Source organism: Sulfurospirillum sp. HTRB-L1 (genome assembly GCF_059415125.1).
Map to the genome: position 1 here is coordinate 57,672 of NZ_JCAHZR010000004.1, position 115,343 is coordinate 173,014.

Genomic DNA, 115,343 nt, shown 5'->3' on the forward strand with positions numbered 1-115,343 from the left:
AGAAGTCGCCATAGAAGAAGGGAAGCCACGCATTGTCAAAACAACAGGCGGGCGGTTTTGGCCAGTACATTAGTTCATTTTAGCGTTACATGTAAGGCTAAACATTAAGCATTCTTGTGGTAAATGTTTTTATCGCGCTTAGTTTTAAATAATTTTGGCTATAATGAACCAAATTTCGACCAATCTAGCCCCAAATTCTGCTATATTGATCTACTAGGAACCCCTTACATGACTACCACATTCGAATCTTTCGCCCTAGACGCAGCTATCTTTAAAGCTGTTCAAGAAGCCGGCTTTAAAGAGCCAAGTCCCATTCAGCAACAAGCCATTCCCCTTATCTTAGAAGGTCATGACATGGTTGCCCAAGCCCAAACAGGTACGGGAAAAACCGCTGCCTTTGCCCTACCAATTCTTAGCAAGATTGACCCCCGTGAAAAAGGCGTCCACGTTCTTGTTATCACCCCTACCCGCGAACTTGCTACCCAAGTCAGTGATGAAATCTACATGCTTGGACGTTTTAAAGGGTTCAAGACCGTTACCGTTTACGGAGGCAGCTCCTACACACGCCAAATGAAGCTTATCGAAGCGGGTGCTAGTGTGGTTGTAGCAACCCCCGGACGGATGCTAGACCTTCTTAAAAACAACCGTCTCAAAGACTTTAACCCTTCCATCGTAGTCTTAGACGAAGCGGATGAGATGCTTGATATGGGCTTTTTGGACGATATTAAAGAGATTTTTACCTACCTTCCAAGCTCACGCCAAACCATGCTCTTTTCTGCCACTATGCCTGAGCCCATCAAGGTCTTGGCCAAAAAAATTCTTAAAGAACCAAAATTTGTCAGCGTGACACCTGCGAACATGACCACCAACGTGGACATCGAACAGTGCTATTACGTCATCGAAGAGTGGGAGCGCGACGATGCAGTGATTCGTTTGCTTGACACCCTCGATCCTGACAAAGCCATCATGTTTTGCCGCACCAAAAAAGAAGTAGACATGCTCGCCACCAAACTTACCGCAGGAGGTTTTGCAGTCAAAGGCTTGCACGGCGACATGGAACAAGCACAACGCGAAGAAGTCATCAAAGCCTTCCGTTTTTCCAACATTGACTTGCTTGTCGCCACCGACGTGGCCGCGCGCGGACTCAACGTGAAAGAAATCAGCCACGTCATCAACGTGCACATTCCTTTCGACCCTGAAAGTTACGTCCACCGCATCGGCCGTACAGGACGTGCGGGACAAAAAGGGATGGCCATCACCTTGTGTACGCCTATGGAATACAACTCCATTCAACGCATCGGCAAAAAAGTCGGCACCAACATCGAACACCGTGTGCTTCCAACGCGGGGCGAACTTCAAAAAAGCCGCTTGAGCAACCTTGCGCGCACCATCGAACAAGCACCGTTAAATGAAAACGCTCCTGCAGTGTTGACGGCCCTTGAAAACGAAACCGACCTTGCCAACATCGCCCTTAAAGCTATTTCGCTTTTATTAGAGCAAGAAAAAGCCAATGGCCCTGAAAAAATCGGACTGGATGAACAAACCTTTGCAAAAGTCATCAAACGCCTTGCAGGACGTCCTGATTCTAAAAACCGTAGTAACTTCCGCAGCCGTCGCCCTTCTAGTGGTGGTGGAAAAAGCCGTCCATCAAGTGGCGGACGCAGTGACTATAAAGGCGGGGGACGTAGCTAACGCTCCCCTTTACCGACGCTAATTGCGGCGTCGGTACTCTTCGTATCCAAACTCCCGCACCACTTCAAACCGCCCGTCTATTTTTAAGAAAAAAATGCAACTGAAACCACCTCAATATCGCCTTTAAAAAAATTCTTGTCGTTGGTGATGATGCGTTCGCATGATGCACTTTTGGCACACGCGTATTGCAAAATATCTTCAAAATCTTCTTTTAACTCATTTTTATTGAGTTTTATGGCGTACTGAATAGTCGAAAAATCAATGGGTATCACGTCAATAAAGCTCAGTATCTTCTCAAGATCACCTAAAAGCACCTCACGCGCCACATGCTTTTGCGCCACATAATACACCGTAGTAAAGATGTCACAACTGGTCATAAGTGTGTCGCCATTTTGGAGCAATGACGCAATAAGCGACCTTGTTTGCTCAACGCAGTTGCGATTCTTATCAATCAAGTCTAAGATGATGTTTGCATCTAAAAAAACCTTACACATGGCTCATGTCAGCCTTTATCTCTTTGGCAGACTTTCCGCCAAGTTCATACGAACCCAATGCATTTAACGCTTCAAGCTTGGCGTTTTTTTTATGGCGCTGATGCATCTTGATAAGTTTCGTGTATTTTTCAAAATCAACAATAACGGCAAAAGGTTTGTCGCGCTTCGTCAGCACGATATCTTCATCTTTCACGCTTGAGAGAAGATGTGCATGCTGTCTAAGTTCAGTCGCTGAAATATTCATTTTACATCCTTTATGTCTAATTGTACAATTGTACTTTTTAGATACTTCCTAAGAGCTTACATGTAAGGAGCTATTTCTTGTATTTCACATAAAAAGTTTAGAGTTTAGTTCGACCCCTAAAACTATCAAGCAGGGGACGTAGCTAATCCCTCTCTCACCGACGCTAATTGCGGCGTCGGTACTCTTCGTATCCAAACTCCCGCACCACTTCAAACACACCATTTTTTCGCAGCACACCTAAATCGGGTAATTTAATGCCATTAAACGTCGTATTTTTCACGATAGTGTAGTGAATCATATCTTCAAAAATGAGTTTTTGCCCTACATGTAAAGGCGCATCAAAACTGTAATCCCCCATGATATCTCCCGCCAAACACGTGTTGCCTCCAAGGCGGTACGTGTGGGCTTTTTCGTTTGCCTCGCTGGCTCCTCGAATCTGCGCGCGGTAGGGCATGGCAAGGGTGTCAGGCATGTGGGCTTCGGCGGAGGTGTCTAAGATGGCGATGTTCATGCCATTGTCCACAATATCAAGCACCGACGCCACCAACGGCCCCGTTTGCCACCCCACCGCTTCGCCGGGCTCAAGGTACACGGGGATGTTGTTATAGCGCGCACGAAAGGCGCGAATGACGCGGATGAGTCCTTCTACATCGTAATCCTCACGGGTGATGTGGTGCCCGCCCCCAAAGTTAATCCAACGCATTTGCGGGATAAACGCGCCAAATTTTTCCTCAAACCCTGCTAGTACCGCTTCTAAGGCGTCCACATTTTGTTCGCAAAGAGCGTGAAAATGCAACCCCTCGATGCCTTCAAGCTGTTCAGGCTGAAACTGGGCGCGGGTGATGCCAAGGCGGCTGTAAAGCCCACAAGGGTTATACAAATCCGCAGGCGAAGCGGAAACTTCGGGGTTAACACGTAGTCCGCACGAAACTTTTCCTTTGGCTAAAGCGCGAAACTTTTCCCACTGGGCAAAGGAGTTAAACACTACATGGTCGCTGATGGAAAGGATTTCGTCCATCTGTGTTTCTTTGAAAGCGGGCGAATACGTGTGGGTTTCTTTGCCCATAAATTCATGGGAAAGGGTAGCTTCGTGAAGCCCACTAGCGGTGCACCCTTGCAGGTATTTTCCGACCATGTCAAACAACGCTGTGAAAGCAAAGCCTTTGAGGGCAAGGAGGATTTTGGCTCCCGTTTGTTCTTGCACGTACGCTAAACGTTTGAGGTTTTCTTCCAGCAAAGCTTCCTCACAAACGTAACAAGGGGTGGGGATTTGGTCCAAGACTCTGGCAATGGCGGAGTGTTTTTGAAGGTGCATTGGGGGCCTTTTTTGGTGGGATTATAACGTATTTTGCTCTTAGAATAAATGTGCTAAGATACCCTTTTTTAGGAGTGGCCTTGAAACAACCCATCAGTCTAATTAAACTTGCGTCTTTGCAGTTTTTTATGCTTTTTTGCATCATTGCCATTGCCTCTGGAGTGATTGCCTCCTACACCCTCAAACAGCATGTGGGTACTTTGGAGCAAAAAGAGCGCGAACGGCTCCTTTACGAGCAAAAAGCCTCCTTAAAATCTGAAGTCCTGCGGATGCACACCATCCTCTCCTTGCAGTTGGAAAAAGCCAAACAATTCAAAACCCTTGACTTGCTCAACGACCTTGCCGACCTTCACGCACTCCTTGAGATGACACAAAATGCTTCGGGCAGGGACGCCTCTGCTTACTACGAATTAGAACGCGCCATCCTTGAAATCACGGCATTGCACGGCAAAGATTTTCCCAAAGAGACCGAAGATGAACTCTTTGAAATCCTCGCCGCACAACGCCTTGGAAATAGCAACGAAGGGTATTTTTTTCTCAATACCTTTGATGGCAAAATGATTGTCAGCAACGGCACTTACTTTCCCAATCGGCCCAATATTTGGGAAACCACCGACCCCAATGGCGTCAAAGTGGTCCAACTCAACAGCGCCACCGCCCAAGCCTCTACCGAGGGTGGATTCACCACGTACGCGTGGAAACGCCTCGATGGCACCCTTGCACCCAAAATCTCTTACGTCATCGCCATCGCCAATCACCCTTTTTTCCTAGGGGCAGGGGTTGACCTAGAGCACATCGACACCCTTTTAGAGGAAGAGGCAAAGGTGTACCAACAGCTCATCGACAAGGGCAATACCCTCATCTTTAGCCTGCTTTTTTTTGCCACCCTTGGCCTTGGATTTGCCCTGTTTTCCTTGCACAAACATTTGCAAAAAATCATTCGTCTTTTTCTCAAAACCTTTGAACGCGCCGCCCACGAACACGCGGTCATCGAAACGGAAAAAATCACCTTTAGCGAATTTCACCCCCTTGCCCTTGGGGCCAATGCACTGATTCACACCTTGCAGCATCAGCAAGCGGCCATTAGCCACCAAGCGCACCATGACTACCTCACAGGCCTGCCCAATCGCCTCTTACTTATCGACCGCCTCACCCAAGCCATCGGGCGCGCCAAGCGGGAGAAAAGCAAACTCGCCGTTGTTTTTATGGACCTTGACCATTTCAAACGTGTCAATGATACCCTTGGACACGATGCGGGCGATACGTTGCTTCAAGAAATGGCCAAACGTTTTCAAAAAATCATTCGAGAATCCGACACTCTTGCGCGCATCGGCGGGGATGAATTTATCTTTATTTTGACCAATATCACAAAAAATGAAGTACTTTTTGAGATTTTAAATCGCATGATTGAAACGGTCAATGCCCCCTTACATGTAAACCACCACGAACTTACCATTGGGTGTAGTTTGGGGATTGCTCTGTACCCAAAGGATGGCACTACGACGGCTGAGCTTATCAAAAATGCCGACATTGCTATGTACGAGGCCAAACACAAAGGGCGCAACACTTTTCAATGTTTTAACCACGAAATGGACGAGAAAATTCACGCGTTGGTGGGCTTGGAGCGGGAGATTCTTTTGGGAATCGAACGGGGTGAATTTGAGCTCTACTTCCAACCCAAGGTGGAAACCAACACCAACACTATCCTTGGCGCGGAAGCGTTGATTCGCTGGAATCATCCCGAAAAAGGGCTCTTGCACCCTTCTATGTTTATCGAAACGGCGGAAGAATCAGGCTCTATCTTGCAACTTGGAAAATGGGTACTAGAAGCGGCATTGGAACAATTGGCACGCTGGGAAAAACGCGGGTGGAACCTACACCTTGCTATCAACCTCTCCGTAAAACAGCTAGAACACCCCACCTGCGTCAGCATGGTGCGCACCTTGCTGCACAAAACAGGCGTCACCCCTTCGCTCGTGGAGCTTGAGATTACGGAGAGTTTTTCTGCTTCGGGGGACCTCAACACCCTCCACGGGCTCAAAGCCTTGGGCGTCAAACTGGCCATCGATGATTTTGGGACAGGGTATTCCTCTTTGAGTTACCTCAACAAGCTTCCCGTTGATACCCTCAAAATCGACCGTTCTTTTGTGCAAGGCATCCACGAAGACCCCAATAAACGTGCCGTGACCGAAGTCATCATCCAAGCTTCTAAAATCTTTTGGCTTGGAGTGGTGGCCGAGGGCGTTGAAACCAAAGAAGACCTTCGCGTCCTCCAAGAACTCGCCTGTCCTTGCTACCAAGGGTACCTCTTTTCCAGACCCGTTCCTATCCCTCAATTCAACGCACTCATCCTCAAACAGCGTTAAGTGGCTTTTTTAAGAAGCTTGTCCAAAAGCAATGTAGGCAATAACCGCTTGGCATACCACAGCACTTTGGTGGGTGTGGTAACACGGTAACGTGCTTTGGGCTTTGACGCAGTGATGGCCTCTAAAAGGGCGTCATACACCGCTTCGGGCCCGAGGGTAAAAGGGGTGGGTTTGCTTCCTTGCAAGCGCGAAAGGGTCGCTTCGTAGGTGGTTTTATGGGGGCTATTTTGCACATCGATGTGGGCTAAAAACTTTTGCAACGCGTTGGTGCGAAAGGCGCTAGTGATGGGGCCAGGTTCAATGAGCACCACATGGATACCGCTATCACTTAACTCTAAGCGCAAGGTATCGGCTAACCCTTCGATGGCAAATTTACTGGCATTGTACGCACCACGGTAGCCCATGGCGGCAAAGCCTAAAACCGAACTGTTGTACACAATGCGCCCGCTTTTTTGGGTGCGCATGGTTTTTAAAACGAGGTTGGTGAGGTATTGGGTGCCAAAGACATTGGTTTGAAACTGGGCCTTAAGGGCTTCATCACTCAGGTCTTCCACGGCTCCGGGTTGTCCGTAGGCCCCATTGTTAAAGAGCACATCCAACCGCCCACCGCTTTGTTCGAGCACTTGGGTCAAGGCCGCCTCAATGCTTTCATTGCTATCCAAATCCAAACGGCACGCCCACAACCCCCTCTCCCGCAAACGCGCCACGTCCTCAGGTTTTCTGGCCGTGGCGTAAACGCGAACATCTTCCTTTACATGTAAGGCTTTCGCACAGTAAAGTCCAATGCCAGAAGAGCAACCAGAGATAAGGACGTGGCGCATAAAATCAATCTACCTCGTAACTTTCGCCCGGTTTCATTTCGATGAGTTTCCATGGCAAGCCTTGGATGTTGAGCTCCTCCATGAACGGTTTGGCGTCAAAGTGTTCCATGTTGAAGACACCTTGGCCTTTCCATTTGCCCTCTAGGATGAGTTTTGCGCCAATCATCGCAGGCACGCCCGTGGTGTAACTCACCGCTTGCGCACCCGTTTCGCGGTAGCACGCTTGGTGGTCACAGGTGTTGTAGATGTAGACTTTTTTGGGTTTACCCTCTTTGATGCCCTCAATCACGCACCCGATGTTGGTCATGCCCACGGTGCGCGGTCCTAAGCTTGCGGGGTCGGGAAGCAAGGTTTTTAAAAACTCGATAGGGACGATTTTCATGCCCTTGTGCTCCACCTCTTTAATGCCTAGCATGCCCACGTTTTCGAGGCATTTCATGTGGGTGAGGTAGCTTTGGCCAAAGGTCATAAAAAAGCGGATGCGTTTGAGTCCTTTGATGTTTTGCACCAACGACTCCAACTCTTCGTGGTAGAGCAAATAGCTGTCTTTGGGGCCAATCTCAGGGTAATCCCAAACCATTTTAATGGCCACAGGCTCCGTGTCAATCCACTTGCCCTCTTCCCAATAACGCCCCTTGGAGCTCACTTCGCGCAGGTTAATCTCGGGGTTAAAGTTGGTAGCAAATGGATAACCGTGGTCGCCCGCGTTGCAATCTAGGATGTCGATGGTGTGGATTTCATCGAACAAATACTGCTGGGCGTAGGCGCAAAACACGTTAGTAACGCCAGGGTCAAACCCGCTTCCTAAAAGACCCATGATGCCCTTTGCTTTAAACGCGTCGTGCTTAGCCCACTGGAGCTTGTACTCAAATTTGGCCTCATCGGGATGCTCGTAGTTGGCGGTGTCAAGGTAATCCACGCCCGTTTCCACGCACGCATCCATGATGGTCAAGTCTTGGTAGGGAAGGGCCACGTTAAGCACCAAATCGGGCTTCACCTTTTGGATGAGCGCGACGAGTTGGGGAACATCATCCGCGTCTACACTGGCGGTTTCAATGCTTACATGTAAGCGCTCTTTGATTTCTGCGGCGATTTCATCACACTTGGATTTGGTGCGGCTTGCAAGGACGATGCGTCCAAAGGTTTGAGTATTCATGGCGCATTTGGTGGTCGCAACACGGCTTACGCCGCCCGCACCGATGATAAGAACAGTTTTCATTGGTTTCCTTTTAAGGTATTTAGTAGGGTCATGGCGTGTTTAAGTGCCCTAGTTCGGTGGGAAATATCCCGCTTGCTTTGGGCATCCATCTCGCCCAACGTGGTGGTGTAGCCCTGAGGGATAAACATGGGGTCGTACCCAAAACCGTTTTCGCCTCTGGCTTCGTTGATGGCAGTGCCGTGCATCCAGCCGTGCACGCTAAACGCACCCCAGGGCGTAGCTAGAGCGATAGCGGCCGTGTAAAAAGCGGGGGTTTGACTCACGCCGCACGCACGCAAGGTGTCCACAAGCTTGGCTAAATTTTCTTTATCGCTAGCACCAAGCCCAGCGTATCTGGCACTGTAAATGCCAGGCTCCCCGCCCAAAAGCGGCACAGAAATCCCGCTGTCATCGGAAAGAACGATAACGTTTTTCTCTTCCAAGGCATCGTACACCGCGTGGGCCTTGATGAGGGCGTTTTCCTTGAAGGTTGCGCCTGTTTCTTCGATGTCAAAAGGGGTGAGGACTTCCTCAAACCCTACCACGTCAAACCCTTCTAAAAAGGCTTTGATTTCGCGGATTTTTCCTTTGTTGGAGGTAGCTAGTACAATCTTCAACGGCTTCCTTTGTTGGCTTTACATGTAAGGATTTATAACAGAATTTTCTTGCACAGAGGTTACATGGTGCGCAATTTTAACATAAATACCCAAACCTTTTTCAAAGCATCAAAGGAGTAGAATAGGACAAAATTTATCTTAACCATCGAAGGTGTTTGTATGCTTCGCACCGTTGCTCCCCTGAGTGCTATTATTGCGTTACGTTTTTTGGGTTTATTTATCGTTTTGCCTGTGCTTTCTGTGTACGCGCTCGAACTTCCCGGTGCCAATGAATGGCTCGTGGGCATCACCCTTGGGGGGTACGCGCTGACGCAAATGGTTTTGCAAGTGCCTTTTGGAATGCTCTCAGACAAGATTGGCCGCAAGGTGACCATCGCCATCGGACTCGTGATTTTGATTGTAGGTTCCTTGGTGTGCGCGGCAGCCACGGACATTTACATGCTCATGTTTGGGCGTTTTTTGCAAGGGGCTGGAGCCATTGGCGCGGTAGGTGCGGCATTGGTAAGCGACCTTGTTAAAGAAGAGATGCGTTCACGCGCCATGGCGGTCATGGGCGGGAGTATCGCGCTGAGTTTTGCCTTTTCCATGGGACTTGGGCCACTGCTTGGAGGCTTGTATGGGGTCGGGGTGTTGTTTTTGCTCACCGCGGCCTGTGGGGTGCTTGCTATCATCGTGCTCTTTACTAAGGTGCCCAGTCCTCCGCGCATCACCCACGCGTACGAACTAGACGAATCGGACATGCCCAAACTCATGAACAATTACGCCCTTTTAAAGATGAACCTTACAAACTTTTTGCAAAAAGGACTCATGACCTTGGCGTTTTTGGTCATCCCGCTCATGATGGTAGGCGAATTTGGCGTGGAAAAATCCGCCCTGTGGAAGGTTTACATGCCCGCCCTTTTGCTTGGCATCGTTGCCATGGGCGCTTCGGCGGTGTATGGGGAGAAAAAACAACAATCCAAAGCCATGCTTATCCTTGGCGTGGTGCTCTTTGGCATAAGCTACCTGCTCATGGGCAACGCGCAAAGTGCGTGGGTGTTCATCGTGGGGGTGGCGGTGTTTTTCGTGGGCTTTAACATCCACGAACCCCTCATGCAATCTCTCGCTAGCAAATACGCCAGAGTGCACCAAAAAGGCACGGCCCTTGGGGTGTTTAATTCCTTTGGGCACTTGGGGACGTTTTTGGGCGGGGCACTGGGAGGCTGGCTGTACCTGCACTTGGGCCTTGAGGGCATCAGCTGGGTTGTGGTGGTGGTGTGTGTAGCGTGGATTGGGCTTTTGCTCACCCTCTCAAACCCCCACCAAACCAAAAATCTCTACCTCCCTTTTGCAGATATTGCCCTAGAAAATCGCCCTAAACTGGCGCAACTTGAAGGCGTCGTAGAGTGGTATCAAAACGAAACCGAAGCCTTGCTCATCGTCAAATACGACGCGAAACTCGTAGAAGAAGCGCGCATCGTGGAGCTGCTTAAGGCGTGAGTTACCTCGTCCTTTTTGCTGTGTGCTTTGGGGCAGCAACCTTTTTGCCCCTCCCTAGCGAAGTGCTTTTTGTGTACGAACTCACCCAAGAGCGCTCTTGGGGGTTGTTGCTTCTTTTGGCTTCGGCGGGCAACACCCTTGGGTCGTTTGTGAACTATGGCATCGGGCGCTTTGCCATCGACTGGGCGCTTGGAAAAGGTTACATCAAGCCCGTGGTGTTTGAAAAGGGACGGCGCACCTTTGAACGTTACGGCCCGTGGTCACTGCTCCTAACGTGGGCGCCCGTTATCGGCGGACCAATCATGTTCGCCGCAGGCGCCGCGCGCTATGGGTGGTGGAAGTTTCTCATCCTCGTCGCCATCGCCAAAACCTTGCGCTATGGGGTGTTGATGCTTGGAGTGATGGGGTATGTGTGAGGGGAGCTTGACCCCTGTGGTAGAGAATTTTCTAAATCTCTTTACATGTAAGCGGGTTTAGGTGTTTTTTAATCATTTCTAGACTCTCTTCAAACCCTTCGGCCTTGCTGCCAAAATATTCGCTTTGCCCAAAATTTCAATGTCTGTGAATTCCCAAAGCTCTTCTCTCCAAAGTGCCCTGTGCATATTGGCTAGTGCTTCAATCTTTTCAATGATAGCTACTATATTTTCTTGTTTTATAACCATACCCTTTACCTTACTCTATAAACTCCACGGCCAACAAACTCCAAAAATCCCTTATCGCGCAACACTTGAAGTTGTTGGCTAATTTTATATTCAATGTGTTTATTTTGTGGGTATTTTGTTTGCAAATATGGAATAAATGCCAGCAGTTCTTGGCGGGAAAATAATGGCTTTTTAAGCATATCAATACAACGCATTATTTCGATTAACCATCCTTTTTGAGAAAGGGAAGATTCCTGAATAAAACGTGTTTTAGACCAGTTTTCCAAAACATTTTCTTTAGGTATTACTCTTTCGTTGTAAATATAAAAAATCTTTCCACTTTCTGGCAATGCGCTTAAGAGAATATTACACCCGACCCATCCTGCTCTTTTGGCAGTGGCTGAAAGTGGTTTACGCCTCTCAATCGTTTCTGGCGTAAAAAAATAATGGGGCACTACGGCAAAATTTGAAACGTTAAACGCCTTATTGTAAGTTAAAAAGAAAAAATGGGGACTTTCATTGCTTTGAAGGCGCGTTATCATGGTGCCATAAGCACCGTCTACAACTTTTTTTCCTAATGTATTTTTCTTGCTTTTGAGTTCAAAATCATCTTTACATGTAGCACAATAAAAATCTGCCACAGGACGATTGTTTTCATATCCTGAGAGTTCTTGACCACAACGAGGGCAAAAGATAAATTGCTCCACCCAAGCTTCACTCATTTTTCGCACTTGTTGTGCTTTACTCTTGTAGTCTAAAGCCACACGAGAAGGAAGTGCTGTATTCATTCAATGAGCCTTTAAGCGGAGTTTGTTGGATCTTAGCAAAGCGGGCTAAAAAGTTAGCTAAAGAGGCTTACATATAACACTACAAAAACACCCCAAGAGGGACAGCTAGCAGGTCTTCTCCTAGTTCCATTACCCTCTCGCCATTGTAAAGCACAACGCCCAAACAAGGCTTGGGGCTTTTGCTTTGGAAGTCCACGATGTGCCTAAAATCGTCCCTTTGAATGCTGCTGCTTTGCTTTACTTCGATGGCCAACACGCTATCATCAACCTCCACAATGAAATCTATCTCTTTTTTGTCCTTGGTTCTGTAATGGTACAGCGCGCTGCTTGCTTGGAGTGTGCAGAGGTGCTTTTGCAACTCCCCAAACACGTAGGTTTCAAACACTTGGCCGCTGTAGGGCGAGTGCAAAAGTTTCTCTTTTGTGCTTAGTTTTAGCAATGAACACAACACGCCTGTGTCGTTAAAAAAAACCTTGGGAGACTTGGTAAATTGCTTGCCTATGTTGGCAAAATAGGGCTTTAAAAGGCTTGCTTGGTAGATGCGATTCATGATGGAAAGGTAGTTATCTGTAGTGATGTCTTTGATGCCAATGGCAGTACTAAGGTTTGATTTGTTAAGCAAGGTGCCACTGCGCGAAGCGAGCACATTGACAAAACGAATGAAACTATCAATGTCGCGGATGTCTGCCAAATCTCTCGCGTCACGCTCAATGTAAGATGCCACGTAAGAACTAAACCATAGCTCTTTTTGGAAGCCCTCAAGGCGTAAAATCTCAGGGTAACCGCCGTTTAAAATGTGCGCGATAACTTCGTCTGCGTAGTCTTTCTTGGGAAGGCTTACCTCGCGAGACAAAAGCTGAGATATAACATTTTGGGCGGGCTTGTCGTTTTTTTCTTTGGAGCTTAAAGGGTGGAGTCTAAGTTCTATGAGCCTGCCTGCTAGGGTGTCTTTGGCTTCTTTGTGGTCAAGGACATTGGAGCTTCCTGTGAGCAAAAAATTTCCATTGACACGTGCGGTGTCGCTGTGGATCTTGATGTATTCTAGCAGCGAAGGGACTTTTTGGACTTCATCGAGGCAAACAGGGAGAGTGAGGGATTTGAGAAAACCTTTGGGATTGTCCTTGGCAAAAAGGCGAAGTTCGCCATCATCAAAGGTAAGGTAGTGCTCGAAATTTTCCAACGCCAATGTGGATTTTCCCACTTGTCTAGCGCCATTTAGCAACACAACAGGAAAGGTCTCCAGTGCCATACGAAGCAAAGGCTCAAGGGCTCTTTTTTTCATTTTACCCCCTATAGTGGTATATTTTCTACCATTATACTATAGAATTATCCAAAATGGCTTACATATAAAGCCTTCGTTCATCCTACTCGCACAGCATGTTGACGATGAGGCTGATGATGGTTTCTTTTTGTTTTGGGTCGCTTTTGGCGGTCATGAGCGCTAAGGCCACAAGGGCGTTGTCGTTGATGTTAAGCTCGCCGTTTGGCTTGTGGAGTAAGTTGTTTTTGGATAAAAAGAGGATGAACATAAACGCCCCGATGCGCTTGTTGCCGTCTGTGAAGGGGTGGCCTTTGATGATGTAGTACAACAGATTTGCCGCTTTTTCTTCCACACTTGGGATCAAATCCACCCCGCCAAAGGTTTGGTAAATCCCACGCAACATCCCTTCAAACTCACCCGCTTTTTCGCGCCCAAACAGCGCGGTAGCCTCTCCTTTTTGCACAAGTTCTTCTTTGAGTTGCACGATGGCTGCTTTGGCTTCGTTGGCATCGAGGATAAACTTCGCCTCTTTGGGCTGAATGTTTACATGTAAGGCGTCCTCATCGTACCCTTGGAGTAACGTCCACGTGCGTCCGTAGTTTAGGATGACCTCCAAAAGCCCTTTGGCTTCGCCCAGTTCAAGCTCAGTCCCTGAAATAGTCGTTTGCAATAAACTGAGGGTTTGGCGCAGTTCTTCTAAGCCTTTTTGTTGCAATCGCTTTTGGTTGGTGGCGTAGCCGTTGATGAGGTATTCTCTTAAAATTTTAGTTGCCCAAATGCGAAATGCTGTTCCTCGTTTGGATTTAACACGATAGCCTACAGAGATGATAACATCAAGATTGTAATACATCACATCGTACTTTTTACCATCCGCAGCAGTTGTCCGGAAATTCCGGACAACTGAAGATTTCTCCAATTCGCCTTCTTTAAAGACGTTGTTTATGTGTTCGGAAATCGTCTTTTTGCTTTTATCAAACAGCACTTCCATCTGCTTTTGACTCAGCCATACCGTCTCGTTTTCCAAAGAAACATCTAGGGCTATCTCACCGCTTGCATCTTCATAGAGAACGACGGGATTGATTGATTCTTGATTCATGGCAGACCTTTTGCTATCTACGGGGTATCTTGTCTGGAAAATTATAACTAAAAATCACCATAGTTAGTAAATTTGTATTATACAATGGGCGCAAACCACGAGAAGCTTTACATGTAAAGCTTCTCACACTTCTAGTCGCAGTATTTCTACTTTTTCGCCTTTCTTTAAAAGCGTGGTTTCTTTGGGGATGCACAGCACTGTGGCGCCGCCGAGGAGGTTGTTTAAGATGGCGCTGGAGCCTAGTTTTTTGCCCTCAAGGGTAGCGAAGAGTTCGCCCTCTTTTTCGCGCACATCGCACGCGGTAAATTCGGTAAATTTGGAGCGTTTGGCGTAGTCTTCTTCCAAGGTTGCGGTGCAAAAACGTCTGGCGTACGCAACCCCAAGCATCGTGTCGATGAGGCGCAAGCCATAGAGTCCAAAAACCACCGCGCTTGAGTAGGGAAATCCGGGCAGTGCGACGATGTATTTTTCGCCCACTTTCACCACGCGGATGTGGCGACCAGGCTTGATGTCCGCCCCTTCGATGATGGTCTCCACCGCCAAGTCCCCAATGATGTCTTTGACAAAATCATAATCCCCCACGCTCACGCCGCCCGTGGTGACCACGATGTCCGCACACGCTAGTCCTTCTACGATGCGCTGTTTAATGAGCGCTTTATCGTCCCCTGCGATGCCTAGCAACACCGCTTCCGCGCCCGCATGTTGCGCCATTGCGGCGATGGTGACGTGGTTGGAACTGCGAATGTGTGCAGGGCTTGGAAGCGGTTGACCTAAGTCCACAATCTCGCTGCCCGTAGCCAACACCGCCACACGTGGTCGCACCGCCACAGGCACTTGCACCTCACCAAGACCCGCCAACACGCCAATCTCCGCAAACCCAATGCGTGTCCCTTTTGGGATGAGCACTTCGCCCACGCGGTAGCCCTCGCCCACAGGCCGCACCGCGTAGCCACGCTCCACAGGCTTCACGATGTGCACCGTGTCACCCTTGACTTCCACAAATTCAATAGGGATGATGGTATCGGCCCCTGCGCTCAACAGCGACCCTGTAAAGGTTTTGATGCACTCACCCTCGCCTACATGTAAAGAAATCTCCGTGCCCGCAGGAACGCGGTGGGTGAGCGTGAGCATCCCTTTTTCTTGGTCAGCAAAGCGAATGGCATAGCCGTCCATCTCAGAAGTAGGAAACGCGGGTTGGTTTTCTTGCGCGATGCTGTCGTGGGCCAAGATGCGTCCGCGCGCTTCCATGAGCCCGACAACCTCGACGCGCCCCTTACATGTAAAGGTTTTTTCAAGGCGTGCGATGGTCTCTTCGTACGGTGTCCACGCCATTTTACGCCTTCAAAAGCCCAGCACCCGGAAGTGCCGTGCTACGGTCTTTGGCGTACACCCGCGCGCCGTTGATGATGTCGTATTTCCAAATGGGTGCTTTGGCCTTAAAATCCTCCACAAACGCGTCTAGTAGCTCTAGCCCCGCGCGCCGTTTGGGTGAGATGACCCCCGAAATATACGAGCTTGTGTGGTTAGGCACATCGCCGATGGAATGGGCCATCACCAGATGGGCGTCGCGCTCCTTGGCCTTTTCTTGCCACGCATCAAACCAGCTTTTGAGGATAGGTTCGTACACATCAAAACTGAGCCCCTCGATGCCATCTTCATCCCGAACAATCCCTACAAAGGTGACAAACGCCCCGCAATTTTGGTCACGGTAGGTGTTGTACCAACGGTTCAAAATGGCCTCTACATGTAAAGGCCCTTGGTGCAGTTCTAGCATCCTAGCCTCCGCACACGGGAGGTAAAAGGGAGATTTTGTCGTTCTCGTTGATGGGCGTGTCCAGTCCGCAGACAAGCGTGTCATTGACCGCTACAGAGCAAATGGCTAGCCATTCGGAAAGTTGCACGTCGTCTTTAAAATGCTCTTTAAGTTCAGCCAGTGAGCTTACCGAAACTTCCACAGGTGCGCGCCCGATGGGGCCTAAAAATTCTACTTTTGCCATGGTATATCCTTGTTAAGAAACGTTGGAGGATTATACCACAGCTGGCTTTTTCGTGCCTTGATACATTTTTGTACATTAAGGTCACACCAAAGCCCCGTGTGTGTGCTACAATCTCACTTTTATGACTTTACATGTAAAGGATGTCTCATGACACTGATGAGCGCGCTCGCCCTTGCGGGCGCCATGACCCTTTTGGCCGCCAGTCCAGGACCAGGAGTCTTTGCCGTAACCGCTAGAGCCTTAGCCAGTGGGTTTACCCACGGCGCCTTGCTCGCCTTTGGCTGTGTGCTGGGAGATTTGGTCTTTTTACTCATGGCGGTGTATGGCCTTAGCGCACTGGCGTCGGTGATGGGGGAAGTGTTCATCGCCGTTAAATACCTCGGTGGCGCGTACCTTGTCTACCTTGGAGTGCAAATCTTGCGCAGTTCCGCCCACGCACGCACCCTCCAAGGCTCCAAAGAAAGTGCTTTGAGTGCTAGCTTTCTAAGCGGGTTTTTCATTACGCTGGGCAACCCTAAGGTCATCTTGTTTTACCTGAGCTTCTTGCCCACGTTCATGAATCTCCAAGCCCTCAGTGGCGCGGATGTGGCACTTGCTGCTACCATCGTTTCTCTCGTTCTTGGGACGGTTTTGTGTACGTACGCGTGGATGGCCCACCGTGCTAAAGCCCTCTTTACAAGCCCTAAAGCGCTGCGTCGCATGGACGTAGGTGCGGGAAGTGCCATGGTCGGTGCGGGCGGATTTTTACTCTTAAAACCGTTGTAATCCATGGAATTTGAACTTTACGTTTACGCCATTTTTTTGGCGGTGGGTGTTGTGGCAGGGTTTATTGATGCTATCGCGGGAGGCGGCGGGATTATCACCATCCCCGTACTTTTAGCCGCGGGTATCCCGCCTCACATGGCCCTTGCGACCAACAAACTCCAAGGCACCTTTGGTAGTGGCATGGCTTCGTTTAACTTCATTCGCAAAGGCTTCATCGCGTGGCGCGACGTGTGGTTAGGCGTGGGCTACACCTTTGTGGGCGCGGTTTTGGGCACTTATGCCATCTTGCTCATCAATCCTGATATCTTGGCCAACATCATCCCCATCATGCTCCTTGCCATCTTTCTCTACACGCTCTTTTCACCCAAAATGGGCGAAAACGACCGCCGTGCGCTCATGGGGAACCATTTGTTTTTCTTGGTCTTTGGCGTTGGCATCGGGTTTTACGATGGCTTTTTTGGACCCGGAACGGGAACGTTTTGGACTATCGCCCTTGTGAGCCTAGCGGGACTCAACCTCAAAAAAGCCACCGCCCAAACCAAGGTCATGAACTTTACCAGCAACATCGTCTCACTCGGGGTCTTTTTATGGAGTGGGCACGTGCTGTTTTTGGTGGGTTTGTTGATGGGCCTTGGACAACTCATCGGTGCAAACATCGGGTCTAATATGGTCATCAAAAAAGAGGTGAAATTTATCCGCGCGTTTTTCTTGCTCATGGTCGGTGCTACCCTCATAAAGCTGGCGTACCAAAGTTATTTCTCTTAACTGCTTTCAAAGCATTTATCAAATAATATTCGTTATCATAATCAAACTAAGGTAGCCAGCGCGTGCTCAAGTATTACGATGAAATAGCTTATTACCTCCAAAAACTCACCCGAGACAAAGATGCCGCCAAAGATTTGACACAAGATACCTACGTCAAAGCGATTGAGATTGTCAACAAGTCCAACATCACTCTTCAAAAAGCGTACCTCTATAAAATAGCGCGCAATCTGGTCATCGACAAAGTAAGACGCGACAAGCGCACACCCCAAACACCTTTTGATGAAAAAGAAGAATATACGGTTTGCGAGAGCGAACTGCCCGAGGCCATACTGCACCGTGAAATGAGGCAAGATGCCTTCAAGCGGTGCATCGAAGACCTTCCCACGCAAATGCAAAAAGCATTTGTGTTGCATTTTTACGAGGGGTTGAGTCGAAAAGAAATCGCAGAAATCATGGGCATTAGCGTGGGTGCTGTGGAAAAAAACATCACGCGTGCTATCGAAAAAATCAAAGAAGCTATCCAAAAAGAGAACGTATGAACGCAAAAAATACCCCTAGCCAAGACGCCAATGCATGGATTATCAAAGAAAACGAAGGGTTGAGCCAAGCCCAACAAGCAGAACGGGATGCGTGGCTTCAACACCCAGACCACAAGGAAGTTTACGAGGAAAACAAAGGACTGTTGCGCGAATGTTTAACCCTCGATGAAGCCTTTATAAAAGGGTTGAGAGAAAAACACGCGCCAAAACCAAAGCCGGCGAACCGCTTTTTGACCTCACGCTACCTCGCCGCTTCGGTTGTGCTATTGTTCATCCTTGCCTGTGGTACCTTTGGGGTAAAACGGTACTTCATCCCCACTTTTGATCACACCTACGTCAGCGCCGAGGCAAAGATGCTTGGCATCACCTTGCCTGATCATTCCACCCTTGACCTTGATCAAAAATCGCACGTTCGCGTTCGCTACTACGATACCAAGCGGGTCATTGAACTTTTGGAGGGCAATGCCCTCTTTTTTGCAACAACAGACCCGCAAAAGCCTTTTTCACTCACCTCAAAAGAGGTGCTCGTGGAAGTTTTGGGCACAACCTTTGAAGTGCTTCGTTTCAACGACAACACGACCATTAACGTCTTAGAAGGGCATGTCAAAGTTAGCTATCGGCATCAAAACAAACCATACCTGCTGAGTGAACTTAAAAAACTCGATTCCTTGACCCTAGACACCACCGGAAAAGTTTTAAACCGCCGCACATTAGAGAGCGCCGAAATAGCGCCTTGGCGGGAAGATATGATTTTTTTCAACAAAACATCACTCAAAGACGCTAGCGCCATGTTTGAAAGATACACCAAAACCAAGATAGTGTTTGAAACCGACGCCCTAGCAAGACTCAAAGTCTCAGGAAAGTTTTCCACTCTGCGCTTTGAATCGTTCCTTTCTTCGTTAGAACTTCTCCATCCCATCAAAGCCATCAAAGAAGGGGATGAGATAAAAATCGTCAAAAAATAAAAATCCATGTCGGATTTTTCCCTGCCTATTCGTTTCATTTAATAGAGATAACAATTCTCAGAATCACAACAAAAAGGAAATGGAATGAAGTTTGGCAAAACAGCGTTAGTCGCTTCAAGCTTGGTGTTGCTTTTAAGCATAAACGCGTGGGCACAAGAAAGTTACACCATCCACAACAAAACCCTCAAAGAGGCATTGGAGATCATCTCCCAACAATCCAACCTGCTCTACATCGGCGATGAGACACTCTTTGAGTCTCGCAACATCAACAATATTGAAAATATCGAGGGTGTTGAAAAAGCATTAGAGCTTCTGCTTGAAAACACAGGACTTGAAGCTACCGTTAAAGACGGCACCATCATCATCAAAGCAAAAGAGAGCGTGGCGCTAGATGCGATTTCCATCTCCGGGAGAGCAACAAGCGTGCCCACAGAAACAACAAATTCGTATACAACAAAAAGTGCAAATACGGCAACAAAACTCAGTCTCTCACTTCACGAAACACCACAATCTGTCACAGTACTAACCAGTCAAAAGCTAGAGGACATGGGTATCACTTCTCAACACGATATGCTAAACCATATTGCTGGAATAAGTGTCAACAGGTATGATGAGAGGCTCTTCCCTACTGCAAGAGGTTTTGATGTAGATTATTACCTACTTGATGGCATGCCAACATATGATAGTGTGGATGCGGGTGCAAACAACACTGATTTGTCTATCTATGACCGTGTGGAAGTTGTCAAAGGCGCCAATGGGTTAATGACGGGGGCTGGAAACCCTGCTGTGGGATTAAACTTTATAAGAAAACATGCTAATTCTAGAGAAGTCAAAGGAGCACTAGGCGTAGCTGCAGGCTCTTGGGATGCCTACAGTTACTTGGCCGATGTTTCGTCGCCACTAAACAGCGAAGGTGCTATTCGGGGAAGAGTGGTAGCAAAACATGAAGATAAAAAATCTTTCATGGATGACTATGAAAAAACTCACAATATTCTTTATGGTGTCGTTGACATGGATTTGACAGATACTACCTTTCTTTCTTTAGCGGGGGCGTATCAAAAACTTGATAGAGATGGAATTAGGTTTGGTGGTTTGCCTGCTTTTTACAGTGATGGAACAAGGACAAATTTCAGTAGGTCTAAAACCGTGAGTGAAGATTGGACATACTGGAACAGCGAAACAAAAAGTTTTTTTGTAGATTTCAAACAGTACCTATACGACGACATCTCTTTAAATCTTGCTTATTCATTTAGGAGACTTTCAAGCAACTCATCTTCATTATTTTATGTGGGAACCGTGGATAAAAATACGGGGACTGGTATAGGCGGTGCAGGAGCGTATGTTGATGACACACTATACCACGAACAAAATTTGGATATATATTTTTCTGCCCCATTCGAATTAGCCAATTTAAAGCAAGGAGTTATAGTTGGTATCATGCAAGGTGAAGTTGATACCAAGCGTTATAAATACAATTGGCAGTGGAACGGGTCTAGCTTATTGAATCCTACTATTAACCTATACCATGTAGATGTTGTTAATCCTGAATTACAGACGAGTTTTTCTGATACCCTTGGCAAAACAACCCAAACAGGAATATACTTAGCGGGCAAATTTTCCCTTTCAAAGGATTTGAAGTTTATAGGCGGAACAAGGATTTCAGACTGGAAATATCGCGCTGAAAATGGGGAAGGGAATAGAGAATTTACCAATGAGCTTACTCCTTATGCTGGGCTTATTTATGATTTAAATAAAAATTATTCGGTTTATGCGAGCTACACTAATATTTTCAAACCTCAAAGCAGAAGGGATGTCACTGGGGACTATCTTGACCCCACAATTGGTAAAAATTATGAAATGGGTATCAAGGGAGAATATTTTGACAACCGTCTCAACGCTTCCTTATCTTTTTTTAGAATTGAACAAGACAATGTGGCAGAAAAAATTGATGGTGTGTATGTTGCGGGCACGGCAGAGCAAGCTTATCGCGCGGTAAAAGGTGTCACGAGTAAAGGGATCGAACTCGATATTAATGGTGAAATTGCGGACAACTGGAACATAGGCTTTGCATTTGCCAACTTTGAAGCCAAAGACGCCAATGGAGACAAGGTTAAAACCACCTCTTCTCGCACAATGGCAAACATTTTTACCAAATACACTATCAACAAGTTTAGCTTTGGTGGCGGTATGAACTATAGAAGCAAAATCTACACAGGAAGCGGTGTGGAAAAAATTGTTCAAGATGCCTACGTACTAGTCGACCTCATGGCTACTTATGCATTTAGCAAAAACATGAAACTACAACTCAATGTCAATAATATTTTTGATAAAAAATATTATGAAGGAATTGGTTATGATGCGATGGTTTACGGTGCGCCACGTAACGCCACCCTTAGCTTTAAATACACTTTCTAGCTCAACCTCAAAGAGGCCTTCGGGCCTCTTTGCATGTAAGCTTTTTTAGCGTTGAAGCTTAAACGCGTAAGGCAACAGTGTCTTTAACGGGGTCACCACCACGGCCCCGTCCCATTCAAAAATCACCTCTATGTCTGCACCAAACTCACTAATAACCTGACGGCATGGCCCGCAAGGGGAGAAGTTTTTTCCCGTAGAAGCGATGGCGATAGCCACCACGTCTGTGGGCTTGTAGCCCAAAGAAGTGGCGGTAAACAACGCGGCCCGTTCGGCGCAGATGGTCGCGCTTTGGGCAGTGTTTTCCACATTGCATCCCAACACTACCGCCCCATCGCGCAACAACACCGCCGCACCGACCTTATAGCCCGAATAGGGCGCATAGGCGTTTTCCTTGGCCTCGTGCGCTTTTTTTAGCAGTGTTTCGTACGACTCCATGGTTTCGCCTTTTTGGCGTATTATAACTTACTTACAGCCCATGACGCACCCTAAAGGCTTCCGCTTCGGTAATGGCTTCGACAATCTTAGCACTTAACCCTGGAAGCTCCCCGTACTTGACCCACAGCGTGTCTTCGACGATGTCATGCACCTCTCCTGCAAGTTCTACTGCCACGCGTTTAAGCTTGGCGTATTCTTTTTTCAGCTCTTTTTCATCCATCCTCTTCTCCTGTGTTTTCACGCTTACAGTGCAAGAATAATTCCGTCCACAACTCACCCTTTTCTATGCTACAATTTCGCCATATTACCCCAAGGAAATTCATGAGACATAGCGAGCTCAAAGCAGTTGACATCATTCAGATGGCTTTAGGCAACAAACGCACGTTTAGTAAGAGTGAAACGGAGTTGGCTTTTTTACTCAAAAAAAGACTAACAAAAAAAGAGTGTAGTGTCCTTAACGACCTCGCCAATGGCGTCGAACAAGAGGTTACCATGGCAGAGCTTCGCATTGATGAAGAGCGGTATGATGAGATTGTTTCAGGCGCAATGAAAAAGCTTAAAAACCAATCCGTTCACGGTGATTTTTTCGACTAATTTCCCCAAGGCTGACTTGTATACTTTTGGTTAGTTTAGATGCAAGACGTCGCGATGCACCATGCTTCAAAGGCATGGGCACCTTCTTTTTTCCATTGTTGCGCCGTTTCTTGTGGTGTAAGTTGCACGCGGATAACACATTCCCCAACTTCTTCGATGGGCACTTTCAAACTCTCTACGAAATACCGACACGCCAACACAAAGGTTTCGTAACGCCCGTGCCCACAAAAACGCGCAAGCGCGGTAATAGCACCGTAAATATACGCGCACGTGTGCATCTCACCCAAGGGCTCTAGCGGAACCTCTTCCCTAAAGCGTGTCAACTGATGAATAATGTGCTCAACCTGCTCATCTGGTATGTTTTCCAAGGGCGCATCTTTGGCGTAGGACACAACTTTCCTTTATTTTCACTATAGTGAATTGTGAAAGCATTGTATTCCGTTTAAACTTACAGAAAAATAACACTATGGTGAAAATTTTGTGCAACCTTACGTCACTCGACTTTAACGCTCATCACATCACCACACTCTATAAGATTATCGGTAAAAATGTGAGAAAAATACGCAAACAAAAGGGGGTTTCTCAGCTAGATTTGGCCCTTGCCGTAGGCTACAAATCCGTCTCCTCCATCGCCAAAGCAGAATCGCTCATCGAAAACAAACATTTCAACATCGAACAACTCTATAAAATCTCTAAAGCCCTTGGCGTTCCTATTGAAAAATTTTTTGAGGGGGTATAAGGAGTGTAGGAGTGCGCCAAGAGCCCCTAGAGAACTCTTGGCAAAAAACTAAGAAATCTTGGTTTATCCGCGCATCTCTTGGATGATGGCGCGGGCTTGTTTTTTGGCGCTTTCCACCTCATCTAGCACCAAGGCCACTGCCATGCGGCGCCCTACGTGGCTCACGGGTTTGCCAAAAACTCGCACAAAGGAGTTTTTACTAAACGCGCTAGAGGGAATCTCAAGCACTGGCACGTTGGCTTCTTGTGCACTTTTAAACGCCCCACTCGCCCCTGGCCCGTAAAAGGTAAAATCCAGTGGCAACCCAAGCACCGCCCTTACATGTAAGGCAAATTCGCTTTGGCTTTGGGTGATGAGCGTAACCATGCCCGTATCGTGCGGACGGGGACTAAGTTCACTAAAGTACACCTCTTCGCCTTTGATGAAAAATTCCACCCCAAATAACCCACGCCCGCCCAAACCATCGGTCACCGCTTTGGCCATGACTTTGGCTTTTTCAAGCACCGATGCGGGCATTTTCATAGGCTGCCAACTGAGCACATAATCCCCATCTTCTTGGATGTGGCCGATGGGTTCACAAAAAACCGTCTCTGTTTCGGTACGCACGGTCAGCAAGGTGATTTCATAATCAAAGGGCACAAAGGCTTCCACGATAAGCTCACTGGCATCCCCGCGCGCTTCTTTGGCGTGCTCCCATGCTTTGGCGATTTCTGTGACGTTGCGCACGGTACTTTGGCCATGACCCGAGGAGCTCATCACAGGCTTGACCACGCAGGGAATGCCCACTTCTTTAACCGCAGCTTTTAAGGATTCGTAATCTTTCACAAAGCGGTACGCACTGGTTTTAAGTCCCAACTCTTTCGTGGCAAATTCGCGGATATGCTTGCGGTTCATGGTGAGTTTGACCGCATTGGCATTAGGGATGACACAAAACCCTTCCTTCTCCGCTTCGATGAGTGCGTCGATGCTCAATGCTTCGATTTCGGGTAGGATAAAATCAGGTTTTTCACGGCGAATCACTTCTAAAAGCGCGGCTTTGTCTTTCATGTTGACCACATAAGAACGGTTGGCCACAAGGTGCGCAGGGGCATCGGGGTACGCGTCCACGGCGATGGTTTCGATGCCAAGGCGCTGGGCTTCGATGACCACTTCTTTGCCAAGTTCGCCACTGCCAAGGAGCATGATTTTGGTACTGTTGCTTTTTAATGGGGTAGTAAAGTGCATGGGGTTTTCCTCTGTCATAATGTTGGGGTATTGTACAAAAAAATGGCTAAGGCTTGGCAAAGGGCAAGGGGATTATAATGACCCTTTTAAAAAAGGAACCGCGTGATTTTTGGCAAAATAGACTACATCAACCTCCTTCCCTTTCATGTTTTTTTAAAAGGCAGTTCCCTCCCCAATGCTTTCAAACACACGTTAGAATACAAAAAAGGCGTCCCAAGCGCGCTCAACCACAGGCTAAAACGCCGTCAAATCGACGCCGCTGTGGTTTCAAGCATCACCAGTATGCATCCCATGTACCGCCGCCTTGACATGGGGATTGTGGCCAAAAAAGAGGTTAAAAGTGTCCTTGTCAAGCGCGGAAAATGTGCCCTCGACCCCGCCAGTGCAAGCTCAAACGCCTTGGCAAATGTCTTACATGTAAAGGGGGAAGTACTCATCGGAGATCGGGCGTTAAAAGCCTATTTGCAAGAGCCAAGTGCCTATGTTGACTTGGCAAAAACGTGGAACGAGCGCACTGGGCTTCCCTTTGTCTTTGCTAGGCTTTGCGTCACCAAAGACACGGCGTTTTACCGCCGCCTTGCTACGCGCTTTGTAGGGCAAAAAGTACGCATCCCGCGCTACATGTTAAGCCAGTACGCCAAAGAACGCGGCATCAGCGCAGCGGACATCTTGGACTACCTCACCCTCATCTCGTACCGCATCGGCACCAAAGAAAAACGCAGCTTAAAACGGTTTTTAAACTTGGCAAAACAACAGTCCCGTTAACCCTCTTTTCTTAGCATCCAACGGATAACCACAGGTGCCAAGCCCATCACCAAAAAAAGCCTGATGACATGGTGGAGTGCCACATAGGGCAAGTTAGCGCCCACGACGATGGCCATGACGTTCATCTCTGCTTGCCCTCCGGGGGAAAACGCAAGCAAGATAGAAAGAGGAGGGAAATCCGTACTCCACCACACCAGCGCAATAAACAGGGCACTCACCGCAGAAAGGATGAAGAAATACCCCAAGGTTTGCAGCAAAACCTTTCCAATTTCCCGTAACGAAACCCCCACAAACACAAACCCCACCATGCTCCCTAAAATGAGTTGAATCAGGTTAATGATTTCCGTGGGCGGCCTTACATGTAAGAAGCCCAAACTGTAAGCAAACATACCCACAATCATGGGCCCAATGAGCGTTCCACCCGGGATTTTTAGCCACAAGGCAACCTTCCACCCCACAAGGGCACACGCCGCCATTAAGCCAAGTTCAAGCAAGGGAGTTTGGCTTAAGTGTTGGGTGATTTTTTGGTTCGCCCCCAAGGAAATGTGCGCCCAATGTTCGATGATAAACGGAATAGTAAAGACGATAAACAAAAGCCTTGCCGATTGATTGAGGACGATTTTATGGGGGCTTGTTTTAAAGCTCTCCGCCAAGCTCACCATCTCTAATAGCCCCCCAGGAATAGCGCTAAAATAAGCGGTGTAGATGTCATAATGCAGCACTTTTTTGTAGTACCAAATGCCCGCCAAAGAGGTAAGTGCCACAAAAGGAAACACCAGCATCAAGCTTCCCAAGAAACTACTAAAATAAGTAACAATCTCGGCGTTAAATGCACTTCCTACGGTCAAGCCAAGAACCGCTCTAGCCGGAGAAGAGAGCATTTTTGGAGGCGATAGAGAAAGAGAAGAGAAGCGGCTTGCGACCGCTAATGCGACGATAGAGCCCAAAAGCCAAGGCATTGGCATGTCAACAAGGTAAAAAAAACCCACGCCCACCAACGCAATCATCAGTGTGCTTAGCGTAGAAAAAAAAGCCTTAGTATTCACCATCAATCCTGCCGTATTAAACGTATTTGTGCCATTCTACTCTCTTTTGTTGTGGGAAGTTTTAAAGGTTTTCTTTATGGCTATTTTGCGCATAAAGTGCATAAAACCATGGGTGCCAAAAAAGGAATATGGCGCGTTTAACCACCTTTGCATGTGACCATCTTGAGACTTTCGAGTGCTATAATCATGCTACATTTTTGTACTATAGTAAGCCATTACAGTACAAAACAAGGAGGGCTTTTATGTTTAGTTTTTTGGGCAAGACGTCACAGGCGGAAAGTAAAAAAGTATCTCAAACCCCCATCACCACGCTTCTTTTAAGGGAAAAAGAAATCCAAAATGGGCCATTGCAACGTCTTTCTTTCACACCAAAACTTATCCTTGGTTTTGTGCCTCCCAATCTTGATTTTTCAAGCGTAGCAACTGCGCTTAAAAATGTGCTACCGAAAGAAACACTGCTCGTTCTCTCTTCCACCGCAGGCGAATTGTGTAATTTTAATGGAACGACCCCTACAAACACCCTGTACTCCCAAGAAGACCCGGGTGCAGGTACCGCCATCGCGCTCATGCTTTTTGGCGAAGCGATGATAGAAGATGTTTTTGTGGCCACTATTCCTTTGCACAGTAACGTAGGGGCAAACAGCGCGAGTGAACGCATCGCCAGCATCGCCAAAGAGCTAAAAAACATTAAAATCCCTTTTAAACTCAACCACGAAAACACCCTAGGCTACACCCTTATCGACGGGCTTTCAGGGAGTGAGAGTTTTCTCATGGAAGCGGTGTACCAAGGCGGGCATTTTCCCTGTTTGCTCGTGGGTGGAAGTGCGGGCGGCAAGCTCGACTTTCAAGCCACACACCTGTACAACAACCACCAAGTATTGCGCCACCATGCGGTCATTACCTTCATCAAATTTGCGCCGCCTTACCGCTTTGGTATCTTTAAAAGCCAAAACTTCAAAAAAACCTCCACAAGCTTTACTATCCTAGAAGCCAATCCCTTAGCCCGCACGGTTTCGGGCATCCTTAACACCAAAACTAACGAACATGTAAACGTTGTAGACGCGTTAAGCAAGCACTTTTCGTGCGCACCAGAAGCACTTGAGACAAAACTGGCCAACTTTACCTTTGGTATCGAGATTGACGGGGAAATCTACGTGCGTTCTGTGGCGTCCATTGACACGCAAAACAAGGTGGTGCATTTTTATTGCGACGTGGAGGCAGGAGAAGAGCTCTTTTTGCTTGAAAAAACTGATTTTGTGCGCACCACAAGCGAAGACTACGCCAAATTTAGCCGCACCAAACCCGCGCCCATTGGCGCCATCTTCAATGACTGTATCCTAAGGCGCTTGTGTAATGCCCAAGCCCTCAACAACCTTGTTGCCTTTAACGAAATCCCCATTGCTGGGTTTTCCACCTTTGGGGAACTTTTGGGGGTCAACATCAACCAAACCCTCACGGCCATTTTCTTTTACAAACTAGACAACGACGCGTCCTTTGAAGGCGAATACGTCAGCCAGTTTGTGCAAAAATACGCGGGGTTTAAAAGCTACTTTTTACTGCGAAAAATCAACCGCCAAATGATGATTGGCTCCATCAACAAATCCATGCTTTTCCAGATGAAAGAGAGTATGCCTGTCATCCAAACCATCGGTTCTGCCCTTTCCAATGCGGTCACATCTATCACCCAAATCGAAGCGCAGCTAGGCCATGTACGAGAGCAGTTTTCGCTCTTTTCTACCGACATGGAAAAAAGCAGTGCGAGCAACCAAGACCTTCTTCACGAAGCCCAAAACCTCACCTCACGAGTGGAAGATATTCGTTCCGTCCTTGGCATCATCGCCGATATTGCCGACCAAACCAACCTCCTCGCCCTCAATGCCGCCATCGAAGCGGCGCGCGCAGGGGAGCATGGACGCGGCTTTGCCGTCGTGGCCGATGAGGTGCGTAAACTGGCCGAACGCACCCAAAAAAGCCTCTCAGACACCAATGTTTCGGTAAGCACTGTCGTCCAAGCGGTAGAAAATATCAGCGGGGTTATGAAAGGAGTGAGCGAGGGACTTTTGCACATGGCAAGCAGCAGCACGCACCTTTCCCATGAGATGGACGACTTGTCGCAAAAAAGCCAAGGAATAGCAACAGAACTTGCCTCTCAGTCGCGCCTCACGGAAGAGCTAAACACCGAACTGTCTAAATTATCCGTCTACGAAAAGACGCTAGATATTCTCAACCACTAGCCCTACTGGTGGGGTATCTTGACCATGTACCCCACCCCTCGAATGTTGATGATGAAGTCTTCCTTGAGGTTGCTTTTGAGCCGATTAATCTCCGCGCGAATGGTCGCTATGTCTACGTCTACATCGTTCCACACGTGTTCCATAAACATTTCATAACTGCACACAATCCCGCGGTTGTACGCCAAAAATTCGATGATGCGTGATTGTCTTTTGGAGAGAATCTGAGGCTCGTTGTTAAAATACAAGGTCGTGTTTTCGCAATTAAAGCTGTAAGAACACGAAAGCCTTTTGTGTTTTCGTTGGGTTTGGATGACCTGAGAAATGCGGTTGATTCTCAGGTTTAACTCTTTGAGGTGAAAGGGTTTTTTGAGGTAATCAAAACACCCTAGCTCAAAGGCTTTGGAAATGTCTTCGATGTCAATGAGGGTCGAGATAAAAATCACCGGGGTGTTTTTCTTTTGGGCGTGAAGTGTTTCGAGGATACTTAACCCGTCAATATTGGGCACATTGATGTCAAAAATCAACAAATCAAAGGTTTCTTTTTCCAAAACTTCCAAACACACGTTACCATCGCGCATCGATGTTATGGCATGGCCAATGGAGGTGAGGTAGGTTGCAATAGCACCGTTTAGCAGGATGTCGTCTTCTAATAACAAAATTTTCATGGCATGTCCAGTGTAAAGCTGTAGCAAAATGTCGTCGCTTTTTCGTCAGAATGTAAGGTGATTTCCACCCCTTCTTCTCGACAGATTTTTCGCACAAGGTTCAGCCCCAGTCCAAATCCATCTTGCACCTCCTCTTCGCGGTAATACTCTTCAAAAACTTTTTCGGGGTTTTCGATTTTACGCGAGTGGGAGGCGATGCTAAAATACGCCCTGCCCTCCGCCTGCCCTACACGCACAAAAATCGCTTCGTTTTCAAAGGTGTATTTGATGGCATTGGTGAGGTTGTTATCGATGATGCGTTGCAATTTTGTTTCATTGAAAAAAACCATCGGGTGTGCTTCTGCCATTTCGACATAAAACCGCGACCGTGCCTTACTCGCCACTTGTTCAAAAAAATCCACACGGCTTTGCACATACTGGACAAGATTGATGCGTCGTTTCATGTACACCACTTGGTCTTTTTTGACAAGGTAGCTCAAATCATCGTACAAGGAAAAAATGCTTTTGGCTGCCACTTCGATATTTTCTAGGTAGACACTTTTGCTAAACTGCATTTCGTGCAGCTCAATACTGGTCATGATGACACTCAACGGCGTGTTCATCTCATGCACCGTGTAGCGCAAAAACTGCCGGTGGGAAGCCAAAAGGTTTTTGGAGTAGTGCATCTGTTCTTCTAGTTTTTTAGACTGGATGTCATAATCCCGTGCGCTTTGTTGGATGAGGTTTGTTAAGGATTCGATGGTTTTAGCGTAAGAAGCCTCTGCTTCGTTTTTTTTCTTTTGCAACGTCTTAGGGCAACAGCTCGCGTCGCTGTGTTCGTATTCGCTTAGAGCCACCACGGTGAGGGTTTGGTTGAGCAATTTGTTGTGCCCTTTTTTGTGAAAAAACTCCGCGTAGGTAAAAAACCCCGCCGTGGGAGCAAGCTTGGCAAAGGGTTCCACTTCCAAACGAATCAAATCGGGCATGTAACGCCTTCTGGCCATGCACGAGTAAAGGTAAAAGGTTTCGGCTTGGAAGTTACGCAATTTTTTCATCGCCTGAATGGGGTTACGCAACAAGGCCTTGGCATCACCAAAACCGATTCTAACCTTATCCCCTTGGGCAAGGTTGCCCCCGCAACTTAGGCTTCCATCCTCGTGCTTAGCAACCACCGCCCTAGCTATTTTGACCCCATTTCTTTTAACGATGAGGGGAAATTCGGTTTGGGAGACATGGTTTCCGAGGTATTTTTCATAAAACTTCACTGGCGTCATGCCATCAATCTTGTAAATCCGATTGCCCTTGACTTCTTCGATGGTATGTTCTACCCCGATGGCTTTCCAGTCAAATTTATAATCCCTCACCACGTGCAAGGTTTCCGAATTGAGCGACACCCCTACGACACCTTTGTCTAAGATTGTCCCTTGCGAGGCGATAAACGTTTGCTTGAACTTTCCATTATCGCCCGCCATGCCGCCGCAAATTGGCACCGAAGCGTCAAAAGAAGCGATGCCCTCAAGAAGGTCCTCCGCGTTGGTAGAAGTCCCATCAGAAAAGACAATCAAAAGTTTTGTCGCGGGGGTGATGAGCGTGGAGGCAAGCGCGCGCCCGCTTTCAAAGGCGTCCTCTTCTTGGAAGTAGCATGTTTTAAGGGTTGTGTGTTTAAACACACTGATGGAAATGCTCGTTTGAAAGGTGCTCACATGCTCTTCGCAAATTTCGCCATCGGTGGTCGTGCCCAAACAAACTGCTTGGGGAAGGCGCGCTAGTATGGCCCCAATCACTGAGGCAAACACGTCGCCCTCCTGACCGCAAAATACTTGCACAAGCACATTGGGTTCATCTTGAAATAACGCGAAGTTAATAATGCTATCCACATGCCCATGATGGTAAAGATAATTGTATGTTTTCATCCCCACCTTTTCCGTGGCATGCAACTGCACGCTACCCTTATTTGAGTGTTTGATTGTACCATACAAAAGACTCAAGGGCTTTTAATGTTGCCAAAAAGGAGGGGTGGCAGCTTTTTGTTGAGGTGAGCAACACGCCCTTAGCGTGCCAAAATGCCAGATTCTAGCATACAAAGACTACCATAAGGTTGTTCTATCGTAAATATATCCTCAAACTCTATACTAAGGAGTTGGCGTAAAATCACACGGTTAACCCCAGCGTGCGCCACAATGAGCACCGTACCATGGTTGGTTTGAACGATGGTGTTAAAGGCTTTTAGCACCCGCTTGGACAATGCCCCAAAGCTTTCTCCCCTAGGAGGTACAAAATGCTCGATGTCGCGCCCGCGCGCTTCAAACGCCTTGGCATCACGAGATTTTAGTTCTGCTATAGGCATATTTTCCCACGCTCCCATGTTTATCTCACGCAAGGCTTCCACCTCTTTATAGACTGGTGTAATGATTTGCGTGGTTTGCACACAGCGCATCAATGGACTGGTAAAAACAGCGTCAAGGGAAATGCTCTTAAAATACTCCTGTAAACGGTGTGCTTGCTCAAGACCTAGCGCATCAAGAGGCAGGTTGGTTTGTCCGATATACCGCTTTTCACCCCCTGTATCAATGTGCCCATGGCGTACCAAATAGACGTTTTCAACCATAAGGAAAATCTTTACATGTAAGGGTTTGAATTTTGCCAATAATCAAACGTGCCGATGCAAGGCGTTTGTGGATAAAGTGAAGGGCTCGCGTATCGTCTTTGCACTTCTTCAAAGCACCCTCAAAACGTTTCTCAAGCCCACACACACTCTCTTCTTGCACCACTTTATCGGCAATAAAAAGGAGTTCATTGGCATTTAAAGGGGTGTTTTCATCAACTTCGATATCCATGTGTGTTTCGATAATCGCACCAATAACCCCATACCCCATCGTACGTAATTTTTGTGCACCCACCCTTGCGTGGTCTTTTTCTTCTCGTGCTATATCATGCAGTAGTGCTGCTGCACTTAAAGCGTATTTATCAATACAAAGCCCAAAAGAAGCAACACTCTCACAAAGCTCGCTTGCTATTTTTTCGACTGCTTCACAATGTTTAATGACACGATTTGAAACTTTATGTTGAAGCATAATCGCCAAACACTCCTCTTTTGTTGGCGCATGCATCGCTTCATACTCCAAAAGGTTTTGATACTCTTCTTGCGTGTCCATGTCCATTAAAATAGATTTGTCGCAAACGCTTACATGTAAGGCATCATTCTCAAAGGCTTCAAGCACGTTTTTGAGCCCACCCTCCCCTTGACTTGAGAGAATTTGCTCTTTGTACTTTGTGCTAATCAAAGGAGGATGCCCTTTGCGTCCAAAAAACGCAGGATAAACAATGCCTTTGCCCTCACGCGCATACGCTTCATACAAACACTCTAACGTTTGCCCCTTAATCAGGGGAATATCAACGGGTTGCATGTAGAAAGCATCGATTCCTTTTTGTAGATTGCTGAGTCCTTTTTGGATAGAGTTAAACATCCCCTTCTCATACTCTTCGTTGTAAATAATGTGGATGTTGTATCCCTTGAGTGCTGTTAGTAGTTCATCTTTTTTATGCCCAACCACTACATAGATATGTTCAATACCTTGTTTTTGATACGTCTGAATCAGTCGCTCTAGGGCACTTGTTTTTCCAAATGGCAAAAGCGGTTTAAAAGCATTCATGCGTGAAGAGTAGCCAGCTGCAATAATGAGGGCTGCTAATGTACTTTTCATGCTAGCTTCTCTTTACTTCAATAAGCTCGGCTAAAATACTAATAGCAATCTCTTCAGGCGTTTGTGCATTGATAGGAACACCTATGGGACAAGAGACTCTATCCAAATCACCTTGCGCAAATCCCTCCTTTAAAAGCAAAGAATAAACATGGTTTTTCTTTCCCTTGCTTCCTATCATTCCGATATATTTTGCATCTGTTTTCAGGGCTTGGGCTAACACTTCTTTGTCTAAAGAGTGCCCTCTAGTGACAATAACGATGTAGCTATTGTTGTGGATTATTTGATCCAAAGAAAGCTCCGTATAAGAGGGAACCACACGTATTTCATCTGCATTTGGGAAACGCTCTTTATTGGAAAAATCTGCTCGATCATCCAATACACTTGTTTGAAATCCCAGTGTTTTAGCAAAAAGAGAAACTTTTTGTGCAATATGCCCAGCGCCTACAATACACAAATGCTCCAATCCGTAAAAAGGCTCCACCACATAGTGTTGGCTCTGTTTTAGTAGTTGAAAGCCGATTTGGTTAAAATTTTCCCTCAGAGACATTACAAGGGTCATGAGTGCTTCATTTTGTGTTCCATAACACTGCGTTGGCGTAAAAAGGAATTTGTCTTCTGCTCCAATGGGAGTATTGTCCTTTGGAATTTTGGTAATCATCACAAAATCTTTTCCCTCTTCTCGCAACGCTTTGGCTTGCTGGTAGATTTCTGCTTGTTCTGGCATATCGACCCCGATATACTCAAACAAAATCTCTACACTTCCCCCACACACCATCCCCTCAAGAGAAGCGTCTTTATGAGAAAGTTTAAATTTTTTGGTTAAAGATGTTTTATTTTTAAAAATATCGGAAGCAAGCTGTATTGTCATGGCTTCAAGCAACCCTCCTCCTATTGTTCCTACAATAGAAGCATCTTCTCCTATAAGCATTTTTGTTCCAGCACCTCTTGGTGCAGAACCTTTTTTACTGAGTATTGTTGCAACAACGAGGGCTTTTTTTTGGTTTAACATATCCCCTATTATTTCAATCATCGTTTTCATATTTTCTTTTCCTTTGCCAAATGGTATATTTTTCGTTTAATCATGCTATTTGTACTTTTCGCTGAATGGGTGTCTTGCTCCCACGCTACTTTTATTTCAAAACCAAAACGCTCTAATAATGCTTCGCAAACCCTTGCTACAGTTCCCGTTTCATCCCACTTCTCTTGCAAAACAAGCTTTACATGTAAGGCCTTTTCCTCGTCACAGTGCGCACTATAATCCATCACTGCATCATAGTTCAAGATGATTTCATCCAAATCTTTCAAATGCACCTCATGCCCCTTAATGTTCACTTTGTTTTCCATGCGTCCACGCACTTTTTCCATGGTGCGCAAAAAGGTACCGCACTCACAAGGCTGGGTAACAAATCGTGCCCTATCGCCTGTTTTGTAGCGAATGAGAGGCATTGCTTGGCGATTCAGCGTGGTAAAAACCACCTCACCGTACTCGCCATCTCTCACAAGTTTGCCAGTTGCGGGGTCGATAATTTCAAAATAGAGATGGTTTTCTCGTAGGTGATACCCATTCAAACACTCGCACTCCACGCCTCCGCCATAACCCATCTCGGTCATGCCGTAGTGGTTAAAAACCTTACATGTACCGTTGCGACTGAGGGTTTTGACGAGTGCATCTGGGACATAGTCAGTACTTAAAAGCACTTTGTGAATGTGTGTGTTAAACAGTTCAGGTTTCATGAGACTAAGGTAGCGCACTTGCATGGGAATGCCCACAATACAGGTAATGTTATGTTCTTCAATGCACGCCGCCGTTTTTTCAATATCTTGCAAAAGACCATGCACCACACACTCAATGCCTGAGCATAAAAGTGCTTTTTTGAGCAAATCCCCAATGCTTCCATAGCTAGGGCCTGGGAGTAACACCATAACCTTGTCACCTTTTTCCACCACACAATTCATGCCGTATTGAAAAAAGTCGATGGTCTCTTCTAAGTCTTCGTGGGTAAAAAAGAGGCGCTTTTCATCGCCTGTGGTGCCTGAAGTGTTGAGAGTTACGATGCGCTCTACCTCATGGGCAGAAACACACAAAAAGTCATGGGCATTGTGTTTAATATCCAAAGGCGTTGTAAAAGGAATGTGCTCAAAATCCCCCAACGAGGTGATGGTATCAAGGTCAGTCTCTTTTAATTTCTCGTTATAAAATCGGCTTTTGTCTTTGGCATACGCTAAGGTGTGCATGAGTTTTTCAAGCTGATATGCTCTTAAAGCTTCTTGGCTTTTTGCGCTCAAGTGCGTACGCTCAAGTATCCAATTTTGAAGTGGTGTGATGTGCATCATGCCCTCTTTGCCTCTCGGTACAGAGACTTCCCATCCATGTTGGTGATGTTGTACATGCAAAACGGAATGAGTTTTCCCTCCACCGTGGAGACATGAATACAACAATCTTGAATGCGCTCCAAATTGACATTCCACGCATCTTGAAACGCCATGCCTGAAAGACTAAAGGTGTTGTTGGCAATAGCATTTAGGATTTTGTCCCAATCGGAGAGTTTTTCTTCTTTGACCTGTTTTTGGTACGACCAATTGCGTGCTACAAAGGCTTTGGCTTTGTCCGCCCCCTCTTGCGCATTTTCTACAGTGGTTGAACAGCATGAGCGTTTGCTTACAGGCTTTAATGTCCCCTCTTCAATGAGGTAATTGCCATTGAACGAACAAAGCGCATTTTCACACCCGGGAGGTTGCATACTCTGAAGCTCCACCATGCCATTCATCTGTTCGCAAATGTGCTCCATCACTTCTGGCAAGGTGATGCGCTCAGAATCTTGAGGTGCTTGCGGAATCCGTCCAAAATAACTCACAGGCTGAAAATGCACCCCTCGAACCGTAGGCGAGTGACGCATCCCAAAACGGACAATCTCACCGATACTTTTCACGTTCACACGAGGAACGATGGTGGGAACGAGCACAACACCAATGCCATACTTTTGGCAATTTTCAATCGCTTTAACTTTAAGCTCAAAAAGCGCGCGCCCTCGTAATGTTTTATAAATCGCATCATCAATGCCATCAAATTGTAAAAAAAGAGAACTCAGTCCCGCTTCTTTTAAGGCTTTGACATAGGCTTCCTCTTTTGCCATGCGAATACCATTGGTATTGACTTGAATGAAAGGAAAGCCCAGCTCAACCCCGATGCGAATAATCTCCGCCAAATCATCTCTCACCGTTGGCTCACCGCCTGAGAGTTGGATATTGCATTTGCCTGAGACTTTTAAAATACTCTCAAACTGAAAACGCAACTGTGCCAAGCTTGGGTCTTTGCTTGGAGCATCCATCGCATCGGCAAAACAAAAGCGACAGTTAAGGTTACAACGAGAGGTCACCTCAATGAGGGCGGTACAGGTGTGTTGTCGGTGCGCAGAACACAAACCACAATCAAACGGACACCCTTTTGCTACGGATGTGATGGGGTTTTTAATGGTGGCTCGCTCCTTTGTGCGAATCCACTCACGCATAGGCGTTTGCCCTCGCCACACCACCGTTTTAAAAGCACCGTGTTCGGGACACTCTTTGTACATGTAAGACGATATGCCCTCCCCAAGAATGGTCGCATCAAGTTTGCGTAAGCAGATAGGACAAAGACTCTTTGTGTGCATCATTACCTTACTCTCTGTTTCCGTACTCGTAGCCGTGTTCTTGCAAAATCTCATAGACTTTGATGTAGGATTTTTGAATCATTCCCGCACAAAGGGGCTTATAGCTTTCATCAACTCCATGAAAATCTCTCTCTCCAATGAGTGCAACACACTTGGTTGAACCAAATTCGGCTGCAAACCATGCATGAAACTCTTCAACCATTTCCAAAAAATCTGCTCTGGCTTCTTCGCTTTCATCGCCTTTTGCACTGTAGAGTCCCAAAACACCAATTCCACCCGTGAGGACACCGCAGGTTTTTTGCGTGTTTGCAATACCTCTACAAAGGCCTTGCGCTGCACGTACCAAGTCTTCATTTTCGCTCCCTTCGTCCTCTAGGGCAAGCTTGTACATGATTTGCGCACAGCAAAATCCTGCTGATGAGAGCTTAAATAAACGAACCGATAAATCATCCATTGCGTTCTCCTTTTTGTAAAATCATCATAAAATACCCTGGTTTGCACGCTTTGAGATTTTCCTCAAACGCACAGCACGCATGCGGTGTTTCATCTTCAAGAGTTTTGCTCCAAAAAGCACTCATCGAACCGTGTGAAAAAATGATTTTCACCATCAGTTCTTTAAGCAATGGGCTACACTCCTCCAAAAGCATCACTTCAAATCCCATCATCTCTAGTTCGTGTTGCAACAGTGGCAAATGGTGAAGCCCCCGCATACACGAATTGAGCGAAAAATTTTCCATCGGTTTGAGTGCTTCAGGGTTTTTTGCATACACATCGGTGATGACAAACCAACCCCCTTTTTCTAATACCCTAAACACCTCTTTGAGGCTTACATGTAAAGCATGCATCAAGGACAAGGTGCACTCGGCAAAGACACATTCAAAATGCTCATTTTCAAATGGCAGTGACTCGCCTGAGCCTAAAACAAATGTAGCAAAAGGATTTTTAGCCTTTGCCATGCCTAAAAGCTTAGGAGAGGGGTCGATGCCTACCGCTTGTATCCCATAGTGTTCATATAAATACGAAGCCGTCGCACCCATGCCACATCCCAAATCCAAAACGCTAGATTGTTTTGTTAAGCCACAAAAACTGATGGCTTTTTGGGTAAGCGTAAATCCTCCAGGGCGCAAGGTTTCCCCTGTGGCTTCTTGCATGCAACAACTCTCATAAGCATTCATTACTTATTTATCCTCCAGCCCTTTTTCGACTTCAAGCATCTTGCCCATTGCCAACGCGTCGCTGATGAACACCATCTTACATGTAGGGCATTTTAAAAGCTCTACTTCAAAATTGCCCTCCAAATAGCGCACCTTGGCCTTTTCTAGCACCAATGCTTTTTGGCATTTGTCACACATCCATGGGGTTGTTGTATCGATTTTAGTTTCCATCTCAGTCCTCCACCACTTCCATACGATGGCTGTAGACATCTTTCACCGTGATGTCACTGCCACGCTCTTCGTACTTCACCCAAAAGGTCACATTTTGCACTCTCAGGCGTGCGAGAAAATCCAAGGTTTCAGGATTGTAAAATCGCTCTTTACATGTAAGGGAGTGATCCACCACTTTTTCAACATCACTCATTAAAATAAATCGCTTCTCCATCAGCGCGATTATCGCATCGGAAACATGGAGTGTAAAATCATACATCTTGCTCATATCGCTCTCCTCTTCGTTCCAAATCTCTTTAAGCAACTGGTGTTTGAGGCGTTTGCGATTGTTTTGGCGCTCTGAGAGGGTTGGCATTGTTTGAGGCGCATCATGGTTGATTTCATTGCCATAAATGATGTCCAAAATATGATACGCCCGTTTATTGCCTTTGACCAACATATCTTTGCACATTGCGCAATACACCAGCACATCTTGCTCACTCTCATCGATACGGTCTTGAACAAAATCTTCTGCTTGTTCAGGATTGGCACAAGCGACCAAACCGCCATAACCGCAACATTTTGTCTTTTCTTTGGCATATTCAAGCTCTTGGATGCTGTAGCCCAAGGTTTTGACGATGCTGCGGATACTTTCATGGATTTTTCCATCGTGCCTTGTCGCACACGCATCGTGAATGCAAAGCTCACGCTTACCTTTTTTAATATCCACCTCAGGCAAACCGTATGTAGCAAACACTTCCCATAACGAGATGGTCTTAATCATCGGCAGATACTTCTCAAATGTCGAAGCACAGCTCGAACAGGCTAAAATGAAGGTCGGCTCTTCCATCTCTTCCCATGTTTTACGAATTTTTTCGATGCTTTGGGGCATCAAATCAAGCCTCCCCGCCCAATCCGCAGGTGCACCACAACAGTCCAAATACAAGCCAACATCATTGTCCGCATCTTTATCCTTAATAGCCCCCACGAGATGTTTGTAAATATCCCCGATATATTCTGTATGCGTGGAACTAAGCTGACACCCTGGGTAAAACAGATAGCCCGTTTTGCCTGAGCCTTTATACAGCCCTCGTGCGTACGCCGAAAAAGCAATCACAGGATAATAAAAAAGATCTTTTGAAGCTTCTTTGCTTGGTTGTTTGCGTACCAATGAAAAATAATCGCTGTGGCTGTACTGCATATCTTTAAGGGCAAAATCATGCGCTGATATGGGCATTTTTTTACGCTCAACCATGCTTTGTCTTGTAGCGCGTATGATGTCTGCCATACCAATGCCGATAGGACAAACCTCTTTGCACAAGCCACACTCCGTACAGGAGTTAATCATCAAATTGGCGCTTCTGTTTCCTAAAACAATGCGCTCGTTGTGATTGATACTCCTGATATAGCGATCAGGTGTGATATTAAAGCGTTGCATATGCACGCACGCTTTAATACAGGCATCGCATTGGCATTTAAGACACCGGCTTGCTTCCTCTTGTGCTTCATTTTCAGAGTAAAGAGAGGCTCTTTTTACGACGGTCTGAGTCGGTTTTACCGTATCAATTTTATAGTCTAATTTCGTTTCAAAAACACCTTCTCGCTCCCGAGAAGCACTCATCGAGGTTTTGGTAATATAGCGGTCAATAGAGACCGCCGCTCTTTTTCCTGAACTTGCCGAAAAGATAATAGAATGATTTTGCGTTTGAAGTGTGCCACCGATAAACAAGGAAGATTCATTGACTTGAAATGTTTCAGGATGAATGGTGTACGCTTTGCTCCAAGCCCCTGTTCCTAAATAGAGCGCATCGTATTTTTCAATGTAAGTTTGCAGATTTTCTTCAGTAACTTCCGTGTTATAACAAACTGTAATACCTTTTTTTGCAATCACGCAGAGTTCTTCTTCGATGATGGCGGTCTCTAACGCTTGACCCTCATACGCCCAAAGGCTTCCGCCTAAACGGTTTGTTTTTTCGTAAATGCTGACTTTGTAGCCTTTTTTATCCAGCTCAATCGCTGTAACGCACCCACTGAGCCCCCCACCAATAATCGCAACAGTCCCTTTGTTTTTGGGCATAAGTAGTGGTTTTTTAGGACTCGTATACCCTAAATCAATCACCGTTTTTTCCAGTTCACTGATGCGGATACTGCCACCTACCTCTTTTCGTACACAGAGCTTCTCACAAGGGTGGTCGCAGATTTTTCCAATAAGTCTGCTAAAGGGTATTTTGGCTTCCATCACCTTATACGCTTTAGCAAAATCACCTTTTTCAATTTCGTGTACAAAAGCAATCACATCCATATGAACCGGACACGATGCCACACAAACAGGAGGTTCTGAATGAATACACTGATTGCTAATCTCTAATAATGCGTCTAAATCCATTCTTTTCTCCTCAAACGATCGTGTTAAAAGCAAAATCAGGCGTGCGATACACATGTATCCCACGCCTTACATGTAAAGCGATTATGCCATCGCTGCTAGAACTTTCTCAGGGCGTGCTGGTAAGTGTGTCACTCTCGCACCACACGCATTGTAAATCGCATTAATAATCGCCGCATGCGGAGCCGCTAAAGGCATTTCACCCGCACCTGAAGCGCCAAGTAAGCTGTTTGGTCGTTGGTATTCGGTGTAGATGAGATCCAAATTGTCGGGAACATCTTTGATTTTAGGGATACCGCATCCTGTTAGGGTCGTATGTTTTTTAAGATCCTCAAAATCTTCAGTCAATGCTAGACCGATACCTTGAACCAAACCGCCATACATTTGCCCATCGACAACGAGTTTATTGATGATCGTACCAACATCCGATGCGAGTGTCATTTTCTCAACATTGGTTTTGCCCGTTTTAGTATCGACCTCGACTTCTGCGATGCAGACACCGTACATGTAAGCCGCAAATGGGTTACCTTGACCATCGGTTGGAGGTGTATCGGTGCACGGAGCTGTCCATTTACCCATGTATTTAAGCTCTCGACCTTCAGTGACCATCTCATCGTAGGTTCGGTATGTGCCATCTTCTTTTTTCATCGCTTCAAGCAAATTGCGGCATGCCACAACGGTTGCATTACCCGTAACCACATTGGAGCGACTTCCGCCTGCTGGGCCGCTGTTTGGTGTTTTGGTCATATCGTTGAGGACTAAATCAATTTGCTCAGGTCTAAGATGCAGAGGTTTTAAGGTTTCATGCGCAAAGGTAAGCGTTCCGATGTCCGCCCCTTGACCGTGATCTTCCCATGAATTGCCCACTGCAACACCGTTTTTGGTGAGCTCTGCCCACGCCTCGGAAGAGTCAGGGCCATCTAAGCCACAACCGTAGATATTGACCGAAACGCCCACGCCGTATTTTTTATCGGCTGCTGCACTGGCGTTCTTTTTTGCCGCTGTCTCTTTCGCTAACGCATACACAGGACGACTTTTATCAAACAGTTCTTCTAAACAAAAAACATCGGGAGAACATCCTGTTGGGGTTGTGTCACCTGGTCTGTAGATATTTTTATAGCGGAAGTCAAACGGATCCATACCCACTTTTTCAGCCAACTCATCAATGAGTACTTCGGATGGGAACATGATCTCAGGAGCACCATAACCACGGAACGCTGAACCCCAACCGTGGTTCGTACAAACGGTTCGTCCATTACCACGAATATTAGGAATCATATATCCTGCTCCACCAAATTGGAAACCTCTTTGGGTTAATAAGTCACCAAATTCAGAATATGGACCATGATCAACACTCCAATCAGATTCTAATGCTAAGATTTTGCCATTTTTGTCCGCCGCCATTTTCATCGTCGTCCAGAACGGGGAGCGTTTACCGGTGTAGGTGATTTGTTGTTTCATATCAAATTCAAGGTAGACGGGTCGTCCCGTAGCAAGGGTTGCAACCCCAAGTAAGCCTTCCATCGTTGGGCTAAATTTATAACCAAACGTAGCTCCCGTATTGTTTTGAACGATGAAAACATCTTCGGCTTTCATGCCTACACCCTCAGCAATCATCAATGCATGAAAATGCAGTGCGATACTTTTAGAGTGAACAATGAGTTTGCCCTCATCATTGACATACGCAAAACCAACATCGGGCTCTAGCGGTAAGTGCGGTTGACGTTGGGTATAGAAACTATCTTCCACTACATAAGGTGCCTCTTTCATGATAGGGCTGGTTTCGGCTCCTTTACTTATATGGTTGGTAAAGTAGACATTAGGCGTTCCTGGGTGAATCTCAATCGCATCATCTGCCATCGCGTCAGGTGCGTTCATGTACGCAGGTAATACTTCAAGTTCCACTTTGACTTTATCAACGCCCGCATGAGCGGCTTTTTCATTTTCAGCGAGGACAATTGCGATGGCGTCACCGTATTGGAAGATTTTTTTATCGTTTAAGATGGGTCTATCTAAGCCATCACCCTTATTGGTAGGAAATGCCAAACCATTGATGCGGTTCGTTCCTTTCACATCTTTATAGGTAAGAACAGCGACAACACCCGGAACTTTTTTCGCTTCTTCGGTGTCAATCGAGATAATATTCGCATGAGAAACTTCGGCTTGAACGAGTTTGGCATGAAGGGTATTGAGTGGGAGTTTTAAACCCAAATCGGCTCCAAAATCCCATGTTCCCATGACTTTTGCAAGTGCGGAGGGACGAATAAACTCTGAACCCACCAACGAAGCGCCCTCAGGAAGCTCTTTCCAAAACTCTTTTACTGTGATTTCACCACGCACAAGCTTTGCAGCATCCATGACCGCATTAATGAGAGGTACATATCCTGTACAACGGCAAAGATTCTTGTTTTTTTGGAACCAATCTCGCACGTCTTCACGTGTTGGACTAGTGTTTTGATCTAATAGTCCTTTGGCTGAGACGATGAAACCTGGGGTACAAAAACCGCATTGTGCTCCACCATGCACCATCCATGCGATTTGAAGCGGGTGAAGGTTGTCTTTGGTTCCCACGCCTTCAATGGTAATGAGTTCATCATTGTCATTCACTTTTTTCATCTTCGTGATACATGCTCTTACCACTTTGCCATTAAGAATAACCGTGCATGTGCCGCATTCGCCGCTTCCACAGCCGACTTTTGTTCCTGTAAGTCCTAACTGTTTTCTGAGAACATCTGATAGTTTCTCTTCCGCATCAGCTACTAATGTCACCTTCGAACCATTAATCATTAACGTTCTTTTTAACATTTTTCATCCTTTCCTAAGATATAAATTCACACAAGCTTTTAAGCACCATAGCCCTCACTACAAATATGTAAAAATTGCATATTTGTAGTTAAACGAAGTGGCCTAACACATTTCAAGCTTTCTAAAAAAGCAAAATGTGCCACTCCTTCTAGGTAGCCTTACCTCCTTTATATAAAGATCTCAACATGTTTCCCTCCTAGGATATATGCATTTTTAGCATATATCCATGCAAACGATTACGAAGCATTCGTAAATAAAACGCTACACACCTAATAAGGCATGGTATACCAACTTTATAGCACGAACATAGCAAAAAGTATGTTTCAACGTTTTTGCCTAGAACAAGTGGTGGTACAGTTACAAAACAACACAGCATGAACCTCACCCCCCGCCAACTTTTGGAAAGAGGGAGAGAATATCTCCCTCCTGTAGCATCACCTCTTCTACTTCGTGCCGTCCGTTACGCATCAAAACACCTAATGGATACGGACTCACATCAATACCAAGGGCCGCTATCACTGCTTTGGCGCAGGTTCCCTCGGGGTACTCAAGTACTCCCTCTTTGAACCGTCCCTCGCGGTACTGCGCAAAGAGCTTCACAGTAATGGTCATCTAAAAATCCCAAAAAGCATCAAGCTCTGCGCCTGTAAAGTCCCACACCACGTTGTGCGGTGGAAGGGCTTCGTATTTCATAAATTCTGGCAAGCGGTCATCGGCGCTTGTAAGGCCTGCTTTGATGTTAAAGGCGCGTTCAGCTTTAAGGATTTTGATGCCCAAGTTGCTCACATCATCGCCCGTGAGGTTGATGCCAAAGCGGGCATTAATCATGTCCACCAAGGCAGGCAAACATTTGGGGTCATCTAACGCGGGAAATGCCACGAAGATGCACATGCCCGTGCTATCCACCGCCGCAGTAGCGATTTGAAGGTTACGCGCAAGGGTGATTTGTCCCTCTTTGCTCAAAGGGTCCACGTGGCCACCGCTGTTTAAGATGTTGGTCGCTACGGCGTAGCCTGCGGTGTGATCTGCCCCCATGGTAGAGGTTGCGTACGTGACACCTTGCCCCTTAACCGCGCGAGGGTCATACGCAGGGATACTTTGCCCTTTAACCGTAGGAACCCGCACAAGGCCATAGATTTTTCCTAAAACATGGGTACCTCCACCCAAAATGCGTCCAAGGGGCGTCCCTGTGGCAATGTCATTGGCAATGAGCTCATACGCCCGTTTGCCATCGCCGTATTCTAAAATACCTGCATCCACCGCCAAACCAAACACCACACCCGTTTCAATAGAATCCACCCCCAAATCATCCATAAGCGCATCGATTCTGGCGATAAGGTCTAGATCCGTGATGCCCATGTTGGCCCCATAGGCCCAAATGGTCTCGTATTCAAAACCAGAAGTTACGTAATTTCCCTCGGCGTCGTTGTACACTTGTGAACACTGAATCACACATCCCGCGTGGCATCCGTGGGTAGTTTTTCCGCCTCTGGCTTTGATGTTCTCTGCCATGGTTTCACCGCTAATTTTTTCTGCGTGCTCCCAATTGCCACTTCTAAAGTTACGGGTAGGAAGGCCGCCTGCTTCGTTGAGGATATTCACAAGCACGTTGGTGCCAAAAGCGGGCAATCCTTGGCCACTGATGGGGTTTTCTTGCAAAGCTTTAGTAAAGATTTTGCTGGCTTCTTTGAATTTTTCAGGATCCGCGATGGTGGTTTCTTTGTAACTTTCCGCATCCACCGTGATGCACTTGATTTTCTTAGAACCCATGACCGCACCAAGGCCGCCGCGTCCGTGGCTTCGTAGCTTTCCACCTGGGTCTTTGACGGAGATGTTGGCCAAATTCATGCGCATCTCACCCGGGGTTCCGATGCTCATCACCGCCACTTTTTTGCTGTATTTTTCCAACATATAATCCAGCACTTCGTAGTTATTTTTTCCCACAAGCTCTGGCACGGCGAAAAACTCCACCTTGTCTTTACTTACATGTAAATGGTAAAAAGTGCTGTCGTCTTTAGGCAAGCCTTCGATGATGAGTGCTTTGACCCCAAGTTTAGCCATAATCCCCGCACTCGTGCCCCCTACATTTGACTCTTTAATGCCGCCCGTTAGTGGACTTTTTGCGCCACAGGAATTACGGCCACTGTTGGCTGCACTTGTGCCTGAGAGCAATCCTGGAGCAAAGACAAGCTTGTTGTTTGGTCCTAATGGGTGGCATTCAGGATCCACCTCTTCAGCAACGACAATGGAGGTTAAAGCGCGACCGCCAAGCCCTGCCCATTCTACGGGAACCTCTTCCACGGAAAAGCCCATAGTAGCCATGTTAACGCGATAAATTTTGTCCGACATTTTCTCTCCTTCTGAGAATTTTTGACATCACAATGGTATAGAAAGTTTGTAGCGCGAAAATAGCGGTGAGAGGGATTTTATATTGAAATTTACTGTTTATTTTAAAATTCTCTAAAACATTATTATTAGATAAGTTTTAAAGGTGCACACCAAGCGAGCCACATAATCCAGCCCGTCTGTGCATGAAAAAGAAGATGAGACCAACAAGAGGATTTAGCCTTACATGTAAAGGGGTTGGTCACAATGTGTCCGCATTTTTATTATCAATTTTTCACTACCTCTACGACAATCCCCACTGTGTTGAGATGGTAGCTTCTTCTGTGGGGAATGTTGGTGCTTCGGTTTGATGGGTTTGTATCGTTGGATAAATGGACGAGGGTATGTTAATCTTCATGGATTGGGGTATATTTGATGCACTCAAAGATGCAATACTACTAGGGTTACGGTTGCGGCACGCGTCTAGCGTGTGTGTTGCACAAAGCGGGGTGAGAAGAGTTTAAAACCCCTTATTGGAACCCTTTACATGTAAGGATATTTGCACTTTTTTATCGACTCAAACCACTACACCTCACCTTGCTTGGACAATACAGATATTCCAAAAAAAGCACACACTACATCCCCTAAGTGCAAAAGATAAAATGCGCAATCAACCCAAAAGAATGGACTGTGGCCTTAGTGTTGCATGATGGGTCAAAAGAGGAAACTCCCATTAAAATCTGCTGTTTATTTTAAAATTCTCTAAAACATTATTATTAGATAAGTTTTAAGGGTATACACTCTCAATAAGCTATTTTCGTGCTATACATGTAGTGTATTATTTCGTTATCACATTCTTGGGACGTAGGGTTTTTGACTGCTCAAGAAAGGTTCTAATAACTTTGGTTTTTCAAACCATACAAACCGTAAAAGGTCGTCTATGTCAAAAATTCATCAATTTGTCATCACCAACCCCGACATGTGCATCGCCTGTAATGCCTGCATGAAAACCTGCATCAAGCACGCGTACATGCGCGGGAAACTCTCCAAAAAAAGGTTGGACGTGCTTACGCTAGAGAGTGGCAAAATGCCCAACCAATGCCGCCAGTGCGACGACGCACCCTGTGCCAATGTCTGCCCCACAGGCGCACTTTATATCGCCAATTCTTGCGTTGAGCTTTGCGAAGAGATTTGCATTGGGTGCAAGCTTTGCACTATCGCCTGTCCTTATGGGGCCATCGTCATTGACGCAGAATTTCCCCCTTCCATCCAAGAAGAGGTGGAGCGGCATTTGGAGGCGGGCTGCATCAGCGGCCTTAAAAGCATCGCCATCAAATGCGACATGTGCGTGGGCATTGAAAGTGGACCTGCGTGCGTGGGCGTGTGTCCAACGGGAGCGTTAGTGTTTGTAGACCCCGTGTCAGGGGAGTGTAAATTTGGCAAAAAAATCAAAGGGGATTTAGCACCCTTTTTAAAAGCCATCGCGCCTGATACAGTATTTAAAAACGTCCCCGAACCTTTTGTCAAAAAGCCCAAAGAGCCAAAACCTGCTTCCAATGAAACGCCAAACAGTGAGGAATCCTAATGCAAACGGTATACACACTCTTTTTACTCACCTCTGCTCTTTCTCTCCTTTTGTACAAAAAACCCCTCCTTGCTCAAAAGGTTGGGTTTGGACTGGCCACGCTCTTTTCCTTATACGCCAGCATCTTTTTCTTTTCCAGTCTGGGCGAAACCCTCGTGTGGACACTGCCGGGAAACTTCATCAGCGCCCCCGTGTTTCGGCTAGACCCTCTGGGGATGTTTTTTAGCTTCCTTGTGAGCCTCGTGGCCTTTGCCGTGTCGCTGTTTAGCTTTGATTACGCCAAATTTTACGAAAAAAAGGCCAATTTAGCCGTCTTCGCGTCCTTGTTTAACGCGTTTATTCTCTCCATGTTATTGGTCATCGCTAGCGATAATGTGTTTTCCTTTATGCTTTTATGGGAAGTGATGACCCTTCTTTCAGCCCTATTGATTCTCATTAATGACGGCAAAGACGCGTCTAAAAACGTTATGGTGTACCTAGGCATCGCCCAAATAGGCGCCTTTTGTTTGATGATTGCACTCTTAATCATGGCTAGCGTTGCGGGCAGTTTTGAATTTAGCGCCTTTGCTTCCATGGACATCAGCTTTGGCATGAGCTTGACGCTTTTTATCTTACTATTAATAGGCCTTGGCTCCAAAGCGGGCATGTTTCCTTTTCACGTGTGGCTGCCTCTGGCTTACTGCCGATGCCCTTCCAATGCCTCTGCACTCATGAGCGGGGTGATGATTAAAGTGGCCCTTTTTGCCTTTATCAAATTTTCCCTTTTACTCCCTTCCTTGGTGGAGTTTGGCTACATCTTACTCTTTATGGGCGCCCTTAGCTGTGTGTTTGGCATCATTTACGCATTGGTTTCCAACGACTACAAAGCCGCCATCGCTTATAGCTCCTGTGAAAACGTCGGCATTATCTTTCTAGGGCTTGGCGGTGCATTTTACGGGCTTGGGACACATTCACCCACCCTTGCCCTGCTTGGCTTCATCGCAAGCTTCTTTCACATCCTAAACCATGCGGTCTTTAAATCCCTCTTGTTTATGTTAAGTGGCAACGTCTACACCGCCACCCACACGCGCGACATGGACACCCTTGGGGGTTTGCATAAACAAATGCCCTACACGTCCATCATCTTTTTTGTAGCAGTCCTTTCCATCTGTGCCCTCCCCCCGCTCAACGGCTTTGCCAGTGAATGGGTGGTGTACAAAACCATGGTAGCAGGAGGCGTTGGCGAAGGCGCGGCCCCTCGCTTTTTCTTCTCCCTTGCCATCATCGCCCTTTCCATTACAGGCGCCATGGCCATCATGGCTTTTTCTAAAGTATACGGTTCTGTTTTTCTTGGCCTTCCCCGCGACACCAAACGTGTTGAAGAGGTCAAAGAGGTCTCTTTTGTGCGCCTTTTACCTTTAGGATTGCTAGCAAGCTTGTGCGTGGGGATTGGTATTTTTATGAACGATGTCATCGGGATGCTTACTACCCTTGTGCTCACGCTCATCCCCCAAACATCCCTTGTCACCGAAGATTTTATCTCCATGCCACTCATCATCCTTGTCATGCTTCTTTGTGCCATCATTCCTTTTGTGTTGTTTTACCTCTTTAAGGCAAACAACAAAGAAGCGCGCGTCACAGACCCGTGGGCTTGTGGTTTTCTCTACAGCAACACTATGCAAATTGGCTCAAACGCCTTCACGGGCGACATCAAAAAAGCCCTCAGTTTTATCTTGCGCTACGAGAGTGAAGTGAAGATTGAGGGGTACTTTTCCAAGGCGGTTTACACCCACAAAACCCGTGATTTTTTCTGGGACAAGCTGTATGAGCCAGTGATTCACTACATCATGGTCATTGCCGATAAAATCGGCGTCTTTCAAAACGGCCGAACCAATCTGTACGCAGGTTATATCTTGATTTATCTTTGTTTGGTGCTCGTTTTCGGGCATTACTTTTTATAGGAGGGCACTATGGATTACATGTACTTACTTTTACAACTGGTTTCAGCCATAGCAATCGCTCCTTTGTTTGATGGGATTTCAAGGAAGCTACGGGCCAAATTTCAATCCCGCATCGGGCCAAGTATTTTTCAAACCTATTACGACATTTACAAGCTGTGCAAACGGGGTCGAACCAAATCCCGTAGCGCCAGCTTCATCTCCCAAATCGCCCCTTATGTGCTCTTTGTGAGTGCGGCGGCGATGTTTTGTGCCTTACCCATCACCTATGGCACTGATTCTGTGTTGGCGCGATTTTCTGACATCTTTGTGTTGCTCTACCTAGGGGCTTTGTTTCGGTTTACGTTTATCGTAGCGGGCATCGACACGGCCAACCCTTTTTCAGGGGTGAGTGCAAGCAGAGAAGGCACTGTTGGGTTTTACACCGAAGAGGTGGCCGTTATTTGCCTTATCGTTGTCATGATGGGTGCAGGAAGCACCAACTTGCCCTTCATCACAGGCTTGATTCAAGGGGGAGTGTACGGGTATGCCGTTCCTTCTTTTTCCATCGCTGCTACCGCCTTTTTGTGGGTCATGTACGTAGAAACAGGGAGAAAACCCTACGACTTAGCCGAGGCTGAGCAGGAGTTGCAAGAGGGGGTGTTGGGAGAGTTTTGTGGGAAAGATTTTGCCCTCATTGACGTGGCCATCCTCTTGAAGCAATTTGCCGTGTTGGGATTTTTCCTCGTCATTTTTATTCCGTGGAACTTTGCACACCCGCTCTTGGCGTTGGTTGTTTTCTTAGCAGAAGTGGGCTTTTTGTATGTCATGGGCGTTTTCATTGACAACTTTGGCCCACGGTACACGATTAACTACGGCCTCAAACGCACCATGCTCTTTGCGTTGGCTATTTCGTGCACCTCTTTAGCACTTTATATTATGGGGATTTAACTATGGCACATATAATTGATATCGTTGCAGTGTTGATGATGGTCACCAGTTTTGCGGTCTTTGGGCTCAGGCAATACCGCCACAGCATCCAAGCCTACGCCTTGCAAACCCTTTTGCTCGTCATCATCTTTTTGGCGCTCTACTTCAAATACGGCACACATGAGCTTCTTATCTGGGCAATCACCGCCTTTGTCATCAAGGTGGTGTGTGTGCCTCTTTATTTGCTCAGACTCGTGAAGCGCTTGGGTGTTGTGGTGGAAGATGAGCCCGTGGGCGGATTTTTCATCTCCCCTGTGGTAGCCCTGAGCTTTTCCCTCGCCGTTGCCATGATGTTTTACAAAGTCTTTGTCAACTTTTCACTCTTTCAAGACGCACTGCCCCTTTTTGCCGCGTCTTTTATCTTCATGATGGGGATTTTTGGCTTTATTTTACGCAACTCTTTCATCAAGCAAATTCTCTCCTACTGCCTCTTTGAAAACGGCATCCACCTCAGCCTTGCACTCATGGCGTACAACTCCCATGAACTTGTGGAGGTTGGCATCTTAACTGACGCGATTTTTGCGGTGCTCATCATGGGGATTTTAGCGAAACGTTTTTACGGCACGTACGGAAGCCTTGATACTTCCAAAGCGGTTAACTTAAAGGGTTAATATGGACAATCTTACACTCATACTCATCGTACCTTTTGTTTTTGGCATCGTCATGTTTTTTATGCCACTGCAATTTAAACTTTTGCAAAACATGCATATCGTGTTAAGTTTTGTGGTCTCTTTGGTCTTGCTTTTAGCAGTGGCAGAGGTGGTTCAGGGAAATGAACTTTGGGCTTTTAACCAGTTTCTTTTTCTAGATTCCATGGGGGCCATCTTTTTATCGCTCATCGCCATCACAGGCTTTTTGGTCAATGTCTACGCCACCACCTACATGAAATGGGAGCTTGAAGAAGGCCATGTCACCCTAAGGCAGGTCAAAAACTATTTTGCACTCAGCTTTATCTTTACATGGACCATGAGTTTAAGCGTGGTGTGCAATAACATCGCCTTTATGTGGGCGGCCATCGAAGCCACCACCTTGGCTTCTGTCTTTTTAGTAGCAATCAAAAACGATAAAAAATCCACCGAAAGTGGCTACAAGTACATCGTGTTGTGCAGTATCGGCCTTGCCTTTGCCCTCTACGCCACCATCTTACTCTTCGCCGCAGCCAATGGCACCATCGAGGGTGATGCGATGTTGTACACCAACTTACTTGCCAACGCGGAACACTTAGATACTAGCGCTTTGAAGCTCATCTTTATCCTTGCGCTCATTGGGTATGGCACCAAAGCGGGCCTTGCCCCCACCCACACGTGGTTACCCGATGTACATGCTGAGGGCCCAGCACCCACCTCGGCCCTACTCTCAGGGGTCTTGTTAAAATGCGCCTTGCTTGCCCTTATTCGCTATTACGCCATCGTGGCAAACGGCGTAGGGTTTGATTTTGTGCAATCTGTGATGCTTGTGAGTGCTACACTGACCTTGTTTGTCTCCGCCTTTTTCTTAATTCGCCAGCACAATGTCAAGCGCATGTTTGCCTACCACTCCGTAGCCCACATGGGCGTCATTGCCTTTGGATTAGGTGTGGGTGGGCCCATCGGGCTTTTTGCCGCACTCTTTCACTGTGCCGCCCACTCCTTTACCAAAGCCCTTGCCTTTTGCTCCACGGGCAACATCGCCAAGATTTACGGCACCAAAGACATGACCAAAATGGGCGGGATGATTCGCATCGCCCCCATCACCACGGTGCTTTTTGGCATTGCCATTTGTTCCTTGGTGGGCGTGCCTGGCTTTGCGATTTTTGTGAGCGAGTTTCTCATTTTTAAAGCCGCGGCCATCGATGGGAAGTATGTGTTGATGGGAATCTTTGCCCTTGCCTTAGCGATTATCTTTATCGCAGATTTTTCACACTTCTTTCTTGCTTCTTTTGGTAAAGTGGAAGGCACAGTGGTACATAATGGCGAAATGAAGCTGGGGGAAAACCTTCCGCTCATTGCACTGGCTGTTTTGATTGTCGCCTTTGGTGTGTGGCAATTTGAGTCCTTTACCTTTCTTTTGGATGAGAGCGTTAAAAGCATATTAAAACAATAGGATTACTCATGAAATGCGACAAATTTATAGAAGCACTCAGTGCCAGAGTTAAAGTCTTAGAAGTCACAAGGCAATACGAAGACCAAGTCACGGCCTTAGTAGAACTAAATGACCTTCCCGAAGCCGTGCGCTTTTTGTACTACGACATGGGAGGCTACCTCTCCACCATGGTGCCCAACGATGAACGCAGTATCAACAAGCACTACGCCCTTTACTATGTGCTCTCCATAGAGGGTGGCAAACTGTTTGCAGGTGATGAAGTCGCCCAAGAGGAAAAGTGTTTTGTGACGGTCAAAACCCTCATCTCACCTGATAGTTTAACGTACCCTTCTGTCACCCCTTTCGTGCCTGCTTGTGTGTGGTACGAGCGGGAAGCATACGACATGTTTGGGCTTGTGGCCGAGGGTTTGCCCGATAAACGGCGTTTGGTGTTGAGTGATGATTGGCCCAATGATTTGTTTCCTTTGCGCAAAGATGCCATGGACTACCGCTACCGTCCTGACATGAAAGACCACTACATGGAGCCTGAATACGACTTCTTGCGCCCTGAGGGAACAGGGATGATTGACGTGCCCCTTGGGCCGTTACACATCACGGCGGATGAGCCAGGCCACTTTAGGCTCTTTTGTGACGGAGACACCATCATCGACGCGGATTATCGCCTTTTTTACCAACACCGCGGCATGGAAAAACTGGCTGAGAATCGCATGAACTACGACCAAATGGGCTACTTGGCCGAACGGGTGTGTGGGATTTGTGGTTACGCCCACGCCATTGCGTGTATTGAATCGGCCGAAAAAGCCATTAACCTTGAAATCCCCGCCCGTGCCCAAGCCATTCGGGTGATTTGTTCGGAAATCGAACGCCTTCACAGCCATTTGTTAAACATCGGGCTTGCTTGCGAAGTGACGGGAAATTACAATGCCTTCATGCACATTTTCCGCATCCGCGAGTACTCCATGAAACTGGCCGAACTGGTCACAGGCGGGCGAAAAACCTACGGCAATGTGGTCATGGGTGGCCTTAGACGCGATGTGACGGGTGTTGAGATTAAAGAGAGTTTGAAGATTTTGAAAATCATCGAAACCCAAGTGGACGAAGTGTGGGACGCGGTCATGGACGACAAGCGCCAAATGAGTCGCTGGAAAGGGGTGGGCATTTTAGACAAGCAAGTGGCCCGTGACTTTTCCGCTGTAGGACCTAACATTAGAGGCAGTGGCATTAAGCGCGACACCCGCTACGACCACCCTTATGATTTTTTCAAACAGATTGAGTTTGACGTTGCCGTCGTGGAAGGGGGCGACGTGTTTGCCAGAGAAATGGTGCGCTATATGGAGCTTAAAAGCTCCGTGTCTATCATCCGCCAGTGCTTTGAGCTCATGCCCCAAACAGCCATCATTGTCGACCCAAAATTCCATGTGAAGCCTGAGAACTACGCCCTTGCGTACGTGGAAGCCCCAAGAGGGGACAATGTCCACTGGATTATGCAAGGGAGCGCGCAAAAGGTGTTTCGATGGCGCTGTCGGGCGGCGACGTACAACAACTGGCCAAGCTTGCGCTTCCAGTTTCGCGGCAACACCATCGCCGATGCGGCACTCATCGTGTGCAGCTTAGACCCGTGCTATTCGTGCACGGAGCGCATCACCGTGGTGGACATCAAAAGCAAAAAGAGCAAGATTTTGACCAACAAAGACTTGAAAGAGTTTTCCAAAACCCTTAAAAACAGCCCGATGAAGGATCTGCGATGATGAAACTTCTCGATATCAGTAAAAAATACGGGGATGCGACCCACAAGTACCCCTTTGAGCCTTACAAGGTGGCGGATAATTTTCGCGGCAAACCTGCTTACATTTTTGACTTGTGCATTGGGTGCGCGGCGTGCGGCATTGCGTGTCCTTCCAATGCCATCACCGTGGCCTTTAATGAGGAAAAAACCAAACTCATTTGGGAGTTTGACTGCGGACGATGCATTTTTTGCGGACGCTGCGACGAAGTGTGCCCCACGGGTGCGATTAAACTGAGCGAAGAGTTTGAACTGGCCGTGAGGTTTGACAAATCCGCCCTTATCCAACGGGGAGAACTTGAGGTGCAATATTGCACTACATGTAAGAAACCCTTTAGTGCCAAACGGCTTGTAAAATACAGCTTTGAGTGTTTAAGCAAGGCAAATGTGGGCCCAAAACGGCTCGAAGAGGCAAAAAACTACCTCAGCGTTTGCCCTACATGTAAGAAATACGCCACCGTCGCAGAATTTACCACTGGAAAAGAGAGGGTGATAGAATGAAAACCTATGAAATGCCAAAAGAGATTGAACTGGCCAACTCCCTTGAGGAAAAACTTGCCCTTTTAAAGCACATCGGCCGAAGCTTTAGCGTGTTTCGTGTGGATTGTGGGAGTTGCAACGGCTGTGAGATTGAGATTTTTGCGGCCATCACCCCCATGTGGGACCCTGAACGCTTTGGGTTTAAACTGGTTGCCAACCCGCGCCACGCGGACATTTTGCTTTGTACAGGTCCTGTAACACGGCAAATGTACTACCCGCTTTTGCGCGCTTACGAAGCGACCCCTGACCCTAAACTGGTCGTCGCCCTTGGGGCGTGTGGTGCCACCGGAGGGATTTTTTACGATGCCTACAGCGTGCTCAGTGGGATTGATAAAATCATCCCAGTGGATGTGTACATCCCAGGGTGCCCACCCCACCCTGCTAGCATTATTTACGGCCTCACCACTGCCCTTGGCATCATGGAACAAAAACTTCAAAAAGAGAGCCATGAAGAAGAGGGAGAGTTGCCCTCACTCGTGGCAGAATCTGTCCTGGGCAACACCCTTTTTGAACGGGATTTGCTTGTACAAGCCAAACGGCTCATGAGCTATGTGTTTGGGCGAAAATTGTACGACAAATACCTCACAGCACTGACCCAAAGTGGCAACGTCAAAGACACTAAAGCCACCAAAGCTGCCCTCACTGAGGCCATCAAAACAGAACCTGACCCGCGGTATGCGGAATGCCTTGGCATCTTGCACAACGAAATCTACACCCAATACGTGCCTTGCGAAGAGGAAGATAAAATCAGCCTCCACCGCGTGGAATGGGGGAAATAGATGGTAGTGGTTTATCGGCTTACCAAGAGGCACCTTGATGGGGCAAAATCGGGCGATGCACGGCTTGATCAGATTAAAATTTTCTCTACATGTATAGGGCACGGGGTAGGAACGATTGATTTTAGTGAAAAAGTGTTGGAGATTGACGAACCTGAATTTGAACAAATCCTCCACCACGGCGGGGAGTATTTAAACTTTAAACTGGGCAATTTGACCAAATATTTTGAAATCGAAATCTTCCCCGAACACGCCCAAAAACTTTTACCACACCTGATGGAATGCCCCTTCAAAGAGCTCTTAAAGGAGCTAAGGGAAGGGTATTTGGTCTTAAGAAAAGATTTTCAACACGCGTAAAAAAGAGGAGCAATTTGGTGAAAAAAGCACTGTTATGTGTGGGCAATGAACTGCGAGGAGATGATGGGGTAGCGATTGCGCTGGGGCGACTGGCGCAAGAACACTTGCCCCAATGGCGTATCTTTTTTGGCTACGACACTCCTGAGGACGAGTTTGGCTCTTTGCGGGAATTTGCCCCTGATATCATCGTCGTTGCCGATGCCATGAGCGGATTTAAAGAAAACACCATAGAGTTTTTAGACCTGAGCGATGAGCACACTTACATCTACTCCACCCACAACCTTCCCACGCCCATTCTCATCAGCTACCTCAGAAACATCTGCACCAAAACCATTTTTTTGGGCATTCACGTCTTGCTAGAAAACGTTTTGCACTTTACCGAAGGCTTAAGCCAAAACGCCCAAGCCTCCGCCTTAGCCTCCCTTGAAAAAATCAAAGAACTTGATGCCATGCTTGAAGCCTAATCCCCCCGCCTAAAACGCGCAGGGGGGGGGCGCTACACCTTAAACTGCCCCAATTCACTGTCGAGTTGGTTGGTCATTTGAGAGAGGTGTTCGCTGGCACTGGCCACTTCTTCGACACTGCGCGCGTTGGAATTGGCAATCTTGTCCACCTCTTTAATCTGCTCAATAATCCCTTGAATCTCTTTGGAAATCTTTTCATACTCAGCGACACTGTGGCGGTTGGCGTTGATGCTTGAACGCATGATTGCGGTATTGGCACTGATGCGCTCTTCGAGTTTTTCAGAAGAGCGGGAAAGGGCAAGGATTTCTTTGGAGGTTGCGTCCATTTCCGTACTCGCATCGGCGATGGATTGCACCACGACATTGATGGTCGTGTTGATTTCCGTGAGGGATTTTTGCGTGCGCTCGGCAAGTTTACGCACCTCATCAGCCACGACGGCAAACCCGCGTCCGTGCTCCCCTGCGCGCGCGGCTTCGATGGCGGCGTTGAGGGCCAAAAGGTTGGTTTGTTCGGCAATATCGTTGATGACACTAAGGACGTCTTTGACTTCATTGGTACTTTGGCTGGTGTGGTTAAGTTTTTCAGCAAGGCTTAACTCTTTTTGGGAGGTTTGGGTAAGCAATGCATTTAAGTGCACCATTTCGTCTTTGATTTGCACAAGGTTTTTGTCCGCTTCTTCGAGGCCTAGGCTATTTTCTTGTGCTGTTTTCACCGACGCTTGGATATTTCCTAGCACGCTTGCTCCCGCCCCAGTCGTTTGGCTAACGATAAAAGTTTCTTCTTCGGAGCGTTTGCCCACGGACGTGGAGGTTGAAGAGAGCTCATGGGCAATGGACGCATTTTCAGCACTAGTGTGCCGCGCTTTTTTCAACACCGTTTGGATTTTTTCGATAAAAAGATTGATATCTTTTCCCATTGTCGCCAACTCATCGTTGCCCTCAATGGCGATACGGCGGGTCAAATCCCCCTCCCCTTGCCCAAGGTCACGAATCATGGTGCCAAGGGTGCCTAGTGGCCTAAAGAGGTACGAAAGGGTAAGGATGATGCTTAGCAAGGAAACGCCCACAATCACCGCGCTCATGAGGATAAAACGGTTGCGGTAATTGGCCACGTCCTTAAATGCCACGTCCGCATCAATCACCGCCAAAGCCTTCCACCCCGTACTAGGGACGGTAGAAAACACTAACACTCGGTCTTTTCCACTAAACGTGTACTCAATCAAGCCACTCTCTTGTGTGAGCATCTTTTGCTCCATCCACGCAAGGTCTGGCATCGCTTTGGCAAATTGTTTCCCAAAAAGGTCTTTACTGGGGTGGGCTAAAAAGATACCCTTATCGTCCATGAAGGCCAAATAGCCCCCTTCGATTTTCGTGCTGTTGGCACGGTGTGTGAGGGCATCTAGGGTAACATCTGCCCCTACAACGCCCTTAAATACGCCATTGTGCACCACTGGAGCCATGGCTGTTGTGATAAGTTTTTTGGTAATTGCATCTTCGTACACCTCGGAGACGGAGGCTTTTTTAAGCTCTTTGGCCTTCATATACCACCCCCGTTTTCGCGGGTCATACTCCGCAGGCGCTACCCAACCGCTTCCATCCACAAACACGCCATCTTCAAACCCAATATACACATCAGGAACATTGAGCCCACGCATGCTGTTTTCCAAAAAAGGCATAATCAGCTCTTGCTGTGAGGAAGTGTGTGTGCCAAGTGTTGCCGAGAGGCCCACGAGGGTGCTTAGGTTGTAGCCAATCCATGAATTTAAGTACTCAGCAGCACCTTGAGATACCTGCGAGAGGGTAAGCTCAACGCCTCTTTGGATGTCTTTTTTGGCTCCCATGTACGCCGTTGTGCTAAAAATACCGTACCCCAAAACCAATAAAAACCCTACGGTGAGATAGATTTTTTGTTTAAACCCCATAATTACTCCTTGTTGTGCAAATGTGACCGTTAAAAATTTGGCCCGATTATACACAATTAGGAAAACAAACCGGTAACAACTTCTGCTTACATATAAGGCACCAATGCCTCTAGTGTTTGCCCTCGCAGCCGCAGGTGTTGGCACAATTGCCAGGATCTAAAAGCGTGTCGCAATTGGTAGCATCAAGTTTTTGAAGTTCGCCCCTTAAAAATTGCACGTAAATAGCATCGATGCTTAAAGGGGTCTTCTTACATGTAAAGACAGCAACACCTTGCTCGGCATAGCGCGTGTAAAGCCCTTTGCCCATGTGGTAAAACACGGTGGCCGTGATGCCTTTTGTCATCAAAAATTCAACGCCTTGTGTGCCGTTGCCACATTTGGGGTTTTTCACCACGTGCATGGCGCCACTCTCCTCATCCAACAGGGCAAAAAATGGCGCGTTGCCATACAATGGGGAGATGACCGTAGCGTCACTGGTATCAAGGGGGATTGCTATCATACGTGTTCCTTTTTTACAAAATAGGTATGCATATGGCGTTCCACACGAGGGAAGTGCTTTACATGTAAAGGATTAAGGGGTTAAGGTTTTGATTTTTTGCCCCACAGCCTCTAGGGGCGAAGGAGGAAAAGCATTGAGCGCACAGCCGTTTTCTTTGGCAAGGGTGTAATGTTTGGTGTAGGTTTCTTGGGCGGCGTTGATGTTTTGGGCGAAGTCTGTTTGGGCCTTGGTGCGGATGAGAAAAAGTTGGGCGTTGGCCCCGTGAATATCTTTGGCAGCCAAATACGCCATCTCAAACTCTTCCACAATGTACGCATACGCGTGTTTTGCTGCCTTTTGATGGGTATCGCAATGGGGGTATGTGCTCACAGGAGGCACTTGGGAAGGTGTGGGTTCTTGGGGTTTTGAGGGTGTAAAAATAATCAATGGAACAGGTTCCTTAGGCGCGCATCCTGCCAATAATATCCCCAAAAAACATCCAACAATAACCTTAATCATTCATTCTCTTTGTCTTGAAATAAGGGGGTATTATAACACAACCCGTTTGGGTGTTGGTCTAACACAAAACAGGCAACAAGCGCATGTTCTTGTTGCCTTAAAGGGGATCGTAAATGCCTAGAAAAAACTACTGTTTGGGTGCTTTATCGGCGTTGATTTTTTCGATGGCTTTAGCGCGGTCTGCTTCGTTCATGTCCAAAAGTTTTTGGTCAATCTTTTGCATTAACTCGCTTTTTTTCGCCGCATCGGTTGTTTTGTTCATCTCATCTACAAGCACATCGATGCTTGAACCTGCAAATACACTTGTTGCTGCTACTAGTACGAGGGCAGCCACCTTTTGTCGTAATGTCATTGTCTCTCCTTTAGTTAAGTTGTAATGACAGTATAAAGAAGATGTGTTAGTTAAGTGTAAGTACGACTTTGGTGCCTTTGCCAGGCGTACTGGAGAGGGAGAGAGGGAGATGAAGGGCCTCGCACAGCTGCTTCACGATGGCCAGTCCGATGCCCAGTCCTCTAGCGTTTTCTTTGTAGTAGCGCTCAAACGCCCGCTTGGTGTCGCGGATGCCAATCCCTGTGTCTTGGATGCACAAAGAGTCTTTTTTGAGGGTAACGTGCACGGTGCCGTTGCGACGGTTGTATTTGCACGCGTTGGTGAGCAAGTTGTCCACGATGCGCGCTAGGGCGTTGTGGTTACTTTGGAGGCGCACGGGGTCAAGCTCAAGGGTAAAAACGATGCGCGGATAGAGTTTTCTCAAAAGGGTCACTTGCGCCTCGATGAGCGTATCTAGCGCAACGTCGTCGTCTTTAGTAAGGGTTTCAAAACGGAGAAATTGCAAGTTTTTGTGGAGTGAGGCGATGGTATTGGCGCTGAGTTCTATGCGCTGTGTCTCTTCAAAATCGCCCCTTTTACGCAACAATCTGGCGTTGAGTAAGATGGAAGTAGCGGGCGTATTGAGGTCGTGGATAAGGTCTTTTAAAAACTCCTCCAAGAGACGCAGGGCATGGCGCATGGGACGGAGGGAGTACATGGCAAAGCCTGCGGCAATCCCCAAGATAAACACGACACTCACGCCCAAGAGCTTGAACATCTCTTGGCGCAGCGCGTCAGTGAGCACCGCAACCTTTTCTTGGGCGTACACCACCTTTAAGAGGTAAGGCCCCGTGGTGGGGATTTCAAAATAAGCGCACAGTCCCTCAGGGCAACGGTACATGTAAAAAAGTTGTTTGGTGTCGTCTTTTTCAACGATGTCTAGCGCAAACTGCTTTCCTTGAAAATCAAAGGTATACGCTTTCATTTGCTGTAAAAGGGAGTGTTCCATTTGGCTTAGGCGGTCTTGGTGGTACATGTAAAGGATGATGGAGCTAAAAGCAAACAGTGTCAGAAAGAAAAGGGAAAACGTGGTAAGGAAGGATTGTTTTTCATAGTTTCTCAAGACGGTACCCTATGCCTTTGCTGTTGGTAATCTCAAGGGCAAAGGTCTTTTTGAGCTTGCTAATGAGCACTCGAAGCCCCGCGTCACTGGGTTTATTCATGTGCTCAAAAAAGGCATCTTTTTCCACCATCAGCCCAACATGACGCAACAAAAGTGCAAACACCGCTTTTTCCACGCTTCCTAAATCCACCTCCACGCCTTGGCGGTATACGCGGTTGGTGAGCAAATCAAAGGTAACCTCTCCGTAAACAATGGCAGGGTTCTTGCGGCGCAATATGGCTTTGATGCGAATGAGCAATTCGTCTACGTCAAAGGGTTTTTTGATGTAATCATCGCACCCACTCTTAAACCCCCGTGACACCGAGGCAATGTCTCCTAGCGCGGTGAGAAAAAACGCGGGCGTGTTGTCATTGGCATCGCGCAAAAGGCCTAGGGCATCGGCGCCATCAAGCATGGGAACGTTTACATCAAACAGATACATGTCATACACCGCTTCGTATGCTGCCTCTAGCGCCTCTTCGCCGTCGTACGCCACAGTGACCGCAAACCCCTCTTGGGTTAAGAGTTGGTGCAGGGTTTGGGCGAGCATTTCGTCGTCTTCGAGGAGGAGGATTTTAGGGACTTGATTCATGGTTTTGGGGCCACAAAAGGCCGGCTAGGCTGCTTGGAACGCGCCTCAACAAGGGCTTGCGCTTCCTCGCGCGCTTGCTTATTCAAGGTGGCAAGCTCTTGCTTCACTTCTTCCATCAACACCCGCTTTTCTTCGGGGTCTTTGGCGTGGTTTACCTTTTCAATAAGCACATCAATCGCCTTACTTTGCCCCTGCGCCACCGACACCAAAAGCACAACACTTAGCCATCCTTTAAACCATCCCATCGCTTTCCTCCAAATTCTTCCCTTATGGTACTCAAAAAGTATTAATTGAGTGTAAGTTGGGGCTTACATGTAAAGGTCAACGCCATGTTCTGGCTCTTCTTCTTGGGCGTATGCTTTGCTGGAGGGGGCACTATTTTCTTCTTGTTGGGCTTTGGCAATCTCTTGCAACGCGCGCATTTCAAGCAAGGAAGCGGTGGCGGCTACTTGGTAGTCGGTGGGGCTAGGGTCTGCAGGAGCGAGGGCGGCGGTGCGTACTTGACGCATTTTGGAGGTAGTCTCTTCGGGCGTGCTACCTTCGGAAGTGTCGATAGGTACTTCGCCGCCGATGGCGTATTGGCGGTTGTCAGGGCCTATCTGGTAGGTAAAACTAGCCCCGCCAGTAACCACACCCGCCCCTGCGGCAAGGTGGGCCGCTTCGTGGGCGCGCACTTGGGTATCACGGGTTTGGAGTTGGGTGAGCTGGGCTTGTTCGGAGGGTGAGAGCGTCTTTGGGGCATTGCTTTCTTGGGAAGAAGTGTCGTTTTGTTTAGTAGCGACAGATTGGGCATTAACACGAGTGTAAGAGGGGTTTAATGCGCTTCCCACTTCCATACTATTCCTTTATTACATGTAAGGCAAAAATGCATACCTTTTAGTATACCAAATATTTTTTGGTCGGTCGCACAAGGGGCTAGCCCGCTGCGCTTTTTTGTGGGTGCGTGTTACATGCAAGGAAGTAGCGACCCCGAAGGGTCGCTACAGGAGGATTACGCTTTGGGGTGAATCATTTCTGAAGGGATGACGTATTTGTCAAAATCGCTTTCGCTTAAAAGGTCCAGTTTGACGCACGCTTCTTTAAGGCTTAGGCCTTCTTTGTGGGCAAGTTTGGCCACTTTGGCGGCATTTTCATAGCCGATGTAAGGGTTGAGCGCGGTGACGAGCATGAGGGAGTTGTTGAGGTTGTGGGTGAGTGTTTGCGTGTTGGCCTCAATGCCCTGTGCGCAGTGGATGCGAAAGGAATCCATCACGTCACTAAGTAGCCGTACTTGTTGCAAGAAATTGTAAATAATCACAGGCTTAAAGACGTTGAGTTCAAAGTTACCCTGACTCGCCCCAAAGGCGATGGCCGCGTCCGCGCCGAAAACTTGGCACGTGACCATGGTCACCGCTTCGGCTTGGGTGGGGTTGACTTTGCCTGGCATGATGGAACTGCCTGGCTCATTCTCAGGAATATTGAGCTCACCAATCCCGCACCGAGGCCCTGAAGCAAGCCACCGAATGTCGTTGGCGATTTTCATCAAGTTGGCCGCTAAGCCTTTGTTGGCGCCGCTGGCAAACACGAGGGCGTCGTGGGACGTAAGGGCGTGAAATTTATTGGGCGCGGAGATGAACTGTTTTTGGGTGAGGGTTGAAAGTTCTGCGCTCACCATTTCGCCCAGCTTTGGATGGGCGTTAATCCCCGTGCCCACCGCTGTTCCGCCGATGGCAAGTTCGCGCAAGGAGTCTAGGGCGAGGCGAATATGCCCAGCCGAATGTTCCAACATGCTTTTGTAGCCGCTAAATTCTTGTCCCAAGGTCAACGGCGTCGCGTCTTGCAAGTGCGTGCGGCCTATTTTGATGATGGGTTCAAACGCCTTCTCTTTTGCCTCTAAAACGGCTTGCAATTTAGCCAAAGAGGGCAAAAGTTTCTCTTCCACTTCGATGACACTAGCAATGTGCATGGCCGTGGGAAAAGTGTCGTTGGAGCTTTGAGACATGTTGACGTGGTCGTTGGGATGCACCAGCTTTTCCTTGCGAAAATCCCCGCCCAAAATCTCCGTGGCACGGTTGGCGATGACCTCGTTGAGGTTCATGTTGGTTTGGGTGCCACTGCCTGTTTGCCAGATGGCTAGAGGAAATTCGTCGTTAAACTTGCCCTCTAAGATTTCGTCGCACGCTTGGATAATCGCGTCTGCTTTTTGCCCATCAAGCTTGCCTAGGGCTTGATTGACCGTGGCTAATGCGCGCTTTAGGTACGCAAAAGCGCGGATGAGTTCGTGGGGCATTTTCTCTGTGCCGATGCGAAAGTTTTCCAAACTGCGTTCACTTTGGGCGCCCCAATAACGCGCGTTTGGCACCTTAATCTCGCCCATCGTATCTTTTTCGATGCGGTATTCCATGAAAACTCCTTTATAAAAAATGTGTTTGATTATGGCACAAGAAAGATTTGATTTTGATAAACATTTTCAAGGCGTTGTAATAATAAATCTAACAAATTTTACGCCAAAGATAATCTACAATAGCCCTTTTCCAAAAAAATGGCAAAGATGCAAGAACCTTGCTGCAACACGCGGATTTAGCCATGCACAAGGCAAGGACGGAAAGAAGAGGGAAATACTGCTGTTTTTTTTCACGTAAGGCACGGCAAAGAAAGTAATGCAAACTGATCAAAACTCATCACCTCAATATCGCCCAATATTTCATTGGTGTCGGAAGTGATAAGCAGGTTTTTATACCGACCTTCTTTGTTAAAAAGAGCAAAATTACCCAGTTCCCGTTGCCGTGTTTTTGGCTCATCAATTTTATGTGCAACTTGATAGAGCGTTTCTTTAGAGAAAAAATCAATCTCGTGGGCTTCTTTGAGGTAATACACGCTCTCTTGCTGTTGATGCAACACCGTAAAAACCATATTTTCTAAGCGCTTGCCGAGGTTTTTTGAGGCACCCTCAACGATTTGCAAAAAGCCGTTGTCGAGTGCATATATCTTTTTAAAAGATTTAATCCGCTCTTTGGGCTTGTTGTGAAATTTGTCAATGCGTTTGAGTAAAAACGTATCCTCAAAATAGCCGATGTATTCTTTAATGCTTTTATCGCTCACTCCAAACGTTTGGGACAATGTCGTATAATTTAGAAGTGTTGTTGCGTTGGAAAGAAGGTAGAAAAAAAGCCCTTCTAGCGTCTGGGAATTGCGAATACCAAAGCGCGGAACAATATCTTGGTAAAGGATACTTTTGGCATAACTTGTGAGAATTTCTTTTTTAATCAGCGGCTCTTCCACTTCAAAAACCTCATAAAATCCGCCCCATGTCAAATACTCTTCCTTTGCCCGCGCGATATCTATTTTGTTGGTTATGCGCTCAAATTCTGTCGCATAACCAATCCCTTTGTACGTCAAAAACTCTCTAAAATTAAAGGTGCTAAGAGAAATAGTAAGACTTCTTCCACTTAAAAGTGTGTTGAGTTCATTTGAAAGCATGGCCGAGTTTGAACCCGTAATGATGTATTTAATGGCACTTGATTCGTATTTACTCTTGATGTACACCTGCCAGTTATCGATGTACTGTATTTCATCAAAAATGCAATACACCTTACCTTTTGGATTCATCAGCTCAAGGTAGGTTTCGTACAAGGTGCCCAAAAACGCAGGATTGCTCTTGTGCTCCAAAAACATGGGGTTTTCAAGGTTGATAAAAAAGATGGCCCTTGGGTCAACACCATGTTCAATGAGGTGGTTGATGGCTTGTTTGGCAAGTGTACTTTTGCCACAGCGCCGTATGCCTGTGATGGTGATAATCTGCTTAAGAGGAAGGTAAGAAATGAGTGTTGCTAATGCTTCTCTTTTGACACTCTTGTAACCCTTATTTTGCCAGTGAGGATTTTGCTCAATCAATATTTCTTTCACTATACTTCCTTATAAATATATATTATTAAGAAGTATATTACCGTAAAATTTATATTTTTCCAACGCATTCACACCAAAAGTAGCTTTACGTGTAACACCCTTACATGTAAAGCTACCCACCAAAAACATTCTTTCGCATTCCTACCCGTAACACGAACAAGATAATCTCACCTTCAACGACCCGAAAAAGCACGCGGATTTTCCCTAACTTCTTTGCTTTAAAACCGTACTAGCACCACAAGCGGTACATAACAAAAACACGTGCCACAAAAATCCCACTTAAAGCACCTAAGCAAAAACTTACGCCTAGAGAAAACCAAGAAACATTCAAAAGCCAAGGTGAGACGATAGAAACAACGCTCAAGAGGTACTTAAGCCAAAAAATCCCCATAATCGCCCAAAACCAAACCCAATTTCCTTGAACAATAAAGAGCTTTTTTTGCACTTGGTAGACGATGCTTTGGATGACCTTGTACCCCAACGCTACCTTGGATGACAATGCCAATCCCAAAACCCACACCACCACAGCAACACTAAATCCAAACGAGGAAACAACCCCTTGAAGCGAAAAGAAGAACATTACTAGCGGAACAATGAGTGCACGCACAAGAGGCAAGGCTCTTTCTTTGGTTTGTGCATATCCAAGCGCAACTAAAAATCCAAAGAGTATCCATACCCAAAGGGGCGTTTTTGCAAAATTTCCAACACTTCAAATCCCTTTTTGTAGCTATTTTACCTCTATAAAAACCCGCCCAGCCTAAACCCGCGCTTAGAGACGTTTCCCAGCACTCCTTTGGGGAGTTTTAAAGTTTACATGTAAGCACTATCGCATGCAACAAAAAACTACTTACGGTTAATTTCATCCTCAAGCGACCCAAGAAGGATTATAATTTCCTCAAACGAACACTGCTTCTGGAAAATCATATGCCCCATGGCTTCATAATCTTTCTGGAGGGCTTCTAGGCGATATGCAGGAGGGATGAGCTTGAGTGTTCCTTGCGTTGCTTCGTCAAATTTTGCCCAAGGCGAGGGATAAAACTGCATTTTAAAGGCCACAACATGCGCCAAAAGCGCCCTGTCTTGTAAGGCTTCATTTTTAACGCTAGATTGTGCCATCATGGCCAAATCATAATAGTGTCTCGAGTAGCGAAGGGGTAGGGGTTTGTTGGGGGAACGGTAAGCTTCTTGATGCAAAATCGTTGCTTTCTCCCAAAAGGTTCGCTTCGCCACAATCGCCTTTACACGTGTATGTTTTTTTTCAAACACTTGCGGAAATTGCTCGGCGGCATAGGGTGAAATTTCAAATGCGTCACAAGGTAGCCATGAAGCCAAAGGCCCAATCTCAAGCAATACTTGCGGTCGCAGATAAGCATCTTTAAATGCCGCTGGATAATGCACTTGAATGTTGTAAGGATTTGCTTCATCAATGCTACATGTACACAACGGGGCGAGAATCGTTGAGATGAGCGGTAAAAGCTTGTCTTGTATGTAGCGCAGGGCGTCTTGGTTGAGGGCTTCATTGCGTTTAACTTGCTTGTTTTTAGTCGGCAAAGGTTCCGCGCAATCTTCCTGTGTGATCTCACGCCAATCTAAAATCAAATCGATATCTTCTGAAAAACGTCCAATAAGGTGAAACACTTTAGACAAAGAAGTTCCGCCTTTAAACAGCAATATTTTGCCCAGTAACGGATGTGCAAAAATCTTATCTAACACCCACACCACCCAAAAATCTTTTTCAATAATGGCATTGGTAGTGTTGAGCGCAAAAGCACTTTGGCTAAAAAGCTCTTCGCGAATTCTAGACGATGCGTGTGCTATTTTGTCCACAGGTTGCTTCTTTAGTCTTGGCAAATGACTTTAATGGCTTCATAAATCCACGTTGTCGCTGTCTTTGTGTCGGCTAAAATCTTCCCATAAAGCTTTGGATCCACACGGCTTTTAAGGTGAGTGATGGTCTCCTTGGTCATTTTTTCTTTGCCCAACGCCTTGAGTGCTTGCACGAGAATGGAACTCTCTTTGTGCTTAAACCCAATATTTTTAAGCGCCGATTTTTTAAACTCTAGGCGCATTTTTTCTTGAATCACATAGGTTTTATTGGGGCCATTGCTTAAGTAAATGTAGGTAGCGAGAACTTGCGTGCTTAGGCCAAAAAAGCTCAAAGCGCTCTCGCCACTGATTTCAATTTGCCAATTAAATTTGCGCGCAATGGCACGAGCGGCTTGGTCAATATCTGCACTGCGTTCTTGTTTTAAAAATTCGCTGTATTGGGGAAAGTCATACAACCCTCTAGCAATCCGCCGAATCTTGCCTTGTTTTGCGAGACTAGAGAGTGCTTTGTCGATGTTATTGATTGAAAAATCTTTAATAAAATCGCTGGATGAAAATACATACCCTTTGCCATGGCCATATATCTTAGAAAGCATCTTATCTTCGATAGATTTCATGGATTTACCTTATTTATTTTTTCAGGAAAAAGTATATCTTTTTCTGAATATTTTTATGCTTTAGTGCCTGAAAAAGAAGGAGCGCCATGGCATATCATTGAGAACTTTACCATGTAAAGCTACCCACCGCAACTATTTTTTCGCGCCCCCAACACAACCAAAACACTTAACGCCAAGCAAGCAAAAACCCTGACTTTAGCCCAGCCGAAACCCGCGCTTAGACACGTTTTCCACCACTCCTTCGGGGAGTTTTTTGCGTAGGTCGCGGATGAAGCTTTTGCGGGCGGCTTCGCTGACGTCGCCTTGCCACAGCTGGGTTTCCATCATGGCGTACGTGACGAGGTCGTGGGTGGCAAGAAGCGCTAAAAAACGGCTCTCTTTGTGGCTCAAAAGCGTCATTTCTCCTTTACATGTAAGGGTTTCTTTTTCCGCGTCTAAAAACACTCCTTCGCCCAAGGTAAAAACCCCACTGCTCTCTCCCACAAAGGCCGCCCTGATGCCTTCCAGCAAGCGGTCGATGGAGGCGGGTTTTTGGATGAAATGCTGAATGTTGAGGTTGATAAGCTCGATGAGGTACCGCTCGCTCGTGTACGCCGTGAGCATCACGATGGGCGTGGCGCGATCGGTTTTGCGGATGTGCTTGGCCACTTCGATGCCATTGCGTTTGGGCATTTGGATGTCACAAAGTACCAAATCAGGCCGTTTTTCTTCCCACAGCTGCACACCCTCTTCCCCATCGCGCGCACTGTAAACGTCCTTGAAATAGTACCTTAAGGTGTTGACCAACCCTTCCAAAATCCCCGCATCGTCCTCGATGCACAGCACCGTTTTAAGCGGATACGTCGTCTCTTTCACGCGTCACCTCCATCACAAATACTGCGCCTTCCTCGCCGTGTTCGTACCACAGTTTTCCGCCCATGCTTTGCTCTACGATAATCTTGCTCATATACAATCCCAATCCCGTGCCGTGTTCTGCCTTGGTGCTCACATACGGCTCAAACAACCGCGCTTGCACGCTTTTTTCCAGCCCGCCCGCATTGTCCTCGACACGCACGTGCACGTGATCGCCGTGGTGCTTTACATGTAAAGCAATGTGCGGTTCTTTGATGGCACGCTCCACTAGGGCATCTTTGGCATTTAGGAGCAGATTTAACAGCACTTGCGCCCATTCACGACGGTAATTCACCACCGCACAAGGCTGGTGTACATGTAAAGAGATTTTAACGCTAGAGGCGCGCAAACTGGCTTTGGCCAACATGAGCGCTTCTTGGCACACTTCCTCCACCTCAAAACGCTCTTTGGCCTTGGAAGGTTTGAAAAAATGGCGAAAATCGTCGATGGTTTGGGACATGTGGTCTAAAAGTTTCGTGGCGCGCGCGGAGGTTTTGGCCATCAAAGCGCGGTCGAGTTTGTTAAACCGCGAGGCCGCTTCAAGCTCCATAAACATCCCCGAAATCTCACTCAAAGGCTGTCGCCACTGGTGGGCGATGAGGCTCATCATCTCTCCCATCTGCGCAAGACGCGCTTGGTGTAGCATGGCATTTTCTCGCTCTTGTTGCGCCACTTTTTCTTGGCGCAACCGCCACAAAAGCACCCCAATCACGCCAAGGGAGGTGAGGAGTAAAATCGCTAAAATTACCACCACAAAATCTCCTCAAAGGTGATTAAAGGTTTCAAGTATTCACCATCTACTACTTTATTAACCTATCTATTTGCTGCTGAAAATATTCTCTAATTTTTTCTTTGCTGATTATCTCTTCTGGCTCAAGATGGTCTATCGCATCATCTTTGATGTCATCAATATAAACGAGCGAAACAAGAAACAATTTCATGCTTATACCCTCCACCACCCTTTGCGAATGGTTAAAAATATTTCTCAGTCCCATGGTTTTTTCTAAAAAATACATATCATAGTAATCTCGATATTTTGCCCGCAAGAAAAGAACATTGACCTTCATGGCTGCGATAGCTTCCAGACCAGCAAGATTAAATGTTTTTATCTTCGTTGGCGTTAAAAAGCTCCGGTGTGCATTAAAAAAAGTAACTTTGACACCCTCTAGCAGCATATCTATCTGTTCATTGGTTTGGTTGATAATCTCAACGGTACCAAAAGAGCGCACATAGGTTAAAATCTCTTGTTTGTCAAAACTGTTTTCATAAGTAAAAAAGTCTAAATCTTCACTTTTTCTGTGCTTTACATGTAACGCCAAAGCAGAACCCCCGACAAGCACATACTTTTTTAAAAAAGGGCAATTTTCCATCAGTGCCATTAAAACTTTTTGTGTTTTAGGAAGCAAGAAGTTTAAGTTTTTCAAGTCGTCCATTTTTCTTCTCCTTAAAGTAACCGCTCTCTACATCCATCCCGAAAAAGACTCTCGCTAACAGCAGGTTTGTTTTGATAAAGCCCTGATCACTGACAAGCCTCTCTTCCCACACTTTTTTACTCAAGCGCTTCCCAAAAAGCTTCATTCCCGCACAAAGCCCATCAAAATCACCATATTTTAGGAGATACTCTATCACCAGTTTTTCTCCAACCTCTTCATAAGTCATCTTTTTGCTATAACTCCAAAAGATTCCCTTGCTTTTTAACCCTTCAAAAAGCTTAACTTTTGATTTGTATATTTTATAGAGTTTGGAGATAGATACGGTCGAAAGATTCAGGTGTTTTGCTATGTGTGTTTGCAAGTACCCTTCCTCTATGGCTTTGGCGATAGCCACTTCTTTATCGTATGTTTCAAAAAAATACGTGAGTTCTCTTTTTGTTTTTTTTACTATCTTTTCCTCTTGTTTTTCTAGCTTTGCGCAAAAGAGTTCATGCACTTTTTCTAGCTCTTCATCATGTAAATCTTGCGTAAAATTTGTTTTATCAACGAGTGCATAATCCATCGACGGCAACGAAACAGGCTTACTGCTCATCGCCCATCGGTGTTCGCCTATGTGTTCGCTGATGTGTGCTTTGATGGGGTTAAATTCGATGTAACGCACCAAGGTGGTTAAATACTGCTCATCGTAGATATAGTGTGACTTGAAGCGCCCTTGCCAAAGTGGCCCAATGCGTTTGTGCTTGTTGTTAAAATAGATACTGTATTTGGAGTTTATCTGCCGCATAAACAAGGAGAGATTTTTCTCCTTGTTTTCCACCAAAAGATGATAGTGATTTGGCATGAGACAAAAAGAGTGCAACACACACTTATAGGTTGACGCACTTTCATCGGCTATCTCTAAAAATCTTTCATAATCTTCTTGTTCAAAAAATACCGTACGCCTTTCGACCCCTCGGTTGATTATATGATAAAATCCTACTTCATCTATCCTAGGCTCTCTTGGCATGGCATTCCTTTACATGTAAAGGTGATTGGGTGTGTATTGTATCATTTTTGAGTAAATAGTAAATACTTGGAACTGTTTAATCAGTAATTTTTACAAAGGACTACAATGACTACAATTTATTTTCCACGCTATTGTAATGAAAGTAATATTTTCAATTTTTGTACTGAAGTTGAAACTTGCGATAGTGGAGATATAACGATTGACTTTTCTTTAATGGGGAGAATAGAACCATTTGCAATGTTGTATATAGCAAAAATAATTAGATATTATAATCGTAAAAATTCAAATAAAATATATTGTCAAGAATTTGAAAACAAAGAATACGCATCAAATATGGCTTTTTTCCATGCTTTTGGGCTGAAGTATGGTAGAGAACCAAACTGTATAGATGGCAATAATCGATTTGTGCCTTTTACCATCTTGAGAATGCAAACAATTAAAGATGAAGCTTCAAGGGAGTGGGAAGTAGAGCAAGAGATTATTGAAAAACGCGCGAAACATCTTGCTCAAATTCTTGCACAACAAGAAACTAGTAACTTAGTAGATGCGCTGACTTTCTCAATTCGAGAAATAATGCGAAATGTTTTTGAACACAGTGAATCAAAAAGTATAGAGTACTGTGCACAATATTGGCCTTCATACCATAAAGTTGAGATTGCAATTTTAGACAATGGCATAGGTTTAAAACAATCTATCTCAGCAAACCCCTTCATAGAAGTTGAATCAGATTCAGATGCAATACAACAGGCACTTATGCCTGCAATTTCTAGTAAAAACTATAAAGGTGCCTCCGTCAATACGAATAACCCTTGGCACAACTCCGGCTTTGGCTTATACATGATTAATCGTATATGTCGCCTAGGTGGAAGTTTTTTAATTTGCAGTGGAGACCATGGAATCAAGCTAGATGAGAATGGAAAAGAACATATTGATTTAGGACACCACTGCAATGGAACTGCCGTTCGCATGATATTAAATACTAGTAAATTAACGGAGTTGAGTAGTATGCTAGCCCAATTCCGTGACGAAGGTTATGAAATTGCGAAAGAAATTAAAGGTGTAGGCATGTATACAGCTTCGGCTGCTTCACAAATGTTATCAAGGGATTTTCAAAAAAATGCCTAACAAATCAAAGGAAGCCAATCAAAAACTATTCTCCAAGCTAGACTATCTACCGAGATTTTTCACCCCCCCGCCCCATCGCCCTATAAAACTCCCGCATGATGCTTGCGCCCTCTTTCATCGAGATGGGTGCAAAGCGCACTTTCGCGCCCGCGGGGCGTTGGGCTAGGGCGAAACAGTCCACCCCAAGCACTGAGCCAATCTTCGGGTATCCGCCGATGCTTTGGCGTTCTTTAAGCAGCACGATGGGCTGTCCGTGCGGGGGAATCTGCACCGCTCCAAAAGCGATGCCCTCCGAAATGATGCCCCCACCACTGTACCCCACCGCAGGCCCCTCTAGGCGGTACCCCATGCGGTTGCTCTCTTTGGTGATGGTGTATGCACTCTCAAAAAACCGCGCTTTTTCTTCGGGCGTAAATTTTCCCTCTTGATACCCAAGCACCACCCGCAAGGTTAGGGGCGCGGCGAAATCAGGAACATAGCGCTCTTTAAGCCGTGCGCGGTGAGGCAAGGTTTGGGGCGCAAACACCACCGTGTCGCCTTTCCAAAAGCGCTGCCCACCGATGCCCTCTTTCACCGACGTTGAAGCGCTCCCAAACAGCAAAGGCGCGTCCATCGCCCCCTTAAACGCCACATACACCCACTGCCCGCACTCCACCATCCCAAGGCGAAGGCGCTGGCCTTTTTCCACCCGAAAACTTTGCCACAAAGGTACTGGTTTTTCTTCTACATGTAAAGAGACTTTCGCGCCCGTCACCACCGCTTCAAAAGAGGCAAGGGCCTCAAACACACTGTTTCCAAAAGCAATCTCCAGCATGGGCGTATTGGGCGGGTTTTGCAAGAGCATATTGGCCGCGTAAAAGGCAAACTCATCGGCCGCCCCGCTTTGGCTCAGCCCCACCGCCGACGCCCCCACACGCCCCGCATCTTGCAAAGTACACAGCGGACTGCAAGAGAGAATCTCCACGCTCACAGCACGCCTCCAAGGTCTAAAAACTCCCCGCGCGAAATGGCACGAAAGCGCACCTTGTCGCCCGCTTTGAGCAGGCTCAACCCTTCGCGCTTGGGGTCAAAAAGCTCCACCGGTGTGCGCCCTAGTATCCGCCATCCTCCCGGACTTTTTTGGGGGTAAATGGCCGTTTGGTTTTCCGCAATGCCCACGCTTCCTTTGGGAAGTGCCGTGCGCGGATTCGCAAGGCGCGGCGCGGCAAGGCGCGGGTCAACCGTGCCCATGTAAGGAAACCCGGGCAAAAACCCGATGGTGTACACGTGGTACACAGGGCTTACATGTAAAGCGACAATCTCCTCCACACTTAGCCCCTTTTCACGCGCCAACTGCGCCAAATCAAGCCCCACTTGGGGGTCGTAAAACACAGGAATTTCCACAAGCGTGTGCGAAGATTCTTCTGTTTTAAGCACGGTGTTGGTGAGTTTTTCTTGCAAGAGGGCTTTACATGTAAAGGGGTCTAACACCAACGGGTCAAAAGCCACGTACAGCGACGTGTACGAAGGGGTCACTTCCACGATACCCGCGCACCCTTTGAGCGCCTCAAGGCCACTGAAGACCTGTGAGGCTACCGCAGGGTCGATAACATCGCCAAGATAGACGATGTACGCCGTGGCTGAGGCGGTTAGGATTTCCATGCGTCAAGGTACGCGCGCAAGGTTTTGACCAATTCCACCGCTTTTTCGTTATCCCCATGCACGCACAGCGCGTCGGCTTTAAGGGCAAGGGTGTCGCCCGTTTCACACACCAGCTTGCCTTCGCGCAGCAACAAGTCGATGCGCGCTTTGACCGCTTCTTCGCTGTGAAGCACCGCCCCTTCTTTGGAGCGCGCCACAAGCAATCCCTCTTTGGTGTACGCCCTGTCCGCAAACACTTCATAGAGCAGTTCAACCCCAAGGGTCTTAGCAAGGGTTTCGTAGCGGGCATTGGCGGCACCGGAGAGAATCATGAGCTTCATCCCATAGCCCCGCGCTACTTCCGCTACTGCTGTAAAAATGGCTTCGTTGACCATCATGTCATTGTACAGTGCGCCATGGGGTTTGATGTAGCTCACCCCAACCCCTTGCACCGTTGCCATGCCCAGCAGTGCGCCCACTTGGTAGCTCACTAAGGCGGTGATTTCTTCCGTTGAACACGCCAAAGAGCGCCGCCCAAACCCCACCAAGTCAGGGTAACTTGGGTGCGCACCTACGGTGACGCCGTGTTTTTTAGCCAAGCCAAGGGTGTATTGCATGGTCAGCGGGTCTGAGGCATGAAACCCACACGCGATGTTTGCCATGTCCACAAGAGGCATCACTGCCTCATCCATGCCCATTTTCCACGGGCCAAAGCTCTCGCCAAGGTCAGAATTTAGTCGTAGCATTAGAACATCCTATCGGGCAAGTATGAAACAATCTCTGGAAAGAATGTTACCAAAAAGACCACTAAAATGGTCAACAGGAAAAAAGGAAAAGTCGCTTTGAGAATGTAACTGATGCTCTCCCCTGAAATGCTCTGAATCACAAAGAGCGAAAACCCAACAGGCGGGGTAATCTGGGAAAGTTCCACCATCAACACCAAAAAGATGCCAAACCACAACGGGTCAAACCCTGCCATCATGACGATGGGCAGTACGATGGGCAAGGTCATCACCACGATGGAAATGCCATCCAAAATGGTTCCCAAAACGATGTACATCAACCCAATCACTAAGATGAGCATGTAGGGCGAGAGGCCCATCTGCGCGATAAACTCACTAATGGCCCGCGCAATCCCCAAAAACCCTACCACTTGGGACAAAAAGCCAGCACCCGCGATGATAAAACTAATCATCATAGTCGTTTTGATGGCATTTAAGAGGGCTTCTTTAAAAACCGCAAGGCTGAAGCTCTTAAAGTACATCGCCAAGGCAATAGCGCCCACCACGCCCAAGGCCGCCGCTTCGGTAGGCGTAGCAAACCCGCCGTAAATACTCCCCAAAATAAGCCCAATAAGCATAAAAATAGGCACAAGCTCTTTAATAGAAGAAAGGTGTTGCGCAAAGGTAAAGCGGGGCTTCACAGCGGGCATCACACTAGGATTTATCACAGACACAATCACAATATATACCGCGTACACCGAAGCCAACAAGAGTCCTGGCAAAATCCCCGCGATAAACAGCTTCCCGATGGACACATTCGAAAGCACCCCGTAGATAATCATAATCAAACTCGGCGGAATGAGAAACCCCAGCGTCCCGCTTCCCGCCAGTGAGCCGATGGCTAATGATTTACTGTACCCGCGCTCTTTGAGCTCTTCTAGGGTAATCTTTCCCACCGTCGCGGTCGTCGCCGCCGAAGAGCCAGACACCGCGGCAAAGAGCGAACACGCCGCCACGTTTACATGTAAGAGCCGCCCCGGGATGTGTACAAGCCACGGACGCAAGCCTTCTAAGATGCGTGTAGAGATGGACGAGCGGTATAAAATCTCCCCCATCAAGATAAACATGGGCAACGCCGCCAAAGACCACGAGTTGAGCGAGTCGTACACCGAGGTAGCAAGTAAGTCGCCCGTTTTTTGCATCACGCTCATCACAGGGGGCAAATTGTGTTCATACAACAGCATCCCCACCACGCCCGTAAGCGTCAGTGCCACCCCAATCCACACGGAAGAGAGCAAAAAGAAAAACATCACGGCAATCAAGACAACAGATAATAGCAGCGGATCAGCGATCATGGCACAACCTTTTAAGGGTAAAGCTAAACAGCGCAAACCACAGCAAGGCCGAGCCCACCACTACAGGAATTTGCGTGAGGTACAAAGGGGTTTGCGACACACCCTCAGACACCATGTCCATGGACTTGGTGTCCATCATGAAAATCCACGCATAGTACACCACCACACTCATGGTCACCACACCCAACACGCCACAAAACACGTCAACAGCACGGCTAGCGCGCTCACCCAAGTGGGACGTGATGATGGAAATGCGAATGTGGCTCTCATGGTTGAGCGCGTACGCTAACCCAAAAAACACCGCTGAGAGGTAAAGGTATCCGCTGTATTCATCGGCGATCATTGTCGAGTAGTGAAAAAAGGAACGCCCTAAAATCTCCACCAAAATCAGCACGATTAAAACAATAAGTGCCACCGAAGAAAGAATGGCTCCCCCGTTGGAGAGCCACCTGTTCAGTGTGAGAACCCACCCAATCATTGGGCGTAGTATTCCGTAAAAATCGCTTTGATGGCAGGCTCCGCGTCAGCTAGGTACTCTTCTAGCATTTTCTTCGCCACCTCATCCAACTGCCCTTTGAGGGTGTCGCTGGTTTCACTAACACTCATGCCATTGTCGATGAGCATCTTAAGGGCTAGGGCGTCTTCTTGTTTGCTCGCTTCCCATTGGGCCGTTTCGATCTCGCCTGCCGCTTTTAGCATCGCTTCTTGTTGGGCTTTGGAGAGGGATTTCCAGTAGTCAAGGTTGATGGTCACCGCTTGCAAAGGGTACGCGTAGCTAATTTTTGTAAAGTGTTTGAGCACTTCCCAAAAGTTGCCATCTTTCCCTGAAGCCGAAGAGGTGAGCACGGAGTTTACCATGCCTGTTTGAAGGGCAGAATAAACCTCACCCCATGGAAGTGCCACGGCATTTCCTCCCACCATGCTTACAAAGTTGGCGGAATTGCGGTCATAGGTTCGGGCTTTGACGGCTTTAAAATCCGCTGTTGTGTTCAAAGGGTGCATGGTGTAAATCCCGCTGGGTGGCCATGAAACCGCGTAGAGAATCTTTTGGTTCCACTGGGCAGCAGTCGCTTCGTAAGCGGGCTTGGAGATTTGGTACAAACGGTACGCATCCTCATAGCTTTGCGCGATAAAAGGAAGCGCAGAAATCCCAAAAGATTTACCCCCACCTGCAGTGAAAGGGATGAACATATCCGTCATGGCCACGGTGCCATTACGCACCGCTTGGAGCGGATTTCCCTTTACGAGCGACGCACCAGGATGCACGACAATGTTCACACTGCCACTGGTGTACTCTTTCACCAAATCGGCGTATTTTTGCGCTCCGATGGTATGAAAGTTGTTAGCACCATAAATGGCGTTGAGGTCGAGCTTGATGGGGTTGGCGCACAAGGCAACACCCAAGCTTGCTAAAAGCAATGCTTTTCTTAGCATGGTAACTCCTTTAGATGTGGTTTTGGACTCCATCATAAAAGAAGGCGGAGGGGAAAAAGTGGGGAAATGGGCGGGGGAGATGATTATTTTTTCATCAAAGCCCGCAAAAAGGGGTTTTCCTTAAAGGATATTTTTTCAAAGTGTCACTTTTTTTCACAGCAAAGGCGATAACCCAATTGGGAAACATTTTCAATAATGTCCGCGGGAATCTTTTTCCGCAAGTCTCGCACGAAGCTTTTTAGCGCGTCTTGGCTCATGGGTTTGTCGTTCCACAGCCGCTCTTCAAGGGTCGCATACCGCACCACATGGTGGTCATGGTTTACCAAAAGTGACAAAAACACCACCTCACGGCGGGAAAGAGAAATTTCCTCATTGTGCCACAACACACTCTTGCGCCCAAGGTCAAGCACCAACCCCTCACACAAGCGCATACGCCCCGCAATCTTCCCCCGCAAGGCCGCTTCCAAGCCCTCCAAAAGCCGCTCACTGTTTACGGGTTTTAAGATGTAGTGGTGGATGTGCAAATTCACCAGCTCTAGTAAGTACTCCTCTTGCGCATACGCGGTGAGCATGACGATGGGCGTTGTAAAATCCTCTTTGCGAATGTGGCGCACTAGCGCAATCCCATCCATCACAGGCATGTCAATGTCGCACAAAATCACATCGGGGCGGTACTCTTCAATGAGTCCAAGGGCAGTAGCGCCATTGTCCGCTTCGTACACACTGTGAAAATAAAACGCCAAGGTATTAACCAACCGTCGGCGCACCCCCGCTTCATCTTCCACACACAAGAGTGTCAATGACGAAAAACGTTCATCCCCCACGGCTCATCCTTAGCGTAAACACAGCACCCAGGGCACTGTTGGTAGCTTCAATACTTCCACCCAAATGTTTTTCCATAATCATCTTCGCCATGTAGAGCCCAAGGCCCGTTCCTGAGCCTTTTTTGGTGGTCACATAGGGCTCAAAAAGGCCCTCTAGGACCTCTTCATCAATCCCGCCGGCATTGTCACTTAAGCGCACACACACCTCTTCCCCCTCATTTAAAACCTCGATCTCAACCCAAGGCGAAGGCGTGCCATGGTGCAAGTGGGCATCCTTGGCATTTTGGATGAGGTTTAACACCACTTGCGCGTACGCAGAAGGATACCCCACTGCCCACACTTCCTTTTGAGCCTTAAAAATCACCTCGATATTTTGATGTTTTAAACTCGCATGGGCCAAGGTTAACGCTTCTTGGCACGCCGCCACAATGCAAAACCGCTCTTTGGTGGTTTCGGGTTTAAAAAAGTTGCGAAAATCATCGATGGTTTGAGACATGTAGCGGATGAGTCTGTCGCCTTCTTTGGCTTCGTTTTCGATATAACGCTGGTCGGCTTTGCCAAATTTCGCCGCCGTTTCAAGCTCCATAAAAATCCCCAATACTTCACTCAAAGGCTGCCGCCATTGGTGGGCGATGAGGCTCATCATTTCCCCCATTTGGGCTAAACGCGACTGGTGCAAAAGCGCTTGGTCTTTGGCCTTGGCCTCTTCAAGGGCCGCTTCGATGCGCAAACTTAGCGAAGCGTTGAGCTGGGTTAGCGAGTGCTCCTTAAGGGCCACACTCTCTTTGTACACATCAAGCACCCGCACCATTGCCCTAGAAATAACATAGCTTATCACCCCAAACACCACCGTGAGCAAGATAGCTGTGAGCAACACCACGCGCACGTACGCATCTGTTTGAGCTTCCATTTGGCTTTTGCGTTTAGCCAGCTCTTCGACGATGTCATCCACATACACGCCTGTGCCAATCACCCAACCATACTGGGGTTCGAGTTTCAAAAAGCCAATCTTTTTTGCCGGCGTCTCCACTCCTGGGCGCGCCCAGTAGTACTCTACAAACCCACCTTCGGGAAACATTTGCGCTGTGTCGATAAAAGAGCGAAAAATGAGTGCGCCCGTAGCGTCAGTGTTGTCCGTGTCATCGTTGCCAATGCTTTCTTGGCGAAAAGGGTGAGCGACAAGATGGTGCGTGGTGTCATGCACCCAAATGTACCCATCCACCCCATAGCGCACACTCTCCATCCAACCGATGATTTGGGCCTTGACCTTCGCAGGGTCTTCTTCTTTCAACAAGCCACGGTGGTAGGCGATGTAGGCGTGAATTTTGTCGTTTTCTTCTTTGAGCAATTGCTTTTGGTTGTGGAGGTATTCTGTCTCCAAGAGTGCCGATTCACGGGCAAAGGTTTCATACTGAGAGGTGATGATGCCATAAATCATGGCGCTGGCAAAGGCCAAAATGGTGACGATGGGCGTCAGGGTGATGAGTCTGGGAAGGGCGCGTTCGGTTATCATTGGGGCATTGTGCCACAAGGGAGGTTAAAAAACAAAAAAGGCACAAAACTGTCACCGCCCGTAGCGTACCGCCTCTCTCTCTTTCTCTTTTTCTCCCTCTCTTTGCACATTTTTTCTTCTTTTCGCTAAAGTGGAAGCAACTTTTTTCAAGGAATTTTCCCATGTCAGTTACGCGCTATATCAACACCGTTTTAGAACGTATCCAAGACGCCACCCCAGGCCAAAGTGAATTTTATCAAGCCGCCGAAGAGGTCTTGCGCTCTTTAACACCCCTTTTGCAAGCCGAACCCAAATACGACAAATACAACATCATCGACCGCATCGTTGTGCCTGAGCGCACGATTATTTTTCGCGTGGTGTGGGTGGATGATGCGGGCGTGTACCGCACCAACATTGGCTACCGCGTACAGTTTAACTCCGCCATTGGGCCCTACAAGGGAGGGTTGCGGTTTCACCCGTCGGTGAACCTGGGCATCATCAAGTTTCTGGGCTTTGAACAGATTTTTAAAAACTCCCTCACGGGCCTTAATATTGGCGGAGGAAAAGGGGGAAGCAACTTTGACCCCAAAGGCAAAAGCGACAATGAAATCATGAAATTTTGCCAAGCCTTTATGAGTGAACTCTACAAGCACATCGGCGAAACCAAAGATATCCCTGCGGGCGACATCGGCGTGGGCGCACGCGAACTGGGCTATATGTTTGGTCAATATAAACGCTTGACAGGAAATTTTGAAGGGGTACTGACAGGCAAAGGGCTAAACTGGGGAGGTTCTTTGGTGCGTAAAGAAGCCACAGGCTTTGGCTCGGTCTACTTTGCCGAAGAGATGCTAAATAAAAATGGTGAGAGCCTAAAGGGCAAAACCTGCACCGTTTCGGGTGCGGGAAATGTGGCGATTTATACCATCCAAAAGCTCTATTCCATGGAAGCATTGCCTGTTACATGTAGCGATTCGCGCGGGATGATTTACGACAAACAAGGTGTTAACCTTGACACTCTAAAGCTTCTTAAAGAAGTAGAGCGCAAGTCCTTAACCGAGTACGTTGCCATTCATCCCCACGCCACTTATATCCCTATTCATCAATACAAAGAGGGGCGCAATGGGGTTTGGGACATCCCCTGCGATGCCGCTTTTCCCAGTGCTACGCAAAACGAGATGAACCTTGAAGATGTGAAAACACTCTACGCCAATGGGTGTCGCCTCATTTGCGAGGGTGCCAACATGCCCACCACCATGGAAGCCATCGAGTTCATAGCTGCACACAAAGAAATCCTCTATGGGCCCGCTAAAGCGGCTAATGCAGGAGGGGTTGCCACTTCGCAGTTAGAAATGAGTCAAAATGCCAGCATGCAAAGTTGGAGTTTTGCCGAAGTAGACAGCAAGCTTCACTGTATCATGCGCTCTATTTTTGCCACGTCTTATGCCGCGTCAAAAGAATTTGGAAATGAGGGGAACTTACTCATGGGGGCAAACATCGCAGGATTTCGCAAAGTGGCCGATGCGATGATCGATCAAGGGGCGATTTAGTTCATTTTTTTGTCATGCAAATGCGCTAGACTTCTTGCATCATTTGCCTAAATGAGCTTCCAACACGCCCTTGCCTAAACGAGCTTGCTTGTTAGGGCGCGTTGGATTTATTTACATGTAAGGCTAATTTCCCGTGTTAAACACACGATCTCCCGCATCTCCAAGACCTGGCACAATATAACCTTTTTCGTTTAATCCCTCATCAATGCACGCCGTAAACACTGGCACATCAGGGTGCACAGCAGTAAACCGTTTAAGGCCCTCAGGTGCGGAAACAAGGGCTAAAAACCGAATGTCTTTTACCCCTTTTTCTTTCAAAAAATTGACCGCGTCTATTGCCGTGCCGCCCGTAGCAAACATGGGGTCGATGATAATAGCAGTGCGTGAAGCATGGTCGGCAGGAAGTTTCGCATAATAAAACTCCGCCTCAAGGGTCACTTCGTTGCGTTGAAACCCTAAAAACCCCACACTTGCATCAGGAATGAGCTTGAAAATGCCGTCCAACATTCCCAAGGCCGCACGCAAAATCGGACAAATCATCACACTCGTTGCAAGTTTTTGCGCACTTGCCATAGCGACAGGTGTTTGCACTTGCACTGCTTTAAGAGGCAAATCTCGCGTTGCTTCAAAGAGCATCAAATAAGAAATCTCATCCACCAACAAGCGAAAGTGAAAAGGTTCTGTTTTGACGTCCCTCAAAATGGAGAGTTTGTGCTCAATCAGCGGGTGGTTAATGACGTGAACGTTTTGCATACGGCTTCCTTGGGATTAAATTCGTGCTTCTAATTCTTCTTTGTACTTTTCAACGTCAAAACTCTCAACGTTTGCCACTTTGTGCTCCCATGCCGCTTGCGCAACCGCCGCTGAAACCCACACATACACACGCTTGTCAAAAGGCGTAGGGATGATGTACTCGCGTCCAAAACTCATCTCTTCGCGCTCATAGGTTTTTTTGATATGCTCAGGCACTGTTTCTTTTGCCAACGCAGCCAAGGCTTTCGCCGCAGCAAGCTTCATGCTCTCAGTAATCTTTGACGCACGCACGTCTAGGGCGCCGCGGAAAATAAATGGGAAGCCAAGGACGTTGTTGATTTGGTTGGGATAATCGCTTCGACCTGTGCCCATGATAGCGTCATTTCGCACTGCCGCTACTTCTTCGGGTGTAATCTCAGGCGTTGGGTTGGCGCATGCGAAAATGATAGGATTGGGACTCATAGAACGTACCATATCAGGCGTCAACACCCCTGCCTTACTAAGACCAAGAACCATGTCCGCACCCTTCATGGCTTGCTCTAGTGTCTCGTCATCCGTTTGGGCAACCAGTTCTTGTTTGACCCTATCAAGACCTTCACGTTTGTGGTTAATCACCCCTTTGGAGTCAATCACGATAACGTTTTTAGCACCCAAGGCTTTGTACATTTTGGAGCATGCCACACCCGCAGCACCCGCGCCAATGACGACAATTTTAATACCTTCGATTTTTTTACCTGTGATTTCAAGGGCATTAAGCAACCCTGCACTTGAGATAATCGCCGTGCCGTGTTGGTCATCATGCATGACAGGAATGTTTACGCGTTCTTGAAGCTTGCGTTCAATCTCAAAACAACGCGGGCCGCTAATGTCTTCGAGGTTGATGCCTCCGAAGGTATCGGCAATGGCCACACAAACGTCGACAAATTTTTCAGGGTCTCTTTCGTTTACTTCAATATCAAAGGCATTCACGCCCGCAAATTTTTTGAATAAAACCGCCTTGCCTTCCATAACAGGCTTACTAGCTAAAGCGCCAATGTCGCCTAGTCCCAAGACCGCTGTACCGTCGCTAATAACGGCGACAAGGTTGCCTTTGCCTGTGTATTCATAGGCTAACTTTGGGTCTTTTTCGATTTCCAAACAAGGAAACGCAACACCAGGACTATACGCGGTTGAAAGGTCGCGTTGGGTAACGCACGGTTTGGTAACATCGATACCGATTTTGCCACCAAGGTGGTACTCTAACGCTTCTTCGCGTTCAACTTTGCCGCTTTTGCTCATTGCCTAACTCCTTTTATAGAATGTAATAAACGTTTTCATACGGTCAATCACTTCATCCTTGCCAAGGGTCGCTATCACTTGAAACACCGATGGACTCACCGAGCTTCCCACTAAACTGATGCGAATAGGTTGGGCCAATTTTCCAAGGCCAACGCCGCGCTCCTCTAAAAGCCCTTTGGCTACGCCTTCAAAATCCGCTTCATGCACTAGTGATTCGCCAGCAGCGATTCTATCGCAAAAAGCTTCCAATAATTCCATGGTTTCAGGAGTAATAAACTTATTAAGTGCTTTTTCATCATAAGATATTGGGGCTTCTAAGATAGTCCGTGCGCCCAAGGCAAGCTCTTCAAGGGTCTTTGCGCGCTCCCGCAAAGAATCCAAAAGGAGTGTTTTTTGCGGATGCCTACTAAGGTCTAAACCAAACCGTTTTAGCTCCTCCACAAGCACGTCACAAGGCAACGTTTTGATGTAATGGGCATTAAGCCAGTCGAGTTTTTGGGCGTTAAATGCCGAAGGAGAAGCGTTGATAGCATTGGGGTCAAACAGGGCAATCATCTCTTCCATGGAGAAAATCTCTTGGTCTCCATGGCTCCATCCAAGGCGTACTAAAAAGTTCAAAAGCGCTTCTTTAAGGTAGCCCATTCTAGGGTAGTCCATCACGTCAGTAGCCCCATCGCGTTTGGAAAGCTTTTTGCCTCCCGCATTAAGAATCATCGGGACGTGAAAAAACTTAGGCAAGTCAAATCCAAAGGCTTGGTAGATGATGATTTGTTTTGGAGTGTTAGAAAGGTGGTCGTCCCCGCGAATGACATGGTTTACGCCCATGAGTGCGTCATCCACTGCGACAACAAAATTGTACGTAGGTGTACCATCACTGCGCGCGATGATAAAATCATCTAAAATGTCCGCTGCTTGAAACCGCATGTCGCCTTTTACGCCATCGTAAAAACAAATCTCCCCTTCCAATGGCGCTTTGATGCGTACTACTGGAGCAATCCCCTCGGGTGGCGTGCCTGTAAAGTCCCGGTATCTCCCGTCGTATTTGGGGCGTTCTTTGCGGGCAGCTTGGTCTTCACGAAGGGCGTCAAGCTCTTCTTTGGACATGTAGCAATAATACGCCTTGCCCATGTCTAAGAGTTTTTGGATGTATTCTTGGTAGATGTCCATGCGTGAAGATTGGTATACAATCTCCCCATCGTACGCTAATCCACACCAAGCAAACGCTTCTTCGATGGCCTGAGTGGCCTCTGCAGAATTACGTTTTAAATCCGTGTCTTCAATGCGAAGGAGAAATTTTCCCCCCATGCGTTTCGCCCAAAGGTACGAATACAGCGCCGTGCGCAACCCACCAATATGCAAATACCCCGTGGGCGAAGGCGCGAACCGCGTTACAACCATTTTTTTCCTTTTACATGTAAGCCTGTGTCAATCATGGTAACTTTTACAAAATCAATTCCATGCGATTGTTGAAGCAGTGAAAGATTTTAGTTAAATTCAATTGATTTAATGCTATCATTAAAGCTTGTTTGAGTTTAAATTATATTGACTTCTTACTTAAATAAAGGATAATTCTTATGCTCGCCAAGCCCTTAAAACTCTCCCTTTTAGCCTTTGTTGCTACGTGTTCGTTCTCTTACGCAGGTCTTGTCAACGCCATCTCTGTCACCGTTAACAGTGAACCCATCACCTTGTACGAAATCCATAAAGCCGCTGGGGCAAAAAACATCTCTTTGCGCGAAGCCTTGGACGTGTTGGTACAAGAACGATTAGAAGATTCGCAAATCAAACGCCTTGGTATCAGCACCAACACCTTTGAAGTCCAATCACGCATGGAAGGCATCGCTGCGCAAAATGGCATCAGCGTAGCAGAACTCACCGCGTTTATCAAAAGTAAAAACATGGACATCAGCGCCTACGAACAAGAGTTAGAACGTGCCATCAAACAAGAAAAACTCTACCAACGCATCTTTGCTAACGCTATCGCGCCCATTGATGCAGCAGAAGTGCACCGTTATTACGCCGCGAATAAGCAAGAATTTATGCAAGCGAGCGCCTTTGACGTGACGCGCTACGAAGCCCCCAGCCAACAAGCCCTAGAGCGTGTCATCGCCTCTCCTATGAGCCTTGTCCCTGGCGTTATTATGCAGCAAGAAACCCTACAAGCCAACACCCTTGATGGCCGCACCCAATACTACCTCAACCAAACCAATGAGGGAAGTTTTACGCCAATTGCCCCAAGTGGACAAGGAGCTGTGATGTATTTAGTAGGAAAAAAGAGTGGTTTTGAACAGATTCCTTTTGAGCGTGTTGAGCGCGCAATCGAAAATCATCTAGAAGAACTCCGCCGCCAAGAAGCCATCAACAACTACTTTGAGAAACTGAAAGCTAGCGCGGATATCGTTGTCCTTAGGCGTCCTTAAGTAGCGCCGCAACACGCCCTTTAAAACGCGCGCCCTTGTGCACATCTTGCCCTTGTTCTCCCCCAGGGGATTCGTGTGCACTAAGGGCAGCAAGGGTGTTAAACGCCGTTACCTCTCCCACAAAAAGGGCTTTTTCCACCTGCTTGCGCGCCGTTTGAATGCGCTCAAGCCCTTCTTTTAACCCTTCTTCATCATCACGTTCTAAGGTTTCTAAAAACCCAAAAGAAGGCATCGCCACGGTACCCTCAGGAAGTAAAAGGGAGGGCGTTGCATGAAACAAAGAGCGCTCCTCATACAAGGAATTGTCCACCACGTCCATCATTTTTTCCAAATGCGCCACAAACCCTTCTTGGGTACTGGGTGTTGCCTCACGCGCCGAAAGAGCAATCAGTTGAGTGGCCCCTTCCTCAAGCGCTTCAATCCCTTGGTGTAAGGCTTGTAAAAACCCTTGGGTTGTATTAGAGGAGAGCAATTGGTGCGTTAGGGCGCTCTTGGTCGCTTCGTGAGACTCTAAAACAAGGGAAGTTTCTTGGGTGGGGGCAGGAGCAGTGGGCAAAGTAGCGACACGTTGTTGCTGAACATGGTTAATGTTAGTTCCAAACGTTGTGTGTATTTTCACGCACTGCTTCCTTAAAAATTAAAGAGTAGAAAGGTAGTTGGTGTCGTAATTGTTGCTGATAAAATCAGGGTTGTCCATCATCGCAAGGTGGAAATCCCGCACCGTTTGAATCCCTTCTACATGTAACTCTTTGAGGGCTTGTTTCATCTTGGCAATAGCGCGCGGTCGGTCTTCCGCCCACACGACGAGTTTGCCAATCATCGAATCATAATGGGAAGGCACCACATAGCCTGAATAGGCATGGGAGTCCAACCGTACGTTGCGCCCACCTGGAGCAATGAACGTGGTGATTTTTCCAGGACTGGGGATGAAACGCACTGGGTCTTCCGCAGTGATGCGGCACTCAATGGAGTGGCCTTTACATGTAATGGCTTCTTGGGCAGGAAGGGCCTCGCCCTCGGCCACACGAATCATCAGTTCAATGATGTCGATGCCGCTGACCATTTCGCTCACACAATGTTCCACTTGCAAACGGGTATTCATTTCCATGAAGTAAAAGTTTTTATCCGCATCGACCAAAAACTCAAAGGTACCAGCGTTTTCATAACCAATGGCCTTGGTGGCTTTCACGGCGGTAGCAAGAAGCTTAGCACGGGTTTCATCATCAAGCAAAATAGCGGGAGATTCTTCGATGAGTTTTTGGTGGCGACGCTGCAGTGAACAATCGCGCTCGCCGATGTGAATAGCGTTGCCGTGGCTATCGCCCATGACTTGCACTTCGATGTGGCGGGGTTTTAAAATGTACTTTTCCATATACAAGGTGCCATCACCAAAGGCACTCACTGCTTCACTCTCGGCACCCAAAAAAAGTTTTTCCACATCTTCTTCTTTGTGTACCACGCGCATCCCGCGTCCACCGCCACCTGCGGCAGCTTTGATGATGACAGGGTAGCCCATTGCATTGGCTAATGTTCTGGCTTCTTCGACGCTTTTAAGCGCGCCTTCGCTTCCTGGGATGACAGGCACGCCTGCTTTTTTCATCACTTCTTTGGCTTTAGATTTGTCGCTCATCATCATCATCACATCCACGCCTGGGCCGATGAATTTGATTTTATGGTGCTGGCAAATTTCCACAAAACTCTGGTTTTCGCTCAAAAAGCCGTATCCGGGAAAAATCGCGTCGCATTCGCTGATTTCAGCAGCGGTGATAATGGCAGGGATGCTTAAATAACTTTGGGCAGACTTTGGGCCGCCAATGCAAATAGCCGCGTCGGCGTACTTTAGATACAGCGCGTCTTTATCGGCTGTGGAGTACACCGCAATGGCTTGCTTGCCCATCTCTTGAATGGTGCGAATCGCGCGAAGGGCGATTTCACCGCGGTTGGCAACAAGGATCTTTTCGATCTTCATTACAATTTCTCCACACTAAACAACGGCATATCAAACTCCACAGGCTGTCCATCTTCCACTAAAATACTGACAATCTTGCAATCAAACTCTGCTTCGATTTCATTCATGATTTTCATGGCTTCGATGATGGCAATAGGCTGCCCTTTTTTCACCACCTGTCCTACCTTAATAAAAGGCGCAGCACCAGGGGCTGGAGCTTGGTAAAAGGTACCAACCATAGGGGATTTGATACTTGGGCCCTCACTGCAAGGAACAGAAGCAGCAGGCGCAGGAGTTGTGGGGTTTGCAACGGGAGCAGGGGCAGAAACTGTCGAAACAACGGTGGCTACTTCGCCTCTTTTTTCGATTTCGATTTCAAAATCATTTTCTTTTACATGTAAACGGGTAATTCCAGTACTATCAAAAAATTTCATCAAATCTTTGATGTCTTGTTTCTTCATAAGGAGGCTCCTAAATGTGAGGGTTTTGAACCGCTTTGAAGGATTTTTGGCGGCACAATTTTGTGTTATAATACCACACATTCAACTAACTTGCACTTAAGGATACCCATGGGTTTGAAAGCCGACAGCTGGATTCGAAAGAAGTCACTTGAGGAAAAAATGATTGAGCCGTTTTGCGAAGAACAGGTAGGAAAAAACGTCGTTAGCTACGGCGTAAGCAGCTACGGATACGACATCCGCGTCGGGCGCGAGTTTAAAATCTTTACCAATGTTAACTCTACAGTGGTGGATCCCAAGCACTTTGACGCCCAAAATGTGGTGGATTTTGAAGGGGATGTGTGCATCGTTCCGCCCAACTCCTTTGCCTTGGCGCGCACAGTAGAATACTTTCGCATTCCCCGCAATGTGCTTGCCATTTGTCTAGGCAAAAGCACCTATGCCAGATGTGGCATCATCGTCAATGTCACGCCTTTTGAGCCTGATTTTGAAGGGCATATTACGATTGAGATTTCTAATACTACGCCATTGCCCGCGAAGATTTATGCTAATGAGGGCATCGCGCAAGTGCTCTTTTTTGAAGGGGATGAACCGTGTGAAACGACGTACAAGGACAAGGCGGGTAAATACCAAGGACAAACCGGTATCACCCTGCCTCGTATTTTGCGGTAACTACCTTAGCAACATGGTCATTTGCTGTTGCAAAACGGCCATGTTGTGAGACTGGGCCAAGGTCGAAGCGGTAAGTCCCGTTTGGCTTTGGGCCAGCTCATTGAGCTTTTGACTTAGGGGTGTCTCAGAAACTTGTGCGTAGCTCGACGCGGTGCTACTGATGCCCGCAAGCAGATTATTCACCGCTACTTGTGCCCCTTGGCTCGCACTGCCTACATCTGAAAACAATCCGCTCACTTGCTCCCGCAACCCTTCAATACTCTCTTGATCATCAATGGCAATCTCGCGCATGTTGACCTCCCCAAGCCCCAAAGCAGACGCGTTCCCAAAAAGAGCTTGTCCGTTAAAGGTGGTTTGATTGATCATGTCGCTCATGGCATCACGAGTGGTGTTGAATTCTTGCTCTAGCATCGCTCTTTGGTCACCTCCCAAAGCGGCGTTATTGTACGCGACGGAGAGTTCATTGAGCCGTTCTGTGCCCACTTGCACCCCTTTGAGCGCGCCATCGGCCACTTGAAGCATCCCGATAGTCGCGTTTTCATTTTGAACTTGCTGGGTCATGGTGGCAAGTTGGGAGTTGAGCATGTTGGCGTTAATGAGATTGGCCCCGTCTTTGCCACTTAGTTCTCGCGTTGCCGCGATTTTTGACAATGTCTCTTCGGTGTTGGTTTTATGTTGGTTCATCACAGTGGATGTGAAAGTGTTGGTTAACGATCCGATTTGCATGGGAACCTCCTTAATGCATCTTAAGGTAGATTTTACCCCTTTTATGGCACGAAAGTCAAACCAAACCTAGGTTTTGGTATCATTGCGCATCTTCGCGCAAGGATTACATCAGTGTTTAACGGTAAAAACATCCTCATCACCGGCGGAACAGGCAGTTTTGGCAACATGGCCACCCGCATGCTTCTTGCCTCTTACAAACCCAACAAAATCATCATCTACTCCCGCGACGAACTGAAACAATACGAGATGGCCCAACGTTTTAACGCCCCTTGTATGCGCTATTTCATCGGGGATGTGCGGGATGAAAAGCGCCTCCAAAAAGCCATGAATGGCGTGGATATTGTCATCCACGCCGCCGCACTCAAGCACGTTCCTATCGCCGAATACAACCCCATGGAGTGCATCAAAACCAACATCAATGGCGCGCAAAACGTCATCGATGCGGCACTGGACAATGGCGTGCAAAAAGTCATCGCCCTCTCCACCGACAAAGCGGCTAGCCCCATCAACCTCTACGGCGCTACCAAACTGGCCAGCGACAAGCTCTTTGTGGCGGCCAATAACATCAAGGGGAGTCAAGACACCCAGTTTTCCGTCGTGCGCTATGGCAATGTCATCGGCTCGCGCGGGTCTGTGGTGCCTTTTTTTAAGCAACTCATCAGTGAGGGCGCCACAAGTTTGCCCATCACCGATGGGCGCATGACGCGGTTTTGGATTACCTTGCCCCAAGGGGTCGAATTTGTTTTTAAAAGCTTTGCGCGCATGCATGGCGGGGAGATTTTCGTGCCCAAAATTCCTTCCATGAAAATCACCGATTTAGCCTACGCCATCGCGCCTCACCTTCCCACGCGCCTCATCGGGATTCGACCGGGGGAAAAACTGCACGAAGTGATGATTCCAAGCGATGATAGCCATTTGAGTTTGGAGTTTGACGACCATTTTATCATCCAACCTACCATTCGGTTTTCTAAAGCTGTTGACTTTACGCGTAACGTCCTTGGGGAAAAAGGCAAGGAAGTGCCTCTTGGGTTTGAGTACAACTCCCACGCCAACACCCACTGGCTAGGCGCTAGGGAACTGCTTGGGATGATTGAAGCGCTATGATTCCTTACTCCTGCCAGCGGGTTGATGAGGACGATATTGCCGCGGTCGCACAGGCCCTTCGGGGGGATTTTCTCACCGGCGGAAGCACTGTGGAAGCCTTTGAAAACGCCTTGGCGGAGTACTTACATGTAAAGCATGTGGTGGTGGTAAATTCCGCGACTTCGGCCTTACATGTAGCGTATCGGTGCATTGGTTTAAGCGAAGGAGATGCACTCATTACCACACCCATCACCTTTGCCGCGACCGCTAACGCCGCGCTCATGTGCGGAGCGACGCCTGTTTTTTGCGATGTAAAATACGATGGCAACATGGATGAGCGCAAACTCGAAAGCCTCATCACCCCCAAGACAAAAGCCATCGTACCGGTGGATTTTGGCGGAAACCCTGTAGAGATTCATGCCATCAAAGCCTTGTGCGACACCCACGGACTCTTTCTCATCGAAGATGCTTCCCATGCCCTAGGCAGCCAAATCAACGGCGAAAAAGTAGGCGGCATAGCCCACATGAGCATTTTTTCCTTTCATGCCATCAAACCCATCACCACTTGCGGTGAAGGCGGAGCGATTGCCACCAACGACACCGCTTTGTACGAAAAAGCCAAAAAACTCCGAAGCCACGGAATTGTGAAAAAGGCGTTGTGGAACTCGGACATGGAGGAGCTTGGGTACAACTATCGCCTCAGCGACGTGGCGTGCGCCATGGGGCTGAGTCAACTGAAAAAACTGGAGAGTTTTATCGCCAAACGCATGCAGATTGCCGCCTTTTATGACGAAAGATTTGCGGGACATCCTGATGTTTTTCCCATCACGCCACCTTTACATGTAAAGAGTGCAAGGCATCTGTATCCTGTTCTTTTAGACCGCTCACTGTGGTGCGCCAAAGAGGATATTTTTAACGCCTTACATGCAAGAGGCATTGGTGTGCAAGTGCATTACAAACCCATCTACCAGTTTAGTTATTACAAAGCCCATTTTGGCGAACAGCGCCTGCCCAATGCGGAAGAGTTTTACCGTGCCGAACTTTCACTGCCGTGCCATCAAGGGATGAGCGCGGATGACGCGAGCTTTGTGGCAAAAGCGTTTTTGGACGTGTTGGATGAGGTAAAAGGCTGCAAGGCATGAACATCGCCATCATCCCCGCGCGCGGTGGGAGTAAGCGGATACCTCGCAAAAATATCAAGCCTTTTTGCGGTAAACCGCTCATCGCTTACAGCATTGATGTGGCGCGAGAAAGTGGGTTGTTTGGGCGCATTGTTGTCAGTACCGATGATGAAGAAATCGCCCAAGTGGCAAAGGCACATGGCGCCGAGGTTTTGATGCGTCCCTATGCGCTTGCCGATGATTTCACTGGCACCACACCTGTGGTGGCCCACGCGCTTACATGTATGGATTTGGACACAGTGGAAGCGGCGTGTTGTATCTACGCCACGGCGCCTTTTTTACAAGCCCATTATTTGCAAAGGGGGTTTGAAAAACTCCTTACATGTAAGGCGGACTTTGCCTTTAGTGCCACCACCTTTGCTTACCCCATCCAAAGGGCTTTAAAACGCAGCGGCGCGGGCGTAGAGATGTTTTACCCCCAACATGCTAGCACTAGAAGCCAAGATTTGGAAGAAGCCTACCATGATGCAGGGCAGTTTTATTGGGCGAGGCCACAGACGTGGCTTGCGCAAAAAGCGGTTTTTTCACCCCAAAGTGTGATGGTAGAGTTGCCTCGTCACTTGGTGCAAGACATCGACACCATGGAAGATTGGACGCGAGCGGAGCTGATGTATAAGGCATGGCGTGAGCATTCTCTTTCGGTGTGATAGTTCGAGTGCTCTTGGGCTTGGGCATGTGATGCGCTCTTTGGTGCTTGCCAAGGAGTTTGGAGATGGAGTGGTGCATTTTGCGTGTCAAGCCCTTGAGGGCAGTATGAACGACCGCATCCCCTACCCTGTTCATGTAGTCCCCTCTAATGAACCTGAAGAAATTATAAAACTTATTTTCTCTTTACATGTAAAGATGCTAATCATCGACCATTACGGCATTGGCTATGAAACTGAAAAATATATAAAAGAAAAAACAGGGGTGAAACTCTTTGTGCTTGATGACAATTATGCAAGGCACTATTGCGACATTTTGCGCAATCCCAACCTTTATGCCGATGCTTCGCGCTACGAAGGTTTGGTGCCAAGCCACTGCGAACTTCAGTGTGGCATCCCCCTCATTCGCGAAGAATTTCACCGTGAAAAAAAAATAAAACGAGAGAAAATCAGTGACATTTTTCTTGCCATGGGCGGTGCAGACACGGCGAACCTGAATATTTCCATCCTTGACGCCCTGCCAGAAACCTTACATGTAAGCGTACTCACCACAAGTGCGAACAAAAACCTCGCCACTCTTGAAGCCTTTGTCAACAACAAGTCCAACATCGCCTTACATGTAAACGCCAACGAAGTCGCCAAACTCCTCCACCAAAGCCGTTTTGCCATCATCTCCGCTAGCACCCTTGCCCATGAAGTGCTCTTTATGGACATGCCATTTTTGGCCATTAAAACCGCGGACAATCAGGCCGATATGGTAACATACCTCCAAACGCAAGGCCACCCCACCATGCAAGCATGGGACGAAGTGCTGTTTGACCAAACCTTAAGGAGCATTTTTGCGCATCGGGACCTTTGATTTTGCGACCCAAAAAACCTTCATCATCGCCGAGCTTTCCGCCAACCACAACGGTTCTCTTGATTTAGCCCTCCAAACCATCCACGCCGCCGCGCGCGCAGGGGCAGATGCCATCAAGCTTCAAACCTACACCGCCGACACCATCACCCTAGATGCCCAGACGCCCGATTTTCGCATCGAAGGAGGCACGCTTTGGGACGGACAAAGCTTGCACGCCTTGTATCAAAAAGCCTACACGCCCTGGGAATGGCACGCCGAACTTTTTGCTACTGCCAAAGAGGCGGGGTTGCTCTGCTTTTCTAGCCCATTTGATGGCAGTGCGGTGGAGTTTTTGGAGCAATTTGACCCGCCCGCGTACAAAATCGCCAGTTTTGAAGTGACCGACCACGCTTTAATAGAGCAATGTTTGCGCACCGGCAAACCGCTCATCCTTTCCACGGGCATCGCCACCGAAGAGGAGCTAGACGAAGTGGTCGCCTTGGCACGAAAGGTTGGCAATGAACAGCTTATTTTCCTACACTGTGTCTCCGCCTACCCCGCACCTCTTGAGCGGGCCAATCTCACCACTCTTGCCAAAATCCCCGAACGCTTTGGCGTCCTAGCGGGATTTTCTGACCACACCCTTGGCATCACCGCGCCTGTTGCTGCGGTGGCACTGGGCGCGCGCGTCATCGAGAAGCATTTCATCCTAGACAGTTCCATTCCCAGTCCCGACCACGCCTTTTCCCTAGACGAACACGCCTTTGGCGCCATGGTCACTTCTGTGCGCCAGTGCGAAGCGTTGCTAGGAAAACCCAGCTTTGCCATGGACGCATACAAAGAAAAAAACCGCCGTTTTGCACGAAGTCTGTACGTGAGCGCGCCCATTAAAGCGGGCGAGTGTCTCACAACAGCCAACATCAAAAGCGTGCGTCCAGGCTACGGACTCCACCCGCGCCACCTGCCTCAAGTTCTTGGTAAACGCGCCGCACGAGACTTGCAAAAAGGGGAGCGTTTGCGTTTAGAGGATTTACATGTATAACGTCCTTGCCACGAGCATTGGGGCAAAATTTCCCTTGCTTACTACCCTCAAAAGCGCCCTTGGTGTGCTTGGAGAAAAGGCAAAACTTTTTGGGGCGGATGCGAACCCTGAGTGCCTTGGGCGCTACGGCGTGGATGGTTTTTGGGCCATGCCGCCACTAACATCATGCACTGCCCACACGTTTATTTCCTACTGCAAAGACCAAGGCATCGGCGCCATCATCCCTACGCGTGATGAGGACGTGTACTTTTTTGCCCGCCACAAAGAGGCTTTTGATGAGGCTAAGATTGCCCTTTTTTGTGCGCCGCTTGAAGCAGTGAAAGCGTGTCAAGACAAGCTTTTTTTTGCCAGCACACATCCGTTGGCCATCCCTGCAAGTACTGACATCACCACCCTTAGTACTTCCCGTTTTGTGGTCAAAGAGCGCTTTGGCGCAGGCAGTCGCGCCATGCTGCTAGACGCTACCAAAACAGAAGCTCTAGATTTTGCCAAAACCCTCTCCTCCCCCTTGTTTCAACCCTTTATCCAAGGCCAAGAATTTAGCGTAGACGGGTATGTCAATGGCAAAGGTGAATGGGTCGGAGGTGTGGCTAGAGCGCGCTTACATGTAAAGCATGGCGAAGCCAAACTCACCGCTTATGTGGACGCTCCCGCACTTTTGGAAGCCACCAAAACCCTTGCCCAATCCTTACATGTAAAGGGCCATTTGGTCGCCCAGTTTTTGCAAAACGACCAAGGCATCCACCTCATCGAATGCAACGCGCGTTTTGGCGGAGCTAGCACCCTCTCCTATGCCATGGGTTTGCGCAGTTTTGAGTGGTTTTTTAAAGAACTTTTAGGGGAATCTTACGTGTTTGTTCTGGACACCTCAGTGACCCATCAGCTGCGCGTCGAACAGGATGTGCGATGGTAAAGGTTGTCGTGTTTGACATGGATGACACGTTGTACCATGAGCACAGTTATGTTTCAAGCGGGTTTTTGGCCGTGGATGGGTTTTTGTGTGGGCGTCTTGGCACACCAAAGGGCGCGGTAGCTAAAGCGTGTGAGGAGATACTCGCGCAACAGGGGCGCGGGAAGGTCTTTGATGCGGCATTAAGCGCTTTTGGGATGTACTCCAAAACCTTGGTGCGCCGCTGTTTGCACGCGTACCGCCACCACACTCCCGCTATCTCTTTGTTTCCCGATGCAACGGCGTGTCTGGAACACTTAAAAGCGTTACATGTAAAGCTGTATGTGGTCACTGATGGACACAAGATAGTCCAAGCCAACAAGGCCAACGCATTGGGGCTTGCGCGGTGGATGGAGCATGTGTTCATCACCCACCGCCATGGCACACTGCACGCCAAACCTTCGCCTTACTGTTTTGAAAAAATCTGCGCGCGCGAGGGGGTCGCTCCCCATGAGGTGCTCTACGTGGGAGACAATCCGCACAAAGACTTTGTAGGCATCAAACCCTTGGGGTTTGGGACCGTGCGCGTGATGCGCGGGATGTTTGCGGAAGTTGAAAAAGAAGCAGCGTATGAAGCAAAGCGGAGGATTGAGACGCTGGAGGAGCTGCTAAAGATTTTATAATTAGGGATTGTGTTCCTTATTTATATATTGTATAATGGTAATGAAATACTTAATATGGAGTAGCCTGTGCTAGAAAAATTGCAGATTGAGTCTAAAAAATTTTTATTGCGCAACAACCACACATACCAACGCTATTTCATTAAAGAAGGCAAAATCAAACATCGCTTGAGCATCATAGTAGGGCAAAGAGGCATTGGTAAAACAACGACTATTGCCCAGTATATGCACTTGCATCAAGAGATGCAATCTTTGTATGTCAGCATGGATAGCTTTTTGGTGGGTGAGCTTAGCATGTATGCGATTGCAGAAGATTTTGAGATGCAAGGCGGAAAACTTCTTTGTTTTGATGAGATTCACAAGTACAGCAACTGGTCGCAAGAACTCAAGACCATATACGACACCTTTCCAGCACTCCAAATCGTTGCATCGGGGAGCTCAGCGCTAGAAATCAGCAAGGGAAGCCATGACTTAAGCAGGCGCGCGCATACCCTAAAAATGCTAGGCATGAGTTTTAGAGAATACTTGGAGCTCACACTGGACATAGCACTACCAAAACATCCACTTGAAAATATCTTAAGCAGCCATCAAGATTTGGCTTTTGACATCGTTGCAAAACTACAGCAAAAGGAGCAAAAAATCCTCCCTTTGTTTAAACGGTATTTGAAAATAGGCTATTATCCTTATTCTTTAGAGCTCGAGAATGACGATATCTTTTTTGAGTTGCTTGCGCAAAATATCAATGTTTCCATCTCAAATGATTTGTTATTTATCTATCCATCGCTTGATGGGAATAGCATCAAGAAGATGCGACTTCTGTTAAGTGTCATCATGGAAAGCGTGCCTTTTGTCCCCGTTATCGAAAAACTAAAGACACTTCTTGAGATTGGGGACGGAAGAACCCTTAAAGATTATTTTCTCAAACTCGAAGACGCAGGGATACTGAAGCTCTTGATGAAAGCTTCTTCAAAGGGCTTAAATCAGCTTGAAAAACCAGAAAAAATCTATCTGGACAATACCAATTTGCTCCATATCACAAACGCTTCCGTGGGCACCATCAGGGAGACATTTTTTTTAAACGCCCTACAGCAACACAATGTTACCTACCCTTCAAAGGGAGATTTTCTAGTAGACAACAAACACTTATTTGAAGTGGGTGGAAAAAACAAAGGATTTGAGCAGATAAAAAACATCCCAAACTCTCATGTGGCCTTCGACGATGCAGAGATAGGATATGGCGCTAAAATTCCCCTTTGGCTTTTTGGGTTTTTGTATTGAAAGAAGGAAAAACAATAAGGCACTCTAGCGAAAAAATAAAGCAAAAAAGGTGTGTTTTGAAAACTAAAAAAACCATCCTCACCTACGGCACTTTTGATATGTTTCACATAGGCCATTTGCGCTTGCTGGAACGCTTAAGCACCTTGGGAGATAGGCTCATCGTTGGAGTTTCTACCGATGAGTTCAATGCCATAAAAGGCAAAAAAACACTCATTCCCTACGAGCAACGCGCCCAAATCGTGGGGGCCATTAAAGGTGTGGATTTGGTCATTCCTGAAAACACGTGGGAGCAAAAGCCTCACGACATCAGAGACTATCATGTAGATGCCTTTGCTATGGGCGATGACTGGGCGGGAAAATTTGATTTTTTAAAAGAGTATTGTGAGGTCATTTACCTGCCGCGCACTGAGGATATCTCCTCAACAGAGCTAAAAAAGGCCTTGGATGCGTTTTTACTGGAGAATTCTATTGAGCTTTGAGGCATTATTGGGCAGTAAACGCTACTACATAACTCCCCACACCCCAAAAACAACCATGCTGCAAAAAGAGGTGCAAAAATATGGCACGTTTCTTGGATTTATTGATAGTAATAAAAAGGCTGATGGTATTTTTGCTCCTTCTCAGATACAAGAACCTTATGATTGCATCCTTATCTATTCGCCAAACCATGACAGGGCTATTTATAAAAACTTAAAACAAATGTGTCCAAAAAAGAAGCTGCGTATTATCAAAGAAGATGGTGCGAAATACAAGATTTTAAACAAGCCGCCTTCACAATGTGTGGGTAATTTTATCTTTACATGTAAAGAGTTTTTTCTATCAGTTTGTGTGAAATATCATGATATGTTCACCAAAAGAGAGAAGGTTCTTTTTATCTCTAAATCCTTCGTGGGCTCAAACAACTATGCCTTGTTTGTTTACATGTACAAACAAGGTTTGCCTGTTTTTTTAGCGACAGACAATAAGGAGCAGGCCGAAACTCTAGCTGCACATGGTTTGCCCATTATGGAACTTGACTCATGGAAATTTTATGAACTTTTAGGAAAATCTGCGTGGATTATCCAAGACCAAGGCAATTGGAATGGGCCTTTTAAAAAACTCAGCGCGCGCCAAAAAACAGTGCAGCTTTGGCACGGGATTCCTCTCAAACGGCTTAATGTTTTGCGCACAACGGTTTATGATTTTCACATCTCGCCCTCACGCTATGTAAATGACACTGCTCTTTCCAAAGTCATTCAGGCAAAAGAGCATCTAAACCTTGGTTATCCACGTAATGATATGCTTTTCAAGGAGCATGATGTTTTGGACCTAGCTTTATGCGACAAGAAGCTCTATACTTTAGCCAAAGAGCGATTTGAAAATGGCAAAAAAGTCTTTGTTTATATGCCCACCCATAGAGAATCACTAGAGGATAACCTACCGCCTTTGGACTTCAGGGTTCTGGATGAAGCATTAGGCAAAATTGATGCGGTGATGATTCTCAAATTCCATGCTTTTGCCTTAGCCAAACTTGATGCCAGTCAGACCTACCAAAATCTCCACTTTCACAATGCCGCGGGAGATATTTACCCTATTTTGAAATACACTCATGTTTTAGTGACAGATTATTCATCGGTCTATTTTGATTTTTTGCTCTTGAACCGTCCTATCATTTTTTATGCGTATGATTTTGAAACCTACCATGCCAACATGGGGGGGTTTGTGTATGATTATGAAACTTATGCACCGGGTTTACATGTAAAGAATCAGGAAGAGTTGCATGAAGCACTATCTGGGGGAAAAGATGATTTTTGTCTAACTCGGGAAACGTTATGTAAAAAGTTGTTTGACAGCAGGGACGCAAAGAGCTCTTTGAAGATCTATCATTTTAAACAAACTATGACAGGATAAGAGATGTTGGAAAAAAACTTTGAAAAATATTTGAAAAATAGTGACATCAAAGTCATCTCTTTTGACATATTTGACACTCTTTTTTTCCGCACCTGTGGAAAAAAAGAGGAGGTTTTTTATCTTGTCGGGGAAACGCCTGAATCCAAAAGAATCTTTGATACCTCTTCGGCTTTTGCGCTTTACCGGCAAGAAGCTGAAAAAAATGCACGAAAAGAAAACGGAACCAAAGAAGAGATTACACTGGATGATATTTATGAAAAATTGCCCCTATCTCAAGAAGAAAGAAAAATCCTTAAGCAAATTGAGTTAGAAGTTGAGCAGTCCGTCCTCGCGCCAAACTTTCAGCTCGAATACTGGATAGATATGGCCCATGAGGCAGGAAAAACTGTCATTTGCATTTCAGATATGTACTTAAACAGCAAGCAAATCAACACTCTTGTTCTTTCAAAGCTCTCCAATGCCCACAAAATCCACACATGCTATCTCTCCTCGGAACACCGTAAAACAAAAGCTACGGGAAATCTTTTTTTGCATGTGATAGATGACCTAAGTATCTCGCCCCATGAGCTTTTACATGTAGGCGACAATGAGCGCTCTGATGTGGCTATTCCAAAAGCATTTGGCATACATACTCTTTACTATGGGCTCGATACACAGACCAAAAAAATGCTCTATCATGAAACAGCTTACATGCAGCAAGCACGACATAGAGGCCATCATGTGCGCACAGTGAGCTTGCTTGGCAACCCTTTTGAAAGCGGTAGTTTGGAAAATTTTTATTACCGTTTGGGTGCGGGTGTTTTTGGACCTGTGTTGTGGGAATTTAGTCATTGGCTAGCTCAGATTGTCGAACGCTTTGGACTAACATCGGTCTTCTTTATCATGCGCGAAGGGGGTATTTTTGCAAAATATTTTTCTATGCTTTATCCGAACATTGCGGCAAAATTACTTTACGCTTCACGCAAATCAACCCACTTTATGACCCTAAATCCAGAAGATATTGGCACACTCAATCCCAATACATTTCGCGGACTTAGCCTAAGAAATCTTTACGAAAACTTTTTTTTAGATTTTGACAAAAGCGAACTATGCGCCTATGGCGAAACACAGTTTGAATCTTTGGCGACCATCATCATAGGCGACAAAACTCTTTTGGAATTAGTCCAGAGTGAAATACTTGCACAGCAAGGCTTGGTAAAGCAAGTGCTTAACAACCAAAAGGAGTACTTGCAAGATTATCTAGAATCCTTACATGTAAATGATTCAAGCACTATGGTGGAGTTTGGAGGTGGTGGCACTGTGCTAAAACATTTGCACGACGTACTTCCAAAAGCAAAGCGTCCAAAAATCCTTATCTTGTTTTATCAAAGCATGCGTGGCTATCAAAATCTTGCAAATCATCATGTTTTGTCATTTTTGCCCTATTTGGACTCTGCGGCAAAAGTTATTGAAGAGTCAATAGCTAGAACACCTTATTTGATTGAGATTTTATTGAATGGAAACTTCCCCACAACAGTTGCCTACAAAAAAGAAAACTGTAGAACTACAGTAGAAACAAAACAGCCCCTATGTAACGCCGATACTCTAAATACCATTCAAAATTCGCTCCACAGAGGGATAAGTAATTTTTTCTTTATTTCAAAAAAGTACAACCTTTCAAATGAAGTATTTCACAGGGAGTATCTGGCACTTTTGATTGGAAGGATAATAAATCTTCCCACGCTTCAAGAGGTTAATTTTTTAGGTAAATTACAATACGAAGAAGGTCGCGGAAATGACACTTGTCACGATATTATTCCTTCTGGTGAATTAGAAAAAATAAGGAGTATTGGCAAGGATTCATTTTATCAACAATTTCTTAATTCACCACTCGCCAGTAGGTCAAGTTTCGCTTGGCCGCAAGGAGGACTGACTAGCATTCAAGAAGATTACTTGCTTCAATTTTACCATAGAAGCGCTAGTCCAAACAAAGCTGCTATTAATAGACTTTTGGAAAAAATAGACGCTTTGTCCATCACCTCACTTATGGCATACGGTGCTGGTGAATTTTTTAAAGAGCTTTTGCCATTTTTAAAAGAAAGAGGCATTGCAATAGAAGCTCTCATCGACTCTCGCGCCGAGATTAAGACTTTTGAAGTGGAGGGGCATCAGGTGGTTTCTTTGAAGAAGGCGCTGGAGGAAAAAAAAGAGTGTGCCATCGTGATTGCGAGTGGTGTCTACGCAAGCTCAATCCACCGCACAATCTTGCATTTTACCTCTACCAACAACATCAAGGCCACCATAGTGAGTTGCGACTAATGAGAATAGCAATGCTCAGCAAAGCGGACCGCACTGGCGGCGGAGCAAGCAAAGTTGCTGAAATGTTGACAGCAGAACTTAGAAAAAATAGGCATACAGTAGATCACTTTACTCGCAGCCCAAGCAAATACAACACAACAATTCCCCTCTATACGGCCTTTGAAAAAAAAATATACCATAGGTTATTGGATCTCGGGATTCAGGAATACTTCCCTTTTGAAAGAAAAGTTATAAAAAAGCATGATGCAATACAAGATTATGATCTCTTTCATTTTCATGATATCACGAGCGCTGTTTCACCACTGACAATCAAACACCTTTCCGACAAAGGGAAAAAAATAGTCTGGACTATTCATGACTGCTCCGTAGTTACTGGGGGGTGCCTTTATCCTCTTGATTGTAAAAAATACCTAAAAACCTGCAATGAATGCCCTCAGCTCAACTCATTTGGTCTTGGGCGTAATTTTGATTTAACTTTTCTTTTCCATAAAATAAAAAAGTATGTTTTAAAAAATAGTAATATTCATTTTATTGCTCCATCCAAATGGATAGCTGATTTAGTTTATGGAACTGGTTATATCAAAGACTACCCCAGCATTGTACACAATGGAATTGACACTGATGTCTTTCAGCCTTTTAGCAAGCAGGATAGCAGGAGGAAACTCAATCTTCCTTTGGATAGATTTATTGTCTTATTGTCATCAAGCAACCTTGGCAACAAATACAAAGGTATTCCTCACGCTATAGATATACTTAAAAAAATAAAAAAAATACAACCTCTAGTCCTCCTTGTCGGCAAAGAAGACAACCGCATTAAATCGTATCTAGAGGGCATCGATACTATTTTTACGGATTTCATAGGAAGCCAAAGTAATCTTAATACTCACTACAGTTCAGCAGATATTTTTTTAAACACTACTATAGCAGACAATCAACCATTGGTAGTTTTGGAAACCATGGCAAGCGGAACCCCAAATATTGGTTTTGCCACAGGCGGCATTCCTGAAATAGTTATTAGTAACAAAAATGGCTTTATTATCCAAAGCCATAATATTGACACTCTTGTAAATAAGATTTTTGAACTAAGACGTACACAACAACTCACAGACTGGGGAAGGAGTGCCAGAGAAAGCGTAGTACTAAACCACTCCAAGGAGACCTTTCTTGATCAACATATTAAACTGTATCAAAACCTAGTAATATTATAATGGATATCAAGCTGACAAAGATATTTTATCTCTTTTATGAAATCAATATTTTTGTATATTTTTGTTTCTGGGGACACATTTAAGTGCGTGTCTTCTTGGGCAATAACTGATATACAGTCTATAAGATTCGACTCTTCTTCCCAATTAATCAGCTCTTGCATAATGCATCTCAACCCTGTTTTTTTTGCAAGTTTTTGTACTTTTAAATAATCTACCGTATTGTCCCTAACATGAGATTTATATTCATTAAAAAAAGCCAGATTTGAATGATGAATAAAAGCAACTCCATTCTTTTTCAATTTTTTTGAAATCTCTCTTAAGTATGCTTCCATTGTTTCTATATTTACATGTACTAGTGAATCAAAAGAAAAGATAAGGTCTATAGAGTTATCTTCTATGTCCTCTAAGCTCTTTCCATCGTTGACATAATACTTAATGTGCTCATGTTCCACAAATCTCTCTTTACAATAATCGATACAGTTTTTGGAAATATCTACAATATGGAGAGTATCGACATAGTTAAGCAAAAATTGCGTCCACCTGCCTCTTCCAGGGGCAATTTCTAGTGCGCTAGGAGCAGGTAAAAAATTAATTAACCGCGGCAGTATTGTGCCGTACCACTGGGCCTGAGCGCTTCCCCAAGCCTTAGACCACTCATCACCATCCTGATGCCACCTGTACGTTTCATCATAAATTTTTAAATTTTCTTCAATTGTTGCCATGCAAGCTCCTATAAATTAAAACAAACTACTTGACTCTCAATGCCAAGTTCTTTAATTTTTTTTATTATTGCTTCTTCTCTTCCTAGTACGGAAACAATAATGCAGTCACAATCATATTCTCTTATCTTTTCTGGTCGATAAACGCGAACATCGCCTTCAACTTCACTTTCATTGCTATCCACTACCAGCATTATATTATTAAGGTTTTTATATATGTATTTTCCTATTTTCCCATACCCATATAAAACAATTTTTTCATATTTTTTTTCTAGTGCTAGAATTTGTCTATCTAATTTTTCCCACAAACGAAAAAGTTTAAAATTGTTGTCTCTTTTTTCATCTTGCAACTGGATATCATTATATAAAATACTTCTAAACATAACTTCTTTATCTTTTGTGTAATTTAATAATATCTTAAGACATTCTAATCTTGTTGCAATGTAGTTTAATTCGCTAAATCCACCCCCCAAGAAGACGCAGACAGGAATGGTTTCAACCTGAAAGTTATAGTTTTGAGTATATGCATTTAAAATAAAATCATAATCAGCAGCATATTGATATGCTGTAGAAAATTTTAATTTTCTAAGTACGGCAGATTTTGAAAATATTGCTTGGTGACAAAACGGCATTGTGCTATAAACAGTTTCTATTCCTAGGTTTTTTTTATATATTTTTTCTTCTTTTTCTCCAGAGAGGTAAAAAATATCTCCGACAAAAATATCAGTTTTACTATTTCTTAGAGACACAAAGTTTTGCACTGTGGATTTATCATACAATGTATCCCCCGCATTCATAAAATTAATCCATTCTCCTGTTGCCGCATCGATGCCCTTGTTCATGGCATAGTAGATTCCATCATCAGGCTCACTCACCCAATAATCTATCTGTTTTTCGTATTTTTTTATAATACCAACAGTGCCGTCCGTGCTAGCGCCATCGATGATAATATATTCAAGATTGGGGTAGTTTTGGCCCAAAACGCTTTGGATGGTTTGCTCCAAATAGGCTTCTGCATTATAGGTTACGGTGACTGTGGTGATTTTAGGAAAGTGTTCATTCGTACCGCTCTTAAGCATCTATCCGGCTCCCTCGCCTTTGTATTTAAAATAAAGTTTTTAGCATGTGCTTTAAAACTACTCCAGCATAAAGCAAAAAGTTAACAAATTGTTTTCGCGCCAATGTTTTTTGCAACCATGCACCAAAACCCCGGTTCTGTTATATTTCCAAGGTTATAATTTTGCTAGGATTCACATGCAGCTCTTCTGTTAGATATTTAATAATTTCCCGCTCCCTTCCCAAAACACTAATGATAATTTTGTCGAAACTCATGGTGGAAATATTAGAAGGATGATTTTTTTCATCAGACATATCAACATATCCTACAATTTTATCCAACATTAGAGCATGAATGGTTTTTCCCAAAGTTCCATAGCCATAAATTAAAAAGGAGCCACTTTTTTGTTTTAACATTTCTATGGCTTCGTACAATTTATTGTACTGTTTCGAAAAATTATAACTAGTATCTAGGACGCCGTCACTAAAACCTTTGTTTTTTTGTTTCAGCTCATTATTTAATGCGACTCTTTGCCCCCTAGTTGCAAAAACATGATGTTTCCTGAGCTTTGAATCTTTTTTTACAAAAGCTAAATCTACTTGCGCCAAAGCCGAATCGAGAGGTCGATTTATGAAATTAAAAATATCATAAACCACAAAACCTTTTTTATCCATATACCTAATCACATCGGCAAACTCATTGTTGTTATTAAAAAAGTTAAACAAAGAAGTTTCTAAAATCACGATGTCAATTGTTGGTATCAAAAGGCCAACACCCTCCAAAACATCAATCTCAGCCCCCTGGACATCTACTTTTAATAAAATAGACTTGCCATAAAGATTATATTTTTCTTGAAAACTATCCAGCGTTTTCAATGGGATTCTTCTTTTTTCTCCATTTACATCCGAGCCTTCATCTTCCATATATAATGACGAACCAACCAAGTCAGGATGCACATTAAACTCAACCTCACCCGCCTGTGAGCCTAGGGCGCACATCTCTATATTGATGTTTTTATATTCGCTTTTATACCTCTCCATATCTGGCATAAACTCTTCAAGTGGCTCGAAAAGAATAAATTGTGATTCTGGAAATGTTCTATAAAGCTCAGGAGTTCCATTCGCAACCCCCACATCAATGACAACTTCTGGATAATGCCCGTGTTGCTCTTTAATCATTTTTAGAAAATCACCCATATTGTTTCTTCTTTTTGAAATAATAGAGAGGACACTATCCATCTTATTGCTCCTAAATTCAAATTTTTGTCTTTGCACATTAAAGATTATTTTTTCATTTTCCTTGGAAAGTTTTTTTATTTGACTCTCAATAAGTAATTTTTCATGTTTTTGAATTGGGGACAAAAAAAGTTGCTCTTCCAAGGATTCAAGTTCTTGTAAAATATTTTTTTCGTATCTAGTTAGCAACTCCTCTTCCCTTTGAAGCACTTTTTGGCATTCATCTTTGTATTTATGCATAAAAAGCTTCGTCAGTTGATTGGCGCGATGTCTGAAGCCCCCAATAAGTGCATCTGAAATATAAACCTGTGAAAATCTATTGAAACGCAACCAAAGTTCAAAGTCTCCCGCATACTTTAAAGATGTATCAAGTCTTGCACCAGCCCTATTCCACAGGCTCCTTTTCCAGAATGTGGATTCTTGTTGAATATGTTTATCTGGATGTAAAAATTGAGAGTATCTGCTGTGCTTATGTGAAGGTCTTGTATTTATGGTTCTGCCTTGCTCGTCAAAGTTTGTATTGGCACCAGTTAGCCACTCAATTTCGTCAGATAATGAAAATATCTCTGCAACTGTAAAAAAGCATTGGGATGGTACATATCATCCGAATTAATCCAAGCCATCACCTCGCCTGTTGATTTATCAAATCCTTTCTGAATTGCCTCATACATTCCACCATCAGGCTCACTCGCCCAGCAAGTTAAACTTTCTTCATGTTTTTTAATAATTTCAATCGAATTATCACTGCTGCCACCATCAATAATTATATATTCTAAGTTTGGATAATTTTGACCAAGTACACTTAGGATTGTCTGTTCTAAATATTTTGCTCCATTATAATTTGGAGTTACCACTGAGATTTTAGGGTAATATTTTAAATCAATCACTTCACAATTCCAATGTTAGTATTTTATCAGGATCCACACATAAATCCTTCGTTAAGTATTGGATTATCTCCTCCTCTCTGCCCAGAACACTTATAATGATTCCATCATAGATCATGTTTTTTAGATTGCACGGGTGATGGTTTTCGTTGGCTATATCAACATAGCCAACAATTTTATCTGGAACAAGTGTATGTATTGTTTTACCTATCGTGCCATAGCCATAAATTATTGTATTATTGCTTAGTCTCATTATTTGATTTAGAAATTTGTTAAAAGATATTGAAAATTTATATTTAGAATTAAATTTACTCTCAGCATTTCCCTTTGCATGGGCGTTTTTTTTAGGAATATACCAATCGTTTCCATAAATTTCCTCAAGAAGCTTGATATGATTTCGCGGAATATTAAACTTTGCATCTAAAAAAGTATACTCCATTAATTCAGTAAAATAATCTGATGAGTATATATAGTTAAAACAATATCGTTCAGTTCTTCTTTCTTTAAAAAAATAAATATCAATATAATCGTCATTTCTAATTAAAGTTAGCAGGCTATCAGAGTATCTTGCCACTTGAAAACCGCATTCGTTAAATTCAAAAAGAGTTTGTAAAATATCTTCTCTTAGTTCATCTAAAATAAATACATCCACATCCTCATCGTGAACTATGAAATTTTTCTCACGAACAGCACCCAAAAGCGTGCCAAACATTAATCCAAATTTAATATTACTTTTATCCATAATTTGCTTGAACAGAAGCAGGTTTTCTCTACAGGTTTTTATATCAAGTAGTTTTCTTCCAATAAATAGTTCAATGGGGCTATAAAAAAAGTCACCTTTTTTTGTTAAGATTTTATTTTTCAAGAATTATCCTCATTAAAACTGGATTATCGCATTTATAGATTGATAAATTATTTTTTTCTAAAAAATAATTTATTTTAAATCCAATAGCTAATGCCTTTTTTGTAAAAGCATCTGAGTCTATGAACCTTCTATAATGGTCTGTAAAAAAAGCATGTTTTTCAAGCCGCTTGCCTTGGCCATATAGTTCATCTTTAATAGTTCTAGATTCAATACAAAAAAGACCTCCTTGTTTTAAGGCTTTATATATTTTTTTCAAAACTATATCTTCATCTTCTTCCGTGATGGAGTGCAATGTAAATCTTGAATAAAAAACATCAATATCAAAATAATTGGAATAATTCTCAAGTACAAAGTCAGCATTATTAAGCACGAATTTATCCTTGTATCTTGGAGGCAACTTGTTAGATTTTATATTAATTGCTTTAATACTTTGGTCTATGGCAACTACACTATGATTATTTTTAACAAAAAAGATGGAATCTCTACCATTGCCCGACCCCAGCTCTACAATATTGAGTCGCCTTTGTCCAAAGATTTCCGATTGACAAAATTCTGCGAAAGAACTATGCTTTTGAATATCTTTCTCGTATCCAAATTTTTCGTAAAATTTCTCCCAATATTCCTTTTCCACTAAAATCCTTCCGTCTTTGCTTTTATTATAATTAATCTTTCGGGTCGCAGCATGTGCTCAATGGATTCATCAATTAAAATATCTTCCAACACCTGTGTGTTTTTATGTGACAATAGTATAAAAATATTTTCTCCGTTTTTTAGTGCTTCTCTGGGTGAAACCGCTTTTATTTCATTGTATCTAATTGTAGAGTGTTCAGCTTCCGAGGTAATCAAGAAGTTAATGTCAGCACTAATGTTCTCCAAGGCAAATTTAATTAAAAACAAATCAGTTAACTCACCAATGCCAAAAATAGAGAAACTAGTTATATTTAATTCTTTTATTTTATTTATCAGTTGAGTTACTATAAAATTAAGTAATGATTTATTGAGTGGGGAATTAAAATTAAAATTTTTCATTAATGTCAGTTCTAATTCATGTTTGTTTTTTAAGTTTTTCGTATTTTTGTCAAAAATATATTTCACCCATTTTTGATGATCTTGTTTTTTTGCTGAAGATAAGCCACACAAATGTCTCCTGTAGGCTATTCCATCAATTCCAGAATAATAGAATTTCGCTTCTTTTGATAGCCTTATTTTTAAATCCCAATCTTCATAAAGTGGTATATTGTAGTCGAATCCCCCAACATACACATATAGGTCTTTTGAACAAATAAAGTCTCTAGGGATAGCAAAATTACGTGTTATCATATCTTCAAACACATACCCTTCTTTTATATTTTGGTCAACCATTACTCTCGTAAGCTCATTGCCCATTTCGTCGACATGAACTATTCCGGAGTAAGCTATTACACCATTGTGATTATGTTTTGATATAAGCTCCATTTCTTTTTCTATTTTTTCAGAACTCAAGTAGTAATCATCACTGTCTAAGGTTGTAATCCAATTGCCTGATGATGCTTTGATTCCAATATCTCTTGTTTTTGAAATGCCAAAATTAATGGCATTACTTATTATTTTGATTCTTTTGTCTTTTTTTTCAAAATCTCGAATAATGTCCAAGGAATTATCAGTAGAGCAGTCATCAACAATAATGACTTCTAGATTTTTATATGTTTGATTAATAATACTATCTAAACATTCTGATATATATTTCGAATTGTTGTAATTAGGCACAATTACAGAAACTAAAATATTGGCATTTGCTTTTTTCTTGTTTTCTATACTTGCCATGCGGGTTCTTGTTACCCTATTTGGATATAATCCCCTGTCTATAAGACTATAGCCTATTATTCCATGGTTATCATCAATAGATGCAAATAACTCATATTTTGGTATAGCATGAACAAATGGTAGAAACTCACGATCTGTTGATCTTTTTTCAAAATCAAAGGGAGTTTCTATAGGCCATCTTTTTATAATAGGATGATTGACTTCAAGTATATTTTGAAAAAATTCCTTTTTTGTAATGCTTACGGCAGAAACTGTATAGAAATATTTTTGTATATTTTTTTCAATTATTTTACAATTCCTATGGTCTAACTCATAAAGCAACAAATTATCAGAATCTATACTTTCTATACTCTTAAACTTATTTTTATATCCATCGTGCCACCAGCTATATATTAAGTGGTCGACCGCGCCTTTTTTCATTTCTCTTAAAATTTCATCATATTTTTTTACATTTATCATATTTACGTGGTCTTCAATCCAAAAGAAAACAAAATCACTTGAAATATCTTTTAGCATTAATCTTGAATCAAAAAACCATCCATCTTTTGATTCTAGTTCATAGGGAATAATCTTGCAAGACAAATGATTTTTTAAATAACACATAGCTTCTTGTTTAAATTCACCACGAATATTTATCACCCATTTCTCAGCATTAATATCCTTAAAAGATAGGAAAGAATCTTTCATCCTTTGAAGTCTTTCCCCATTATTAATTCTAAAATTAGCAAATATAGCTAATGTTGGTGTGTTCATCGTTTATTCCCAAAACTCAGTATTAGAGTTTATATTTTCCAAAATATCTTTTCGTATTTCATCATTATAAACACCTGCTTTAAGTATTAATATTGGATTTTCAATAGCTTTAAGCATCTTTGACGACTCTACAGGCTTACCCGTTCCATATAATCTTTTATCTTGTCTGGTTGAGCCATTGCTTTTTCTACTCACAAAACACCACATTTGGATTGATATTTTCTAGGATGTCTTTTTTAATCTCCTTGCTGTATAGTCCCATCCTCAGTATCACAATTGGAGTATCATATTGTCCAAGAATTTTTGGAGACAAGATGCTTAGGCCTGTTCCATAGAGTCTTTTGCCTTGTTTTTGAGCATCGTTATCCAGTATGGCTTTTATTTTTTCCTGATTCAGCCCAGAAGATAAAATCATCTGTGCAAAGATACTCGCGCCAAACAGAAATACATCTTCTGAGTTTTTGATCTTTTCATTGGACTCTGAAGCAAAATCTTTGAAATAGTTCATATACTCAAAAAACATTTTTCTGGTCTCTTCATATCGATTGGGGTAATGAGCTTTAGGAAGCTTTTCGGCATCTTCTATTTTTTGAGCTGCTATAAAAAGTGCATAATCTTCAAAATGCCGTTCCGTTCTCTTGATCTCAAAACCATTCACCTCAAGCATTCGAAGCGCAAACTGCCCATCGATATAGTAGTTGTGTTCAAAATTCAGTGTGTTGGGGTATTTTTTCAGAAGCCCGACTTGAAAATTTGGAGATGAGACATACATCATCTGGCCCATCTCCAATAGTCGATTGATGTTTTTAATCATCTCATTTGGTTGGAAAGCATGTTCGATGACATAGCTGTGCACAATCGCTTCCAGATTTTTGGGTGCCTGCGAGCGATCAAACTTTTCCAGATACCCTTTAATATACACCGCATCCACATCATCATCGGGCCTAGGAGAGGGTTCAAGAATAGACCAGTTCGCATCTGGCATCTGTCCCTTGTATGCTTTGGAGAGATAGCCATGCCCTCCACCAATTTCAAGTACTTCTTTAACTCTATCTTGGCCTATAAATTTTGCAAATTTCTCATGATAACTCTTCCATACTCCCCCGACGGTCCCTCCCCCGTGATCCTGATCGTACAAAACATGCATAGGCACCAGAGGGTTTAGCTGAATACTTCCAGTTGATTTACTGATAAACCAACGCATGTCGATAAACTGGTCGTTTTCTTGTGTTGTTTCCACACAGTTCATGAGTAATGGAAATCTTTCTATCGTATACAAATGCTCCAAATCGGCATTTCCCGAATAGACACAGAAATTTCTTTCTACTAGCTCCATCTCACTCCCAAAAATTGGTGTTTGCATTGATATTCTCCAAGATGTCTTTTTTGATTTCATCATTATAAACACCGGCTTTAAGTATTACTATTGGGTTTTTAGCATCTTTAAGTATCCTTGGCGACTCTACAAGTTTATCCGTTCCATATAATCTTTTGCCTCGTTTATTTTGGTCGTTGTCAAGTAAACAAACAATATTCTTAGTATCTAGTCCGAATGCTATTAAGTATTGAGCAAACACATGCGCACCAAACAGATATATTGGACCATCTGATTTTTTAATTCTATCATTTAAATCTGCAACTAATTTTTCATGAAAATCTACATAATCTAAATAGAGTTTTTTATTCTTTTCGTACAAGCTAGAATCTAGCCCTATTGGCTTTATTGAAGAATCTTTTATACAGCCATAAAAAATACTATGATCATCCATAAAATAATGTTTTTTATCTATTTTAAATCCATGTTTGGCAAGTAAAAACTCTACATATGGTTCTGTGAGAAAAATTGTATGTTCAAAGTTAATACAGTTGGTATATTTTCGCTCAAGCATCACTTGCATATTGGGAAGACTAAAAACTAAGTTTTTACCATCTTCCATAAAGCTTGATAGATGTTTTACAAAGGCATCTGGATAATAAATGTGTTCAAAAACATGGGAATGAACTATAGCGTCATAATCATCTTCAAATTTAAAACTATCATCAAAAAATCCTTTTACAAATCGTGCTTTCACGCCTTCAGCCGGCACTGGATTTGGTTCAACTATTGTCCAGTTAATTTTTTCATAACGTTGGTATTTTCTTGATAAAATCCCATGAGCTCCGCCTATTTCTATAACTCCTTTTGGATTGCACTGATTTAAAAATTTTGCAAAATCATTATGATGCTTCATCCACAATACTCCGACTACGCCTGCTCCATGGGATTCAGGATACAGTATGTTAAGAGGAAGTAATTTATTTAGCTGTATCAAACCACTACTTCTTGATATACTCCAGCTCATATCAAAAAGTAAATCTTTATCTTTATCTTGTGCCAAACACCCCATAAATACAGGAAACTTCTTAAATGTATATAAATGCTCTAAATCCTCATTATTTGCTACAACACATTTATTTCTACTTATAATATTCATTATTTTTCTTCCAGTATTTCATTTAACATATTTTTCCCGAGATAAAAAAGTAATAAGCTGTATGGATAATGATGGAGTGCAGCAATATTAAGGTATATTAATGCTGTCATGAGTTGGGCTCTTCTGTAGTCATATTCTTGCTTTTCTATCCACTCTTTAAAGTAGTGCTCACAATCAACCAGATTTTGCTTTCGCAGAAAATCATAATGAACGGTGTTTAGTTTATGTTTTACTTCAAAAAGATTTTTATTCACAAGCTCATGCGACATAATAATTCCATGATTTAGCTTTCCAAAATCATAATAAATATCTCCATACTCCATAATCCCACCAAAGTTTTGTCTCCAGTCAAGCAAGGTAAACGGAGCCTTTTCGCCATCATTTATTAAAATATTTTCAAAGTGCAAATCACCATGAAATCTTACTGGTATTCCTTTTGACAACTCTTCCCAATCAACCTTACCAAGCAATTCAAAGACTTTAGAAACTTTGCTTCCATTGATAATCTCTTCGCTATCAATCTGTTCAAAAGTGGTAAAATACTGTTTAACTCTTTTATATGTCTTATCTTTATAAAACTCCATACAAACTTTTTCAAATTTATCTTGATCATTTTTGTCGAGCTCTTTTTTCTCCCAAAAACCCTCCATCCAATCAAGATAGTATTTAAATGTTGCAACCGTAGGATTTTTTGAAAAAATCTCTCCTTTTACTTTTTTGTAGGCATACATATTCTCAGTTGAGTTTTCTATTTTTGGTATAAAGTTGCCTAATGTTTTGGCTCTTTGAACCCTATCTTTTATAAAGTCTTTATCAATAGAGAATTTTATAACTTTTTCATCTACAAACCATATCGCCTCTTCCTCTTTTTCTAAAACATTTGCTTCTATATTTTTTGAAAAATGTTTTCTTGTTCTATTGAGTTGGTCTATATTTCCCGTATCAAACCAAGTAAAATCAACAGGCTCAATCCCAATATCTATCAATGCCCGCAAGCCAAAACTTTCACCTATCTCAATCGAGCCTTGATTAATTCCATTTTTCATAGCCTCCCAAAACCCTTTATAATTAAAAATACCAGCTAAACCAATATAAGCTTTTACATCACCCTCAGCACCCTTAGCACAAATCTCTACAACATTTCTTTTTTCGCTTTTTATGGTTCTATATTGACTATTATCTTCGGTTTGAGCTTGTCCCACCCAGTTGTGAGCAGGTGGCTTGATATCCTCTAACACTATCGTATCATTAGACGTAAAGATAAAGGGGCATTGAAGTTCTTTTTCACATTGCATAATCGTATGGCCAAGTCCAGATCCTTCGCCCTCGTACAAATCGACATCTATAAAAGTAAACTTTCTATTTGGATAAGCCAATGTCAAATAATCTTTTACAGTTTGAGCTTTATATCCAACAGGTATCACAAACTCAATACTCTCATCAAATTTTTCAACAATATACGAAATTGCAGGTTTATGCGCAACAGATATAAGGGCTTTATTTACATTTTTTGTCATTCCCTTTAGTCGATTGCCAAGTCCGGCGGATGCAATAAGTACTTTGTAATTCATAAATCAAGCCCTTTTGTATCTATCTTGAAGTCTTACCACATCTTCTAGCTCTGGCGTAGAAGCTTCGAGATAAATACAATCTTCCAATGCTTCCATTCTGTGTATCTTGTGGGGGCACAGAGTCATATAATCATTTGGCTCCATAATAATCTCATCAAGTTCATCTTCTTTGTCGCCTATATATACTTTTAAGAACCCACTTAAAAGATATACTGTCTCTATTTTTACTTCATGATATTGCAAACTACACGCATGTCCTTTAAGCATTGTAAGTCTTTTAAACATATATCTCTCATTTTTTTCTAAGAGCTCTTCTCTTCCCCATGGTTTTTGGATGATCACTGCTTACTCCATTGATAAAAAGGTATTTATTAAATTATATTCTTCACTGCAACAAGCTAAAAAATTACCAACATCGTACTTATTTTCAAAAAAAGGAGTATATACAACCTTTTCAAGACCATTGGGCTTTATGACAAAAATATTAAAATTATATTTTTTGAAAAAATCAACAAAGTCTAAAAAAAGTGTTCTTGAGGCTCTTGAAGCGTGTCCAAATTCAAACTGTATAAACCTTATTTTATTATTTTTTAATAAATTTTGCATACCAAGTAGTGCGTTAAATTCGTTGCCCTCAATATCTAATTTAATAAAGTCTATTTTTTCAATTAATCTATTTTCACAAAAAGTATCGAGTGTTATGGCATCACACATAATTTTTCTAGAGCTAGTTGCGTATCCGATACTGTTCATATCATAAATAGAGCTGTGTCCAGAATTTTTACTAATGACTTGAAAGAATTTTGTCCTGCCATTTACATTTGACATGGCCGACTGAATAAAAATAGCCCTCTTGTCTGTAATATTTTCTCTTAAGATAATTATGTTTTCCGGCACCGGATTAAATAAATATAGTTGCTTTAATTGATGTATATACTTCAAAACCTCCACAGAATATTTACCAATATTCGCACCTACGTCAAAAATAATTTCAATATTATTAAGCTTGGATAACGCTTTTATTAATTTTAACTCACCATTTATAGCAATATCAATATTCATATTATTATCAATCTTATTTATAACATTTTTACAAATTTGATAACCATTGGGTATCTTTAACAAAATACATTCTAAATCCAAATTATCATACATGTTTAGTCCCTTATATCATTTTAAATAATTGCATGTATTTTGTCATTGATTGCTTGATTAAAGTTTTGAGATATTCGTCTAAAAATATATTTTTACCCAATAAATCATTTGCTATTTTTTCTTTCATTTGTTTTATTTGTTTATCTGCAAATACATAATGACCACAAATTATAGCTTTGTCTATCTCTGTAGCCTTACTATCTTTTAGCATCCATTTTTTCCACTTATTTGAAGCTATTGCAATATCTAGAAACAAATCGAACTCTTGCTTGTATCCGAAAGTCTTCAGAAGGAACAAAAGCCCCCTTGTCTCAACGACTCCAAACTCAGGCGCTACGTTAGAAGCATGAATACCTAAAATGGGTCTTAAAGCCAAAGCTTCACTACAAAGATAGTCCGTATTGTGTTCTTTAAGCATCACGCTATATTTTTTACAAATCGCCAATGTGTCCCCAATCTTACCCAAAAGAGTATCTATATATTCTGCTTGCGCAAATCCTCCAATATTTTTTATTTCCATAACTTTTGTACCAGTTTGCGCTACAACAAATGTTGGACCTTTTATCTTATTTATCTGACAAAATTTTTGTGTTTCATTTAAAAAATATTCAAACTGTTCTAAATCTTCTGCATATCCATTTTGCTCCTCTGTGCCAAGTTCAAAATAAATATTTTTGTTATGCTTTTTGGCAAATTCATAAGCATGTCCATAGAGTTCAAAAAGTCTATCTAAAATTGTTTCGATAGACAACTCTTCTTTTTGTACAGGAACACTTGGGTCAATATGTAAAAAATCAAACCCAGCCAAGATATCTTCTTCGAAAGATTTTTTAGCAATACGCATTGATTCTTGTAGGTTTAAATCGCCAATAGACTCATAATTCCCCTGCCAAGGCCCTCCATGATCACGAGCTAAA

118 protein-coding genes and 1 pseudogene (2 of these 119 cut by a window edge) are annotated in these 115,343 nt (G+C 45.3%); 41 read left to right on the forward strand and 78 right to left on the reverse strand.

What is annotated here, in order from left to right:
• Positions 1–73 carry the 3' end of a hypothetical protein gene (locus AC5SLM_RS08015; protein WP_495250425.1) on the forward strand. The gene continues 3,572 nt to the left of window position 1, outside the view, so the window shows 73 of its 3,645 coding nt (coding positions 3,573–3,645); its start codon lies beyond the left edge, outside the window; it ends in the stop codon at positions 71–73.
• Between the two features lie 155 nt (positions 74–228).
• On the forward strand, positions 229–1,692 hold the full coding sequence (locus AC5SLM_RS08020) for a DEAD/DEAH box helicase (protein ID WP_495250426.1): 1,464 nt from the start codon (positions 229–231) through the stop codon (positions 1,690–1,692).
• 83 nt (positions 1,693–1,775) lie between these two features.
• Here the strand turns inward: AC5SLM_RS08020 and AC5SLM_RS08025 are convergent, their stop codons facing one another.
• The 3 genes from AC5SLM_RS08025 to nspC form a co-directional block, all read right to left on the reverse strand.
• The gene (locus AC5SLM_RS08025) at positions 1,776–2,186 is read right to left on the reverse strand and encodes a type II toxin-antitoxin system VapC family toxin (RefSeq protein WP_495250427.1); all 411 of its coding nucleotides are present in this window, start codon (positions 2,184–2,186) and stop codon (positions 1,776–1,778) included.
• Positions 2,179–2,430, reverse strand: a complete 252-nt coding sequence (locus AC5SLM_RS08030) for a type II toxin-antitoxin system Phd/YefM family antitoxin (protein WP_495250428.1) — start codon at positions 2,428–2,430, stop codon at positions 2,179–2,181. The genes AC5SLM_RS08025 and AC5SLM_RS08030 overlap by 8 nt, the downstream gene beginning before the upstream one ends.
• A 163-nt stretch (positions 2,431–2,593) precedes the next feature.
• Entirely contained in the window at positions 2,594–3,745 is a 1,152-nt protein-coding gene (nspC, locus tag AC5SLM_RS08035; protein ID WP_495250429.1) for a carboxynorspermidine decarboxylase, read from the reverse strand.
• Between the two features lie 80 nt (positions 3,746–3,825).
• Between nspC and AC5SLM_RS08040 the strand changes: the two genes are divergently transcribed.
• Positions 3,826–6,111, forward strand: a complete 2,286-nt coding sequence (locus tag AC5SLM_RS08040) for an EAL domain-containing protein (RefSeq protein WP_495250430.1) — start codon at positions 3,826–3,828, stop codon at positions 6,109–6,111.
• On the opposite strand, the gene AC5SLM_RS08045 is transcribed toward AC5SLM_RS08040, so the two are convergent.
• Genes AC5SLM_RS08045 through rdgB form a run of 3 tightly spaced genes read right to left on the reverse strand, consistent with a single transcriptional unit; the run spans position 6,108 to position 8,747 of the window.
• Complete coding sequence (locus AC5SLM_RS08045; RefSeq protein ID WP_495250431.1) at positions 6,108–6,932, reverse strand: SDR family NAD(P)-dependent oxidoreductase; 825 nt, start codon at positions 6,930–6,932, stop codon at positions 6,108–6,110. The genes AC5SLM_RS08040 and AC5SLM_RS08045 overlap by 4 nt on opposite strands.
• A 4-nt stretch (positions 6,933–6,936) precedes the next feature.
• Positions 6,937–8,151 (reverse strand): saccharopine dehydrogenase family protein, encoded by a 1,215-nt coding sequence (locus AC5SLM_RS08050; protein ID WP_495250432.1) that lies wholly within the window; start codon positions 8,149–8,151, stop codon positions 6,937–6,939.
• A complete protein-coding gene (rdgB, locus tag AC5SLM_RS08055) occupies positions 8,148–8,747 on the reverse strand; it encodes an RdgB/HAM1 family non-canonical purine NTP pyrophosphatase (RefSeq protein ID WP_495250433.1) in 600 nt (199 codons plus the stop codon). Before rdgB ends, AC5SLM_RS08050 begins: the two co-directional genes overlap by 4 nt.
• Before the next feature lie 159 nt (positions 8,748–8,906).
• Between rdgB and AC5SLM_RS08060 the strand changes: the two genes are divergently transcribed.
• Both AC5SLM_RS08060 and AC5SLM_RS08065 read left to right on the forward strand, forming a co-directional pair.
• Positions 8,907–10,226 carry an MFS transporter gene (locus AC5SLM_RS08060; protein ID WP_495250434.1) on the forward strand — a complete coding sequence of 440 codons (1,320 nt, stop codon included), beginning with the start codon at positions 8,907–8,909 and terminating at the stop codon, positions 10,224–10,226.
• Positions 10,223–10,642 (forward strand): YqaA family protein, encoded by a 420-nt coding sequence (locus AC5SLM_RS08065; RefSeq protein ID WP_495250435.1) that lies wholly within the window; start codon positions 10,223–10,225, stop codon positions 10,640–10,642. Before AC5SLM_RS08060 ends, AC5SLM_RS08065 begins: the two co-directional genes overlap by 4 nt.
• Before the next feature lie 78 nt (positions 10,643–10,720).
• On the opposite strand, the gene AC5SLM_RS08070 is transcribed toward AC5SLM_RS08065, so the two are convergent.
• From AC5SLM_RS08070 to AC5SLM_RS08100, 7 genes are all read right to left on the reverse strand, one after another.
• On the reverse strand, positions 10,721–10,888 hold the full coding sequence (locus AC5SLM_RS08070; RefSeq protein WP_495250436.1) for a hypothetical protein: 168 nt from the start codon (positions 10,886–10,888) through the stop codon (positions 10,721–10,723).
• Positions 10,889–10,893: 5 nt separating this feature from the next.
• Entirely contained in the window at positions 10,894–11,655 is a 762-nt protein-coding gene (locus AC5SLM_RS08075) for a DpnI domain-containing protein (protein ID WP_495250437.1), read from the reverse strand.
• A gap of 79 nt (positions 11,656–11,734) precedes the next feature.
• Positions 11,735–12,937 (reverse strand): ATP-binding protein, encoded by a 1,203-nt coding sequence (locus tag AC5SLM_RS08080; RefSeq protein ID WP_495250438.1) that lies wholly within the window; start codon positions 12,935–12,937, stop codon positions 11,735–11,737.
• Positions 12,938–13,019: 82 nt separating this feature from the next.
• A complete protein-coding gene (locus AC5SLM_RS08085) occupies positions 13,020–14,012 on the reverse strand; it encodes a virulence RhuM family protein/type II toxin-antitoxin system death-on-curing family toxin (protein ID WP_495250439.1) in 993 nt (330 codons plus the stop codon).
• Between the two features lie 123 nt (positions 14,013–14,135).
• Positions 14,136–15,344, reverse strand: a complete 1,209-nt coding sequence (locus AC5SLM_RS08090) for a molybdopterin molybdotransferase MoeA (protein WP_495250440.1) — start codon at positions 15,342–15,344, stop codon at positions 14,136–14,138.
• A gap of 1 nt (position 15,345) precedes the next feature.
• A complete protein-coding gene (locus AC5SLM_RS08095) occupies positions 15,346–15,786 on the reverse strand; it encodes a molybdopterin synthase catalytic subunit (protein WP_495250441.1) in 441 nt (146 codons plus the stop codon).
• Between the two features lies 1 nt (position 15,787).
• On the reverse strand, positions 15,788–16,009 hold the full coding sequence (locus tag AC5SLM_RS08100) for a MoaD/ThiS family protein (RefSeq protein ID WP_495250442.1): 222 nt from the start codon (positions 16,007–16,009) through the stop codon (positions 15,788–15,790).
• Between the two features lie 147 nt (positions 16,010–16,156).
• On the opposite strand from AC5SLM_RS08100, the gene AC5SLM_RS08105 reads away from it, so the two are divergent.
• The 5 genes from AC5SLM_RS08105 to AC5SLM_RS08125 all read left to right on the forward strand — a co-directional run bounded on the left by AC5SLM_RS08105 (position 16,157) and on the right by AC5SLM_RS08125 (position 21,458).
• Positions 16,157–16,774 (forward strand): LysE family translocator, encoded by a 618-nt coding sequence (locus tag AC5SLM_RS08105; protein WP_495250443.1) that lies wholly within the window; start codon positions 16,157–16,159, stop codon positions 16,772–16,774.
• Positions 16,775–16,777: 3 nt separating this feature from the next.
• Positions 16,778–17,539, forward strand: a complete 762-nt coding sequence (locus AC5SLM_RS08110) for a TSUP family transporter (protein WP_495250444.1) — start codon at positions 16,778–16,780, stop codon at positions 17,537–17,539.
• Between the two features lie 62 nt (positions 17,540–17,601).
• The gene (locus AC5SLM_RS08115) at positions 17,602–18,078 is read left to right on the forward strand and encodes an RNA polymerase sigma factor (protein ID WP_495250445.1); all 477 of its coding nucleotides are present in this window, start codon (positions 17,602–17,604) and stop codon (positions 18,076–18,078) included.
• Positions 18,075–19,043 carry a FecR family protein gene (locus tag AC5SLM_RS08120; protein WP_495250446.1) on the forward strand — a complete coding sequence of 323 codons (969 nt, stop codon included), beginning with the start codon at positions 18,075–18,077 and terminating at the stop codon, positions 19,041–19,043. Before AC5SLM_RS08115 ends, AC5SLM_RS08120 begins: the two co-directional genes overlap by 4 nt.
• Before the next feature lie 84 nt (positions 19,044–19,127).
• Positions 19,128–21,458: a TonB-dependent siderophore receptor gene (locus AC5SLM_RS08125; RefSeq protein ID WP_495250447.1), complete on the forward strand. Its 2,331-nt coding sequence runs from the start codon at positions 19,128–19,130 to the stop codon at positions 21,456–21,458.
• Positions 21,459–21,503: 45 nt separating this feature from the next.
• On the opposite strand, the gene AC5SLM_RS08130 is transcribed toward AC5SLM_RS08125, so the two are convergent.
• On the reverse strand, positions 21,504–21,893 hold the full coding sequence (locus AC5SLM_RS08130; RefSeq protein WP_495250448.1) for a cytidine deaminase: 390 nt from the start codon (positions 21,891–21,893) through the stop codon (positions 21,504–21,506).
• A 31-nt stretch (positions 21,894–21,924) separates the two neighbouring features.
• On the reverse strand, positions 21,925–22,113 hold the full coding sequence (locus tag AC5SLM_RS08135) for a CCE_0567 family metalloprotein (protein WP_495250449.1): 189 nt from the start codon (positions 22,111–22,113) through the stop codon (positions 21,925–21,927).
• A 101-nt stretch (positions 22,114–22,214) separates the two neighbouring features.
• On the opposite strand from AC5SLM_RS08135, the gene AC5SLM_RS08140 reads away from it, so the two are divergent.
• On the forward strand, positions 22,215–22,487 hold the full coding sequence (locus AC5SLM_RS08140) for a hypothetical protein (RefSeq protein WP_495250450.1): 273 nt from the start codon (positions 22,215–22,217) through the stop codon (positions 22,485–22,487).
• 35 nt (positions 22,488–22,522) lie between these two features.
• Here the strand turns inward: AC5SLM_RS08140 and AC5SLM_RS08145 are convergent, their stop codons facing one another.
• Positions 22,523–22,879 (reverse strand): hypothetical protein, encoded by a 357-nt coding sequence (locus AC5SLM_RS08145; protein WP_495250451.1) that lies wholly within the window; start codon positions 22,877–22,879, stop codon positions 22,523–22,525.
• 86 nt (positions 22,880–22,965) lie between these two features.
• Between AC5SLM_RS08145 and AC5SLM_RS08150 the strand changes: the two genes are divergently transcribed.
• The gene (locus AC5SLM_RS08150; protein ID WP_495250452.1) at positions 22,966–23,226 is read left to right on the forward strand and encodes a helix-turn-helix domain-containing protein; all 261 of its coding nucleotides are present in this window, start codon (positions 22,966–22,968) and stop codon (positions 23,224–23,226) included.
• A gap of 63 nt (positions 23,227–23,289) precedes the next feature.
• Here the strand turns inward: AC5SLM_RS08150 and purT are convergent, their stop codons facing one another.
• A complete protein-coding gene (purT, locus tag AC5SLM_RS08155) occupies positions 23,290–24,450 on the reverse strand; it encodes a formate-dependent phosphoribosylglycinamide formyltransferase (protein WP_495250453.1) in 1,161 nt (386 codons plus the stop codon).
• A gap of 102 nt (positions 24,451–24,552) precedes the next feature.
• Here purT and AC5SLM_RS08160 point away from each other — a divergent pair, with 102 nt between their 5' ends.
• A complete protein-coding gene (locus AC5SLM_RS08160) occupies positions 24,553–25,215 on the forward strand; it encodes an MqnA/MqnD/SBP family protein (protein ID WP_495250454.1) in 663 nt (220 codons plus the stop codon).
• Here the strand turns inward: AC5SLM_RS08160 and AC5SLM_RS08165 are convergent.
• Positions 25,212–26,261: an AbrB family transcriptional regulator gene (locus AC5SLM_RS08165; protein ID WP_495250455.1), complete on the reverse strand. Its 1,050-nt coding sequence runs from the start codon at positions 26,259–26,261 to the stop codon at positions 25,212–25,214. The genes AC5SLM_RS08160 and AC5SLM_RS08165 overlap by 4 nt on opposite strands.
• Positions 26,262–26,503: 242 nt before the next feature.
• On the opposite strand from AC5SLM_RS08165, the gene AC5SLM_RS08170 reads away from it, so the two are divergent.
• Positions 26,504–28,495: a methyl-accepting chemotaxis protein gene (locus AC5SLM_RS08170; protein WP_495250456.1), complete on the forward strand. Its 1,992-nt coding sequence runs from the start codon at positions 26,504–26,506 to the stop codon at positions 28,493–28,495.
• 2 nt (positions 28,496–28,497) lie between these two features.
• On the opposite strand, the gene AC5SLM_RS08175 is transcribed toward AC5SLM_RS08170, so the two are convergent.
• From AC5SLM_RS08175 to AC5SLM_RS08240, 14 genes are all read right to left on the reverse strand, one after another.
• Positions 28,498–29,160, reverse strand: a complete 663-nt coding sequence (locus AC5SLM_RS08175) for a response regulator transcription factor (RefSeq protein ID WP_495250457.1) — start codon at positions 29,158–29,160, stop codon at positions 28,498–28,500.
• On the reverse strand, positions 29,157–31,052 hold the full coding sequence (locus tag AC5SLM_RS08180) for an FIST N-terminal domain-containing protein (protein WP_495250458.1): 1,896 nt from the start codon (positions 31,050–31,052) through the stop codon (positions 29,157–29,159). Before AC5SLM_RS08180 ends, AC5SLM_RS08175 begins: the two co-directional genes overlap by 4 nt.
• A 137-nt stretch (positions 31,053–31,189) precedes the next feature.
• Positions 31,190–31,747 (reverse strand): histidine phosphatase family protein, encoded by a 558-nt coding sequence (locus AC5SLM_RS08185; protein WP_495250459.1) that lies wholly within the window; start codon positions 31,745–31,747, stop codon positions 31,190–31,192.
• Complete coding sequence (locus AC5SLM_RS08190; RefSeq protein WP_495250460.1) at positions 31,740–32,843, reverse strand: DVU_1551 family NTP transferase; 1,104 nt, start codon at positions 32,841–32,843, stop codon at positions 31,740–31,742. The genes AC5SLM_RS08185 and AC5SLM_RS08190 overlap by 8 nt, the downstream gene beginning before the upstream one ends.
• A gap of 1 nt (position 32,844) precedes the next feature.
• Complete coding sequence (locus AC5SLM_RS08195) at positions 32,845–33,882, reverse strand: XdhC family aldehyde oxidoreductase maturation factor (RefSeq protein WP_495250461.1); 1,038 nt, start codon at positions 33,880–33,882, stop codon at positions 32,845–32,847.
• Positions 33,879–35,174: a DVU_1553 family AMP-dependent CoA ligase gene (locus AC5SLM_RS08200; protein WP_495250462.1), complete on the reverse strand. Its 1,296-nt coding sequence runs from the start codon at positions 35,172–35,174 to the stop codon at positions 33,879–33,881. Before AC5SLM_RS08200 ends, AC5SLM_RS08195 begins: the two co-directional genes overlap by 4 nt.
• Complete coding sequence (trsS, locus tag AC5SLM_RS08205) at positions 35,174–36,493, reverse strand: radical SAM (seleno)protein TrsS (protein ID WP_495250463.1); 1,320 nt, start codon at positions 36,491–36,493, stop codon at positions 35,174–35,176. The genes AC5SLM_RS08200 and trsS overlap by 1 nt, the downstream gene beginning before the upstream one ends.
• Positions 36,494–36,500: 7 nt before the next feature.
• Positions 36,501–36,947 carry a DVU_1555 family C-GCAxxG-C-C protein gene (locus AC5SLM_RS08210; protein WP_495250464.1) on the reverse strand — a complete coding sequence of 149 codons (447 nt, stop codon included), beginning with the start codon at positions 36,945–36,947 and terminating at the stop codon, positions 36,501–36,503.
• On the reverse strand, positions 36,940–37,668 hold the full coding sequence (trsM, locus tag AC5SLM_RS08215) for a DVU_1556 family methyltransferase (RefSeq protein WP_495250465.1): 729 nt from the start codon (positions 37,666–37,668) through the stop codon (positions 36,940–36,942). The genes AC5SLM_RS08210 and trsM overlap by 8 nt, the downstream gene beginning before the upstream one ends.
• 3 nt (positions 37,669–37,671) lie before the next feature.
• Positions 37,672–37,878, reverse strand: coding sequence for a DVU_1557 family redox protein (locus AC5SLM_RS08220; RefSeq protein WP_495250466.1), 207 nt, complete (start codon positions 37,876–37,878; stop codon positions 37,672–37,674).
• Position 37,879: 1 nt separating this feature from the next.
• A complete protein-coding gene (locus AC5SLM_RS08225; RefSeq protein ID WP_495250467.1) occupies positions 37,880–40,243 on the reverse strand; it encodes a pyridine nucleotide-disulfide oxidoreductase/dicluster-binding protein in 2,364 nt (787 codons plus the stop codon).
• Between the two features lie 81 nt (positions 40,244–40,324).
• Positions 40,325–43,045, reverse strand: coding sequence for a molybdopterin-dependent aldehyde oxidoreductase (locus tag AC5SLM_RS08230; protein WP_495250468.1), 2,721 nt, complete (start codon positions 43,043–43,045; stop codon positions 40,325–40,327).
• 381 nt (positions 43,046–43,426) lie between these two features.
• Positions 43,427–43,657: a MoaD/ThiS family protein gene (locus AC5SLM_RS08235; RefSeq protein WP_495250469.1), complete on the reverse strand. Its 231-nt coding sequence runs from the start codon at positions 43,655–43,657 to the stop codon at positions 43,427–43,429.
• Complete coding sequence (locus AC5SLM_RS08240; RefSeq protein WP_495250470.1) at positions 43,658–45,394, reverse strand: aldehyde ferredoxin oxidoreductase family protein; 1,737 nt, start codon at positions 45,392–45,394, stop codon at positions 43,658–43,660.
• A gap of 194 nt (positions 45,395–45,588) precedes the next feature.
• On the opposite strand from AC5SLM_RS08240, the gene AC5SLM_RS08245 reads away from it, so the two are divergent.
• The 11 genes from AC5SLM_RS08245 to AC5SLM_RS08295 all read left to right on the forward strand — a co-directional run bounded on the left by AC5SLM_RS08245 (position 45,589) and on the right by AC5SLM_RS08295 (position 55,863).
• Positions 45,589–45,741, forward strand: coding sequence for a hypothetical protein (locus AC5SLM_RS08245; protein ID WP_495250471.1), 153 nt, complete (start codon positions 45,589–45,591; stop codon positions 45,739–45,741).
• A 569-nt stretch (positions 45,742–46,310) separates the two neighbouring features.
• Positions 46,311–46,955, forward strand: coding sequence for a 4Fe-4S dicluster domain-containing protein (locus tag AC5SLM_RS08250; protein WP_495250472.1), 645 nt, complete (start codon positions 46,311–46,313; stop codon positions 46,953–46,955).
• The gene (locus tag AC5SLM_RS08255; RefSeq protein WP_495250473.1) at positions 46,955–48,895 is read left to right on the forward strand and encodes a proton-conducting transporter transmembrane domain-containing protein; all 1,941 of its coding nucleotides are present in this window, start codon (positions 46,955–46,957) and stop codon (positions 48,893–48,895) included. The genes AC5SLM_RS08250 and AC5SLM_RS08255 overlap by 1 nt, the downstream gene beginning before the upstream one ends.
• 9 nt (positions 48,896–48,904) lie before the next feature.
• Positions 48,905–49,822: a respiratory chain complex I subunit 1 family protein gene (locus AC5SLM_RS08260; protein ID WP_495250474.1), complete on the forward strand. Its 918-nt coding sequence runs from the start codon at positions 48,905–48,907 to the stop codon at positions 49,820–49,822.
• A 2-nt stretch (positions 49,823–49,824) separates the two neighbouring features.
• Positions 49,825–50,472, forward strand: coding sequence for a hydrogenase 4 membrane subunit (gene hyfE, locus AC5SLM_RS08265; protein ID WP_495250475.1), 648 nt, complete (start codon positions 49,825–49,827; stop codon positions 50,470–50,472).
• Position 50,473: 1 nt separating this feature from the next.
• Positions 50,474–51,943, forward strand: coding sequence for a hydrogenase 4 subunit F (locus tag AC5SLM_RS08270; protein WP_495250476.1), 1,470 nt, complete (start codon positions 50,474–50,476; stop codon positions 51,941–51,943).
• A gap of 8 nt (positions 51,944–51,951) precedes the next feature.
• The gene (locus tag AC5SLM_RS08275) at positions 51,952–53,691 is read left to right on the forward strand and encodes a hydrogenase large subunit (protein ID WP_495250477.1); all 1,740 of its coding nucleotides are present in this window, start codon (positions 51,952–51,954) and stop codon (positions 53,689–53,691) included.
• Positions 53,688–54,227 carry a formate hydrogenlyase complex iron-sulfur subunit gene (locus AC5SLM_RS08280; RefSeq protein ID WP_495250478.1) on the forward strand — a complete coding sequence of 180 codons (540 nt, stop codon included), beginning with the start codon at positions 53,688–53,690 and terminating at the stop codon, positions 54,225–54,227. The genes AC5SLM_RS08275 and AC5SLM_RS08280 overlap by 4 nt, the downstream gene beginning before the upstream one ends.
• On the forward strand, positions 54,224–55,045 hold the full coding sequence (locus AC5SLM_RS08285) for an NADH-quinone oxidoreductase subunit B family protein (protein ID WP_495250479.1): 822 nt from the start codon (positions 54,224–54,226) through the stop codon (positions 55,043–55,045). Before AC5SLM_RS08280 ends, AC5SLM_RS08285 begins: the two co-directional genes overlap by 4 nt.
• Positions 55,046–55,399 carry a formate hydrogenlyase maturation HycH family protein gene (locus tag AC5SLM_RS08290; RefSeq protein ID WP_495250480.1) on the forward strand — a complete coding sequence of 118 codons (354 nt, stop codon included), beginning with the start codon at positions 55,046–55,048 and terminating at the stop codon, positions 55,397–55,399.
• Between the two features lie 17 nt (positions 55,400–55,416).
• A complete protein-coding gene (locus AC5SLM_RS08295) occupies positions 55,417–55,863 on the forward strand; it encodes a hydrogenase 3 maturation endopeptidase HyCI (protein WP_495250481.1) in 447 nt (148 codons plus the stop codon).
• A 32-nt stretch (positions 55,864–55,895) separates the two neighbouring features.
• Here the strand turns inward: AC5SLM_RS08295 and AC5SLM_RS08300 are convergent, their stop codons facing one another.
• The 17 genes and pseudogenes from AC5SLM_RS08300 to AC5SLM_RS08380 form a co-directional block, all read right to left on the reverse strand.
• Positions 55,896–57,785 carry a methyl-accepting chemotaxis protein gene (locus AC5SLM_RS08300; RefSeq protein ID WP_495250482.1) on the reverse strand — a complete coding sequence of 630 codons (1,890 nt, stop codon included), beginning with the start codon at positions 57,783–57,785 and terminating at the stop codon, positions 55,896–55,898.
• A 109-nt stretch (positions 57,786–57,894) separates the two neighbouring features.
• Entirely contained in the window at positions 57,895–58,284 is a 390-nt protein-coding gene (locus tag AC5SLM_RS08305; RefSeq protein WP_495250483.1) for a NifB/NifX family molybdenum-iron cluster-binding protein, read from the reverse strand.
• Between the two features lie 72 nt (positions 58,285–58,356).
• Entirely contained in the window at positions 58,357–58,782 is a 426-nt protein-coding gene (locus tag AC5SLM_RS08310) for a hypothetical protein (protein ID WP_495250484.1), read from the reverse strand.
• Positions 58,783–58,909: 127 nt separating this feature from the next.
• A complete protein-coding gene (locus AC5SLM_RS08315; RefSeq protein WP_495250485.1) occupies positions 58,910–59,134 on the reverse strand; it encodes a hypothetical protein in 225 nt (74 codons plus the stop codon).
• A 46-nt stretch (positions 59,135–59,180) separates the two neighbouring features.
• On the reverse strand, positions 59,181–60,215 hold the full coding sequence (locus AC5SLM_RS08320; protein WP_495250486.1) for a sensor histidine kinase: 1,035 nt from the start codon (positions 60,213–60,215) through the stop codon (positions 59,181–59,183).
• Positions 60,202–60,846: a response regulator transcription factor gene (locus tag AC5SLM_RS08325; protein WP_495250487.1), complete on the reverse strand. Its 645-nt coding sequence runs from the start codon at positions 60,844–60,846 to the stop codon at positions 60,202–60,204. Before AC5SLM_RS08325 ends, AC5SLM_RS08320 begins: the two co-directional genes overlap by 14 nt.
• Positions 60,843–61,091 (reverse strand): hypothetical protein, encoded by a 249-nt coding sequence (locus AC5SLM_RS08330; RefSeq protein ID WP_495250488.1) that lies wholly within the window; start codon positions 61,089–61,091, stop codon positions 60,843–60,845. Before AC5SLM_RS08330 ends, AC5SLM_RS08325 begins: the two co-directional genes overlap by 4 nt.
• Before the next feature lie 63 nt (positions 61,092–61,154).
• Positions 61,155–61,682 (reverse strand): putative metalloprotease CJM1_0395 family protein, encoded by a 528-nt coding sequence (locus AC5SLM_RS08335; RefSeq protein WP_495250489.1) that lies wholly within the window; start codon positions 61,680–61,682, stop codon positions 61,155–61,157.
• A 155-nt stretch (positions 61,683–61,837) separates the two neighbouring features.
• A complete protein-coding gene (gene fumC / locus AC5SLM_RS08340) occupies positions 61,838–63,229 on the reverse strand; it encodes a class II fumarate hydratase (RefSeq protein WP_495250490.1) in 1,392 nt (463 codons plus the stop codon).
• Between the two features lie 230 nt (positions 63,230–63,459).
• Positions 63,460–64,731: an ATP-binding protein gene (locus tag AC5SLM_RS08345; RefSeq protein WP_495250491.1), complete on the reverse strand. Its 1,272-nt coding sequence runs from the start codon at positions 64,729–64,731 to the stop codon at positions 63,460–63,462.
• A gap of 229 nt (positions 64,732–64,960) precedes the next feature.
• Positions 64,961–65,410: pseudogene (locus tag AC5SLM_RS08350) on the reverse strand (DUF6622 family protein); the annotation flags it as partial.
• 164 nt (positions 65,411–65,574) lie between these two features.
• On the reverse strand, positions 65,575–66,558 hold the full coding sequence (locus AC5SLM_RS08355) for a nucleotidyl transferase AbiEii/AbiGii toxin family protein (RefSeq protein ID WP_495250492.1): 984 nt from the start codon (positions 66,556–66,558) through the stop codon (positions 65,575–65,577).
• A gap of 11 nt (positions 66,559–66,569) precedes the next feature.
• Positions 66,570–67,175 carry a DUF6088 family protein gene (locus AC5SLM_RS08360; protein WP_495250493.1) on the reverse strand — a complete coding sequence of 202 codons (606 nt, stop codon included), beginning with the start codon at positions 67,173–67,175 and terminating at the stop codon, positions 66,570–66,572.
• Positions 67,176–67,370: 195 nt separating this feature from the next.
• Complete coding sequence (locus AC5SLM_RS08365; protein ID WP_495250494.1) at positions 67,371–68,030, reverse strand: response regulator transcription factor; 660 nt, start codon at positions 68,028–68,030, stop codon at positions 67,371–67,373.
• Complete coding sequence (locus tag AC5SLM_RS08370; RefSeq protein WP_495250495.1) at positions 68,005–68,820, reverse strand: sensor histidine kinase; 816 nt, start codon at positions 68,818–68,820, stop codon at positions 68,005–68,007. The genes AC5SLM_RS08365 and AC5SLM_RS08370 overlap by 26 nt, the downstream gene beginning before the upstream one ends.
• A gap of 46 nt (positions 68,821–68,866) precedes the next feature.
• Positions 68,867–69,490 (reverse strand): nucleotidyl transferase AbiEii/AbiGii toxin family protein, encoded by a 624-nt coding sequence (locus tag AC5SLM_RS08375; protein WP_495250496.1) that lies wholly within the window; start codon positions 69,488–69,490, stop codon positions 68,867–68,869.
• Positions 69,462–70,505: a transposase gene (locus AC5SLM_RS08380; protein ID WP_495250497.1), complete on the reverse strand. Its 1,044-nt coding sequence runs from the start codon at positions 70,503–70,505 to the stop codon at positions 69,462–69,464. The genes AC5SLM_RS08375 and AC5SLM_RS08380 overlap by 29 nt, the downstream gene beginning before the upstream one ends.
• Positions 70,506–70,610: 105 nt before the next feature.
• Here AC5SLM_RS08380 and AC5SLM_RS08385 point away from each other — a divergent pair, with 105 nt between their 5' ends.
• On the forward strand, positions 70,611–71,630 hold the full coding sequence (locus AC5SLM_RS08385; RefSeq protein WP_495250498.1) for a hypothetical protein: 1,020 nt from the start codon (positions 70,611–70,613) through the stop codon (positions 71,628–71,630).
• A gap of 46 nt (positions 71,631–71,676) precedes the next feature.
• On the opposite strand, the gene AC5SLM_RS08390 is transcribed toward AC5SLM_RS08385, so the two are convergent.
• The 8 genes from AC5SLM_RS08390 to AC5SLM_RS08425 all read right to left on the reverse strand — a co-directional run bounded on the left by AC5SLM_RS08390 (position 71,677) and on the right by AC5SLM_RS08425 (position 79,098).
• A complete protein-coding gene (locus AC5SLM_RS08390; protein ID WP_495250499.1) occupies positions 71,677–72,600 on the reverse strand; it encodes a 5-oxoprolinase subunit C family protein in 924 nt (307 codons plus the stop codon).
• The gene (gene pxpB / locus AC5SLM_RS08395; protein ID WP_495250500.1) at positions 72,597–73,271 is read right to left on the reverse strand and encodes a 5-oxoprolinase subunit PxpB; all 675 of its coding nucleotides are present in this window, start codon (positions 73,269–73,271) and stop codon (positions 72,597–72,599) included. Before pxpB ends, AC5SLM_RS08390 begins: the two co-directional genes overlap by 4 nt.
• On the reverse strand, positions 73,259–73,996 hold the full coding sequence (locus AC5SLM_RS08400; protein ID WP_495250501.1) for a 5-oxoprolinase subunit PxpA: 738 nt from the start codon (positions 73,994–73,996) through the stop codon (positions 73,259–73,261). The genes pxpB and AC5SLM_RS08400 overlap by 13 nt, the downstream gene beginning before the upstream one ends.
• Positions 73,996–75,327, reverse strand: a complete 1,332-nt coding sequence (locus AC5SLM_RS08405; RefSeq protein ID WP_495250502.1) for a TRAP transporter large permease — start codon at positions 75,325–75,327, stop codon at positions 73,996–73,998. The genes AC5SLM_RS08400 and AC5SLM_RS08405 overlap by 1 nt, the downstream gene beginning before the upstream one ends.
• Positions 75,317–75,805 (reverse strand): TRAP transporter small permease subunit, encoded by a 489-nt coding sequence (locus AC5SLM_RS08410; protein WP_495250503.1) that lies wholly within the window; start codon positions 75,803–75,805, stop codon positions 75,317–75,319. The genes AC5SLM_RS08405 and AC5SLM_RS08410 overlap by 11 nt, the downstream gene beginning before the upstream one ends.
• Entirely contained in the window at positions 75,802–76,761 is a 960-nt protein-coding gene (locus AC5SLM_RS08415) for a TRAP transporter substrate-binding protein (RefSeq protein ID WP_495250504.1), read from the reverse strand. The genes AC5SLM_RS08410 and AC5SLM_RS08415 overlap by 4 nt, the downstream gene beginning before the upstream one ends.
• 143 nt (positions 76,762–76,904) lie before the next feature.
• Positions 76,905–77,585 (reverse strand): response regulator transcription factor, encoded by a 681-nt coding sequence (locus AC5SLM_RS08420; protein WP_495250505.1) that lies wholly within the window; start codon positions 77,583–77,585, stop codon positions 76,905–76,907.
• The gene (locus tag AC5SLM_RS08425; RefSeq protein ID WP_495250506.1) at positions 77,575–79,098 is read right to left on the reverse strand and encodes a sensor histidine kinase; all 1,524 of its coding nucleotides are present in this window, start codon (positions 79,096–79,098) and stop codon (positions 77,575–77,577) included. Before AC5SLM_RS08425 ends, AC5SLM_RS08420 begins: the two co-directional genes overlap by 11 nt.
• Positions 79,099–79,259: 161 nt before the next feature.
• Here AC5SLM_RS08425 and gdhA point away from each other — a divergent pair, with 161 nt between their 5' ends.
• On the forward strand, positions 79,260–80,624 hold the full coding sequence (gene gdhA / locus AC5SLM_RS08430) for an NADP-specific glutamate dehydrogenase (protein WP_495250507.1): 1,365 nt from the start codon (positions 79,260–79,262) through the stop codon (positions 80,622–80,624).
• Positions 80,625–80,747: 123 nt separating this feature from the next.
• Here gdhA and upp read toward each other — a convergent pair whose 3' ends face one another.
• From upp to gltX, 3 genes are read right to left on the reverse strand one after another with little or no spacing between them, the layout of a single operon-like run.
• Entirely contained in the window at positions 80,748–81,377 is a 630-nt protein-coding gene (upp, locus tag AC5SLM_RS08435; protein WP_495250508.1) for a uracil phosphoribosyltransferase, read from the reverse strand.
• Between the two features lie 15 nt (positions 81,378–81,392).
• Positions 81,393–82,655 (reverse strand): malic enzyme-like NAD(P)-binding protein, encoded by a 1,263-nt coding sequence (locus AC5SLM_RS08440; protein WP_495250509.1) that lies wholly within the window; start codon positions 82,653–82,655, stop codon positions 81,393–81,395.
• Positions 82,656–82,658: 3 nt separating this feature from the next.
• Complete coding sequence (gltX, locus tag AC5SLM_RS08445) at positions 82,659–84,053, reverse strand: glutamate--tRNA ligase (protein ID WP_495250510.1); 1,395 nt, start codon at positions 84,051–84,053, stop codon at positions 82,659–82,661.
• A gap of 176 nt (positions 84,054–84,229) precedes the next feature.
• Between gltX and AC5SLM_RS08450 the strand changes: the two genes are divergently transcribed.
• Positions 84,230–85,075, forward strand: coding sequence for a peptidylprolyl isomerase (locus AC5SLM_RS08450; protein WP_495250511.1), 846 nt, complete (start codon positions 84,230–84,232; stop codon positions 85,073–85,075).
• Here AC5SLM_RS08450 and AC5SLM_RS08455 read toward each other — a convergent pair.
• From AC5SLM_RS08455 to accB, 3 genes are read right to left on the reverse strand one after another with little or no spacing between them, the layout of a single operon-like run.
• Entirely contained in the window at positions 85,062–85,694 is a 633-nt protein-coding gene (locus AC5SLM_RS08455; protein ID WP_495250512.1) for a hypothetical protein, read from the reverse strand. The genes AC5SLM_RS08450 and AC5SLM_RS08455 overlap by 14 nt on opposite strands.
• Positions 85,695–85,712: 18 nt before the next feature.
• Positions 85,713–87,044, reverse strand: coding sequence for an acetyl-CoA carboxylase biotin carboxylase subunit (locus AC5SLM_RS08460; protein WP_495250513.1), 1,332 nt, complete (start codon positions 87,042–87,044; stop codon positions 85,713–85,715).
• Positions 87,044–87,484, reverse strand: coding sequence for an acetyl-CoA carboxylase biotin carboxyl carrier protein (accB, locus tag AC5SLM_RS08465; RefSeq protein WP_495250514.1), 441 nt, complete (start codon positions 87,482–87,484; stop codon positions 87,044–87,046). Before accB ends, AC5SLM_RS08460 begins: the two co-directional genes overlap by 1 nt.
• 108 nt (positions 87,485–87,592) lie before the next feature.
• Between accB and dcd the strand changes: the two genes are divergently transcribed.
• Entirely contained in the window at positions 87,593–88,153 is a 561-nt protein-coding gene (gene dcd, locus AC5SLM_RS08470) for a dCTP deaminase (RefSeq protein WP_495250515.1), read from the forward strand.
• Here dcd and AC5SLM_RS08475 read toward each other — a convergent pair whose 3' ends face one another.
• Positions 88,154–88,879: a flagellin gene (locus tag AC5SLM_RS08475; protein ID WP_495250516.1), complete on the reverse strand. Its 726-nt coding sequence runs from the start codon at positions 88,877–88,879 to the stop codon at positions 88,154–88,156.
• 111 nt (positions 88,880–88,990) lie between these two features.
• On the opposite strand from AC5SLM_RS08475, the gene pseB reads away from it, so the two are divergent.
• From pseB to AC5SLM_RS08535, 12 genes are all read left to right on the forward strand, one after another.
• A complete protein-coding gene (pseB, locus tag AC5SLM_RS08480; RefSeq protein WP_495250517.1) occupies positions 88,991–89,983 on the forward strand; it encodes a UDP-N-acetylglucosamine 4,6-dehydratase (inverting) in 993 nt (330 codons plus the stop codon).
• Positions 89,980–91,104 (forward strand): UDP-4-amino-4,6-dideoxy-N-acetyl-beta-L-altrosamine transaminase, encoded by a 1,125-nt coding sequence (gene pseC, locus AC5SLM_RS08485; protein ID WP_495250518.1) that lies wholly within the window; start codon positions 89,980–89,982, stop codon positions 91,102–91,104. Before pseB ends, pseC begins: the two co-directional genes overlap by 4 nt.
• Positions 91,101–91,790, forward strand: a complete 690-nt coding sequence (gene pseF, locus AC5SLM_RS08490) for a pseudaminic acid cytidylyltransferase (RefSeq protein WP_495250519.1) — start codon at positions 91,101–91,103, stop codon at positions 91,788–91,790. The genes pseC and pseF overlap by 4 nt, the downstream gene beginning before the upstream one ends.
• The gene (pseG, locus tag AC5SLM_RS08495; RefSeq protein WP_495250520.1) at positions 91,768–92,646 is read left to right on the forward strand and encodes a UDP-2,4-diacetamido-2,4,6-trideoxy-beta-L-altropyranose hydrolase; all 879 of its coding nucleotides are present in this window, start codon (positions 91,768–91,770) and stop codon (positions 92,644–92,646) included. The genes pseF and pseG overlap by 23 nt, the downstream gene beginning before the upstream one ends.
• The gene (pseI, locus tag AC5SLM_RS08500; RefSeq protein WP_495250521.1) at positions 92,627–93,667 is read left to right on the forward strand and encodes a pseudaminic acid synthase; all 1,041 of its coding nucleotides are present in this window, start codon (positions 92,627–92,629) and stop codon (positions 93,665–93,667) included. Before pseG ends, pseI begins: the two co-directional genes overlap by 20 nt.
• Entirely contained in the window at positions 93,660–94,580 is a 921-nt protein-coding gene (locus AC5SLM_RS08505; RefSeq protein ID WP_495250522.1) for an ATP-grasp domain-containing protein, read from the forward strand. Before pseI ends, AC5SLM_RS08505 begins: the two co-directional genes overlap by 8 nt.
• On the forward strand, positions 94,574–95,239 hold the full coding sequence (locus AC5SLM_RS08510; protein ID WP_495250523.1) for an HAD family hydrolase: 666 nt from the start codon (positions 94,574–94,576) through the stop codon (positions 95,237–95,239). Before AC5SLM_RS08505 ends, AC5SLM_RS08510 begins: the two co-directional genes overlap by 7 nt.
• 66 nt (positions 95,240–95,305) lie before the next feature.
• The gene (locus AC5SLM_RS08515) at positions 95,306–96,514 is read left to right on the forward strand and encodes an ATP-binding protein (protein WP_495250524.1); all 1,209 of its coding nucleotides are present in this window, start codon (positions 95,306–95,308) and stop codon (positions 96,512–96,514) included.
• A gap of 56 nt (positions 96,515–96,570) precedes the next feature.
• Entirely contained in the window at positions 96,571–96,993 is a 423-nt protein-coding gene (gene tagD / locus AC5SLM_RS08520; protein ID WP_495250525.1) for a glycerol-3-phosphate cytidylyltransferase, read from the forward strand.
• 55 nt (positions 96,994–97,048) lie between these two features.
• Entirely contained in the window at positions 97,049–98,404 is a 1,356-nt protein-coding gene (locus AC5SLM_RS08525; RefSeq protein WP_495250526.1) for a CDP-glycerol glycerophosphotransferase family protein, read from the forward strand.
• Between the two features lie 3 nt (positions 98,405–98,407).
• On the forward strand, positions 98,408–100,702 hold the full coding sequence (locus AC5SLM_RS08530; RefSeq protein WP_495250527.1) for an HAD family hydrolase: 2,295 nt from the start codon (positions 98,408–98,410) through the stop codon (positions 100,700–100,702).
• 11 nt (positions 100,703–100,713) lie between these two features.
• Positions 100,714–101,910: a glycosyltransferase gene (locus AC5SLM_RS08535; protein WP_495250528.1), complete on the forward strand. Its 1,197-nt coding sequence runs from the start codon at positions 100,714–100,716 to the stop codon at positions 101,908–101,910.
• Here AC5SLM_RS08535 and AC5SLM_RS08540 read toward each other — a convergent pair.
• The 14 genes from AC5SLM_RS08540 to AC5SLM_RS08605 form a co-directional block, all read right to left on the reverse strand.
• Positions 101,889–102,632, reverse strand: coding sequence for a class I SAM-dependent methyltransferase (locus tag AC5SLM_RS08540; RefSeq protein ID WP_495250529.1), 744 nt, complete (start codon positions 102,630–102,632; stop codon positions 101,889–101,891). The two genes, AC5SLM_RS08535 and AC5SLM_RS08540, sit on opposite strands and share 22 nt — an antisense overlap.
• 8 nt (positions 102,633–102,640) lie before the next feature.
• Entirely contained in the window at positions 102,641–103,708 is a 1,068-nt protein-coding gene (locus AC5SLM_RS08545; protein WP_495250530.1) for a glycosyltransferase family 2 protein, read from the reverse strand.
• A 139-nt stretch (positions 103,709–103,847) separates the two neighbouring features.
• Entirely contained in the window at positions 103,848–105,161 is a 1,314-nt protein-coding gene (locus tag AC5SLM_RS08550; RefSeq protein ID WP_495250531.1) for an FkbM family methyltransferase, read from the reverse strand.
• Positions 105,162–105,451: 290 nt separating this feature from the next.
• Positions 105,452–105,808 carry a glycosyltransferase gene (locus AC5SLM_RS08555; protein WP_495250532.1) on the reverse strand — a complete coding sequence of 119 codons (357 nt, stop codon included), beginning with the start codon at positions 105,806–105,808 and terminating at the stop codon, positions 105,452–105,454.
• A gap of 1 nt (position 105,809) precedes the next feature.
• The gene (locus AC5SLM_RS08560; RefSeq protein WP_495250533.1) at positions 105,810–106,670 is read right to left on the reverse strand and encodes a LicD family protein; all 861 of its coding nucleotides are present in this window, start codon (positions 106,668–106,670) and stop codon (positions 105,810–105,812) included.
• A complete protein-coding gene (locus AC5SLM_RS08565; protein WP_495250534.1) occupies positions 106,660–107,301 on the reverse strand; it encodes a class I SAM-dependent methyltransferase in 642 nt (213 codons plus the stop codon). Before AC5SLM_RS08565 ends, AC5SLM_RS08560 begins: the two co-directional genes overlap by 11 nt.
• Entirely contained in the window at positions 107,301–109,226 is a 1,926-nt protein-coding gene (locus AC5SLM_RS08570; RefSeq protein ID WP_495250535.1) for a glycosyltransferase family 2 protein, read from the reverse strand. The genes AC5SLM_RS08565 and AC5SLM_RS08570 overlap by 1 nt, the downstream gene beginning before the upstream one ends.
• 3 nt (positions 109,227–109,229) lie before the next feature.
• Entirely contained in the window at positions 109,230–109,421 is a 192-nt protein-coding gene (locus AC5SLM_RS08575; RefSeq protein WP_495250536.1) for a hypothetical protein, read from the reverse strand.
• A complete protein-coding gene (locus AC5SLM_RS08580) occupies positions 109,414–110,562 on the reverse strand; it encodes a class I SAM-dependent methyltransferase (RefSeq protein ID WP_495250537.1) in 1,149 nt (382 codons plus the stop codon). The genes AC5SLM_RS08575 and AC5SLM_RS08580 overlap by 8 nt, the downstream gene beginning before the upstream one ends.
• Before the next feature lies 1 nt (position 110,563).
• Positions 110,564–111,700 carry a class I SAM-dependent methyltransferase gene (locus AC5SLM_RS08585; protein ID WP_495250538.1) on the reverse strand — a complete coding sequence of 379 codons (1,137 nt, stop codon included), beginning with the start codon at positions 111,698–111,700 and terminating at the stop codon, positions 110,564–110,566.
• On the reverse strand, positions 111,700–113,271 hold the full coding sequence (locus AC5SLM_RS08590; RefSeq protein WP_495250539.1) for a glycosyltransferase family protein: 1,572 nt from the start codon (positions 113,269–113,271) through the stop codon (positions 111,700–111,702). Before AC5SLM_RS08590 ends, AC5SLM_RS08585 begins: the two co-directional genes overlap by 1 nt.
• Positions 113,272–113,274: 3 nt before the next feature.
• On the reverse strand, positions 113,275–113,613 hold the full coding sequence (locus AC5SLM_RS08595) for a cupin domain-containing protein (protein WP_495250540.1): 339 nt from the start codon (positions 113,611–113,613) through the stop codon (positions 113,275–113,277).
• A 3-nt stretch (positions 113,614–113,616) separates the two neighbouring features.
• On the reverse strand, positions 113,617–114,426 hold the full coding sequence (locus AC5SLM_RS08600) for an FkbM family methyltransferase (RefSeq protein ID WP_495250541.1): 810 nt from the start codon (positions 114,424–114,426) through the stop codon (positions 113,617–113,619).
• Positions 114,427–114,436: 10 nt separating this feature from the next.
• Positions 114,437–115,343 carry the 3' portion of a hypothetical protein gene (locus AC5SLM_RS08605; RefSeq protein ID WP_495250542.1) on the reverse strand. It continues 233 nt past the right edge of the window, so the window shows 907 of its 1,140 coding nt (coding positions 234–1,140); its start codon lies beyond the right edge, outside the window; it ends in the stop codon at positions 114,437–114,439.

Bases quoted from the DNA above. Each gene is read 5' to 3' on its own strand.
- AC5SLM_RS08305 (WP_495250483.1), bottom strand. From the start codon at position 58,284: ATGATAGCAATCCCCCTTGATACCAGTGACGCTACGGTCATCTCCCCA.
- AC5SLM_RS08100 (WP_495250442.1), bottom strand. From the start codon at position 16,009: ATGGCAAAAGTAGAATTTTTAGGCCCCATCGGGCGCGCACCTGTGGAA.
- hyfE (WP_495250475.1), top strand. From the start codon at position 49,825: ATGGCACATATAATTGATATCGTTGCAGTGTTGATGATGGTCACCAGT.
- AC5SLM_RS08325 (WP_495250487.1), bottom strand. From the start codon at position 60,846: ATGAATCAAGTCCCTAAAATCCTCCTCCTCGAAGACGACGAAATGCTC.
- AC5SLM_RS08120 (WP_495250446.1), top strand. From the start codon at position 18,075: ATGAACGCAAAAAATACCCCTAGCCAAGACGCCAATGCATGGATTATC.
- AC5SLM_RS08240 (WP_495250470.1), bottom strand. From the start codon at position 45,394: ATGTCGGACAAAATTTATCGCGTTAACATGGCTACTATGGGCTTTTCC.
- AC5SLM_RS08125 (WP_495250447.1), top strand. From the start codon at position 19,128: ATGAAGTTTGGCAAAACAGCGTTAGTCGCTTCAAGCTTGGTGTTGCTT.
- AC5SLM_RS08525 (WP_495250526.1), top strand. From the start codon at position 97,049: ATGCTGCAAAAAGAGGTGCAAAAATATGGCACGTTTCTTGGATTTATT.
- AC5SLM_RS08535 (WP_495250528.1), top strand. From the start codon at position 100,714: ATGCTCAGCAAAGCGGACCGCACTGGCGGCGGAGCAAGCAAAGTTGCT.
- fumC (WP_495250490.1), bottom strand. From the start codon at position 63,229: ATGGAATACCGCATCGAAAAAGATACGATGGGCGAGATTAAGGTGCCA.
- AC5SLM_RS08110 (WP_495250444.1), top strand. From the start codon at position 16,778: ATGGAATTTGAACTTTACGTTTACGCCATTTTTTTGGCGGTGGGTGTT.
- AC5SLM_RS08210 (WP_495250464.1), bottom strand. From the start codon at position 36,947: ATGGATGATTTATCGGTTCGTTTATTTAAGCTCTCATCAGCAGGATTT.
- AC5SLM_RS08080 (WP_495250438.1), bottom strand. From the start codon at position 12,937: ATGAAAAAAAGAGCCCTTGAGCCTTTGCTTCGTATGGCACTGGAGACC.
- AC5SLM_RS08545 (WP_495250530.1), bottom strand. From the start codon at position 103,708: ATGCTTAAGAGCGGTACGAATGAACACTTTCCTAAAATCACCACAGTC.
- AC5SLM_RS08195 (WP_495250461.1), bottom strand. From the start codon at position 33,882: ATGAAAACGATGATTGAAATAATAGGGGATATGTTAAACCAAAAAAAA.
- AC5SLM_RS08175 (WP_495250457.1), bottom strand. From the start codon at position 29,160: ATGAAAATTTTGTTATTAGAAGACGACATCCTGCTAAACGGTGCTATT.
- AC5SLM_RS08235 (WP_495250469.1), bottom strand. From the start codon at position 43,657: ATGACCATTACTGTGAAGCTCTTTGCGCAGTACCGCGAGGGACGGTTC.
- AC5SLM_RS08230 (WP_495250468.1), bottom strand. From the start codon at position 43,045: ATGTTAAAAAGAACGTTAATGATTAATGGTTCGAAGGTGACATTAGTA.
- AC5SLM_RS08105 (WP_495250443.1), top strand. From the start codon at position 16,157: ATGACACTGATGAGCGCGCTCGCCCTTGCGGGCGCCATGACCCTTTTG.
- trsS (WP_495250463.1), bottom strand. From the start codon at position 36,493: ATGCACACAAAGAGTCTTTGTCCTATCTGCTTACGCAAACTTGATGCG.
- AC5SLM_RS08245 (WP_495250471.1), top strand. From the start codon at position 45,589: ATGAGACCAACAAGAGGATTTAGCCTTACATGTAAAGGGGTTGGTCAC.
- AC5SLM_RS08030 (WP_495250428.1), bottom strand. From the start codon at position 2,430: ATGAATATTTCAGCGACTGAACTTAGACAGCATGCACATCTTCTCTCA.
- AC5SLM_RS08510 (WP_495250523.1), top strand. From the start codon at position 94,574: ATGGTAAAGGTTGTCGTGTTTGACATGGATGACACGTTGTACCATGAG.
- AC5SLM_RS08570 (WP_495250535.1), bottom strand. From the start codon at position 109,226: ATGAACACACCAACATTAGCTATATTTGCTAATTTTAGAATTAATAAT.
- AC5SLM_RS08075 (WP_495250437.1), bottom strand. From the start codon at position 11,655: ATGAATACAGCACTTCCTTCTCGTGTGGCTTTAGACTACAAGAGTAAA.
- AC5SLM_RS08315 (WP_495250485.1), bottom strand. From the start codon at position 59,134: ATGACATTACGACAAAAGGTGGCTGCCCTCGTACTAGTAGCAGCAACA.
- AC5SLM_RS08530 (WP_495250527.1), top strand. From the start codon at position 98,408: ATGTTGGAAAAAAACTTTGAAAAATATTTGAAAAATAGTGACATCAAA.
- AC5SLM_RS08285 (WP_495250479.1), top strand. From the start codon at position 54,224: ATGAAAACCTATGAAATGCCAAAAGAGATTGAACTGGCCAACTCCCTT.
- accB (WP_495250514.1), bottom strand. From the start codon at position 87,484: ATGAAGAAACAAGACATCAAAGATTTGATGAAATTTTTTGATAGTACT.
- pxpB (WP_495250500.1), bottom strand. From the start codon at position 73,271: ATGGAAATCCTAACCGCCTCAGCCACGGCGTACATCGTCTATCTTGGC.
- AC5SLM_RS08425 (WP_495250506.1), bottom strand. From the start codon at position 79,098: ATGATAACCGAACGCGCCCTTCCCAGACTCATCACCCTGACGCCCATC.
- nspC (WP_495250429.1), bottom strand. From the start codon at position 3,745: ATGCACCTTCAAAAACACTCCGCCATTGCCAGAGTCTTGGACCAAATC.
- AC5SLM_RS08050 (WP_495250432.1), bottom strand. From the start codon at position 8,151: ATGAAAACTGTTCTTATCATCGGTGCGGGCGGCGTAAGCCGTGTTGCG.
- AC5SLM_RS08400 (WP_495250501.1), bottom strand. From the start codon at position 73,996: ATGCTACGACTAAATTCTGACCTTGGCGAGAGCTTTGGCCCGTGGAAA.
- AC5SLM_RS08440 (WP_495250509.1), bottom strand. From the start codon at position 82,655: ATGAGCAAAAGCGGCAAAGTTGAACGCGAAGAAGCGTTAGAGTACCAC.
- AC5SLM_RS08505 (WP_495250522.1), top strand. From the start codon at position 93,660: ATGTATAACGTCCTTGCCACGAGCATTGGGGCAAAATTTCCCTTGCTT.
- AC5SLM_RS08450 (WP_495250511.1), top strand. From the start codon at position 84,230: ATGCTCGCCAAGCCCTTAAAACTCTCCCTTTTAGCCTTTGTTGCTACG.
- AC5SLM_RS08330 (WP_495250488.1), bottom strand. From the start codon at position 61,091: ATGGGATGGTTTAAAGGATGGCTAAGTGTTGTGCTTTTGGTGTCGGTG.
- AC5SLM_RS08170 (WP_495250456.1), top strand. From the start codon at position 26,504: ATGTTTAGTTTTTTGGGCAAGACGTCACAGGCGGAAAGTAAAAAAGTA.
- AC5SLM_RS08095 (WP_495250441.1), bottom strand. From the start codon at position 15,786: ATGCTAGAACTGCACCAAGGGCCTTTACATGTAGAGGCCATTTTGAAC.
- AC5SLM_RS08540 (WP_495250529.1), bottom strand. From the start codon at position 102,632: ATGGCAACAATTGAAGAAAATTTAAAAATTTATGATGAAACGTACAGG.
- AC5SLM_RS08185 (WP_495250459.1), bottom strand. From the start codon at position 31,747: ATGGTTGAAAACGTCTATTTGGTACGCCATGGGCACATTGATACAGGG.
- AC5SLM_RS08585 (WP_495250538.1), bottom strand. From the start codon at position 111,700: ATGAATATTATAAGTAGAAATAAATGTGTTGTAGCAAATAATGAGGAT.
- AC5SLM_RS08250 (WP_495250472.1), top strand. From the start codon at position 46,311: ATGTCAAAAATTCATCAATTTGTCATCACCAACCCCGACATGTGCATC.
- AC5SLM_RS08280 (WP_495250478.1), top strand. From the start codon at position 53,688: ATGATGAAACTTCTCGATATCAGTAAAAAATACGGGGATGCGACCCAC.
- AC5SLM_RS08225 (WP_495250467.1), bottom strand. From the start codon at position 40,243: ATGGATTTAGACGCATTATTAGAGATTAGCAATCAGTGTATTCATTCA.
- AC5SLM_RS08255 (WP_495250473.1), top strand. From the start codon at position 46,955: ATGCAAACGGTATACACACTCTTTTTACTCACCTCTGCTCTTTCTCTC.
- AC5SLM_RS08580 (WP_495250537.1), bottom strand. From the start codon at position 110,562: ATGGAGCTAGTAGAAAGAAATTTCTGTGTCTATTCGGGAAATGCCGAT.
- gdhA (WP_495250507.1), top strand. From the start codon at position 79,260: ATGTCAGTTACGCGCTATATCAACACCGTTTTAGAACGTATCCAAGAC.
- pseC (WP_495250518.1), top strand. From the start codon at position 89,980: ATGATTCCTTACTCCTGCCAGCGGGTTGATGAGGACGATATTGCCGCG.
- dcd (WP_495250515.1), top strand. From the start codon at position 87,593: ATGGGTTTGAAAGCCGACAGCTGGATTCGAAAGAAGTCACTTGAGGAA.
- AC5SLM_RS08070 (WP_495250436.1), bottom strand. From the start codon at position 10,888: ATGGTTATAAAACAAGAAAATATAGTAGCTATCATTGAAAAGATTGAA.
- AC5SLM_RS08460 (WP_495250513.1), bottom strand. From the start codon at position 87,044: ATGAAGATCGAAAAGATCCTTGTTGCCAACCGCGGTGAAATCGCCCTT.
- AC5SLM_RS08135 (WP_495250449.1), bottom strand. From the start codon at position 22,113: ATGGATGAAAAAGAGCTGAAAAAAGAATACGCCAAGCTTAAACGCGTG.
- AC5SLM_RS08260 (WP_495250474.1), top strand. From the start codon at position 48,905: ATGGATTACATGTACTTACTTTTACAACTGGTTTCAGCCATAGCAATC.
- trsM (WP_495250465.1), bottom strand. From the start codon at position 37,668: ATGAATGCTTATGAGAGTTGTTGCATGCAAGAAGCCACAGGGGAAACC.
- AC5SLM_RS08130 (WP_495250448.1), bottom strand. From the start codon at position 21,893: ATGGAGTCGTACGAAACACTGCTAAAAAAAGCGCACGAGGCCAAGGAA.
- gltX (WP_495250510.1), bottom strand. From the start codon at position 84,053: ATGGTTGTAACGCGGTTCGCGCCTTCGCCCACGGGGTATTTGCATATT.
- AC5SLM_RS08600 (WP_495250541.1), bottom strand. From the start codon at position 114,426: ATGTATGATAATTTGGATTTAGAATGTATTTTGTTAAAGATACCCAAT.
- AC5SLM_RS08335 (WP_495250489.1), bottom strand. From the start codon at position 61,682: ATGGAAGTGGGAAGCGCATTAAACCCCTCTTACACTCGTGTTAATGCC.
- AC5SLM_RS08270 (WP_495250476.1), top strand. From the start codon at position 50,474: ATGGACAATCTTACACTCATACTCATCGTACCTTTTGTTTTTGGCATC.
- AC5SLM_RS08025 (WP_495250427.1), bottom strand. From the start codon at position 2,186: ATGTGTAAGGTTTTTTTAGATGCAAACATCATCTTAGACTTGATTGAT.
- AC5SLM_RS08020 (WP_495250426.1), top strand. From the start codon at position 229: ATGACTACCACATTCGAATCTTTCGCCCTAGACGCAGCTATCTTTAAA.
- AC5SLM_RS08405 (WP_495250502.1), bottom strand. From the start codon at position 75,327: ATGATCGCTGATCCGCTGCTATTATCTGTTGTCTTGATTGCCGTGATG.
- AC5SLM_RS08590 (WP_495250539.1), bottom strand. From the start codon at position 113,271: ATGAATTACAAAGTACTTATTGCATCCGCCGGACTTGGCAATCGACTA.
- AC5SLM_RS08310 (WP_495250484.1), bottom strand. From the start codon at position 58,782: ATGATTAAGGTTATTGTTGGATGTTTTTTGGGGATATTATTGGCAGGA.
- AC5SLM_RS08410 (WP_495250503.1), bottom strand. From the start codon at position 75,805: ATGATTGGGTGGGTTCTCACACTGAACAGGTGGCTCTCCAACGGGGGA.
- AC5SLM_RS08220 (WP_495250466.1), bottom strand. From the start codon at position 37,878: ATGGAAACTAAAATCGATACAACAACCCCATGGATGTGTGACAAATGC.
- AC5SLM_RS08415 (WP_495250504.1), bottom strand. From the start codon at position 76,761: ATGCTAAGAAAAGCATTGCTTTTAGCAAGCTTGGGTGTTGCCTTGTGC.
- AC5SLM_RS08360 (WP_495250493.1), bottom strand. From the start codon at position 67,175: ATGAAATCTATCGAAGATAAGATGCTTTCTAAGATATATGGCCATGGC.
- AC5SLM_RS08550 (WP_495250531.1), bottom strand. From the start codon at position 105,161: ATGCATAAATACAAAGATGAATGCCAAAAAGTGCTTCAAAGGGAAGAG.
- AC5SLM_RS08200 (WP_495250462.1), bottom strand. From the start codon at position 35,174: ATGCACATCACACCACTTCAAAATTGGATACTTGAGCGTACGCACTTG.
- AC5SLM_RS08085 (WP_495250439.1), bottom strand. From the start codon at position 14,012: ATGAATCAAGAATCAATCAATCCCGTCGTTCTCTATGAAGATGCAAGC.
- AC5SLM_RS08275 (WP_495250477.1), top strand. From the start codon at position 51,952: ATGAAATGCGACAAATTTATAGAAGCACTCAGTGCCAGAGTTAAAGTC.
- AC5SLM_RS08380 (WP_495250497.1), bottom strand. From the start codon at position 70,505: ATGCCAAGAGAGCCTAGGATAGATGAAGTAGGATTTTATCATATAATC.
- AC5SLM_RS08190 (WP_495250460.1), bottom strand. From the start codon at position 32,843: ATGAAAAGTACATTAGCAGCCCTCATTATTGCAGCTGGCTACTCTTCA.
- AC5SLM_RS08045 (WP_495250431.1), bottom strand. From the start codon at position 6,932: ATGCGCCACGTCCTTATCTCTGGTTGCTCTTCTGGCATTGGACTTTAC.
- upp (WP_495250508.1), bottom strand. From the start codon at position 81,377: ATGCAAAACGTTCACGTCATTAACCACCCGCTGATTGAGCACAAACTC.
- purT (WP_495250453.1), bottom strand. From the start codon at position 24,450: ATGCACTTTACTACCCCATTAAAAAGCAACAGTACCAAAATCATGCTC.
- AC5SLM_RS08180 (WP_495250458.1), bottom strand. From the start codon at position 31,052: ATGAAAACATACAATTATCTTTACCATCATGGGCATGTGGATAGCATT.
- AC5SLM_RS08475 (WP_495250516.1), bottom strand. From the start codon at position 88,879: ATGCAAATCGGATCGTTAACCAACACTTTCACATCCACTGTGATGAAC.
- AC5SLM_RS08385 (WP_495250498.1), top strand. From the start codon at position 70,611: ATGACTACAATTTATTTTCCACGCTATTGTAATGAAAGTAATATTTTC.
- AC5SLM_RS08300 (WP_495250482.1), bottom strand. From the start codon at position 57,785: ATGGGGTTTAAACAAAAAATCTATCTCACCGTAGGGTTTTTATTGGTT.
- pseF (WP_495250519.1), top strand. From the start codon at position 91,101: ATGAACATCGCCATCATCCCCGCGCGCGGTGGGAGTAAGCGGATACCT.
- AC5SLM_RS08290 (WP_495250480.1), top strand. From the start codon at position 55,046: ATGGTAGTGGTTTATCGGCTTACCAAGAGGCACCTTGATGGGGCAAAA.
- AC5SLM_RS08090 (WP_495250440.1), bottom strand. From the start codon at position 15,344: ATGGCGTGGACACCGTACGAAGAGACCATCGCACGCCTTGAAAAAACC.
- AC5SLM_RS08140 (WP_495250450.1), top strand. From the start codon at position 22,215: ATGAGACATAGCGAGCTCAAAGCAGTTGACATCATTCAGATGGCTTTA.
- AC5SLM_RS08060 (WP_495250434.1), top strand. From the start codon at position 8,907: ATGCTTCGCACCGTTGCTCCCCTGAGTGCTATTATTGCGTTACGTTTT.